Below are 112,161 nucleotides of genomic sequence, written 5' to 3' on the forward strand. Positions count from 1 at the left end.
CATTCAGCCGGCAAGGCGGCCCGCCTGGCCCCTTCGACACCAGCGCCTCGGCCCCTGCCGTGCGCCATGCCTTGTGCCAGACATAGGCCGACTTACGTGAGACCCGCAGCTTCCTGGCCACCGCAGGCGGCGACATGCCCGCGGCGAACAACCCGGCAGCCTCCAAGCGGACTTGTTCACGCTTGGCTCGCGCCGCCGGGGTCAGACCACCACCATCCGGGTAACGCATCCCACCGGCATACTCCCGAACCCCGCCGCGAGCAGGCAACCGCGCGGTGACACCTCAGTTTTTCAACCTCTGTACGCGTCGAGGACCGCCCCGACCCGCACATCGTCCGGCCGACCGACGCGATCATCCGCGTCACCGCCGCGTGCGTCTGCGGCTCCGACCTGTGGCCCTACCGGGGCGTGGACACCTCCGACGGGCCGGCGCCGATGGGCCACGAGTACGTCGGCGTGGTCGAGTAGATCGGCGACCAGGTCGAAACGATCAAAGTCGGGGACTTCGTCGTCGGATCGTTCTTCGCCTCCGACAACACCTGCGAGATCTGCCGGGCCGGATACCAGTCCCGGTGCGTGCACGCCGAACCGATCGGCGCGATCGGCACCCAGGCACAGTACGCCCGCATCCCGCTCGCCGACGGCACCCTGGTCGCCACCCCCGCCATGCCGGACGCCGACCTCGTCCCGAGCCTGCTGGCCGCCTCCGACGTGCTGGGCACCGGCTGGTTCGGCGCGGTCGCCGCCGAGGCCGGGCCCGGCAGGACGGTCGCCGTCGTGGGGGACGGCGCGGTCGGGCTGCTCGGCGTCCTGGCCGCCCGCCGGCTCGGCGCCGAACGGGTCGTCATCTTCAGCCGCCACGCCGACCGGCAGAAGCTCGCCACCGAGTTCGGCGCCACCGACATCCTCACCGAACGCGGCGACGACGGGGTCGAGGCGCTCAAGGAGTTGACCGGCGGGCTGGGCGCGCACTCGGTGATCGAGGCGGTCGGCACCCAGGAGTCGATGATGCAGGCCATCCGTTCCACCCGGCCCGGCGGGTACGTCGGCTACGTCGGCGTCGCCCACGGCGTCGAACTGCCCGGCGAGGAGCTGTTCTTCTCGGGCGTGCACCTGCACGGCGGCCCCGCCCCCGTCCGCCGCTTCCTGCCCGAGCTGATCAGCCTCATCTGGGACCGGGCCATCAACCCCGGCCGGGTCTTCGACCTGGACCTGCCGCTCGACGAGGCCGCCGAAGGCTACCGGGCCATGGACGAGCGCCGCGCCATCAAGACGCTCCTGCGGCCCTGACCCGCTTACCCCGCGGTGACGCCGCGAGGGTGGCGGCACGGGGCGGGCGCAGGCGGCCGGCCAGGCAGAGCACGACCCCGGTCGTGAGCCAGGCGACCAGGACGACGACCGAGTGGCTGGCACCGCGGCCGTCGAAGAACGCGGTGGAGCGCAGCAACTGGCCACCCGCCCCGGGCGGCAGCAACCGGCCGACGACGCCGGACCAGCCGGGCAGCATCTCGGGCGCGGTCGCGGCGCCCGACAGGGGATTGCCGATGAGCATCATGGCGACGGCGCCGAGACCGAAGCCCGCCGTCCCGAGCAGTGACTCCAGCCCGAGGATGCTCAGAGAGGTGGCCGCGACGGTCAGGGCGACCGCGCCGGCAGCAGTGCGGCGAGCAGGCCACCCATGACCAGGGGCAGGGCTCCGGCGGCCAGTCCGGCGCCGCGCGGGTGGTCGGCCGCCAAGGGAACGAGGTCGCGGACGGCGACCGCCGGGGCTCCCTCCGGTTCGCCTGACAGCTTCTCGCGATGGCCTACTCGGCGGAGCCTTCGGTGTTGCCGGGTGCGGCGGCGGTGATCTCGTGCAGGCGGTACAGCTCGACGGCTTTGCCGGGCGCGCAGGCGTCCAGCTCTCCACGATCGGCCAGCTGGGTGAGCACCCGCAGCACGATGGAGGGGCCGTCGATGTGGAAGTGGCGGCGCAGCGCCCCGCGGGTGTCGGAGTGTCCGAAGCCGTCGGTGCCCAGAGAAGACCAGGGAGCGGGGACGAACGGGGCGATCTGGTCAGGCACCGACCGCATCCAGTCGGACACGGCCGTGACCGGGCCCGGCTCGGTGGCCAGGCGGCGGGTGACGTACGGGATTTTGCGCGGCCGGCCGGGGTGGGTGAGGTTCCACGCGTCGGCGGCGAGGGCTTCGCGGCGCAGTTCGGTCCAGGAGGTCACCGACCAGACATCGGCGCCGACGCCCCAGTCGTCGCGCAGCAGGCGTTGGGCCTGCAACGCCTGCTGCACGGCGATGCCCGAGGCCAGGATCTGCGCGCGCGGCCCGTCGGTCTTCTCGGCCGGGCAGTAGCGGTGCATTCCGGCGAGGATGCCGTCGACGTCGACGTCGGCCGGCTGGGCCGGTTGCGCGATGGGTTCGTTGTAGAGGGTGAGGTAGTAGAAGACGTTCTGGTCCTCACCGTCGCGGGGCTGACCGTACATCCGGCGCAGGCCGTCGCGGACGATGTGGCCGAGTTCGAAGGCGAAGGCGGCATCGTAGGCGATGCATGCGGGGTTGGTGGAGGCCAGCAGCAGCGAGTGGCCGTCCTGGTGTTGCAGGCCCTCGCCGTTGAGGGTGGTCCGGCCGGCGGTGGCGCCGAGCAGGAAGCCGCGGCTCATCTGGTCGGCGGCCGCCCACAGGCCGTCGCCGGTGCGCTGGAAGCCGAACATCGAGTAGAAGATGTAGAGCGGGATCATCACTTCGCCGTGGGTGGCGTAGGAACTGCCGGCCGCGGTCCATGACGCCGTCGCGCCGGCTTCGGTGATGCCCTCGTGCAGCAGGACGCCTTCGGTGTCCTCCTGGTAGCTGAGCATCAGTTCCCGGTCCACGGCCAGGTAGGTGTGCCCGTGCGGGGAGTAGATCTTCGCGGTCGGGAAGAGCGCGTCCATGCCGAAGGTGCGGGCCTCGTCGGGGATGATCGGCACGAACCGGTGGCCGATGCCCGGGTCCTTCATCAGGTCCTTGAGCAACCGGACGAACGCCATCGTGGTGGCGACCTGCTGGCGGCCCGAGCCGCGGCCGGTGACCGCGTAGGCCGCGGCGTCCGGCAGGGTCAGCAGGGGCGGACGGGGCACGCTGCGGGCGGGCAGAGGGCCGCCGAGCGCGTGGCGCCGCTCTCGCAGGTACTCCAGTTCCGGTGAGTTCTCGCTCGGCCGGTGATAGGGCGGCAGCTTCTCGTCGAGGGCCGAGTCGGGGATGTCGAGGTAGAGCCGGTCGCGAAAGGACCTGAGGTCGTCCAGGGTGAGTTTCTTCATCTGGTGGGTGGCGTTGCGGCCCTCGAAGTGCGAGCCGAGGGTCCAGCCCTTGATGGTCTTGGCCAGGATCACGGTCGGCCGGCCGGTGTGCTCCACTGCGGCCCGGTAGGCCGCGTAGAGCTTGCGGTAGTCGTGTCCGCCGCGTTTGAGTCCCCAGATCTCCTCATCCGACAGGTGCGTGACCATGGCGGCCGTGCGCGGGTCGCGGCCGAAGAAGTGCTCGCGGACGAACGCCCCCGACTCGGCCTTGTAGGTCTGGTAGTCCCCGTCCGGTGTGGTGTTCATCAGGTTGACCAGTGCGCCGTCGGTGTCGGCGGCCAGCAGGGGGTCCCATTCGCGGCCCCAGATCACCTTGATGACGTTCCAGCCGGCGCCGCGGAAGAAGGCCTCCAGCTCCTGGATGATCTTCCCGTTGCCGCGGACCGGGCCGTCCAGGCGCTGCAGGTTGCAGTTGATGACGAAGGTGAGGTTGTCGAGTCCCTCGCGGGCGGCCACACCGATCGCGCCGAGTGCCTCGACCTCGTCCATCTCGCCGTCGCCGAGGAAGGCCCACACCCGCTGCCGGCTGGTGTCCTTGATCCCGCGGTGGTGCAGGTAGCGGTTGAACCTAGCCTGGTAGATCGCGTTGATGGCGCCCAGGCCCATCGAGACGGTGGGGAATTCCCAGAAGTCCGGCATCAGCCGCGGGTGGGGGTAGGACGGCAGGCCGCCGGGGTGGGACAGCTCCTGCCGGAATCCGTCGAGCTGGCCGGCCGACAGCCGGCCCTCCAGGAAAGCGCGCGCGTACATGCCCGGCGAGGCGTGTCCCTGGAAGTAGATCTGGTCGCCGCCGCCCTCGGCGCCGTGGCCGCGGAAGAAGTGGTTGAACCCGACCTCATACAGCGACGCGGCCGAGGCGTAGGTGGAGATGTGCCCGCCTACCCCGACGCCGGGCCGCTGCGCCCGGTGCACCATGATTGCGGCGTTCCACCGGATGTAGGCGCGGATGCGCCGTTCGATCTGCTCATCGCCAGGAAACGGCGGCTCCGACTGTGGCGCGATGGTGTTGATGTAGTCGGTGCTGTGCAGGCTGGGCACGCCGATCTGCCGTTGCCGGGCGCGCTGCAGCACGCTGAGCATCAGGTATCGGGCTCGATTCGATCCGGCGTGATCCACTACCGCGTCGAAGGACTCCAGCCACTCCTGCGTCTCGCCGGGGTCCAGGTCGAGAAGCTGACCGAGAAGCTGGCTGGGCAGCCCGTCGCTGTTCAGCGGTTGGCGCTGCGTTTCTGAGGTCATGTCGGCCTTTCTCTAACAAGCGTTGACCTTGCGTCGTTGGCCGGCCCGGAACGCCGGCATGATCCGGCCGGGTCGTCCGATCTGAGCGATGGTGGGGCGCACGGACGAGAGACCGGACCGGTGCGTTGCTCGCCGGCCGCCCGGCTGCGGGGAGGTGGATCGGTCCGGTCGGTCACTGGCGAGCGCCGCCTGGCCGGCGATCACGGGCTCTGCCCCTGGATGAGTTGCCGGGCACGACGATCCAGACGGGGCCGCAGTACCGCCACCTGGATGACCAGCAGGGTCCAGATGGCGATCAGCACCCACCCTCGCGCAAGCTCTGCGCAGCCTTGGCCCCCGCCAGGCTCGCTCCGGCGATCAGATACGTCGCATCATCGGCCATGTCCAGCACCTCTGTCGGTTGCTCGTAGGGTGGTCGCCAGTTGCTCGCGCAGCCGGTCCCAGCTCGCCTCGAACGCGGCCACGCCGTCGTCTTCGAGCCGTTGCACGACGTCGTCGTAGTCGATGCCCAGCCGTCGCAGCCGGTCGAACACCTGCTGAGCCTGCTCGTAATGGTCGGCTATCGAGTCAGGCGGCACCTGGCCGTGGCCGGCCACCGCGCGCAAGGTGGCCTCGGGCATCGTGTTGACCACACCGGGCGCGACCAGATCGACCACGTAGCGCGTGTCGGGGTAGGCCGGGTCCTTGGTCGAGGTCGAGGCCCACAGGGGTCGCTGCGGACGTGCGCCCGCCGCCTCCAGCGCCCGCCAGCGCGGCGAGGCGATCAGCTGCTCGTAGCGTTGATAGGCCAGCCGGGCGTTGGCCAGGGCGGCCTGCCCGCGTAGTTCGGTGGCCTCGTCGGTTCCGATCTTGTCCAATCGCGCGTCGACCTCGGTGTCGAGCCGGGAGACGAAGAACGAGGCTACCGAGGCGAGAGTGGACAGATCCCGTCCGGTCAGCCGGGCGCGTTCCATCCCGTCGAGGAAGGCGTTCATCACCGCGTCGTAGCGGGACAGAGAGAAGATCAGCGTGACGTTGACGCTGATCCCGTCGGCCAGGCACGCGGTGATCGCCGGCAGTCCCTGACGCGCGGCCGGGATTTTGATGAACAGGTTGGGGCGGTCCACCAGCCACCACAACGCCTGCGCCTCGGCGATCGTCGCGTCGGTGTCGTGGGCCAGGCGCGGGTCCACCTCGATCGAGACCCGGCCATCCACTCCGTCGGTGACGTCGTAGACCCGCCGCAGAACGTCGCAGGCCGCGCGGACGTCGAAGGTGGTCAGTGCCCGCAGCGCCTCCGCGGCTTCGACGCCGCGCGCCGCCAAGGCGCTCATCTGTGTGTGGTAGGCGTCGCCGCTGGTCATGGCCTTGGCGAAGATGGTGGGATTGGTGGTAACCCCCGTCACGTGGTACCGCGCGACCAGGTCGGCCAGGCTACCCGAGACCAGCCGTTCCCGGCTCAGGTCGTCCAGCCAGATCGACATCCCGCGGGTAGTGAGTTCGACAAGCGGATCGGCCATGGCATGACTCGCCTTCCTGTGGTGCGGTGATGTACGTCCGGCTGACGTACATCCACCGTCATTCAGGGCTCCACCAGGGCCGACATTCCTCTCATGACACCGACGCCACGCCGGTGGACGTCGAGGCGAGTCCAGCAGATTTCCAGGACGGTGGCGCCTTGGCCCACCTCCGTGGCCCTTGATGGGATTTCTCATCGCGTACCGGCCGGCCCTTGCCGCCGGGGTCGGCGAGGGCTACCGGCCGGCCAGCACGTCGCTGGAGGCGACATGGTCAAGGCGCTGGGTGTCCAGAAGTGGGCCGGCCGGCACCGATGGCTCCTGCGGCCGCGCGGCGATGGACGGCGGGGCGGGCGTGCCGGTGGCGGCTGCCGCGGGTGCGGCCTCGGGCGGTGTCGCACGTTCCAGGAAGCGGAGCAACTCGACCGGGAAGGGCAAGACGAGGGTGGAGTTCTTCTCCGCGGCGACCTCGACGACGGTCTGGAGCAGCCGCAGTTGCAGCGCCGCGGGGTGCTCGGTCATCGTCTCGGCTGCCAGGGCCAGCTTCTGCGAAGCCTGCAGTTCGCCTTCGGCGGTGATGACGCGTGAGCGCCGTTCCCGTTCGGCTTCGGCCTGTCGTGACATGGACCGCTTCATCGTCTCGGGAAGGGCCACGTCCTTGATCTCGACCCGGTCGATGTGCACGCCCCAGCCCACGGCCGGGCTATCGATCATCAGCTCGAGACCCTCATTGAGATGCTCCCGGTTGGACAACAGGTCATCCAGCTCGCTCTTTCCGATGATCGAACGCAGTGAGGCCAGCGCGACCTGCCGAATGGCCGATGTGTAGTCCTGAACGTCGACGACCACCCGCAGCGGATCGACGACCCGGAAGTAGACGACGGCGTCCACTCGAACGGTCACGTTGTCGCGGGTGATGCCGTCCTGTGCGGGTACCGGCATCGTGACGATCTGCATGTTGACCTTGTGCAGCCGGTCGGCGAACGGCGCGATCAGCGCCAGCCCTGGACCGCGGATCTCGGAGCGGACTTTCCCGAACCGTAAGACGACGCCTCGTTCGAACTGTTTGATGACCCGGACACTCGCGCCGAGCACGACCGCGCCCAGCGCAAGGAACGTGATCAGCGCAGCGCTGACGATGGTTCCGATCATTGCATCCTCCGATGCTCTGCCTCAACCGGCCTTCATGGGCGGCTGGAGGCCTTCGCTATCTCCCGCCGGCATCTGCCGACGCCGTCGGTGTCACGGCCGCTCTGCTGATCGATGCGAGCGTGCGTACCAGACCCATCCGGTCAACGCGGCTAACAGCACGGCGAGGACCGGCGATCCGGCCAGCAGCAAGATCACCGCGAACGCCGAGCTGAAGACGAGCATGACCGTGTAGGCCCGTCTGGACAGGTCCGGCGTTGCTGCTCGGTGCAGGCGTTGCGCATCGGTGCCGAACGATTTGGCGAAATCCGGATCTTCGACCAGCAACTGATGCTGGATCTCCCGCAGTGCTTCACGTTCGTAGTCGTCGAGCACGACACACCTCCAGGGCGTTGTCGCCAGGCGCGATCTCATCACCCATCCACCTGGACACATGTATCGTAGCACGATATAAAATGAAGTCCATGAACCCGTCCCGGCGGGCGGCCCGCGCATGGGGCAAGGTGTGCTCATATCGCATTGCGATACGGTTTGAGGGATTCGAGAGAGGGCGGCACGGTCATGGAGGACGAAGCAGCGCAACCCGAGCCCCTGACCAAGCAGGACTTCGAGGCGCTGGCCCGGTTCCGTTTCGGGATCCGCAGCTATCTGCGCTTCAGCGAGGAGGCGGTGCGCGCCGCCGGCCTCACCCCGCAGCAATACCAGCTGCTGCTGGCCCTGAAAGGGTTTCCCGGCCGCGACTGGGCGAGCGTACGGGAGCTCGCCGACCGGCTGCTGTTGCGCCACCACAGCGTGGTCGAACTCATCGGCCGAGCGCAGAAACAAGGCCTCGTGCACCGGAGCGCGCATCCCAGCGACGGCCGGGCAGTGCAGGTGATGCTGACCCCCGAAGGCGAGCGCGTCCTGGCGCGCCTGGGCGCGCTGCACCGCGACGAACTGCGGCACCTGGACACCGCGATCCTCCCCCCGGTATGGGACAGTGCCCCGCAGCCGGACGCGCCGTCCCCGCATGAGGCCGCCCCGAACGCAGGTCTCAGGGAAGACGAGCGGTAAGGGTCGCGATCGCCACGCCAGGAGTGGCGGACCAGGCACGCGTGGGGAAGGACCCGGTGGACTGGCTGCACCGGGGCGCAAAGAGCAGGTCATTCATCCAGACCAACGCATCTACGGCCGGCGCAGGCGAACTGGTCCAGGGAGTTACGGCATCGGCCTCGCCCAGACCCGGTCAAAGGAAAGGATCATGGATACTCAGATCACGTTGACCGAAGAACACGCTCACCTCCTGACCCAGATCACCGACCGAGCCCGTAGCGTTCTGCAGATCGCCTCGCAAGACCGATGGCCGAGCAGGGAGCTGACGGCGCTGGCCCGCTATCTGCGCGCCGAGCTCATCAGGCAGCTCACCGACGAAGAACGGCTGCTCTTCCCCGCCTATGAAGCCACCCCTGAACTGTCCCGGCTGGCCCGCGACCACGCACGGCTGCGCGCCTGCGTGGACACGATCGCCGCCGCGGCCCGTGGGCGCGGCACCCGCTCACCCGCCCAGATCGCCACCACCGTCCGCGACCTGCTCACTCAGCTCCACAACCACTTCGCCACCGAGCAGGCGACCCTGACCGCGCCTGGCAGGCCGATGATCTCCACCGCCGCCCTCGGAGCCTGCCCGCACCGCTGGTATCCGCTTACCGAAGGCCCCGTGATCGACCTGGACGCGCTTCCCGTCGAGCGGCTGCTGGAGGCCATCAGCGACCGGTTGTACAGACTGCCCAGCGGTGAATGCCTCGACCTGTGTTCCCGCACTGACCCGGGCAGATTTTGCGACGCCCTGGCGGCCGGCGAAGACGATTACGGCTTCGCCTATCTGGCCTGCGGGCCGGACCAGTGGCGGGTGAGGGTTACCCACCGGCTGGACAGGTGACCAGCATGGCCGTCACCGAGCACGTCACTCCGGTTGCCCCGCCCGCCACCGCCAAAGGACGGCTGCTGGTGTCGTGGCTGTCGTCGACGGACCACAAGGTCATCGGCTACCTGTACCTGATCACCTCGTTCGGATTCTTCCTGATCGGCGGGGTCATGGCCATGGTGATCCGGGCCGAGTTGATCCAGCCGGGGCTGCAGTTCGTCGGCGCCGGGCAGTACAACCAGCTCTTCACCATGCACGGCACCATCATGCTGCTGCTGTTCGCCACTCCGCTGTTCGCCGGGTTCACCAACGTCATCATGCCGCTGCAGATCGGCGCGCCCGATGTGGCCTTCCCCCGTCTCAACGCGGTCAGTTACTGGCTGTTCCTGTTCGGCGGACTGATCGCCCTCAGCGGCTTCGTCACCCCCGGCGGCGCGGCGGCCTTCGGCTGGTTCGCCTACACACCCCTGTCTGACGTGATCAGCTCCCCGGGTGTCGGCGGCGACCTGTGGATCATGGGCCTGACGCTGAGCGGCCTGGGCACGATCTTGGGCGCGGTCAACTTCGTCACCACGATCATCAGCATGCGCGCCCCGGGCATGACCATGTTCCGGATGCCGATCTTCACCTGGAACGTGCTGCTGACCAGCATGCTCGTGCTGATGGCCTTCCCCGTGCTGGCCGCCGCCCTGCTGGCGCTGGAGGCCGACCGCAAGCTCGGCACGCAGATCTTCAGCCCGGAAAACGGTGGGGCGATGCTGTGGCAGCACCTGTTCTGGTTCTTCGGTCACCCCGAGGTCTACATCATCGCGCTGCCGTTCTTCGGCATCATCACCGAGGTCATCCCGGTCTTCAGCAGAAAGCCCGTCTTCGGCTACATCGGCCTCGTCGGCGCGACCATCGCCATCGCCGGGCTGTCGATGACCGTCTGGGCACACCACATGTTCGGCACCGGACAGGTGCTGCTGCCGTTCTTCTCCTTCATGAGCTTCCTCATCGCGATCCCCACCGGGGTCAAGTTCTTCAACTGGATCGGCACCATGTGGCGCGGGCATCTCAGCTTCGAGACCCCGATGCTGTTCTCGATCGGCTTCCTCATCACCTTCCTGTTCGGCGGCCTGACCGGCGTCATCCTGGCCTCGCCGCCACTGGACTTCCACGTCACCGACAGCTACTTCGTCGTCGCGCACTTCCACTACGTCGTGTTCGGCACCGTGGTGTTCGCCATGTTCGCGGGCTTCTACTTCTGGTGGCCGAAGATGACCGGCAGGCTGCTCCACGAGACCTGGGGAAAGATCCACTTCTGGACGCTGTTCGTCGGCTTCCACACCACCTTCCTGGTCCAGCACTGGCTCGGTATGCTCGGCATGCCCCGGCGCTATGCCGACTACAGCAGCGCCGACGGCTTCACCACGCTCAACGCCATCTCATCGGCGGGCGCGTTTCTGCTCGGAGCCTCCACGCTGCCCTTCCTCTACAACATCTGGCGCACGACACTGGGCGCGCGGCCTACGCTGCCGGACGATCCCTGGGGATTCGGCAACTCGCTGGAGTGGGCCACCTCATGCCCGCCACCACGGCACAACTTCACCGCCGTCCCGCGCATCCGATCCGAACGCCCCGCTTTCGACCTCCACTACCCGCGCGAGCCCGAAAGCTGACGTCTACACGGCTCTTCCGTCGCAGTCGCGCAAGTCGTACCGCAGGCGCCAGATCGGCGATCTCGCTGCAGAACCGGGCAGCATCAGACCGCAGGAACGCAACGTGGGAGGCCCTTGCTGGAGCGCGGCGCGGATCTGCTCGACCGCGGCGGCCGGGCCGGCGACGGCGATCGACACATCGTGCACCGATGAACGTACCGACGGCCAGGCGAAGGCGGTGAGCAGCACGGCGATGGCCGCCGTGAGCAGGACGACTGCCCTGGCCACCGCCGGCCAGGATGATGGTGATGTGTCGGCTGTCGACGGGCCATGAACGGCCATGCCTACTCCTCGAAGACAACGGTTGGTGACAGGGCGGCCCGGCACTCACGTGCCGTGACCGAGGCGCGGTGGCTGATGGATCACTTCAGCGTGAGTGGGGTCTCGGACGCGATGCGGGTCAGCTTGCGTGGGTTGCGGACGTAGTAGATGCCGGCGATGCGGGCGTCCTCGACCTGGACCGCTATGACGCCGTCGATCTCGCCGTCCACGCGCAGGAGGAGCGCCGGGTTGCCGTTGACCACGGTGGGCTCGCTGGTGAGCGCGACCTGGGCCTTGCCGAGGCCGCCGACGATCATCCGGGCCACCTTGTCGGCGCCGATGACGGGCCGCGGCACGGCCTGCTTGACGCCGCCGCCGTCGCTCACCAGGACGACCTCAGGGGCGAGCACGTCGAGCAGGCCCTGCAGGTCCCTGGTCTCGAGCGCGCGCTGGAACGACGCCACAGCCGCCCGGGCCTGGCCAGGGGAGACCGCCTCGCGAGGGCGCCGGGCATCGACGTGCCGGCGGGCCCGGTGCGCGATCTGGCGTACGGTCGCCGGGGTCTTGCCGACGGCGGCGGCGATCTCGTCGTAGCCGACGGTGAAGACCTCGCGCAGCACGAACACGGCCCGCTCGGTCGGCGACAGCGTCTCCAGGACGAGCATCAGCGCCATCGACACGCTCTCGGCGAGCTCGACGTCCTCGGCCACGTCCGGCGTGGTGAGCAGCGGCTCGGGCAGCCACGAGCCGACGTACTCCTCCTTGCGGCGCTTCATGGTACGCAGCCGGTCCAGCGCGCGACGGGTGACGATCCGCACCAGGTAGGCGCGCTGGTCGGACACCTGCCCGAGGTCGACCTTCACCCACCGCAGCCAGGTCTCCTGCAGGGCGTCCTCGGCGTCGGCGGCCGAGCCGAGCATCTCGTAGGCGACGGTGAACAGCAGGTTGCGGTGGGCGACGAACGCCTCGGTCGCCGGGTCCGTCCGATGGCCGCCGGCCGTCGGCTCGGCTGTGCCCATCGTGGCGTCCTTGCGCTCGTTCATGCCCGCTCCTGCCTGTTCACCCGCAAATCCTGCTCCATGCACTAGGCGTCGGCGCGCGCCGCCGTGTGACATCCGGGCCCGGTGACACATGTCACATGGCCGGCGCTGTCACAAAGTCCGGGGCGCCGACGCCGCATGTTCGTCAGGACGCGTCGCATGGCGACCGCCACCCCAGGAGGAACGGAAAGACATGATGAGCAAGGTCTGGTTCGTCACCGGTTCGTCTCGCGGCCTGGGCCGCGCCTTCGTCGAGGCCGCCCTGTCGCGTGGCGACCAGGTGGCCGCGACCGCGCGGACCGCCGCGAGCCTCGACGACCTGGTAGCCGCCTACGGCGAGGCGGTGCTTCCGCTGGAGCTGGACGTGACCGACAAGGCCGCCGTCTCCGAGAGCGTGAAGCGGGCCAGGGAGCACTTCGGCCGGCTCGACGTCATCGTGAACAACGCCGGCTACGCCCAGGTCGGCGCGGTCGAGGAGACGACCGAGCAGCAGTTGCGCGACCAGCTGGAGACCAACGTGTTCGGCGCGGTACGGGTGATCCAGGCCGCCCTGCCCTACCTGCGCGAGCAGGGCTCAGGACACATCATCCAGCTGTCCTCGGCGGCCGGGCTCATGGCGTTCCCGCTCAGCGGCGCCTACAGCGCCTCCAAGTGGGCCCTGGAAGCCCTGAACGACTCCCTCGCCCAGGAGGTCGCCGACTTCGGGATCAAGGTGACCGTGATCGAGCCCGGCGGCTTCGCCACCCGTTCCGGCAAGAATCCCGATCCGCTCGACAACGGCCACATGGCCGAGCCCGACCCGGCCTACGACGGCCTTCGCCGGCGCATCGCCGCGTTCACGAGCAACCAGCCCGCCGGCGACCCGGCCGCCGCGGCCCAGGCGCTGCTCAAGCTCGTCGACTCCGACAACCCGCCCCTGCGGGTGCTCTTCGGCCAGGGCTTCTACCCCTTGCTCCAGCAGGTGTACGCCGACCGGCTCAAGACCTGGGCCGACTGGCAGGACCTCTCGGCGCAGGCCCACGGCGACCTCGACCAAGAAGATCGCTGACCCGGCGCCGGGCCGACTCACCAGAAGCAAGCGAACCGACAGGAGCAACCCCTTGAAGCACCGCATCGTCGTCCTCGGCGCCGGCTATGCCGGGGCGTACGTGGCCGGGAACCTGGCCCGCCGGCTGTCACCGAAGGACACCCAGATCACCGTGGTCAACGCCGTGCCGGACTTCGTCCAGCGCATGCGGCTGCACCAGCTCGCGGCCGGCCGGGACATCGAGGCCCCGAAGCTGGCCGACGTCTTCGCGGGCACGGCGATACGGCTGCGCCTGGCCCGCGTCACCGCCGTCGACCCCGAGCGCCAGGTCGTCGCCCTCACGAGCGGTGGCGGCGAGCTCGGCTACGACACGCTTGTCTACGCGCTCGGCAGCCACGGCGCCGACCACGGCGTCCCCGGCGCGGCCGAGCACGCCTTCGACATCGCCGCCAGGCCCTCGGCGCTGCGCCTGCGCGAGCGCCTGGACAGCTTGGACCGCCTGGGCGGGCGGGTGCTGGTCGTCGGCGACGGGTTGACCGGCATCGAGGCCGCCACCGAGATCGCCGAGTCCCGGCCCGGCCTGTCGGTGGCGCTCATCGCCCGCGGCGAGCTGGGCGCCCGGCTCTCCGACGGAGCTCGCCGCCACCTGCGCCGGGCCTGCGACCGGCTGGGCATCACCGTTCTGGAGCACACCAGCGTCGATGCCGTCGAGGCGACGCGGGTGCTGTGCTCCGACGGCACCGCCCTGGCGTCCGACGCGACCGTGTGGACGGCCGGGTTCGCGGTCAGCACCATTGCCGCCGCCGGCGGGCTGGAGGTCACCGAGAACGGCCGGATCATTGTCGATCGCACCATGCGGTCGGTCTCGCACCCGGACGTCTACGCCATCGGTGACAGCGCCCACGCCATCGGCGACAACGGCCGGCCGCTGCCGATGTCCTGCGCGTCGGCCGGCTACACCGGCCGGCAGGCCATCGAGGCGATCGTGGGACGCCTGACCGGGCGCACGATCCCCAGCACCAAGCTGGTCTACACCTACAACCACATCAGCCTGGGGCGGCGGGACGCGATCCTGCAGGGGGTCGACGATGAAGGGCGGGCGAAGCCGACGTACATGAGCGGCCGGAAAACGGCACGGATCAAGGCCGGCATTCTGTCGATGTCGCTGTGGGCGACGTCGCATCCCACGTACGGCATGCCCACGCGCAGGCACCGCCTGGCCGCCGCGCATGCTTCGTCACCAGTCGGTTCGAGGCCGGCGTAACCGTCGAATCTGGACGCTCTCGATCGCCGGCCTCGCCGGGGTGCCGCCGCTGCCCGGCACCGACCGGCCGCTCGTACAGGCCGCAGGAACGGTGCTGGCCCTGGCCGGGGTGGCGGCCACGCTGGCCGCGCAGACCTCGATGGGAGCCTCGTGGCGCATCGGGGTGGCGGAGAGCGAGACCACCGCGCTGGTCACCACCGGCGCCTTCGCCCTCGCGCGCAACCCCATCTTCACCGCCATGGTCGCCACCGCCGCCGGACTGACCGCGATGGTCCCCAACGCGATCTCCCTGGCCGCGCTGCTGCTGGCCGTGGTGTCGATCGAAGTGCAGGTCCGCGCCGTCGAGGAGCCGTACCTGCTGCGGGTGCACGGTCCCGCCTACCGGCGGTACGCCGCCCGCGTCGGACGCTTCCTGCCCGGCATCGGCCGCCTGCCGTACGACGCGCGTACCTGGTGAACCAGCGGATCAGACCGGCACGCCGAGCGCCATCCCCACGGCCGCCTCGACATGGATGCGGGTGGAGTCGAACACCGGGACGGGGCTGTCGGCGGGGCCGACCAGCAGGGTGATCTCGGTGCAGCCGAGGATCACCCCCTGCGCGCCCCGCCGGGCGAGGCCGGCGATGATCCGCCGGTACTCCTCACGGGAGCAGTCCTCGACCCGGCCCTGGGTCAGCTCCTGGTAGATGACGTCGTGGACGACGGTGCGGTCGGGCTCCTCCGGCACCACGACCTCCACGCCGTGGCGGCGCATGCGGTCGCGGTAGAAGTCCATCTCCATCGTGAAACGGGTGGCGAGCAGGCCCACCGTGGTGATCCCGGCCGCGGCGACGCTGCGCGCGGTGGCATCGACGAGGTGCACGAACGGCACCCCGACGGCCGCCTCGATCGCGTCGGCCACCCGGTGCATGGTGTTCGTGCACAGCAGCACCATGTCGGCGCCCGCCCGTTCCAGGGTGGTGGCCGCCTCGGCGAGAGCGTCGGCGGCCTCGTCCCACCGTCCTTCGCGCTGCATCGCCTCGATCTCGGCGAAGTCGACGGTCAGCAGGATGCTCTTGGCGCAATGGTGCCCGCCCAGGCGCTTGCGGGTCTCCTCGTTGAGCAGCCGGTAGTACTCGGCGGAGGATTCCCAGCTCATGCCGCCCAGCAGGCCGATCGTTCGCATCATGGTCACCAGCGTGCCGGACGGAGCCTGCCCATAGGTAGCCCTGCACTCTTTGGCCTACCCCCAAGCCATACTTATGGCATGGACGTGCAGCGGATGCTGATCTTCCGGGAGATCGCCCGCACCGGATCGATCGCGGGCGCCGCCCGCGGGCTCGGCTGGACGCAGCCGGCCGTCAGCCAGCACCTGCGCCACCTGGAGCGTCAGGCGGGCACGCCCCTGGTGCTGCGGCGGCCACGCGGCGTCCAGCTCACCGAGGCGGGACGGGCCCTGCTGCGGCACGCCGACGCCATCGCCACCCGCGTCCAGGCCGCGACCGCGGATCTGGAGGCGATGGTCCAGCTCCGGGCCGGCACCGTACGGCTGGCCGCCTTCCCCTCCGCGGGCGCCACCCTCATCCCCGCCGCGATGAGCCTGCTCGCCGAACGCCACCCCGGCCTCGACGTACGCCTGCGCGCGGCCGAGCCCCCGCAGGCCGTCGCCCAGCTCGACGCCGGCGAGGTGGACCTGGCCATCACCTTCACCCACGCCGGCCAGACGCCGCCCGGCACCGGCGAGCTGACCCGGATACCGGCCGGCCAGGACCCGCTCCGGCTGGTCCTGCCCCGCACCCACCCCAGCGCCGGCCCGCCGGACACGCCGCTGGACCTGCGCGCGCTGGCGGACGACACCTGGATCGGCGGCTGCGAACGATGCACCGCCCACCTGCTCCAGACCTGCGAGCTGGCCGGCTTCACCCCCGACATCCGGCACGGCACCGACGACTACGTCCTGACCCAGGCGCTCATCGCCCGCGGCCTGGCTGTCGGACTGCTTCCCCAACTGGCCCTGGACGCCGCCCGCGACCCGCGCGTCGCCGTACGCCCCGCACTGGACGTACGACCCAGAACCCTGTACGTCCTGCACCACCGCGAGGCCGAGCAGATCCCCGCCGTCCGCAGCGCCCTGCGAGCCATCCTCGACATCACCGCCACCCACACCCCGGCCCCCACCGGATGAGAGTCCTGGTCAGATCGCTCTTGGCGTTGCTTCCTGCAGACACAGTCGTCGGCCGCCGTGTCCGGCCTCTCGCGGCCAGAACTGCAGGGTGATCAACGTCCGCCGGACGACGTCCGGCGGGAACGCTCCGTGGCCGAGCCGGTCGCGGTGGACGCGTACGTTCCACCGCCGGTCGGGCCGGCCGAGGTCGAACCTGCTGCCGGTCAGATCGGTGCCGGCGTTGTCCTCGGGCTGGATGATGCCGGACTCCAGGTAGACGGCCCCCTGCCAGGTCGAGGCCACGGGCAGGGGCGCCGGCGGCTCGCCGTCCCACACCTCGTACCTGACGAGGCAGCCCTGCTCGATCGGCTCGTCGATGGCGATCCAGTTGTCCTGGGCCGCAGCCCATCCTCCTGGCTCGATGGCGTCGTTGTCGGGGGATTCCTCGGCCGCGGTGTCAACCACGCCGACGAAACCGTGGATCGGGTCGTCGTCCAGTAATTCACTGACCAATGCGGCCATGCTGCCGGCCTCCGCGGTGTTCCAGTGCCAGGCTTTCAGCACGTTGCCGTGCTGCTTGCTCGTGTCCGGTTGATCATGGTATTGCGCGACGCTGTCCTCCCGGAGCCGGGATCGAATGCTCGGGCTCCCGGTAGCGATGGAGCAGAATCCAACGAACCCGCCTATGGCCAGGGCGGCGGCCCTAATCCGAGCAGAGTTGAGCGTGCAGGGTCTGCAAGGTCCACCGTTCCCAGCGCTCACGGGGCCAGCCGCGCTCACGGACGAACAGCAGGTACAGCTCGGGGCTGAGCAGGCCGTAGAGCAGGTCGGCAGCCTCCTCCACCGGCGTCTCCGGCCGGGCGCCGGGCTTGCCGACCAGTGCCTTGGCCGCCCTCTGCTGGACGACATGCCGTGGGTTGACGCCGTGGGGCCACAGCGCGGCGACCTCGGGGTCGCTCGCGACCGCCCCGTCCAGCATCTTGCCGATCGGCGCGACCCGCTCCAGGACCGAGGTCGCGCCCGTGACGTAGGCGCGCAGCAGGTCCTGGGCGGTGCCGGCGGCCAGCGCTTCGACGTACCACGGCCGATCCATGGTGGCCACCGGCTCGTCATCGCCTGCGATCGTCACGTCGACCAGTTCCTTGAGCAGGGCGCGCTTGTTGCCGAAGACGAAGTAGATCGTCTGCACCGCGACTCCGGCTCTGGCGGCGACGTCCTGCAGATTCGTCGCGCCATAGCCGTCCTGCACGAACAGCTCCAGTGCCGCCGCGAGCATGCGACGGCGTGTCTCCCGCGCCTTCTGTGCCCGTTTGCTGGTCCGCTTGACATCGCTCATCGCTAGAGTCTATTTCTAGATTCAGTCACTAGAAGCCAACTCTAGAGAGCAGGTTCAGCCATGTCGGTCATCACCGTCACCCGTTTTCAAGCCGACCCCGCCGACGCCGAGGAGCTTCGGGCCCGACACGCCGCCCTGGTGTCGGCGACCAGGGCGGCCCTCCCCGGACTCACCGAGGCGCGCCTCGGCCGGATCGACGACTCCACGTGGGCCGGCGTCTGGCGCTGGGACTCGGCCGCAAGCTTGCAAGCGGCCCGCCAGGCCGTGCCCGGCGACGCCACCGCCGCCGCGGCCTTCGCGCTGACGCGCGAGGCCACCGTGGACGACATCGCCGTCCTGGACGAGCACTGATGGCCCCCCGGCCCCTCGCGGGGCCGGGACTTCCCCCGATCGAGGAGATCACGTGATCGAGATCGACGCGTTGACCAAGGTGTACGGCGCAGCGCAGGTCCGGGCGGTCGACGAGGTGTCCCTGCACGTCGGCACCGGCACGGTGTTCGGCTTCCTGGGCCCCAACGGCGCCGGCAAGACCACCACCATCAAGATGCTGGCCGGCCTGCTGACCCCCACCTCGGGCCAGGTCCGGCTGGGCGGCTTCGACGTGGCCCGGCAGCGCTCAGCCGCGATGGCGCAGTTCGGCGCCGTGCTGGAAGGCTCGCGCAACGTCTACTGGAGCCTGTCGGCCTGGCAGAACCTGATGTACTTCGGCCGGCTCAAGGGCCTGCGCAAGGCCCGGGTTGCCGAGCGCGCCCAGGATCTGCTCACTGATCTGGGCCTGTGGGAGCGCCGCCACGACAAGGTCGGCGGCTTCTCACGCGGCATGCAGCAGAAGGTCGCGATCGCCGCCGCCCTGATCGCCGACCCGCCGATCGTGCTGCTCGACGAGCCGACCCTCGGCCTGGACGTCGAGGCCACCCGCACCGTCAAGAACTGGATCGCCGAGCAGGCCCGCGAGCTCGGCACCACCATTCTGCTCACCACCCACCAACTGGATGTGGCTCAGGAGCTGTGCGACCGGGTGGCCGTCATGCGCCAGGGGCGGCTGGTGGCCGACCTGCCCACGCGTGAACTTCTGGCGCGCTTCCGAGAGCGCGATCGGTACGAGATCCGCCTCGAAGGAGCGGCACCGCCCGGCTTCGACGCCGTCACCCGGGAGGGCGTCACCACCATCAACGTGCGGGTGAGCGATCCGCGCGAGGTGTACGACGTGGTCGAGCGGCTGCGCGCGCAGGGAGCCGTCCTGGAGTCGCTGACTCAGGTGCAGCCCGATCTGGAGGACGTGTTCCTCGCTTTGGTGAGCGAGCCGTCCCATGCATGAGGTCCTGCGCGCGGAGATCGGCAAAGGGCTGCGGGTTCAGCTCGCTCACCCGGTCGGGCATGTGATCACGCTGCTGATCAGCACCATGATGTACCTCGGCCTGCAGTTCGTCCTGGGCCAGGGCGAGCTGCGTCAGGACCTGCTGCCGCAAACCCTGGTCGCGATCGGCGGCTACTGGTTCCTGCAGTACGCCGGCCTGGTGATGGTCGCCGACCTCATCGAGGAGAAACGGGCAGGGACTTTCGCCCAGTCCCAGATGAGCCCGGCGCCGCCGTGGCTGCCGATGCTCGGCCGGCTGCTCACCGCCTCGATCTTCGGGCTGGCCGTGGCCGCCGTCGCAGCCCTCGTCCCGATGCTGGTGGCCCAGATCGCGATTCCCCTGCGCTGGGCGGCGCTCCTGCCCGCGGTGCTCCTGGGGGTCAACGCGCTGGCCTTCACCTTCCTGCTGGCCTCCCTCGCTCTGGTCTCCCCGATGATCGGCGCCCTGCAGTCGCTGTTCACCTCGCTGGTGCTGCTGCTCAACGGCTCGTTCCTGCCGCTGGAGCTGTATCCGGACTGGCTGGCGACAGCGGCCAGGGTCCTGCCCACCACCCTGGGCATCGAGGCGCTCACCCAGACTCTGTTCGAGGGCCGGACCCTGACCCAGCTCTGGACCGGCGGCGTCCTGCCCTGGCTGCTCGCCCACACCCTCGCGCTCACCGCCGTCGCCGGCCTGCTGTTCGCCCGCAACCACCGCCGAGCCCTGGAGTCGTCATGACCTTCGCCCGCGGATTCGCCGCCGAAGTCCGCAAGGGCCTGCTCAACCTGCTCGCAGGATGGCGCGAAGCCCTGATGGAGATGATCACATTTCCACTGTTCTATCTGCTCATCGTGCTGTTCATGGGACGCGGACAGCTGCGTGCGGACCTGCTGCTGCCGGTGCTGCTCGGCATGGTGGCGCTGACCTTCATCCACGAACAGGTCAACCGGGTGTTCTGGAGCTATCTGGGCGACATCCAGTCCGGTGTTCTTGAACAGACGTACCTGACCCCGCTGCCCTCGGCCGCGAGCATCCTCGGCCGGCAGGTCGCCGCCGTGATCGCGGCCGTACCCACCGCGCTGGCCGTCCTGGCCACCGGCGCCACCGCCGCCGGCCTCCAGGGCGGGCGGCTGCCCTTCGACGCACAGGTGATCGTGCCGCTGGCCGCCATCGTGCTGGGCACCTGCGGACTGTCCCTGATCCTGTGCGGGCTGACCCTGGTGTTCAAGCGCATCGAGATCATCACCCAGCTGTCCGTGGCCGTCTACGCCATCGCGGGCGGCACCCTCGTCCCGCTGGCCGCCATGCCCGACCCGATCGCCTTCCTCAGCCGGCTGGTCGTTCCCATCGCGCCCGGCATCGAGGCGATGCGCGACATCCTGCTCGGCGGGCATTCCCTCGTCGCCCTGCCCACCGGCTGGGGACTCGGCTGGCTGCTGGCCCAGCCGCTGCTCATCACGGCCGCCGGGGTGATCGTGTTCAACCGGCTCGAACACCTCGCCCGGCACCGTGGCACCCTCGGCCGCTACTAGACCAAGAACCCTAAGGAAAGACATGAACGTGTTCCTGTGGGTGGCCCAAGCCGTCCTGGCCGCCGTCTTCGGCCTGACCGGGGCCATGCATGCCACCCAGCCGAAGGAGAAACTGCGCCCCATGGCGCCCTGGGTGGAGGACTTCACCCTCCCCCAGGTCCGCCTGATCGGCGCGGTCGAACTTCTCGGCGCCCTCGGTCTGATCCTGCCCGCCGTCACCGGCATCGCCTCGATCCTCACCCCACTGGCCGCCACCGGCCTGGCCGTCACCATGCTCGGCGCCGCCGCCACCCACGCCCGCCGCAAAGAGCCGACGGCCGTCGTCGTCAACATGGTGCTGCTGGCGCCGGCCGCGCTCATCGCCTGGGGCCGCTTCGGCCCCTACGCCTTCTGAGGACAACACTCCAGAACCAGGAGATCACCATGGCAACGGAGAGTGTGACCCTGCGCCCCGTCGGCCACGTCGTGGGCGGCCGCAGAGAGATGTACGAAGACAACTGGCGCGACGTGCGAGCCGTGATCCAGCTCGACGGCGAGTCGTTCACCGCCTCGGCAGTGCTCGGTCTGGAACACTTCTCCCATCTGGAGGTGGTATTCCTCTTCGACCGGATCGACCCGGCCAAGGTGAACAGCCGGCCCCGCCCCCCGAGAGGAAACCCGAGTGCGGCGCCCGTCGGCGTTTTCGCCCACCGTGGACCATACCGCCCCAACCGCCTGGGCATCTCCCGCTGCAGACTACTCACCGTGGACGGCCTGACCTTGCATGTCGCCGACCTGGACGCGCTTTCGGGCTCACCGGTCTTGGATGTCAAGCCGTACCTGGCTGAGTTCGCCCCCCGGCAACCGGTCGTTCAACCGCCCTGGGCGACCGAACTCATGTCTCACTATTACTGAAGATCCATGCGCGAAGGGGCATCGCGCGCGTCATCCCCACCGGCTCCGATCCGGGTGTGCGCATTCACCCGAAAGTCCGATAGGTGTCCTCCTGTCGCCCTGTTCTCAGATCAGGCGAGCGCAGAGCATGAAGCTCAAAGCCAAACCAATGGGGCTTAAGGAGACGCAATGGGCAACCTCGTACGGGCCCTGACTGCGGGGGCGGTTGGTGCCGTCGTCCTCGCCGGAATCGCCACGCCGGCGCGAGCTGAGGTATGGGACTGCGTTGCAGGCCTGAGCACTGAGGGCAACGTTGCCTACACACAATGCTGGGGCGGATTCGGCTCCTACCGTGTGATCGCGAAATGCAACTCAGGCCACTGGCCCTACACGAGAGACGTCGTTGGCCCATGGGTGACCAAAGTGTCTGGTACGGCAGGCCCGGTATCAAGGGTGAGCGGCGATCCTCAAGGCTGCCACGTCGTCGATTCCCGGACGGATGTCCCGTAAGCCTAGAGCCTTCCGGATCGGCCGGACGGACGTGGTCGTGCTGCTAGCGCAGCATCGGTCGTACAGGCGCCAAGAACTGTCGCAGGGGATCCCTGCACGCAACACTCCGCCGTACCGAAAACCCCAACAGGATCGAGACGCAAGCCATGACCCGCAAAGCGCTCATCACGACGTTCCTGACGTTGTTGGCCTTCTTCGCCACCACGCTCCCCGCCAGAGCAGGCGTCAGCGAGCAGTCCTCCACCAACTCTTACGCGATGGCGACGAACGCTTCCCAGGCAGCGCTACTCGCCACTTGTTCCTCGTCGCCGCCGCCCTGGTGGTTCAACTTCAGCACAACGTTCACCGACACCAATAGATGCAACAAGTGCCTCGAGATGGGAAGGGTGTGGAACGCCCGGGGCTACCAGTCATATTGCTGGACGGTCGCCGATTGGCGGGTTGAACTCTGGCTCTACCACCCCTAGGAACTCACCTGACCCGGATGACGTGGGTCAGTTCCTGGAGAGCCGACACCACTGACTCCGCGTTACTGACGTCAAGCACGGGCTGCGAGTGCGGCAACGGCTGCCTGTCGTGGAACTCCAGCAACCGGTGCGCCGCGGCCGCCCCGGAGACAACGCCGATGCTGTCGGGCTCGCCCTTCTGGGATTCGCCCACGGTGACGGCATAGTAGACGCCGGCAATGTACCCCTCGGCGATGCGGTCCACGGTCTAGGCCTCTTCCTGGCCGCTGGCGGCCGTGTCGTCGGGGAGTGCGTCGGCGTACGTGGCCGCCCACGCGGTGGCCAGCGGCCGCTGGTCGGGGTCGCGCGGGTCGTGCGGGCAGGCGCCGGGCGTCGCGCCGGCGGTCGCGCTCCTCCAGCTCGGCGCTGATCTGGTCGAGCAGCGCCGGCACCGCCGGGTCCATGCCGTACCGGCCCAGGTTCCGCCCGTACGGGGCGGCCAGGTTGTCAGTGTCCACGCTGAGGAGGTCCGACGCGGCCATGTCGCCGAGGGCACACAGCATGTGTACGTTGGTACACATGACTCCTGACCTGGACGGTCGCTCCATGCGCGAGCGGATGCTCGCCGGTGACCTCTACCTCGCCGACGATCCTGAGCTCGCCGAGCACAACCTGCGGGCCATGGACCTGATGGAGGCGTTCAACACGACGCCGGCCCGCGAACCGCAGAAGCGGCGCCGGCTGCTCACCGAGCTGCTCGGCGCGGTCGGCGAGGGCTCGGAGATCCGGCCGCCGCTGCGGGTCGACTACGGCAGCAACATCCGCATCGGCGCCCGGTCGTTCGCCAACTTCGGCCTCGTCGCCCTGGACGTCGCGCCGATCATCATCGGCGACGACGTGCAGATCGGTACGAACGTCCAGCTGCTCACCCCGACGCACCCGGTCGATCCGGAGCCGCGCCGGGCCAAGTGGGAGGCCGCCCGTCCGATCACCGTCGGCGACAACGTCTGGCTGGGCAGCGGCTCGATCATCCTGGCCGGGGTCACGATCGGGGAGAACACCGTCGTCGGCGCCGGCGCGGTGGTCACCCGCGATCTGCCGGCGAACGTCGTGGCGGTGGGCAATCCCGCTCGCGTGGTCCGTACGATCGAACCCGGTACAGCATGAGCGGCCTCACCGCCACCCCCCAGCCCTCCGCGGCACGGGGGCCACGGCGGCCACGGCGGCACGATCCCGGACGGCGGGACCGGCTGATCGACGCCGCACTCACCGTCATCGCCGAACGCGGCGCCGCCGCGACGACGCACCGGGAGATCGCCCGCGTCGCCGACGTGCCGCTGGGGTCGATGACCTACCACTTCGCCTCCCTGGAGGAGGTCCTCATCGAGGCGTTCACCCGGCACGCCGACTCGGTGGCCCGCCTCTTCGACGAGCGGCTGAGCGCGCCCCGGGACCGTGAGGCGGCCGTCGAGGCCGTGATCGCGCTGGTCTCGGACGACCTGCTCGGCTCGCAGCACGACCTCGTCCTGGCCGTGGAGCTGTACGTGGCCGCGGCACGCAACCCCGCCCTGAGAGCCGTCGTCCAGGCATGGATGGCACGCAGCCGCCAGGCGCTGGAACGCCACTTCGACGCCACCACCGCCCGGGAGCTCGACGCGCTCATCGAAGGGCTCGTGCTGCACAGCGCCCTGTCGACCGACCCGATGACGCCCGAGCAGATCCGCCACGCCATCGAGCGCTACCTGCGCTGACCTCCCGCTCGGCTTCTCTGGCCGTCACCATCCCTGGAGGGTCTCGGTCACGGGCCGGCGGGCGCCGAGGCGGGCGGGAACGGCGGTCAGCGCCGCGACCACGAGCACGGTGGCGAGCACCAGGGTGAGCAGTTGCCAGGGCGCGGGGAGCGTGGCCCTGCCGCTGTCCCCGCCGGTGATCGTGTTGATGGCGGCGAACAGCGCGAATCCTCCCGGGAAGACGCCCAGGACGGCGCCGGCGAGCGCGGGCAGCACCTGCGCGGCGGCCATGGCCGTACTCACCTGACGGGGGCTCGCGCCGAGGGCGCGGGTCAGGGCCGACGCGTGCCGGTTGTCGAGCACCGTCGTCCAGGTGATGACGACGGCGTTGATCGCCGCCAGGGAGAGCAGGAGGACCGTCCAGGCGAGGAGCACGCGGCGCAGCACCTCCACCTGGGCATCGCCGTAGCCGCCGGCGAGTGGCTGGGAGGTGAGGAAGGCGTTGAGCACCAGCAGGACGTAGATCCCGCTGACGGTGATCGCGATGCTGAGGACGCCCAGCGCGACCCGGCGCGGGCGGCGGGCGGCGACCCGGACGGCGAGGAGCAGCGGGACGGGCAGCCGAGCCGAGAGCGCGATCAGCGAGCCGACGCGGCGGGGCGGGCGTGGCGAGTCCGCGAGCGCGGCGACCGTGCTGACGCGGGCAGCCCGTACGGCCGGGACGATCGTCGCGGCCACCGCGACTCCCAGCGCCACGGCGGTCACCAGAACGATCGTGGACAGGGTCATCGGCGGCGGGCTCGCGGCGCCGAGCAGACCGGCGCTCGACTCGGTGAGCAACGGCGCGGCCAGCGTTCCGGCCGTCAATCCGGCGGCGGTGGCGAGGACGGCCACGAGAACGTACTCCGCGAGCAGGACGGCGGCGACGAGGCCCGGAGTCCCACCGACGGCCTTGAGCAGCCCGACGCGTCTGTGCTGGTCGGCCATCCGGCCGCCGACCAGCACGGAGAGGCCGGCCACGGCGAGCAGCCCGAGCAGCCAGGCGCCGATCATCAGCAGGATCTGGGAGTCCTTGGCCAGTTCGGTGGCGTCTTCGAGGACGCTCTGCCAGGACTGCAGTCGTGTGCCGCCGCTGCGATGGGCGTCGACGAAGGTCTGGGCGTCGTCCGGGTCAGCCAGCTTGAGGTTCGTCACGTAGGTCAGGTGGTCCGGATCGAGGCTGCGTACATCTTTCTGGGTGAGCCAGACCAGTCCAGGGTTCTGCAGGAGCCCTTCAGGCGTGTCGGCCGACATGGGCCCGTTGATGCATCCCTGGGCGACAAGGCAGGATCCACTGGGATAGGGCGCCATGGCGGCGGAGACCGCCACGCCGACGACCTCGAACGACCGGCCGTCCAGGGTCACCGGATCGCCGACGCGCACCCCGAACGCGCCGGCGAAGGCGGCCTCGACCACCACACCGTCGTCGCTCACCCAGCTTCCCTCTGTCAGCGCGGGCTGGTCGACCGACGCCGCCGCGCTGTCGCGCCCGACGGCCTGTACGTCCGAGGTTCGGCCCGATGCCTGGAACTTCGCCGCGGCAACCGGGTAGGGGCCGCTGTGGTCGGTGACGCCGGCCAGTTTCTGCAGGTCTGACAGGGGCGCGGGCCGGCCCGCGCCGGCGATCACATCGGGTCCGTGGGTCGCCTCCCGGGTGCTCCGGTAGGGGTCGCCGGCCGCGTCGCGCAGGACGAGCCCGAGCGTCAACGTCGTGGTGGCGGCCATGACGGCGAGCAGCAGGAGCGCGGTCTCCGTACGGCGTCGCCGCAGGTCACGTACGGCGAGCCGGCACACGAGCAGGAGGCGGCCGATCATCCTCAGTCCTCCAGCCCGATCAGGGCGCCGAGGCCGCCGGTGGTGCCGCCCGTCAACCTGGTCTCGTCCACCAGGGCGCCGTCGCGCATCGAGAACATCCGGTCCGCGGTCGCCGCGATCCGCGGGTCGTGCGTGACGATGACCAGCGTCTGCCCCGACTCGTGCAGGTCCTCGAAGAGCTGAAGGACGTCCAGGGTGGCGGCGCTGTCGAGATTTCCGGTCGGTTCGTCGGCCAGGACGACCTTCGGTTCGTTGCTCAGCGCCCGGGCGACCGCGACGCGCTGCCGCTGCCCGCCGGAGAGCGCGGAGGGCAGGAACCGCGTCCGGCCGGCCAGCCCGACCCGCTCCAGCAGCTCCTCGGCGCGCCGTCTGGCGGCACGTGGCGAGCGCCCGGCCAGCAGCGCCGACAGCTCGACGTTCTCCACGGCGGTGAGCTCCTCCATCAGGTGGAACGACTGGAAGACGAAGCCGACGTCGGTCCGCCGCATCCGGGCCAGATCCTTCTCGCTGACGTCGTCGATGCGGCGGCCGTTCAGCGACACCTCTCCGGCCGAGGGCCGGTCCAGGCCCCCGAGCAGGTGTAACAGGGTGGACTTCCCGCAGCCGCTGGGGCCCATGATCGCCACCGTCTCTCCCTCGCCTATCTCGAGATCGACGCCGTCGACGGCCCGCACCAGCCCGTCACCCTTGCCGTACTCCTTGCGTAATCCGTGAGCTCGAAGCACGGGCGTGTACGCAGAGCCGCTCATGTTCCACTCCTCCGGCGGGTCCAGTTCTTCTCACATGCCTCAAGCCAGCGCAGGTCCGCCTGCAGCCGGAGCACGATTCCCTCCAGCAGCAGCGCCGCGTCCGAGCGGTCCGGCTCGGCCATGGCGGCGCGCTGGGCGTCACGCAGCCGGCGCAGCAGCTCGCGGCGCTGCGCGTCGACGATGGTGAGCGGGTCGGCGAGCCCGGCCGACGCCGCCGCGACCAGTTTGAGATGGAACTCGGCGAGGCCGGGTTTCGGCCAGCTCACCTCGGCGATCCACTCGGCGACTCGCTGGTGGCCGCTGGGGGTGAGCGTGTACACCTTGCGATCCGACCGGTCGGCGTCGTCGGCGGACCTCTCGGCCGCCAGCAGCCCGGCCTTCTCCAGCCTGGTCAGCGTGACGTAGACCTGGCCGGCGTTCATCGCGTCACCGAGCGGACCGAGCGCGTCACGCAGCCTCGCGCGCAGCTGGTAGCCGTGCGAGGGCTCCTTCGCCAGCATCGCCAGCAACACTTCCTGCTGCATGGGTCACCTCCCTCTAACCGTTAGCCACTATAGCTAACGGTTAGCCTGGTGGGCGGCCCGCCGTCACAGGTGACTTTCGGCGGTGAATGGCGCGCCCTTTTCGCTGCTGGGTGGCGCCGATGGCTTCACGGGATTCCGGGTGATCGGCACCGGGAGCGGATCGGCCGTTGGTGTTCTCGCTCGGCCTGGAGTCCAGACATCCCGGTGAAGCGTTCGTGGATACCACGCTGGGGCGGCAAGATGGGCCCATGGTCGAGGCTGGCGGGGTGTCGGAAGAGCGATTACTGGCTGATGCGCAGAGGGGCGACCAGGCGGCGTTCGAACTGCTGGTGGAGCGGCATCGCCGGGACCTGTACGCCCACTGCTACCGAATGCTCGGCTCAGTCCAGGACGCCGAGGACGCCGTCCAGGAGTCGCTGCTCGGCGCATGGCGAGGCCTGGCCGGCTTCGAAGGCCGCAGCTCGCTGCGCACCTGGCTCTACCGCGTGGCGACCAACGTCTGCCTGCGGCTGTCCTCGCGGCGACCCCGGCGGATGCTGTCGTCCGAGCATGGCCCGGCCCGCTCCGACGTCCACGACCTCGGCGATCCGGTGACCGGTCCGATCTGGCTGGAGCCGTGGCCCGACGATCTGCCCGCTGAAGAGGAGCCCGACCCGGCGGCGGCCTACCTGCGCAGGGAGAGCGTCGAGCTGGCCTTCGTCGCCGCGCTGCAGCACCTGCCGGGCACCCAGCGCGCGGTGCTGATCCTGCGCGAGGTGCTGGGGTTCACCGCCGCGGAGGTCGCCGGGATCCTCGACACCACGCCCGCGTCGGTGAACAGCGCGATGCAGCGAGCCCGGGCGACACTGGGGCAGCGGGTGCCGCGACGCACCCAGCAGGCCGAACTGACCGCGCTGGGTCCGGGCGGACGCCGCGCGTTGGTGGACGCGTTCGTGACGGCGTGGGAACGGGCCGACGTCCCGGCGCTGATCGACCTGCTGACCGAGGACGCCCGGTTCACCATGCCACCTCTGCCCGCGTGGTTCGACGGTCGGGAGGATGTCGGCCGGTTCATGGCCGAGCGGGTGTTCGCCACGCCGTGGCGGCTGGTGCCGATCGCGGCGAACGGGCAGCCCGCGTTCGCGTGCTACCAGGACGACGGGGAGCGGTTCCGGCTGGGCGCGGTCAATGTGCTGAGCCTGCGGGACAGCCGGATCTCGTGGATTGCCGGCTTCGTCGACCCCCAGATGCTTCGCCGTTTCCCCGTTCCCGCGGAATTTTCTTGGCCGGACCGATGAATCCGGCATCGACGGTGTCTCTGATCGGGTGACAGCTCGAACACCAACCTGAGGGGCACAGCCATGCGCAAACTGATCGTCTCCACCATCATGTCGCTCGACGGGTACGTCGAGGGGCCGGGCCGCAACGTGATGGCTCTGCCGATGGACGGGTTCTTCGACGAGCACAACCTTGAGCGGCAGCGGGCCGCTGACACGCTGCTGCTCGGCGCGACGACGTACATGGGGCTCAAGGGGTACTGGCCGGCGGTGGCCGAGAACCCCGCGGTGTCCCCGGCGGTGGCCAACACCCCCGACGTGGCCGACCTGCACCGTGAGACCGGTCAGCGCAACAACGAGATGCGGAAGTTCGTCGTGTCCGACTCCCTGACCGAAGACGACACCGCGCCGTGGACCGACACCACGACCATCGTGCGACGAGCGGACGCGCACGAGGTCGTCGCGGAACTCAAGGACCAGCCGGGCAAGGACATCCTGATGTTCGGAAGCCGGACGCTCTGGAACGACCTGCTGGTCGCCGGGCTTATCGACGAGCTGTACCTCATGGTCGGCCACGCCGTTCTCGGCGAGGGTACCCCGGCCTTCAGCACCGGCCCGGTCCCGCCGCTGCAGCTCGTGGACACCCGGCGCCGGGACGGCTCGGACAACGTGCTGCTGCATTACAAGGTGGTCAACCGCGACGCATGACGTCGACGAAGTGCGCATGAATGAGATTTCGGCAGGCGCAGTGTTCGTCCCTGGTCGTCCCGGAGAGCTGTTCCGGTGGTTGCCGTTCGAACTGGCAGATGCACTGCGGTGGTCTGTTCGACGGTTATATCTCGATCAAGGCACCGGACACGGTCCACAGCTTCGGCCTGGCGGGGGCAAGGCCAGGGCATTGACGGGTACGACCGGCGCCGGCCATCGTGCCAGCTCGGAAGACATCTCGCTCTATTCAGGGTTCTGTCGGTTTTCCAGCTATCGATCCAGATCGAACCATTGTCGAGTGGATGGCATCACCAACAGCATCAGAACGACGATCGGAATGGATATCCCTCCTACGACACTCCGATCACTCTCCAGGAATGCGACCACGGCAGGTGGTGCCAGACTGACAGATTCGAAGGCGACAGTAGAGCGCCACACCCATTTTCTTCTCGTCTGCCATTTGACCGCAAGAGCGATGGCGATCACACCCACAACAAACCCCACAATAGGGATGATAATTAAAAGCCAGGAAGTCCCAGCAGCTGTTCCGGGCCCCAATGTCGCAATCATGCCGATGAGCGCGAGAAAGAGGCCGCCGAGAATGGCCAGGGCTCCCTGTGCAATCAGTAGCGTTCGCGCAATTCGCGCAGGCATTTGCATGAATAGACTTCCGAATCTGTGTCTGGTTGAGCCTGCCGGTCAACATTATTGCTGCGAGGCCATGCCGGGCGGACTGCCAACTTGGGATTAGGCTGTGCCGGCGTCACCGCTAGACACAGCCACATCTCAAGTTGTCATGGTTCGACCCTAGTAGGGGGGCGACCGGAATACGGCAGAAAGACACCGCAGAGTCTGACAGTCGTGTTGATGGCGGTCTTGAGGGTTGTTGGTGACCTCGGTCGATCGAACTGCGTACCCAAGGTCCGCCAGGGTGGTGTCAGCGCGGGAGCCGGCGGAGGCGTTCACGCCGACCGAGGCCGAGATCGAGTGGGCGCGCGGCTGTACCCAGGATGAGCATCATCTGCTGGAGCTGGTCGTGTGGCTGAAGTCCTACTAGCGACTCGGCTGCTTTCCGCAGGTCGAGGCTGTCCCCGGCGGTGGTGGTCGGTCATGTTCGCAGCGCGGGCGGGCGCCCAGGGCGCGGGGCGCGAGCTTGGGGGCGTCGTCGCGGCGGACGACGGCCCGCTCCGACGCCGCAACGTCGGCGGCGTGGATCGTGGTGAACGCCTCGGGTGCCGCTCGGTGCTGCCGCCCCCCATCGCCCTCGCGATATCAGAAGCCCTGATGGGAGGGCGGCGTCGGCGCGTTGATCGGGCCCGAAGTCCCGTGGCCACGCTCAGGCCAAGTCCGTTCGGGGGTCGGCCAGGATACGGCGGAAACCGGCAACCAGTGATCTTGAGTCGAACTTGCCGCAGGTGGGGTGCTGGGGCGGATCGGCCCCGGCTGCCCGACCAGGGACAGCGATGCGCGAACGCAGCCGGAGGCCCGATCTACGTTCGCACTGGTCGGTCAACGTCTCACCTGATAGCGCAGGTGAAGCACCCGGTTGCCCTGGATCACCACGTCAGGGTCCTCCAGCAGGTGCTGCGCGTGGACCGAACCGAAGTAGCGCTTGCCGGAGCCGAACACGACGGGTACGACGTCCATGCGCACCTCGTCGATCAGGCCCGCGGCAAGCATCTGGCCGCCCACGTCGCCGGCGGCGACCTCGATCATGCGGTCACCCGCGAGCTCCTGCGCCTTGGCCATGGCCGCCTCGACGCCGTCGACGAAGTGAAACGGCGCCTCGGAGTCCCAGCCCTCGGGCTGCGGCCGGTGCGTCACGACGACCACGTGGTCGATGCCGCTCGGAGGCTTTCCGTCCCAGCCGTCCGTCAGGTCGAAGACGTGGCGGCCGACGATCGTGACTCCGATCTGGTCCCAGTACGGCCGGGTGTAGTCGTAGGAGGTCTGCGACACCTTCAGCTCGCCGCTCTCGTCCAAGGGGACGTCACCGCTGGACAGCCAGTCGAACAGCGGTCCGGGCTGGTCATTGTCGTCCGCGACGAAGCCGTCCACGGACACCGAGCTGTACATGACCACCTTGCCCACGGGGCTCTCCTCTGCTTAGGGGTGCCCCAAATTAGCGTGTCGTGAGCTGTCGCTCTTGTAAGAAATCAATCGGCCGGCAGCGGCCAGCCGTCCAGCACGTGGCCGGGATGTTCGCGCAGGAACCGCCGCCGGACTTCGACGTACCGGGTCGGCGTGAGCCCGGTGAACGCCCGGAACTCGTGGCCGAAGTGGGCCTGGTCGAAGTAGCCCGCGCCACCGGCGAGGTCGCCCCAGTCGATCGGTCCGGCGGGGTTGATCGCGAACACGGTGGCGGCGAAGCGGTAGGTGCGGGCCAGCCGCTTCGGCGTGACGCCGATGAGCTCCTTGAACCGCTGCGCCAGATGAGTGCTGCTGACACCGGCTGCCACGCTCAGGTCGCCGATCGCCACCGCCCCGCTGGTCGCCGCGATGACGCTGCTCGTATGGCGGACCAGCCCCAGGCCGGCGGTCTCGCACAGCCGTCGCATGAGCTCCTCCTCGAGCAGCGTCAGCATCTCGTGCGGTCCGTCCGCCGTGGCCAGCCGGTCTCGCAGCTCAGCGACGGCGGGCCGGCCCCAAACCTGCTCTATCGTCACCGGCCGGTCACACAGCTCGGCCGCGGGCATCGGCAGGAACGGCGCCAGCCCCCACGGCTTGACGTGCGCTCCGACGGACCGGGTCCCCGGCGGATAGCCGAATTCGAAGGCGCGGGTGGGCATGGTGACCACGCAGCCGTCGGCGTACTCGGCCGTCTCGATGTCGGTGCCGGCGCGGATGCGGAACGGCGCCCCGAGGTTGACGATGAGCAACGCCGACGGCCCCGGCGGCAGTGTCAGCCGGGCGTACGGCGGCGTACCCTCCAGGTAGTAAAGGTCGTCGATCAGCCCGTCCAGCGGCGGTCGCGGCACTCTGGACACGTACTCCACGCGGACAGTATCGCCGACGCCCCGACGGGATGGTCCAGCCGCGCTGCCGCCGGAAAAGCGGCCGACCGCACCTGGACGCACATCTGCGACTCGGCGCGCCACCCTCCTACCAGGCGGGGTCGCATCGACCGCATCTTCGGTCACCTCGACCGCCTGAGGATGGAGAGCGGCGCCAGCGCCGAGCGCAGCACCTTCGGCTACGGAATGGGTGGGGCTTGGGTTCATACGTCCGCTGGGAGATGGATCCAAGTCCCCGACGTGAAGCGCTGGACGACGTCGAACCAGGTCAGGAAACGTGAACATCCTTATCTGCAACGCTGGGCCTCGCGGCCTTGCGGCGAAAAGGCGAAGATCAAGACTTATTCCAGGTGCCTACCGCTATCGACGAGAACGGTAGAATCGGGCAGTTTCACCTCGATCGGGATGGCAGGAATATGGCGGTCAGCGTTAAAAGCTATCTGCGACAGCGGGACGGTAACTTCATCAGGGTGGAAGATTGCGTGGTTCCCTATGGAGACTCCCGCTACATAGAAGGGGCCATCGAGCTGGTTGTCGATGAAGTTCTGATCATCGGGCTGGAGGAGTGGGACCTTGTCGATCAGCTCTGGGCCTACATCGCAACTATGGTCAAGACACTCTCGGAGTCCGACAGATGCTCTACTTCTTTCCCTGATCAGTCGATCCAGCTCACTTTTCAACGTCAGGGGGCAAGAATTCTTGTATCATGCGAGGTCGGGGAAGTCACGCGAAGTGCCAGTGCGCGATCCCCCGAATTCATCGCTGCACTGAGAGGCGCAGGTCAGCTCTTCTTCAGAAAGATGGCAGAGCTCTACCCTGCTCACGCCGACGCGTATCGGCAAATGATGAAAGATTTGGGCTCTTGAGTTGGAGAGGATTGAAGCCGGGGGTTACGGCAGCTTGAGGCCGAGGCCGGCCTTTGGAGTGCTCCCGGACCGGCGCAATCGGGGCCGGCTCCCGGCACGATGCGCGCTGCGGGCGCGGACACCGCGCCATCCACCTCTGACGATTCCCCGCCGCTCATCAGCGGAAGTCACGTCCTTGCAGGAAGGGCAGTACGGCGCCGCCGGCGACGCCCAGGGCGAGCGAGAGGGTGCCGGCGACGTACGCCACCCCGGCGGGCCAGGAACGCCACCCGATGCGAGGGGACAGGGGTGCGGGCCGGAAGAGCGGGGTGAGCCAGCGCAGGTAGTAGAAGAGGGAGGCGACCGTGTTGACGACGGCGAGCACGGCGAGCCAGGCGTAGCCGCCGTCCATCGCGGCGCTGAAGACCCCCAGTTTGCCGAGGAAGACGCCGGTGGGCGGGGTGCCGACCAGGCCGAGCAGGCAGACGACCAGGACGGCGGCCAGGCCGGGACGGTGGCGGGCGAGCCCGCGGTAGTCGGCGATGGCGCGGGCGCGGGGGAGTGCGGCCACCACGGCGAACGCGCCCAGGTTGGTCAGGGCGTACGCGGCCAGATAGAACAGCAGGGCCGGCCGGGCCAGGTCGCTGCGGGTGGCGACGGCGACGGCCATGAGCAGGTAGCCGACCTGGCTGATGGCGGAGTAGGCGAGCAGGCGCTTGACGGAGGTCTGGAAGAACGCCGCCAGGTTGCCCAGCGTCATGGAGGCGGCGGCGAGTACGGCGACCAGCAGCGGCCAGTCGACGCCGGACGGCAGGGCCTGGTGCAGGAACCGGTGGGCGGCGATCAGCGCGCCGATCTTGGGCAGGGTGGTGACGTAGGCGGCGATCGGCGCCGTGGCACCGTCGGCGACGTCGGGCACCCAGAAGTGCGCCGGCACGCCGCCGGCCTTGAACAGCAGCCCGGCCAGCACCGCGACGAGCCCGGCGGCGACCAGGGCGTGCGGGGCGGCGGGCAGACCCGTGCGCAGGACGGCGTACAGGGTGGCGTGCCCCGCACCGTAGAGCGCGGCCACCCCGGCCAGCATGACGGTGCCCAGCAGCGCCCCCATCAGGTAGTACTTCAGGGCGGCCTCGGTGCCGGCGTCGTCCTTGGCGAAGCCGGCGAGGGCGTAGGCGGGGACGCTGGCCAGCAGGTAGCCGGCGAAGAGCATCAGCAGGTCGGCGGCGCCGATCATGGCGAGGGCGCCGGCGCCGGTCAGGAGCAGCAGCACGTAGTACTCGGCCTCGCGCCTGTCCCGGCGCATCCTGGCCGCGGACATGCCGCAGACCAGCAGCAAGGAGAGGAGGACGATCAACCGCCCCGCATGGGTGGCCGTGTCGACGGCGAACGTGCCCGAGAACACGGTCCGCGCCCGCCCGGAAGCGCCGGCGGTCGCGCCGACGCCGGTCACGCAGGCCGCGGCGGCCAGGGCCGCGACGATCCACTGGCGGCGGCGGGGCAGCCAGGAGCCGGTGAGCAGCCCGGCGACGGCCGCGGCGAGGAGCGCGAGTTCGGGGACGAGGGCGAGCAGGTCCTCCTTCACCGGGAGACCAGCCCCACCAGGACCCGGCTGGCGGGCTCGACCACGTCCAGCAACAGGCGCGGCGCGACGCCGATGACCAGGGCGAGCGCCAGCAGCGGCACGATGGACAGCGTCTCGGCGGTGGCGAGGTCGCGGAAGCCGTTCGCGCCGACGGAGGACGGCAGGCGTACGGGCCCCAGGAACATCCCCCGCAGGGCGCGCAGGAACAGCGCGGCGGTGATGACGATGCCGGTCACGGCCACGGCGGTGGCGACCGCTTGGGAGGCCAGGCTTCCGGTGAAGATCTGGAATTCGGCGATGAAGCCGGAGAAGCCGGGAATGCCGAGGCTCGCGAACGCCGCGACGCCCGTGGCGGCGGCCAGCCTCGGCGACGGCCCGGCCAGACCGGAGTAGGCGTCCATCTCGTAGGTGGCGCCCCGGTCGTGGAGGACGCCGGCGATCAGGAAGAGAGCGCCGGTGATCAGGCCGTGGCTGACCATCTGGGTGACCGCTCCGGTGACGGCGAGGGCACGGGCGCCGGCGTCGGTGCCGGCCAGGACGCCCGCCGCGCCGGCCGCGAGGACGACGTACCCCATGTGGTTGACGGAGGTGTAGGCGATCATCCGTTTGAAGTCGGTCTGGGCCAGGGCCACCAGGGCTCCGTAGACGGCGGACACGGCGCCGACGACGATGAAGACCAGGGCGTAGTCGCGCCAGCTTGCCGGCAGCAGCGGCATCGCGATGCGCACCAGGCCGTAGGTGCCCATCTTCAGCAGGATCCCGGCGAGGATGGCGGACCCGGCGGCCGGGGCCTCGGTGTGCGCGGGCGGCAGCCAGGTGTGGAAGGGCACCGTGGGCGTCTTGACGGCCAGGCCGACGCCGACCGCGAGCAGCACCAGCGCCCCGTACGCGCCCCGCCCGGCCAGCGGGTCGGCCCGCGTCAGCTCGACCAGGTCGAAGGTGTGCGGCGTGGCCGCCAGGTACAGGCCGATGAAGCCCAGCAGCAGGGCGAGCGAGCCGACGAACGTGTAGAGGAAGAACTTCAGCGCCGCCGCCCGTCCCCGCTCGCCGTGGCCCCAGCCCGCGATGACGAAGAACATGCCGACGATGGACAGGTCGAAGAAGACGAAGAACAGGATGAGGTCCTGCGCGGCGAACAGCCCCAGGCAGACCGTCTGCAGGAACAGGAACAGGCACACGTACGAGCGGACCCGGCGCTCCTCGCCCAGCGAGTGGACGGCCACGGCGAGGAAGAGCAGGCACGTCAGCGCCACCAGCGGCAGCGACAGGCCGTCCACGCCGACGTGGTAGCTCACCCCGGCGCCGGGGATCCAGCGCAGCCGCTGCTCGTACTGCAGGCCGCCGCCGGTCCTGAACCCGAGCCACGCGACGAGGACGAGCAGCAGGTCGGCCGCCGCGACGGCGATCCACACCTGGATGTACGTACGGTCGCGCAGCCGTACGAGCAGCAGCGCGGCACACGCCACCAGCGGCAGGAAGACGATGACGCTCAGCACCCTGTCACCCCATCAGCAGCACGAGAAGGAGCAGCGCCGCGAGGCCGATCACGGCCTGGGCGTAGTACTGGTGCAGCAGCCCGGTCTGCGGGCGGCGGGCCCACCGGCCGAGCCGGCGCGCCCCGGCGGCGACCGCGCCGACCAGGGCGTCGATCCCGCCGGCGTCGAACCGGGCCGTCAGGCGGGCGGCGGACAGGCCGCCGAGGGCCAGCCGCCGCACCGCCGCGTCGATGACGCGGTCGTCGAGGTCCGCCAGGAGCTGGGCCAGCGCCGTCACGGGCCGGACGACCAGCGTCCGGGCGGCCCGCTCCAGCCCCAGCCAGTCGGCCGCCCACCCGGCCGCCCTGCCGCTCGCGGGCAGCGGACGCGGCCCCCGCCACCAGGCGAACGCCGCGGCGGCCAGGGCGGCGCCCGCCGACAGCGCGGCCTCCCACGGCTGCGGGGAGGGCCCGCCGGTGTCGCCCACCAGCGTGCGGAGCCGGTCGGCCGGCCCGGGAAGCGCGAGCACCCCCAGCGTGGCGGCGGCGAACGCCAGCACCAGCAGCGGCGCCCGCATGAGCCGGGTGACGCGGCGGGTGCCCGGCCCTTCGGTGTCGTAGCCGTCGGCGGCGTTGCGCGGCAGCGGGCGCCACACGTACCAGAGGGCTTTGACGCTGTAGAGGGCCGAGACGACGGCCGCCGCCAGGCCGACCGCGTACAGGGCCCAGCCGTGTACGCGGGCGGCGGCCAGCACCTCGTCCTTGGCGGCCCACAGCGACAGCGGCGGCAGCCCCGCCAGCGCGAGCGCCCCCACCGTGAAGGCGCCGCCGACCACCGGATGCGTACGGGCGGCGCCCCGCAGCGCGGGCAGCCGCTTGGTGCCCAGCGCGGACAGCCAGGCCCCGGCGGCCAGGAACAGCCCGGCCTTGGTCGCGGCGTGCGCGACGAACTGCGTCGTCCCGGCGGCGACGGCGGCGCAGCCCGCGCCGAGCACCATGAAGCCGACCTGCGCCGCGGTGGACGCCGCCAGGAGCTGCTTCAGGTCCGTTTGGGCGACGGCGACGAGCCCCAGGAGCAGCGCGGTGCCCGCGCCGGCCCACGCCACCAGCGGCCCGGCCCAGCCGGCGGCGGCCTGCAGCGGCACGAGCCGCAGCAGCAGGTATGCGCCGGCCGCGACCATGGCGGCCGAGTGCAGCAGCGCGGAGACCGGGCTCGGGCCCTCCATCGCCCGCGACAGCCAGAAGGAGAACGGCAGTTGCGCGGACTTGCCCAGCGCCGCGACCACCACCCCGGCGGCGGCCACGTGCAGCCACGGTGACGCGGCCGTGGGCAGCTCGTCCAGGCGCAGGGAGCCGACGCCGCCGGCCAGGGCGGCGCCGGCCGCGAGGTACAGGCCGAGGTCGGCGGTCCGCGTGGTGAGGAAGGCGACGTCCGCGGCCCGTACCCGCTGCGGCTCCTGCCACCGGTAGCCGATCAGCGCCCAGCTCGTCGCCCCCATGGCCTCCCACGCCATGAGCAGCGGCGGCAGCGTGGTCGCCGTGACGGTGACCAGCATGGACCCGGCGAACAGCAGCATGAGCCCGAAGAAGCGCCCCCGGTTCGCCTCCCGCCCGAGCTCGCCGGCGGCGAACACCAGGACGGCGACGGTGACGGCGGCGACGGTGAGCGCCGTCACGGCGGACAGGCCGTCCACCCGCAGCCCGGCCTCGATCCCCGCCAGCAGCGGCGTGCTCGCCGCCGGCCGCAGCAGCGCCGCGGCCACGGCCAGGACGAGCGTCACCGCGGCGGCGGCGACGCCCAGGGCCGGCGCCTGCCGGTTCCAGCGGCGGCCGGTGAGGCCGAGCAGCGCTCCGGCGGCCAGCGGTACGGCGACCAGCGCCCAGGCGAGGGCGCTCAATCCTTGAGGTCCTTGGCCAGGTCGGTCATGTCCACCTGCCGGGCGCGGTAGATGGCGGTGGTGACGGCGAAGCCCATCGCCATCTCGACGGCCATCGCCACGACCGCCGACACCACGATCACCTGCCCGCTCGCCGCCGGCGCCAGGAACCGCCAGAACGCGGCGGCGCCGACGACGACTCCGCCGATCATCAGCTCGACACCCATCATGATCATGACGATGGACTGCTGGGACAGCGCCCCGAACAGCCCGATCGCGAACAACCCCGCCGCCAGCAGCAGGAACAGCTGCAGGTTCACCGGCCCACCCCTCCGCCCGCCGGATCGTCGGCCGGCCGCCGGTCGAGGTCGTCGCCGTACCGGTCGTAGCGGCCCCGCCGGGACACCAGAGCCGTGGCGCCCACCATCGTGGACAGCAGTACGAACCCCAGCGTCATCATCGTCAGCATCTGCCCGCCCATCAGCGACTCGCCGAGCTGGAACGTCGTGTCCGCGGGCAGGACGACGGCCGGGGCCGGCCACGGCACGAGCAGGATCCCGGCCGCCAGGGCGAGGAAGACGCCCGCGCTGATGACCAGCGCGCCGCGCTTGTTGTGCAGCATCGACATCGGCATGAGGCCGCCGGGGTTCATCATGTACGCGACCATGAACACGACCATGATCACCATCTCCATGACCATCATCAGCACGACCACGACCCCCAGGTACGGCAGCCCCAGCAGCACCAGCTCGCCGCCGACGCAGATCAGCGCCGCCAGCAGCGCGAACGTCGCCCGCGCCATCGACGCGACGCGGAACACCAGCGCGCCCCCGGCCAGCGCCGCCACGGCCAGCACCCAGAACAGCGCCACCTCCATCGGCGACCCCCCTCTCACAGCACGACCAGCGCCGGGACCAGCGCTTGAAGGACGCTCAGGGGCAGCAGTACGACCCAGGCCACCTCCATGTACCGGTCGGCGCGGATCATCGGCAGCCGCCCGCGCGCCCACACCAGCAGCGCGAGCACGGCCACGGTCTTGACCAGCGACCACGCCCATCCGGGCAGCCAGGGCCCGGCGCCGCCCCCGAGGAACAGCGGCACCGCCATGGCCGACCCCGCGGCCAGCCACAGCCACCGGCCCGCCGACAGCAGCAGCCGCTCCGGCCCCGACGTCTCACCGAACACGCCCCCGGCGATGTCGCCGCCCGCCGGATAGGCGAACGGGCCGGTGAAGCCGAACGCCAGCACGCTCCAGAGATGGACGGCGAACGCCACCGGCATCCACACCGCGAACCACAGCCCGCCCTGCGCGGCGGCGATGTCCCCGACCCGCAACGACTGCGCCCCGATGCCCGGCGTCATCAGCGCGAACATCAGCGGCAGCTCGTACGCCAGCCCCTGGGCGAGATAGCGGTAGCCGCCGACCAGGCTGAACGCGGCGTTCGGCCCCCACCCGGCCAGCCACAGCCCGGCCCAGGTCAGCACCTCCATCGCGTTGAACCACACCAGCCCCACGGACAGGCCGGAGACCGCGAACGGCCCGAAGGGCACGACCATGACCGACAGCACGGCCGCGACCGGCACCGTCACCACGCCGATCCGCCACAGCGGCATGTCGGGCGCGGGCAGCCGGCGCGGCTGCGCCACCAGCAGGCGTGGCACCTCCAGCAGCGGACGCGCCACCGCGGACAGGGCGAAGGGCCGCCCTGCCGCCCGCGCGGACAGCACGCCGTCAGCGGCGACCGCGAGCAGCGCGAGGGCCACCAGGAGGGCCGGGGCGGCGAGCACGCTCCACCACGGTGCGGCATCACTCATGGGCCGTCCCCACCGTGAGGGCCGCCGTCTCGTCCGGGTCCGGATCGAGGCTGGCGACGATCAGCCGGGCCGCGGCCAGCTCGGCGCCCTCAAGGAGGCGCGGCAGCACCGCGGCCAGCGCCACCGACGGCGCCGCCGGCGCAGGCAGGGCCGCCGACGGCGTTCGTGGCGCGGGCAGCTCCGCCGGCGGCGTTCGTGGCGGGGAGAGTGCCTCCGATGGCGTCCGTGGCGTGGGCAGCGGGCCGCGCGGAGGCTCGTGGCGGGCCGGATCGAGCGGGTCGCGCTCCTCCAGCCGGTCCACGTCCTCCCGGACCGTCGTCAGCCAGAGCCGGTAGCGGGCCGGGACGTCGCCGTCCGCCCGCGCCGCCGGCCCGGCGACGCCCGCCGCCGCGGCTTCGCGCGCGGACAGCGGCCCCAGGCCGCGGGTCAGCCAGTACAGGGTGCGCGACCCGCCGACCCGGCGGGCGAGGCGAGCCGCGCGTGGCGAGACGCTCTCGCGGCTCGCTCCGCCCAGCAGGTCGTCACGCAACCGCCGGGCGCTCGTGGCCGCCGCCGGCCATCCCGCGACGGCGAGGAACCGTCCAAGGCTGTCGAGATGCGCGGCCGCCCGGCGGCGGGCCGCCTCCCCGGCCTGGACCCGCTCGCCCGCGGTGGCCCGCGCCCAGGGCTGCGTCCAGAAGGAGGCCGCGGCCGGCCCGCCACCCGCCGGCGGGGCGGCGACCTCGGCCCGCTGGACGACGTCGCCCTGCAGGGTCAGGCGCACCGTCAGCCCGTGCGGCCAGTCGGGCAGGAACGGCCCGAGCGACACGTGCAGCCGGTCCAACGTGAGCCCGTCACGATCCGGCCCTTGCCCGGCCATCGGCAGGCCCGCCGGCGAGTCCATGTCATCACCGCCCCCGCCATGCCCGCCGCCTCCGCTATGCCGGCCGCGCGGGGCTTCTCCGCCCGCGCGCTCGTGCGCTCCGGCGCTCTCCGCGCTCTCCCGGCGAGCGAGGCCGGCACGGGCGTTCGCGACGGCCCTGCCGACCTCCCGCGGATCCTCGGCGTGTGCCCGCCGGCGCGGAGCGGGCATGTCCTGCCACAACCGCTCCACCGCCGCCTCCAGCTCGGGGCAGGCGGGCCCGGCGACGAGCAGGATGTCGGCGTCCGCGGGCGTGAGCGCGACCGGCAGGTCACGCAGGCGGAGCTCCCGTTCCAGGGCCAGCCGTACCGGCGTCCCGCCGGGCATGCTCGCCACGAGCACGTGCGGGCGGGCCGCCGCCGCCCGCAGGAGCGCGGCGGTCAGGTCCATCGCAGGGCCCCTTCACGCCACGCGTACACGACACCGGCCAGCAGGATAGCCAGGAAGGCGAACATCTCGATCACCGCGCTCGCCCCCACGGCGGAGATGACCCTGATCCACGGGTACATGAACACCATCTCCATGTCGAAGGCGAGGAACAGCATCGTCACCGGGTACCAGCGGACGTGGTAGCGGCTCATCGCGTGCTCCGCCGGCTCCCGTCCCGAGTTGAAGGGCGGGGCGGACAGGGGCGCGGCGCTGACGCGCGACCACCACGACACGGCGTACAGCACTCCCACCGCCGCCAGGGCGACGACGAGCAGGGACACGGCGGCGGACAATTCGTTCATCGGGCCGGTGCGGTTCAGGTGACGGAGGCCGCTGTTCCGGCGGGGAAGGCGATGGTCGACAGCAGCGCGAGGGCGGGCTGGCGGGAGTCGAGCCGGGTGTGCTGCACCACGATGGGCACGTCGCTCACGATCACGCTCGCGTAGTCGCTGCCCTTCGGGACGGGCTCGGGCTCGTGCAGGTCGTTGAAGCGCTGGTGCAGCGTCCGCCGGGGCGGCACGACCACCCGGTAGGGTCCCACGGGTTCCCGGTCGGGGAAGAACAGCGTGATCTCGACGTTGGCCGGCGCCGGCCCGGTGTTGAGCATGCACGCGGTCTCGTGGCTGACGAAGGCCCTGCCCTCACCGGTGCTCTCCGGCGGTATGTAGCCCTCGGCGATGATCCAGGTCGTCCGGCCCAGGTGGTCCACGTCTCGTGTCCCTTCGTCGGCTGCGGCGGAGAGCACGATGCCGTCCCCCTTACGACGCGGTCCGGCCCGGCACCCGGGACCGAACGTCGTCACCGTGTGCTTGCCCCGCTGAGCAGGGACGGAATCCGGTTATCCGCCCGGCGTCACCGTCGCGCCGGGAAGCGACTCCCGCTGAGCCTGCGGCGAGCCGACGACGGCGTTGAGCCCGCCTCGGAAGAGCTGCGCCACCGCCTCACCGGAGACGAAGGGCTTCGACGTCTCCCCGGTGACCCTGATCAGCATCCTGGTGGGGGTGCAGAACAGGCTGACCTTGCTCTCGCTAGACACCCCGGCCGCCGGCTCCATCGGCCCGGAGAACCCGTCCTCCCGGCTCGGCTGCCCGGCGGACTCGGTCAGGTCGACGTACATGCTCCAGTCGGAGCCGGACAGGCCGCACCGGCCCGCGGAGTTGATCCAGGCGATCAGGTCGACGGAGCCGACCTTGATCTGCGCGAGCGCCCGCTCCCCGCCGTCGGGCAGCTCGTGGTGATCGACGAGCCCTTTCAGCCCGGTCAGCGGCCACCGCGCCGGATCCTTGAGCAGTGGGTCGTCTACCGGCGCCGAACACGCGCCCAAGACCGGTGCCAGCAATAACGCGGCCACGGCCGCCACCACACGCCTGATCATCATGGCCCCCGGTCGACGTAGCTGCTGCCCGTCCACCGCGTGCTCACGGGACGACCTGGGACAGGAAGCGGTTGACGAGCCGATCTTAGTGCGCGCGGTCCACGTAACTCACCACCCCGACGATGACTGGTCCCTGGTCGACGGTGGCGCCTGTAACGCCAGCATGCATGCCAGCACCTATGGCGGGACGTTCGATCGGCCGTCGGTCGCGGCGTACAGGTCGGCGAACATCTCCTCGTGAAACGGCTCATCGCGGTGCTGAGCCAGGAACGCGTACACGCTGCCTGCCGGGGGATCAATCCCGGCAGGTGCTCCACACATCCGGCCCGACCGGAGCCTAGGCGGCCAGGCGACGGCGTTCCAGGATCGCGGCCACGACGTAGCCAGCGCCGCCCGCGATGGCCAGCACCGAGTAGACGCCCGGGGTGTCGAGGAAGAGGGAGGCGGAGGCGATCAGGGCGAGCCAGGTGCCCAGGCCGTAGTGGAGGGTGTTGCGGCGGACGGCGCCTTCGGCGAGGTTGATCAGGCCGACCACGAGAGCGGAGCCGGCGGGCCAGAGCACGTCCTGCAGTTCGGGCAGGTCGAAGGCGGTGGACACGCCGGTGATGGCCAGTGCCAGGGCGATGAAGCCGGTGGCCCAGGAGGTCCCGACCAGCTTCTCGGCGAGCAGTTCGGACTGGTCGGCGCCACGCTTGGCGCGGGCGCCCGCCCTCATGGTCAGGACCAGGCCGGTCACGATGCCGGCGCCGAGCAGGGTGAGGGGCGCCCAGGCCGGCAGGGAGAGCACAGGGTCGGCGCCCTTGGAGAGCGCGGCCGAGCCGTGCCCGAGGATGAAGGCCGCGGCGAAGCTGATGTAGGCGGAGCGGTTGTCGGCCTTGTTCGCGGCCGGAACCGCGGTGGCGGGGACCGGCGCGGTGAGGGCGGTGGCGTTCATGGTGTGGACCTCCGAGGGGTCTGGTCGGGTGTGTGGTTCGGGGTGAGGTGCGCCAGCGAGGCCACGAGGTGTGGTATGAGCCCGGCCGGCCAGGGGAGGGCGCGGATCACGGTCTGCTGGTGGGCCAGGCCGTGCAGGCCCAGCCACAGCGCGATCGTGTCGGCGCGGGGATTGGTGCTGGTCGAGTGCCCGGCGGCGTACAGGCGTTGCCGGGCGTCCGCACCCGTGACGGCCGCCTCGATCCGGCGGGCCGGCTGCGACGCGGCTGCGACGCGGCGGCGCGGAGCACGACCTCACGTCTCGGGGACGATGACGACCTTGCCGAGGACGGTCCTGGACTCGGCGAGCGTCAGCGCGGCGGACGCGTCGGTGAGCGGGATCCGCGCGGCGATCTGCGGCATCACGGCGCCGTCGGCCACCAGTCGCAGCACCTGGGTGAGGTCCGTGCCGAGCCGGTCGCGGAAGGAGGCCAGGCGGCGCCGGCCCGCCCAGAAGTTGTAGAAGTGCGCGTTCTTGCCGTTGGGCAGGTGGTTCCAGGCCAGCAACCGGGTGAACAGCTTGAGCATCGGCAGGAGGGCGTTGCCCTTGTCGTTCTTGCCCGATGCCGCCCCATAGTTGACCAGCGTGCCGCCCCGCCGAAGCAACCGCCACGACTGGACCAGTCCGGGCCCTCCGACGTGGTCGAAGACGGCGTCGACGCCTTCGGGCGCGAGCTTGCGGATCTGCTGGTACATGTCCGGATCGCGGTAGTCGACGGGGGTCGCGCCCAGCGTGCGCACGGTCTCGTGGTGGCGCGCCGAGGCCGTGCCGATCACCGCCATCCCGGCGTGCCGGGCCAGTTGTACGAGGATGGAGCCGACACCGCCGTTGGCCCCCAGCACCACCACGGTTGCGCCGGCGCGGACCTTGGCCGTGCGGTGCAGCATCTGCCAGGCGGTGACGCCGTTGACGGCCACGGTCTCCGCGGCTGCCGCGTCCACCTCGTCCGGCACCGGTACAAGGTCTCCGGCCTCGACGAGCAGGTGGCTGGCCCACCCGCCGACCTTGATGACCGCGGCGAAGCGGCGGCCCGCCAGCACGGGGTCCACGCCGGGTCCGGTGGCGGTGACCGTGCCCACCACGTCGTAGCCGGGCACGAACGGGAACGGCGGCTGGTCGTAGTACTTGCCCAGGCGCATCTGCTGCTCGGCGAAGGACACGCCGGTGGCGTCCATGCGCAGGAGGACCTGCCCCTCGGCCGGGGGCGGGAGATCGCGGACCTGTACGAGCAGGCCGTCCGGCTCGACTGGGCCAGGTAGGACGATCTCCGTGGCGCGGGTGGCGACAGTGCTGTTCATGACGGATCCCTTGAGGCTTCGCCCGTTTGCTTACGGCTGTAACGTAACGGACGTAAGTCTACGTAGGCAAGGCGAGGCGCCCATAAACTTCGCGGTGTATGGTTACGGGGTGAAGCACAACGAACCGGCGGAGCCGGCCGCACCGGGACCCACCCGGAGGCGCAATCGCCGTGGCGAGGGACGCAAACTGCGCGACGAGATCATCACCGCCGCGGTGGAACTGCTCGACGAACACGGCGACGAACGCGCCATCACCCTGCGCTCAATCGCTCGCCGGATCGGGATCGCCGCGCCCTCGATCTACCCGCACTTCCCGGATCCGCAGGCCATCATGCTGGCCGTCGTACGCCAGGAGTTCGGCCGGCTCGCCACAACCATGCGCACGGCCGCGGCGGGTGGCGGCCAGGATCCCCGGCAACGGCTGCTCGCCGCCTGCCACGCCTACCTCGACCTGGCCCAGATCCACCCCGGGCGCTACCGCATCATGTTCGGCGGCCTGTGGACGCCGGACATGAGCGAAGGTTCGATCACCGAAGACGACATGGACGGGCTGGGCATGGATGCCCTGCAGGTCTTCGTCGACGCCCTCGGCGACTGCGTCGCTGCGGGCCAAGCCACCAGCACCGACCTCTTCAGTGACGCGGTCGCGCTGTGGCTGGGCCTGCACGGCCTGGCCCACCAACGCGCCGTGATCCGCAAATTTCCCTGGCCGCAGGACCTCGCCGAACGCATCATCAGTGCCCTGGCGCACCTCAAGGACACCTGAACGGCCTTCCGCTCCCGAACGTGTCCGCTGGAGGACACCGCGCCGTGGCTGAGCCGTACCTGCTCGGCCTGGTGGGTCTCGGCCTGCGGCACACGGCCGACGCGACGCGCGCCAAGCAGGCCGAGGTCGTGCTCGCGCGGCTGCGGGAGATCAAACGGGCCCGCGACCCGCACAACGTGTTCCGCGCGAACTATCCGGTGCTCGGGGACAGGGCCGTCACCGGTGCGGGCGGCCGCCGTGCCGGCGGATGAGCTCCTCCAGTGCGGTGAGCTCGGCCGACAACGCGGCCCGGCCTTCGTCGGTGATGACGATCCAGGTCTTGGGGCGCCGCCCGTCGTACCCCTTCTCCAGCACGATCAGGCCGGCCTCTTCCAGGACGGCGAGGTGCCGGTTGAGGTTTCCCCTGGTCAGTTCGAGCACTTCGTGGAGGTAGGTGAACTCCACCCTGGCCGCCTCGTCGGCGATGGCGAGGATGCCGAGCCGGTGGCGCTGGTGGACGACGTCGCTCAGGCGTCCGGTCGGGTGGGTCACGGCCGGGTCTTCCGCAGGGCGAGCAGGCCGGCGACGAGGAGGACGGCGGCCGGGAACAGCAGGGCGGTCTCACGCGGGCCGAGGAGGCCGTCGAGGCCGGACCGTTCGAGCAGCCGCTCGTAGAGGTGGATGCCGCTGCTCGCGACGGCCGGGACGACCGCCGCGGCGTAGAGCCCGACGGCGATCCACAGGTGGCGGCTGTGCTCGACGCAGGCCAGGGCGACCAGGCCGAGGCCGATGGTCAGCAGGTGGAAGGGGGCGCCGTCGAAGGGAAGCAGGAGCGACAGCAGGGGGACGGCCACGGCCAGGCCGCCCAGCACCCCCGGCCGGCGCACCGCCGTCTGGATGCCCGTCCGGTAGCCGTGGCGGTGGTAGTGCCACACGGTCAGACCCGTTCCGGCGATCAGCCCGGACACCCACACCATGTCCACGAACTCCTTCGGGAGGAGGTGGGCGAGGGCTCCGCCCGGCGGAAAACGGAGTGCGTCGGCGATCGTCTGGAGAATCGCCGAGAACACGGTGAGGGTGCCGAAGAAGACCAGGGGGTAGCCGAAGGCGTGCCGGTCCGCGCGGGCGCGGCCACGCAGGGCTCTGACCTCGTCGAGCAGGTGATCGGCCGCATCGTACGAGTGCTCCTTCATGATCAGGCCACCCTCTGTCTGTGTCGAAGACTTGTCTGTGTCGCAGACACTACTCGAACGCGAGCCCCCTGGAAAGGGTCATCTCTGGCCGGGGCCGTCCACCACCTTGGCGTCCAGCCGGGCTGTCAGCGTGAGGGGCGTGCCCGCCTCGATGACGAACGACGAGGAGTCGTCGTAGTCCGCGGTCTGGACGCCGTACGTGCCGAGGAAACGGAAGTCGACGGGATCGAGGATGAGGTCGTAGCGGGCCCGCTCACCCGTATAGCTGAACGCGACCCCGTGCCTGCCGTCGGCGTCCACGACGTCCTCGGTGAAGCTCACGCCGGGGATCGTGGCGAGGCCACGGAACAGCGCCGCCCGCACCTCCGGTGGCAACGACTGGGTTCCCATGAGCTGGTACACGGCCTGGAAGAGCTGCTCGTCGATGCTGGGAGGCTGCTGCGATTCGCCCCAGACCATGTGCATGTCCTCCAGCTTCCGGCGGATCGTCGTGAGCACGCCTTCGGGGGTGATCGGCTGCCGGGCCAGATCGGCGGCGCCGAGCCCCGGATGGTTGCCCTGCACGAGCAGCTTTCCGTTGATCAGGGCGGCCACCTGCTTGCCGTCCATGCTGGTCCACTGCTCCCAGACGACGCGCCGGGAGAGGTCCACGCCGTAGCCGCCGTCCTTGGACTGCGGCGCCTGGCGCTCCCTGATGTACAGCCACTGGCCGGGGTTCGGCGCCTGCCCGCGGTCGTCGTAGGCGGCCTGCGCGGCCCGCTCGCCCAGCTCCCGCACGTTCGCCACGGGGACGACGCGCGGCTGATCGCGGGCCACCACCACGCCGGTGCCGACCGCCACGGCCAACGCGCCCGCCAGCGCGGCCCGCCAGCCGAGCCGCCCGGCAAGTCGCCCGGCAAGTCGCGGCGCGCGGCGGGGCTCGGAACCGCGGGCCGCGGCCAGCAGTCGCGCCCGGGCGGCGTTCTCCACCTGGGCCGTCATCGGCGGGGTGTCACGCCTGAATTCCTTGAGCGTGCTCATCACAGCTCTTCCTCTCCTAGTGCGGCCCGTGTCTTCTTCTTGGCCCGGTGCAGCCTCGACCGCACGGTGCCCAGCGGGATGCCGAGCGACTGGGCGACCTCTTCGTAGCTGAGGCCCTCCCACGCGATCAGCAGCAGCACGTCGCGGTCGCCGCGCGACAGTGACGCCAGCGCCCCCGCCAGCTCGCGTTCCTTGTCCCGCGCGGCGACCCTGCTGACCACGACGTCGGCCATCGGCTCCGGCAGCGGGTCCACGCCGGTACGGCTCAGCGCCCGCAGCATCCGCTCCTCCTGACGCCGGTGCCGGGCGATGAGGGTGGTGGCGATGCCGTACAGCCAGGGACGCGCCAGCGGGAACGACAGGTCGTACGATCCACGCCGCCGGAACGCGGCCAGGAACGTCTCGGCCACGATGTCGTCGGCGGCCTGCGTGCCGATCCGCCGCGCGGCGTAGAGGTGGATCTGCCGCGCGTACCGGTCGAACAGTGCGGCGAACTGCTCCGGATCGCTCGCGGAGCGCCTGATCAGCTCGGCGTCGTCGATCTCGGCCGTCTCAACGGTCAACGGCCCTCCTTAAGGTCGGTCGGTCACCCTGCTGTCTCCCGCACGCCCCCGCAAGGTTCTCGCTCCGGCGGAGAAGCGCCGATTTTTGCGCGACTCGCATCTTTGCTTGGCGCGCAAATTTGTGTAGTGTGCTCGCGTGGGGCTGAGAGAGCGCAAGAAGGAAGAAACCCGGCTCGCGCTGAGCTGGGCGGCGATCAAGCTGACCGTCGAGCGTGGCTTCGACAACGTCAAGGTGGAGGACATCGCCGCCGAGGCGGGCGTCTCGCCCCGCACGTTCAACAACTACTTCTCCAGCAAAGGCGAGGCGATCGCGGCCAGGCACTTCGACCGGGCGGTGCGGATCGCCGAGGAGCTGAGGTCCAGGCCGGACGGCGAACCCCTGTGGCAGGCCATCACCAACGCCGTCTTCGCCCGGTTCGCGCTCGGCATGGAGACCGAGCGTCCGGCCGACGAGCGCTGGATCGCCGGCGTCAAGCTGATGAGCCGGCACCCGGAGCACCGGGGCGAGTTCCTCAAGGCCCACGCGGCCGCGCAGGATGCGCTGGCCGCGGCCATCGCCGAACGCACCGGCACCGATGCCGAGCGCGACCTCTATCCGCACCTGGTCGCCGGAGCGGTGGGCGCCGCCGTGCTCGCGGCCATCCACCTGTGGCTCAACGGCGAGGCGCCGGCGCCGTTCCCGGAGCTGCTGCGCGACGCCCTCGAACAGGTCGCCGCCGGACTGCCCACGCCCTGACCGTCCAGACCTCTGCGCCGGCCCGCCGCCGGCCGACCTGTCATGCCCGGAAGGACCACCATGATCGCCGATATCGTCATAGCCGGAGCCGGGCCCAACGGCCTGATGCTGGCCTGCGAGCTCAGCCTCGCCGGAATCCGCCCCCTGGTCCTGGAGCGCCTGCCCGAGCGCACCCAGGAGAACCGCGCCAACGGCCTGGTCGGCCAGGTGGTACGGATGCTGGACCGGCGCGGCCTCTACGAGCGGCTGACGGGTCACGAGGACCCGCCGCGGCCCGCACCCGGATTCGTCTTCGGCGCGCTGCCCATCGACCTGAGCGTGCTGGACGACAACCCCCTCTACCTGCTCCAGGTCCCGCAGCGCAGGATCGAGCAGATGCTGGAGGAACGGGCCGTCGAACTCGCCGTCGAGATCCGGCGCGGCCACGAGCTCACCGGGCTCACCCAGAGCGCCGACGGCGTGACCCTCCAGGCCAGCGGGCCGGCCGGACCGTACTCGATCGAAACGCGCTATCTGATCGGCGCCGACGGCGGGCACAGCATCGTACGCAAGCTGGCCGGCATCGCCTTCCCCGGCGTGACGACCGACGCCATGATCGCGCGCACCGCGCACGCCGTCGTCCCGGCCGAGCTCGTCGATCCGGCCACCGGCGGCCTCGACATTCCCGGGTACGGACCCGTCCCGCCGTTCCTGCACCACCGGACCGAGCGCGGTCTGTTCGTGTACGCGCCCCTGCCGGGCGCCCCCGCACCGTTGATCTCCACCATGGAGTGGAACGGACACGACGCCGAGGGCCCGCTCACGCTCGCGGAGCTGCAGGCCAGCGCCCGCCGCGTGCTCGGCGTGACCATCGCCTTCGGCCCGCCCGCAGGCCCGGGGCCGCACATGTCACGCAAGCTCAACGGCGGCAACACCCGCCTGGCCGAGCGTTTCCGGGACGGCCGGGTGCTGCTGGTCGGCGACGCCGCCCACGTGCACTCGGCGATCGGCGGGCCCGGGCTCAACCTCGGCCTCCAGGACGCGGTCAACCTCGGCTGGAAACTCGCGGCCGAAGTGCGCGGCACGGCCCCCGCCGGCCTCCTCGACACCTACGAGTCCGAACGGCGCCCGGTCGCCGAGCGGGTGGTGATGTCCTCGCGCGCCCAGTCCGCGCTGATCGCCCCTGGCAGCGAGGTCACCGGCCTGCGGGCGCTGTTCGCCGAACTGCTCGGCGACCCGCGCAACGTCGGCCGGATCGCCGACCTGATGTCGGGCGCCGACGTCCGCTACGAGATGGGCTGTGACCATCCGCTGGCCGGTCGATGGGCTCCCGACCTGGATCTCGAAGGCGGGGTCCGGCTCGCCGAGCTGACCCGGGACGGCCGCTCCCACCTGATCGACTTCACCGGCGGCGACTGGGGGCATCCCGCGACAGCGGGGCTGTCCGGTTCCGACGTGCCGTGCACGGCGCTGCTGCTGCGGCCCGACGGGTACGTGGCATGGGCCACCGACGCCCCGCAGCCGGACGCGGAGTCCCGCGCGTCGCTCAAGGCCGCGATGCAGCGTTGGCCGGCCTGACACGCCTGACACGCGGGCCGCCAAGCCGTCGGAGTTTCTCGGCCTGCCGGGCACCGTCGTGGACAGGGGCGCTCCTGCGCTGGGCCAACGAGAACCCCGGTCCGGACGCCGACGCGGCCCGCGCGGCCGCGCCTGCTGCTCCAGCGAACAGGCTGACTTTCCCGGGCCGCGCCGCCCGCTGGAGCCGCGCGGTGAACACTAGGCCAGGCGCGCGCCCGCAGGGCTGAGGATCGACGAGGCGACGCTCTGCACGAGGCGCATGATCAGGGCTTCGAGGAGCATGAAGGCGGCCTTGGCCAGCAGGGAGGCGAAGAACTCGGACACGTCTCTACCTAACGCTCATAAGGGCAGTTACAAGCATATTTCGCGACAAAGGTGACGAACGGGTAGCGGAAGAGTTAACAAATCGATGAACTGTCGGTGACCAGTTCACTCTCTCGCTGTTCGCCGCCTCGCTGTTCGCTCGGCTCCCTGTTCACCCGCCGTTCGGCCAGCACGGCCACCACGGTCGCGGCCGCGGCGCAACCCAGGCCGATGCTCCAGCCGACAGGGCCGGTAGGGCGGGAGCCGAAGAGCCGACTGAGCCCCGGCACCGAAATGATCACGGCCAGCGCGGCCAGCGACGACACCGCGGCGAGCACCACCATCCGGTCACGCCTGCCCAGCGCCAACGTCTGCAGCAACTGCGCCGCCACCAGGCCGATGAGGCCCACCGTATCCGCCCGCCCCCGGGTGCCACTCACCCGGGCCAGCAGCCATGCCATGGTGGCGGCGGCCGCCGTGACGACGGCGCGCAGGTAGATGTCCCGCGTCAGGGCGGCGCCCAGCGAGGCCTCCGGCCCCTCGGACAGCAGGCGCTCGGGACTGGCCGCGCTCGGCGGCCGGACGGCCACCGCCATGGCGGGCAGCATGTCGGTGAGCAGGTTGACCAGCAGGAGCTGGCGGGTGTTCAAGGCGCTCCGGCCGGTCAGGAGGCTGGATCCGAGCGTGAAGGCGATCTCCCCGATGTTGCCGCCGAGCAGGATGCCCAGCGCGTCACGCACGGACGCCCACATGCCCCGGCCCTCGACGATCGCGTCGATGATCGTCTCGATCCGGTCGTCCGCCATGACGATGTCGGCGGCGGCCCTGGCGGCCGGGGCGGCGTTCGTCCCGAGGGCGATGCCCACGTCGGCGAGCCGGATCGCGGGCACGTCATTGGCGCCGTCACCGGTGACGGCCACGACCTTGTCCGCCTTGCGAAAGCTGGTGACGATCCGCGCCTTGTGCTCGGGCGTGACCCGGGCGAACACCGCCACCTCTGCCAGCGCCTCCGTCAGGGCGTCGTCGTCGAGCGACTCAAGTTCGGGGCCGGTCATCACGCGCTGGCCGTTCAGGGCGCCGATCTCCGCCGCGATGGCCTCCGCCGTGCTGGGATGGTCGCCGGTGAGCATGACGACGCGTACGCCCGCCCGCATGAGCTGCTCCACGCTGCGCTTGGCCGTCGGGCGCACCGGGTCGGCCAGGCCGATGAACCCGAGAAAGCTCAGGTTCTCGATGCGCGACTCGTCCAGGTCCGCGCGACTGGAGGCGGGCCGCTCGGCGACGGCGAGCACGCGGAAGCCCTGCAAGGCCAGCCGTTCCATCCCCTGCCCCAGCTCCCGCCTGACGCTCTCGTCCAGCGCGACGCGTCGCCCGTTCACGAGCATGGTGGTGGACCTGGCGATCACGATCTCGGGAGCGCCCTTCACGCTCAGCACCTGTCCCGACTCCGACCGGCCGAGAACGGCGTGATAGCCGCGAGCCGGTTCGAAGGGGAGCTCGTCCACGCGCTGCCACGTACGCAGCCCGTCCTCCGGGGTGACGCCGAGCCGCTCGGCGCCTTCCACGACCGCGCGGTCCGTGGGATGCGGAATGGCGCGCCCGCCCTCGAACCTGGGGCCGGCGCGCAGCGCCGCGCCCACGATCGCCCTCAGCTCCGGCGTGGCCTCCTCGACCACCTGCTCGATCCGCCCGTCCGAGACCATGCGCAGGCTGATGTGGCCTTGGGTGAGGGTTCCCGTCTTGTCGAAGCAGAGCACGTCCACCCGGCCCAGCGCCTCGATCGTGGACGGATTCCGGACCAGCGTGTTGCGGGCGGACAGGCGTTTGGCCGAAGCGAGCTCGGCCACGGTGGCGACGAACGGCAGGCCTTCCGGCACCGCCGCCACCATCAGGCTCACCGCCGGGGCGAGCGCCTGGGCGAACGGCGAGCCGCGGAGCAACTCGACCAGCAGCAGCACCGCGCCGGAGCCCAGCGCGGTCGGCAGGATCTTGCGGCCCAGGGCGCGCAGCCGCAGCTCCACCCCGCTCGGCGGCGGCTGTTCCTGGCTCAGTCTGGCGGTCCTGCCCGCCACGGTCGCCTCACCCGTGGCCACGACCACGGCCAGCCCGTGCCCCGCCGCGACGGTCGTCCCCTCGTAGACCATCGACACGCGATCCGCGACGGCGGGCGCCGCGCTCGGCGCGGCTGTCTTGGTGACGAGCTGGGACTCGCCGGTGAGGGAGGCCTCGTCCATCTCCAGCCCGGCCGCCTTGATCAGCCTCCCGTCGGCCGGTACGGCGTCGCCGGCCCCGAGCTCGATCACGTCACCGGGCACCAGGGCGTCGGCGTCGCCCGGCACGAGACCCGTGGGGCGACGCAGCCGTACCCGGACGGCGGTGCGCTCGGTGAGGCGGTGCAGCGCGCGGTCGGCGCCTCGCCGCTGGGCGCCTCCGAGCAGGGCACCCGTGGCCATCACCGCGCCGATCAGCACCGCGTCGAGCACCGAGCCGAACGCGGCCGACAGTCCCGCACCCACGGCCAGGAGCGGGGTCATCGGGTTGGCGAGCTCCTCCACCGACGCGCCGACCAGGGACTGCGGCCCCTTGGCCGCCGCCGGCCGGGCGGTTCTGCGGCGGTCGGCCTCCGCCTCGGTCAGCCCTTTGGGCGATGTGCGGAGCCGGTCCACGACGTCGCGGGCCGCCATGGCGTGCCAGGGCGTGTGGTCGGCGCGGATCGGCGGGGCCTCCCGCCCGATGCTCCTGGCCGTCCACTGCCCGGCCACGAGGGCGGCCAGTGAGGTGCAGTCGCGCACCAGGTACGCGCGCCCGACCACGGTCGACGCCGGGCCGAGGAGCGCCAGCCCGACGCCGGCGACCGAGCCGGCGGCGGACACGGACACGGCTCGCACGCTCGCCTTCCTGGCCGCGGTCAGGAAGCGGAGGAGCAGGTGCACGCCGTCGAGCTCGGCGATCACATCGGCGTCCCACGGGACCCGCCGTACGCCTTCGAGCAGGCCGATCCCCAGGTCGGCCTGGCGCAGCCCGCGCCGGCCGCGCTGCGACACCACGGCCACGCCGCGCCCCTCGGACTGCAGAGCTCGCACCGATGCGGCGAACCCGGCGCCGCCGCTGATGGACCGTTCCAGGCCCAGGCGCCGGACGAGGCCGGGCTCCCCGTCGGCCAGGACCACCTCGCACCTGCCCTTCGCGGCCGCGACCAGGGCATCGGCGGCGGGATGCAGCTCGCGGGCCAGCCCGACCAGCGCGATCGGCGTGCCGTCCCGCGAGACCTCGACCGGGCGTACGCCGTGCTCACGCCACTGCTCCGGCCACTGATCCGGCGCGCCCGCGTACGGTCGCGCGCTCCACCCGTCGCGGTCGCGCTCGGCGCCGGGGTCGGTGAGGTCGAGCAGTGCGTACAGCCGGGCGTGCAGTTCGTCCAGATCCACGTCGGGAGAGCGCGGCAGCACACCGTCGATCGCCCACCCGCCCGTGGTGAGCACGGCGGCGTCAAGGACCACGGTGTCGATACGGTCCATGCGGCTCAGCGCGTCACGGTTGAGCACCATTGCGGCGCGTCCGGCCAGAGCACGCACGACGGCGCTGGTGAAGGCGTCCCGGCCCAGGCTCGCCGCCTTGGGGATGCCGCTGACCAGCACGGCCAGCCCGCGATGGTGGCTCTGGCTGATGATCCAGGTCGCCCCATGCCCGGCCAGCGACGCGGCGCTGGCCGCGTCGGCGTAGCGCTCCACTGGCCCGAGCCGCAGCGGGACCGGCCGCGCCCCCGCGGGTGCGCTGATGTGCCGGTACGCCCCCGGCGCCGCCGCGAACTCCTCCTCGCGCCGCTCCCACGCCCGCCGCCCGGCACGAGCCTCGACATAGCGTACGGTCGCGGCGACGGAGTCGATCAGCAGCGAGGCGGGGCGCATGCTCAGCGTCTGGGTGACGACCCTGGACGTCACCAGCATCACGTCCACGGCGCGTTTGCCGATGCGCCGCTCCAGCTCCGTACGCACGCGCGGGGTGTTCTCGACCAGCGTGAAGAGATTGGGCACCACGGCGGGCAGCGCGGGCAGGCGGGCCAGCCGGCCGGTCACCGCCAGCCCGGTGCCGGCGAGGTGCATGCCGAGGCGCATCCCGGCCAGGGCCTGCTGCTCCACCCCGTCGAGAACGCGAGCCGGGCCAGGCGGCTGGTCACCGGCGTCGAACTCCGCCACGATGGCCACCAGGTCGGCGACGTCCACCGTCTCATCGCAGCTCACGAAGACGCTGCCGAGCGCCCCGTTCACCTCCGCGCGCGGCATCCCGGCCGCGCGCAGCCGCTGTTCGAGAACGCGGGCGAGCCCCTCCGTCCGGGGCCCGCCGATGCTCCTCAGCTCGATCCGCACTCCCCCGGGGCAGCGCCGCACCCGGCGCGGGCGCGGGAGGACGCTTCGCACCGGTTGCGGGAGCATGTCAAGCAGCGTGTCAAGGGAGAGCATGCCGAACAACGCCATAGATCCTCATGTCCTCCCGTCTATGGCGATGTCGCTGCTCACTTGCTCTTGCGCTTGCTCGCGGCCTCGGCCGCCGCCCGCTGTGCGGCGGCCGCGCCGCGCGTCTTCGGCTCCGGCCGCTCCGGCGGCTCCTGCGGCTGGGCCCGCGCGGTCGTCTCGCTCTTCCTCTCGGTCTTGGACGCCCCCTGCCGCCGTCGCTGCATGACGGCCATGCCCACGCCGATGGCGGCGGCGACCGGCCATTCGATGACCCCGAAGACCGCCATCGCGCCGAGCGCTCCGTAGTAGGCGACGCGCTCGGGCGGCGGAAGGACCGTCCTGGCGACGTCGACGTAGTGTCCGAATTCCTGTTTGCTGATGTGCGGCATCGGGACAGACGGCATCGACACGTGAGGCATCTCGACCTGCCGCCGGCGGACCTCGATACCGAGCATCGGCATGTCGATCCGCCTGGGCTCTCCTCCGTTCGACGTGACCTCGTCACGCCCCTGTTGCTGGGTAGCGGTCATGACCCCTCCTCTGAATCAGACCTTCTTGACCTCCTATCCACAGATCCAGCACCTTATTCCAGATCACCCATATTCAATGATTTTGCCCAATCCTTAATGAATTCTGCTTTTCACCTGGTGACGGGTGCCGTCTCGGTCCGCTCCGCAACCTCCTGGGTCTCATATTCGAACAATTCGCACAGACTTGTGGAAGAGTGAGCTGGACCTGATCGGGATCCGGGCTCATTGTCGGGTCGTCGGCGCGTCCTCGATGATCCAGTGGATCCCATGTGGGATGAGGAAGTCGAGGAAGGCGGTCGGGTGGTAGGCCTGGGCGGGTGCGAGTACTCCCGGCTTGGCGGGGTCGGCGATGAGACGACGGGCGCTTTCGACGGCGATCACCGCGGTCGTGCCGTAGGTGTCGGGGCCCTGGACGATGCCGCGGGCGCGGCGGCCGTCGGCACTGGTGGCGTCGAGCACGTAGGTGAAGCGCTGGGTGCGGCGGCTGTCCTCATCGGGTCCTTCCGGCAGGCTCTCGATGATCTCCGGTGTGAGCGGGATGTTCAGCCGGTCGCCCAACGCCGCCTCGGTCAGGCCCTCGACATGCCGGACGGGGATGTGACGGGGAATGGTCACCACCTCCGGCACCGGAAAGGCCATCACCGGGGTTGCCTCCGACTGTCCTGGCAGCCTGATCGCGGTGTGGCGGGCGGGCACGCCGGGGCGCCAGTCGCCGTCGTCGTAGGTCAGACCTCCCGCCTTGATGGCGTCGATCGTTTCGACCAGCGAGCGCAGCGAACCGCGCGACATGCCGCCGCCCCCGACGATCACGTGGGTAGTGATGATCTCTTCGACCGATTCAAGGTGGTCGGCCAGGATATGGGCCATGAGGTCTACCGGGACGCAGCCGTCGTTGGCGGCGGGTACGACGGTGACCCCGGCGTTCTCCGCCTCCGTGGTGAAGGTGTCGAAGATCTTCTTGATGTAGAGCTGCTCGCCCGAGGTGTCGACGTAGTGACAGCCGGCGGCGATCGCGGCGCGGACCACGGCCTCACCTGAGGAGGTGAAGGGCCCGGCGCAGTTGATGACGCCGTCGCAGCCGCGGAACGCGCGCACCAGCGCCTCATGGTCGCTGGTGTCGGCCACGCGTCGTTCCGCGTGGAGGAGGCCGACCGCCGAGGCCGCCTCCTCCAGGCGCGCGAGATCACGTCCGGCCAGGACCGTCTCGATGTCACGTCGTGCCAGTTCGGTGAGCACGAGCTTTCCCTGGTATCCACTCGCGCCATAAACGGCGATCTTCATGTCGTCTCCTCATGATGGAGCTGCACGGTTGCTCAGCCACCAGCACAGTAAGGTGCCAACACAAGACGATTGAATGCATGATCCGCTCCAGTATTTGCGTCATCGTCTTCGCCGAGGTTGTCGTTGGTTACATTGGCTGCGTGGATGTTCTGTCTGATGTGGTGAGCGCGGCGCGTACCGGTCGACCCCACTCGGGCCGGGTGACCAAGTCCGCCCCCTTCGCCGAGCGGTTTGCGCCGGTGCCGTCCGCCGGGTTCCACATCGTTCTCCAGGGAGCCTGCTGGCTTCTCCCCTCACAGGGTGAGCCGATCGCGCTCGGGCCGGGCGACGTGGTGTTCCTGCCGCGCGGATCCGCACACGGTCTGGCCGACGAACCGTCCACCCCCATGAGCGAGCCGCCCACAACGCTCACCGGAGTCCATGACGACCGCGACGACCGGCCGCCGACGGTGGTCATGCTCTGCGGCGCCTACCTCCTAGACGAATCCGCGCCGCATCCGCTCCTGAACGACCTGCCCGAAGTCATCCACCTACCGACGCGGGTAGGGCGCCACAGGGAACTCCACGCCGCGGTCGAACTCCTCGGCGTGGAACTGGACAACGACGCCCGCCCAGGCTCCGACACCATCCTGCTCACCCTGCTGGATCTTCTCCTGCTCTACATCCTGCGCGCGTGGTTCGAACAACAGCGCGTCTCCGGCCACTCCGCCACCGGCTGGGCCGCGGCCCTGCACGACCCCGCCGTCGCCGCCGCCCTCCGCGCCATCCATGAAGACCCCAGCCGGCCATGGACCGTCGAGGAGTTGGGCGCGCGGGCACGCCTGTCCCGCGCCGCCTTCGCCCGGCGGTTCACCCACCTGGTTGGCCGGCCACCGCTCACCTACCTGACATGGTGGCGGATGACCATCGCCGCTCGACTCCTGCGCACCTCCGACGCCCCCGTCAACACGATTGCCCAACAGGTCGGCTACAGCTCGCAGTACACCTTCACCCATGCCTTCAAACGCCAGTACGGGTCACCGCCCGGCAGCTACCGACACCAGCGCCCCACCTCGCCTCCGCACGGCCAGACAACCCGCGCAAGGCAGCCTGTCGGGAAGTGACGTCGGATGGCCGGGTCCGCACACGAATTGACGACAGGATTTCCGACAGGAAGATCGGGCTCCAACCCTTCCCAGGGAGAGCCCGGTGCAGATCGTCTCCTCCCGCGTCTCCATCGCGACCCGGTCCCTGCTGCGGCAGCGCCACATCCTCACCGAGGCCGGCCTGCTCGTGCGCGCCGAAGGCGTGGCCGAGGGATTCCGGCCGGCCGACGGCGTCCTCCTCTTCGAGGACCCTGCCACCACCTCCAAGATCCCCGCCCTCGACCGGCCCGCGTTCGGCAAGATCGCCGCCAAGGCGCACCCCGGCGACACCCTGTGGGCAGGCGCTCGACCAGGCTGGCCGGAGCCCCGGCCACGACGTCGCCCCGTTCGCGCAGCCTCGCGGCCACGTAGGACTCCAAGAGGTCCAGGTGCCGGACGTTGTAAGCCCACAGCACATGTCCGCAGCAGCCGGCCTGCAACCAGAGCGGTCGCCGGAAGAAGGGATCGACAGGGCCGCCGACGACGGCGGAGCCGACCGTCTCGTCCTTGACGTAGCCACATGCCGCGCAGCGCAGACGCCGACAAAGATTCAAGACCCCGGCGTCCTCAAGGGTCCCCGGCTGCGCCAGCACGACCGCGCACCCGTCGCATCGCGGACAGCGCACCAGCACCTCGTCGACGAAGTCGTACCCGTACTTCCGTTCGCGCCGATCCCGGAACCGTCCGCCGGGATCCGATGCACTCCCTGTCACCTGATCAGTCTGCCTGGACCTGAAGGGATCGAAGGGCCATAAATGGCTCTTCTTACTACGATGTCCGGATGAATTCCGCCCCGCCGCACACCCGCCGCCGTCTGGCCTGGTTGGACGCGCTGCGCGGACTGGCCTCGATGGTGGTGGTGTTCGAGCACGCGCTCCAGCCGCTCTGGCCGGAGGCGCGGGCGCCGATCAAGGCTGTCTTCGACCCCGGCTGGTACGGCGTACTGGTGTTCTTCCTGGTCAGCGGCTACATCGTGCCCGCGTCGCTGGAGCGCAGGGGAAGCGTGCGGGCCTTCTGGATCTCGCGCTTCTTCCGGTTATGGCCGCTGTTCACCGTGTGCGTCGCCGGTATGGCGCTGCTGGCAGCGGTCGGCTGGGACAGCCTCCACACATGGTGGGACAGCCGGCCAGTGGCGCTCGCCCTGGCACACGCCGGCATGCTGCAGAACCTGCTGTACGTGCCGAACCTGGCCAACGTGCTCTGGACTCTGTCCTACGAGATGGCCTTCTACCTTCTGCTGACGGCGATGTTCACCTTGGGTGTGCACCGGCGCAGCACCGCGACCGCGCTGGCGTTCGCGGCGTCCGCTGTGCTGGGCGCCGGGCTGCTGCCGGTGACCCTCCTGTCGGCCGGCGGGGCGGGCCGCATGCTGACGGTCGTGGTCGTGGTGACCGCCGTACTGGCCGCTGGGCTGGCCGCGGTGCTGCGCGGCGGCAGGCGGGTACGGCAGGTCGGCGCCGTGGTCATCGCGGGCACGATCCTGCTGCTGCTGGCGGTCAACCAGAGTTATCCCGGCCCGTGGCAGGGGTTGTTCATCCTGGCGACCATGTTCGCCGGCACCGCGCTGTATCGCGTCGAGACAGGCCAGATCGGCCACGGGCACATCGCCTGGGTGGCGCTGATACCGGTGGCGGGGTTGTGGCTCGCGCGCGCCGAGTCGGGAGTGCAGGTGGCGATCGCGGCGGCCTGGCTGACGTTCGCCGCCGGGGTCGCGCTGCGTCACCGTACGATGCCGTCGTGGCTGACCTGGCTGGGCCTGGTGTCGTACTCGATCTACCTGTTGCACCCGCTGCTGCTGGAGAGCGTGGAGTTCTTCCTGCCGGACGCGACGGCCGTGCCGTTGGCAGTGCGCCTGACGCTGCTGGCGGCCGTGTACGCCGCGCTGCTCGGCCTGTGCGCGCTGACCTGGCGATGGGTGGAGATGCCGGCGCAGCGGCTGGGCAGGCGGCTGATCAGCCGGGCCGAATCCCGGGCAGAGCCCGGCTTGGAGAGGGCGGCCAGCGCGTGAGGCCGCGCTGGGACGAACCACGCGAGTGATGGCCGGCGGGCCGGTATCCCAGGGACGTTGACAGGGTAACCAACCAAGCGCATGCTCGTTTTCGGCGGGTGGGCCGAATCGGCTCGCCCCTGTCGGAAGGGATCACCGATGCGACCTGCCTCACCGGCCTCCGACGACCTCACCCCCCGCGGGCGCAGCCGCCGTTCCCTGCTCATCGCGGGCGGGATCGTGGTCACCGGCGCGGCCCTCGGCCAGAACCCGGCCTACGCCGACGCCGACTACGACGTGGTGGTGGTCGGCTCGGGAGCCGCCGGGATGACCGCGGCCCTGACCGCCGCCAAGCGCGGGCTGAGCACGGTCGTGCTGGAGAAGGCGCCGACGTTCGGCGGGTCGGCGGCCCGGTCGGGGGCGGGCATCTGGATCCCGTGCAACGAGGTGATCCTCGCCGCCGGCGTGCCGGACACCCCGGCCAAGGCCGCCGCCTACCTCGCCCGCGTGGTGGGCGACACCGTCCCGGCGGCGCGGCAGCAGGCGTTCCTCGCCGCGGGACCGGAGATGATCTCCTTCGTGATGCGCAACAGCCCGCTGCGCTTCCGATTCATGGACGGCTACTCCGACTACTATCCGGAGTTCCCCGGCGGCATGCCGGGCGGGCGTTCCATCGAGCCCGACCAGTTCGACGGCAACCTCCTCGGGCCGGAGCTGGCCCGGCTCAACCCGCCGTACATCCCGACCCCGGCGGGCATGGTCGTCTTCAGCGCCGACTACAAGTGGCTGACGCTCGCCCTGGTCAACCCGCAAGGAGCGGCGGTGTCGGCCGCGTGCCTGCTGCGCGGCACCCAGGCCGCGCTGCGCGGCGAGAAGCCGCTCACCATGGGCCAGGCGCTGGCCGGGGGACTGCGGGCCGGGCTGCTGGCGGCCGGCGTCCCCGTGTGGCTCAACACCCCGCTGCTCGACCTGCACGTCGAGAACGGCCGCGTCGCGGGCGTGGTCACCTCGGCCGGGCTGGTCAGGGCCAGGCGCGGGGTGATCGTCGGTTCGGGCGGGTTCGAGCACAGCGCCGCCATGCGCGCCGAGTTCCAGCGCCAGCCCATCGGGACGAGCTGGACCGTCGGCGCCAAGGAGAACACCGGCGACGGCATCGAGGCCGGTGAACGGGCCGGGGCCGCCCTGGACCTGATGGACGACGCCTGGTGGGGGCCGGTCATCCCGCTGCCCGACGAGCCGTACTTCTGCCTGGCCGAACGTACGCTGCCGGGCTGCGTCATCGTCAACGGCAGCGGCCGCCGCTTCGTCAACGAGGCCGCCCCCTACAGCGACGTCGTGCACGTCATGTACGACCGCAACACCGCGTCCGACCCGCACATCCCCGCCTGGCTGATCATCGACCAGCAGTACCGCAACAAGTACCTGTTCAAGGACCTCGCCCCGCTGCTGCCCTTCCCCGACTCCTGGTACGACAGCGGCGCCCTGTTCAGAGCCCCGACGATCGAGCAGCTCGCCCGGAAGATCGGCGTGCCCGAGGCGGCCCTGCGCGCCACGGTCACCCGCTTCAACGGGTTCGCCCTGACCGGACGCGACCCCGACTTCCACCGCGGCGACAGCGCCTACGACCACTACTACGCCGACCCGTACGTGCGGCCCAACCCGTGCCTGGCGCCGCTCTGGCTGCCGCCCTTCTACGCCTTCAAGATCGTCCCCGGTGACCTGGGCACGAAGGGCGGCCTGCGCACCGACGCCCGCGCCCGCGCCCTGCGGGCGGACGGCTCGGTGATCCCCGGCCTGTACGCGGCCGGCAACGCCAGCGGCGCGGTCATGGGCCACAGCTACGCCGGCTCCGGCTCGACGATCGGCCCGGCCATGACGTTCGGCTACATCGCCGCCAACGACCTCGCCGCGACGCGACCGTAAGATCCCCGCTGTGACGGCCCATCGCCTGTCCGCCACCGAGGTTCCCGAGACCCGCAGCCCCTTCTTCAGACCGCTACCGGGACGGGATCCTCCTTCAGCGTGCGCAGCGGAGAAAGCCAGAGCGTCAGTGGAGCCGCCGCGACCAGGATCGCGGCGACCAGCAGAGTGGGCTGCATGCCGATCAGCTCGGCCAGCGCCCCGGCTGCCAGCGCGCCCAGCGGCGCGGCTCCCCACGACAACCATCGACTCGTCGCGGCCAGCCGTCCCTGCATCTCCCTGGGGGTGAGGAGCTGCCGTAGGGTGCGCTGACTGATCTGCAGCACCAGCGCGCCCACCAGAAGCAGAGTCCAGCCGACGCAGACGATCACCGCGCCCGCCGGCCCTGGCGCGACGAGCGCCAGTGGCAGGTCGCCTACGACATAAACCAGCGAACTCCAGAGCACGATGCGCGTGATCCGGCACGCCGCGATCAGCTTCTGAGCCAGCACACCGCCCAGCAGCCCGCCCAGACCGCTGATCCCCAGCACCAGGCCGGACACAGATCGCCACGGCTGCTACGAAGAACGAGATCGCGTCGGCCAGCATCGCCTTGACCGCGCCGAACAGATCCACCAGAAATCCGCCGAACGGCGCCCCCACCGTGGCCGCGCCCATCATCGCGGTGCTGAGCTTCGCGTTGCCCTCGGCGAGGTTCTCCGGACCGAGCAGCGTCAACGGGTAGCTCTGGTAGACCGGGTTGAAGAAGGTCTCGCAGACGCCTGCGATCGCGGCGACCGCGTACAGCTGCCACAGCGTCAGCCCTCCGAAGATCCCCGCGACGGGTATCGACGCCATCGCCGTCCCGGCGATCAGATGCGTCGAGATCATCACCGGCCGCTTGCGCCACTGGTCCGCCAGCGCCCCGGCCGGCAGCGAAGCGAACAGCACCGGCAGCTTCCGGGCGGCGGCGACCACCCCCCATCTCGAACGGTGAAGCCCCTAGCACCACCCCAGCCACCAGCGGCAACGCCAGCATGGTGACCTCTGCGCCCAGCAGGCTGGAACTCTGGCCACTCCACAACAGGACGAAGTCCCGGTTACCCCATAACGATCTTTTCCCCGGCATCCGAGGCACTGTAGTGACTCCCACCCGGTCTCGCAGGCGGCCTGCTCATCTCCCCGAGGCGCGTGGTCGGCATGTGGTGGGTGGCGCGTCCGACGTGAGCAAGCCCATCAAGCGTGAGCCCACCCGCATCAGCTCTCCTTCCCTTGGCGATGATCACGGCGAGGAGACGGCGAGCAGTCCGGCGCTCAGGACGCGGCGTGAGCGGGGGCGTGCTGGGCGTCGCCCAGCCGGAACTGCCGGCCCTGGTAGCGCACACCACGGCGCCGTCCGGACGCCGGGTGACCGACTCGATGCCGGCCCCGGGCAGCGTCACGCCCCACACCCCCTCGCCGAGGTCGCCGCTGAGGTCGACCAGCTTGGGCAGCACCAGCAGGGCAGCGACCCGGGCGACCTCCAGGCAGGCGGCGGCCCGGCCGGCTTCTTCGCGGAGCTGCTCCCGTAGCCGGTCGGCCTCCACGCACCGCTGGTCGGCTCGATCGGCGGCGGTGTCCGGTACGGCATGCTCAACGAGATCGTGCCGCCGAATGGGTACGTGCTCGGCCGCTCGGTGCTCAACATCTCGGTCGGCGGCGACGTGGGTGCCCAACGGCCTGGTGGCGGGCTGCGAGGCGCTGTTCGTGTCCTACGCGCAGCGGTCCGCCGCCGCGGAAGGCGATGCAGGCGGCCGGCGCCACGCCGGCCGGGCTGCTCGCGCGATGCCTGCCGCGGATGCGGCGATGGCCGGGATCGCGGAGCCTCGCTCGCTGTCGATGCGCTGCTTAGCGCCGCCCTGCGCCTATCGTCGAACGGACCCCGCCGCCCGGACCACAACCGGCGCCTGAACCACCTTGAGAAACAGCAATAAGAGGAATAACTGTGGAATCATACGAGTCACCGAGGTTCTGAACCGGCCGCTCAGTCGCGGACTGCTGGCCCGCGACGTGGCTCGCCTGGCCAATGTCGCCAAGGACGGCACACCCGCAACATCCCGATCATCCTCGCCTGGAACGGCACGACGCCCGCCGCCGCGCCCGCGCACCGCCTGCTCCTCCACGTACGTGCGCCAAGGCTGATCGACTTCGAGACCACCCTGCCGAGCGCGGTCGAGGAACTCATCCGCCGGCGAGCCGAGCGTCAGTCCGCCTGAGCGCCCGCACGAGAATCCACGCGCGGCTCCCTACGCGCAATGAAGAGCCGACAGATACACGAAAGGCATAGTCAGTCATGAGAAAGCTCATAGTTCAGCAGTGGACCACCGTCGACAACATCGCCGCTGAGGAGGACGGCGGGCTCAGCTTCGTCTCCGCCGGGCCCTTCTCCACAACCAACGACATGGCGTTCAAGGAACGCGTGATGGGGTTCGTCGACGCGGTCGACACGTTGGTTCTCGGCGCGAACACCTACGCCCAGTCCACGGGCTGGGCAACCGCCGAGGACCAGGGCGAATACGGCGAGAAGCTCAACAACCTCACCAAGTTCGTCGCCTCCTCCAAACTGGAAAAGGCGCCCTGGGGAGACTTTCCCGCCGCGACCGTGACGCGCGACCCGGCCGCCACCGTCCGCGAGCTCAAGCAGCAGGGCGGCAAGGACATTTGGCTGTGGGGCAGCTTGACGCTGATGAACTCCCTGCTGGAGGCCGGACTCGTCGACGAGGTCACCCTGCTGGTCTGCCCGGTCTCACGCGGCAAGGGAAGGCGCGTTTTCGAGGATCGGCAGGACCTGAAGCTGATCGAGGCCACCTCGTTCGACAACGGCGTGGCAGTTCTGCGCTACGAGATCACCAGATAGCCGGAAGGTTCTACAGCTATCTGGTGATCTACTCGGGCCTGCTCTGTCGAAGGGGACGCCGCCGCCCAAGCCACAACCGACCGCTGCGCCGGCAGTGACCGAACTCTCCTGAACCGACGCTGAGAAACAACAATGAGAGGAATCGGCGCTGGGGTGACGGCAGGGCGACCGATGCCCACGCAGGACGACGTGCTCCGGGTACTTCAACACCCTGTCGAACGGGGGACGGTGGGGCGACGATGACGAGCTCGGCACTCTGCACCACATCACCGACGACGTCCGACCGACGGCGGCGCGGGCCCGGCGCCACGGCAGGAGCGTGTCGTGCGCGAGGGAGGACGCCGTACCGCGTCGGCGGCGAACTCGGGGGCGGCGCGGCCGTAGACCTTGCCCATCTCCATGATGCCGTGACCGGCGATCACGGTTGCCCGATACGTAGGTAGACGCCCCGGGGTGCGTCCCATTCGCCGCTGTTGCCATGCGGGATGAACGAGCCGGGCCCCAGCGACTCGCGCAGAAAGCTCGTGGACAGCTGGGTGAGGATCGTCCCCGCCTGTGCCACGCTGACCAGGCCGCCCCTGCCCATGCAGTCTTGGGAGCTTGAAGTACGCCGCCGGTGTCCTTACCGGCAAGGGCGAGGCATCTGGGCTGCCGCCAACGCCTGTGGCGCCTGCCTGACGAACCGCAGGCGATGGGACATCAGGTCAGCGAATGTTGGTGGTCACGGTGGAGGGCGCCGGCGCTTTGATCGACACCTTGCCGCCCCATCCCGTATAGCGGCTGTCCACGGTGGTGGTGTAGGGGGTGCCGTCCTCTGTGATCGTGTAGCTGGATGTCACTCGGCTGACCAGGCCCGCTGAGGACAGGGTGAGCTTGTAGGAGATCTTCACACCGTCGTGCTCGTTGCCGAGCCTGGCGGCCGACACCCAGGTCGAGACCGCCTTGAGCTCCTTGACCGTGATCGAGCCGGAGACGGTGCCGCCCTTGGTCGTGCCGTTCTTGAGCAGCCGGGCCAAGGTCTTCGCCTCGGCCGGGTTGATGAACTGCGACCACGAGTCGGGCATGCCGCGGTTCTTTTCCTTGAACCAGGTCTTGCCCTCGGGCAGCAGGCCGCCGATCAGGCCGCCGGAATAGTAACCGGTCTTGCCGATGCCGAGGACGCGTTGCTGTTCGTCGCCGTCCTTCAAGGTGATGTCGAAGGCGGCGATGCCCTTCTTACCGAACTGGAAGGCGCCTTTGAGGTCGCGGGCGCCCCGCTCGTCGGTGCCGTCCATCCACGTGACGCTGCCGGTGAACCGCACGCCGTGCCCGGGCACGGTCGTCGCGTTCAGTGCTTTGACCGGGTCCTTGGGTGCCGCGTGTGCGGGCAGCGCGGGCACGGTCAGCGCGGCGAGGGCCGCGATGGCGAGGAGTGCTTGCTTCATGGCAGGTGATCATGCCCGACAGCGGCGACAACCTGGAGCCCTGGATCATCCGCGACCGCGCATCGTTATCCCGATGATGCGGGGGAGTGCACGAGGGCCTGCTGCCCGGCGATGGCTGGCGGCACACAGCCACAGGAGCTCCGCACCGTGACGCGCCCCGGCTCATGCGGTCGCTCTGCATGCCTTACGTGCTGACAACATCATCGCGCTCTTACGCCGTGCCGGGAGTGCAGATGCACGCCACGCTCGCCATCAACGACATAAAGCATCGAAAGTCCACCAACAGGCCGACGCGGTCTGGATGCGCCGAGGCGAACGCGGCCAGTTCCGCATTCACCGACACCCGAACCTCCTGCACGGCGGCATAGGGCGTTGTCCGGCACAGACGCGCGCGGCCTTCCGCTCGGGCGCGCTGTTCGGCGACCGGTAAGCCGAGCTACCGGATGCCATGACAGCTCGCTCTCAAGAACGATGCCGGCTTCAGTTGCGCTGTTGCGGGGCCGTTTGCCATGGCAGGCGATTCTCAAGCTCCACCTCCAAGGAGAAGCTGAGAAAGGTCCGGACTATCACGATGAGCGCGAGGACGCCGACACTGGCAAAGGTAGGAGCCACGGCCACCGTCCGGATGATGTCACCGGCCACGAGGAACTCCAATCCGAGCAGGATGGCTCGGCCCAATCCCTGCCGATATCCCCGGTAGGCTTCGTAGAAGGGCCCTTGCCGGCTGATGGTCCTGAAAGCGAAGCCTACGGTGGCCACCAAGGCGCCCAGCACGATGAGGGCGACACCGGCCACGTCAACCGCCTGGCCGACCAGTTCCACGACATTCGCAAAACTCGTGTCCATGTCATGCCTCCCGGCCGGGACCCATAGAAACTGGCTTTCGTGCGATTCCCCGCCACGGGCACGACAAGAGGACCATAGACGTCAGCATGTACGCCTTGAACCAGCGATGACCCAGCCTTTCACTTGTCTTATCTATAACAGTGAGCCTTTTTTTATCCTGGGCTCGCTCTCACCCCCCCCGCCCAGATCGCCTCACCACTCGCCCGGCGGCCGTACGACCTCCGGCACGCAGCCGTCTCGCTCTGGCTCAACGGCGCCGTCTCGGCTCCGGAAGTGGCCGCCCGTGCCGGCCGCCACGGGGTGAACGTCCTGCTCAGGGTCTATGCCAAGTGCATCGACGGCCAGGAGGAGATCGTCAACCAGCGGATAGCGGATGTGCTCACCGCATGAGATCGCGATCGGCGCCACTCGAAGAGCTCCGGTTTCCCGGGGGCCTTTCGGCGTTGCAGGGGCCACGTCATCCCGCGCATACTCCGGATCATGGGCCTCGACCTGGGGAAACGTCCCCAGATCCATCCCGCGTATTCCCGCGACCACCTACGAACGGCCGCTCAGGGCTGCATCTGGCAGCACACCCCTGAAACGCAGAAGAGGCCCCGAAGGGCCTCTGAGCTGCTGTTCCTGCTGGTGGCAGGTGCAAGCTTCGAGCTTACGTAGGCTGATTCGACGGTTCTACAGGCCGACGTGCGACCGCACTGCCCGGTCAATCAATCGGACTTGCGGATTTGCAGCATTCTCGTCGAGTTCGATCTCGAACGGATCGCCGTCGTACCCGATCAGTTGGGCCAGAGCTCCGCTGTCCCGCTCAACCAAACCACGTTCGCGGACATGCTTGCGCTACTGATCAGCGCTCGCCTTGGCCATGTCCATCCTGTCACCGTAAACCGCCCAAGCCGCTCGGGTGGAACCACAACAGCAGCTCGACAGGCATCGTGTGAGCTCGCGCCACGGCGCGCATCCCCCTGTTGACCCTGTAGCGCCCGCCGGTGTGACATGTGGTCATTTCGTGATCGAATTACTCTGCGTCGATCTTGACGTAAGGGGGGCCAACACGGGTATATCTTGTCGCTTCTCGTACTGGTGAGCGATACAGGAGAGCTATGTTGTCACTCCGGCGATCCGGCAGCGATACGTTGCAGACCCGTCCCCCATACTTCCGATTAGCCCGTCGCCTGTTGACTTGTGCCGCCGCCGTGGTCACGGTGGCGGGTTTGCTCGTCGCGCCCGCCACCGCCGCCGACTCCTTCACCGCCCTCGGGGTCTACCCCCAGAGCATCACCCCTGACGTGACCACCGGGGCCGGCAAGGTGTTCGTCTCGGTCGGCGATCAGATCACCGTCTCGGACACCCAGGGCTCGCTCACCGGCGCCATCACCGGCCTATCGGGAGTCAAGGGCCTCGTCACGACACCCGACGGCACTCGTCTGTACGCGGCGCTGAGCGGCTCCAACCAGGTCGCCGAGATCGACACCGGCTCCCTCGCCGAAATCCGGCGGATCGACCTGGCGGCGTACCTGTGCCCCTCGACTCTCTCCATGGCCGGCGGCCGGCTCTATGTCGGGTACGGCTGCAGCTACGAGAGCAACGGCGGTGTCCTCAGTCTTGACGTGGCTGCGGCCTCGCCCGAGCCCATCCCAATCGAGGCGCGGCTGTTCAACACCCCACTGGTGGCTGCGGCAGGGCAGACGCTGGTGGTCGGCATCACCGGGCTCTCTCCCGGCGCCCTCCGCATCTGTGACATATCCGGTGCCGATGCCACCTTCCGCGGAGTCGTCAGCGGCCACACGTACAGCCTGAGCAATCTGCAGGACATCTCCATCTCCACAGACGGCTCGACGGTGTACTCCGCCTTCGGCGCTCCAGCGAGGTACGACGCTTGGAACACCGCTGACATGACCCTGATCCGGAGCTACCAACTGGATGTCGGAAGCCGCGGCGGCGCCAAAGCGGTCGCGGTCAGCCCGGACGGCGCTCGCCTCCTGGGCGTGACATCGTCCGAACTGGGCGTAGCCGTGTACGACACGACCACGGCCGAGAAGACGTTCACGTACAAGGACCGTCTCTTCGAGATATTCGCGGGGAGCCTCGTCTTCACCGGCAGGGACGTCTTCGGCGTCGTGCGTGAATCTGGCAACGCCTCCGGCAGGATTCACCTGCTGCGATTGCCCGACGTGACTCTCGCGGCCTCGACCCTGACCCTGACGGCCCCGGCCGCTGGAACCATACTGCAGCCGCTCACCCTGGTGGGCCGGCTCTCCTTCGCCGGAGGCGCAACCCCGGGCGAGCGATCCGTAGTGGTGACGCGCCGTCTGCCAGACGGCACCCGCCAGCCACTCCCCGAGATCACGACCGCCACGGACGGCACCTTCAGCATCACTGACACCCCGCAGGTCAGCGGCACCATCACGTACGACGCGCTCTGGGACGGCAGCCCGGATTTCCGGTGGAGCAGGGCGTCGGCCGCCGTCACCATCGCCAAGGTCAGGTCCTCCGTCAGCTGGGCTCCCGCTCCCGCGACGACCCTCTTCGAACCGTTCACCTGGGACCTCCGCCTGTCCCTGGCAGACGGCTCGGCTCCCGGCGCGCAACGCGTGGTGGTGACCCGTCAACTCCCGGACGGCACCATCGAGCCCCTCCCCGAGATCACGACCGCCGCGGACGGCACCTTCAGCATCACTGACACCCCGCAGGTCTCCGAGATGATCTGGTACGAGGTGAGATGGGCCGGTGACTCGGTGTACGACGCAGCGAGGAGCTCACACGGCTTGATGGTGGCCAAACTTCCGGCCACTCTCCAGCTCACGGGGCCGGAGACGACAGTCGTCGGCAGGCGCATCGAACTGAGCGGCAGGCTGGACACCGGCGACAGGCTTCCATCGTCGGGAACCAGCATCACGGTGCACCGCACCGTTACGAATCGCAACGGCACCGTCACGACCACGCTGCCATCACCGCCGCTCGCGGGCGACGGGTCGTTCAGCTTCACCGACACACCGCAAACCAGCGGCGAATACACCTACACCGTCAAGTGGGCCGGAGACGCCATCTTCCTGCCCGCAGAGCACAGCCACGTGGTCGTGGTCCGAGGTCCGCTGAGCTAGGTGTACTGGCCACGGACGTTGGTGACAGCGACACGGCCAGATGAGCTTGAAATGGGTGAGGGCCTCGTGGCGTGGTGTGAGTCGACCAAGATTCACATCCGCCGGAGGCCCTCATGCCCCACCGTAATCCGGATGACGTGCCGGAATCGCGCATCGCGTGGCGCGATGGATCCCCTGCTCGACCGTGATCGCCTGACAGAGACCGATGAAGGGTCAGCGGGCAAACGTGACACCCGCATCCCATCCACAGCTCGAAGCCGGCAACCCAGTGGGCGGTATTCCGCCTTGTGCGGGAAGCGCGGCATGCCGAAAACCTCGTCACCAGGCCGAAGCGGTGACCTCGAGGCCCACGGCCTCGACCACCCCGGACACGTCCCAGCCGAGGATGGCGGGCGGGTCGCCCAGCAGCCTGTCGACCGTCCGTGACTTCCAGCCCGTGGGGTGGACGCCGACGGCGTGCACCCGTACCAGGACCTCCGTCGGCATCGGCTCAGGACGCTCCACCTCGGCCAGCGTCAGCACCTCGGGCCGCCCACGGGCTCTTGAATGATCGCGCGCACCCGCGCCGTCGTGTCTTCGCTCATGGGGGAACCCTTCGTGAAAGAGGGAATGAGCGCGCAGCCCGTCGTTGTGTGGGTTCTTGGACTCTTCTCGCAGGTCAGAGTGAGATGATCTTTCAGGCATGGAAGGCATGTTGACTGGCTCCTCACACCTTGGTGCGAGGAGCCAGCCGCTCCCGTGGGCATTTGGCGATCTCGGACGCCTTGACCCCTTCGGAAGGGGCCGGCTGAGTCGCGTCAGCAGTTCGACGGCGCGCTCTTCAGCCAGCAACGCTGCGTCGTGGTCATCCCTGGCTCCTTCACCGCAGCAGCCCGGTCATGCCGCCGACCAGGGCGCGCAGGAGCGGATCGCGGCCCGCATCCCGCCCGAGGTGACGGGCCGGTCAGCCGGTGAAGGGTTCCAGTGCGAAGCGGCCGATCGCCACGAAGGCGGCCAGGGCAAGGTAGCTCCCGTCCACCAGCGCGGCTATGGTCTCGCCACGGCGGATCCGCATGATCACGGCGCCGGTCATGAGCAGCGTCAGGCTGCTGGCCGCCAGCGGTACCAGAATCGGCGCGATGCCGAGCAAGGCGGGCAGGATCAGGCCCACGGCACCGAGGATCTCGAGTGCTCCGATGGCCTTGAGGGTGCCGGGCTTGAAGTCGAGGACCCAGCGCGCGGCGTTGCCCATCTGGGCCATCTTCTCCCGTGGGACGAACAGCTTCCCGAAGCCGGAGAACAGGTAGATGGCGGTCAGCAGGCCGGTGATGATCCATAGTGCGATGTTCATGAGTCTTCTCTTCGGCAGAGTGTCTGGGGGTGGCGGCCGCGGGGCGGACCCGAGGTCCCGGGTCCGCCTGAGAGCCTGAGGGGGAATGTCCGCGTCAGCCGAACTGGCCGGGCTGGTACTCGCCGCCGGGCGTCCGGGTGATCACGTTCAGCCGGTTGAAGGCGTTGATCGTGCAGATCAGCGCTACCAGAGCCATCAGCTGATCCTCGTCGAAGTGCTTGGCCGCGTTCGCCCACGCCTCATCGGTGACGCCGCTGGAGTCGGCGAGGCGGGTGCCCTGATCGGTGAGTTCCAGCGCCGCCCGCTCCGCCTCGGTGTAGACGGTCGTCTCCCGCCATGCCCCGACCAGGTTGATCCGCACCGCGCTCTCGCCGGCGGCCGCGGCGTCCTTGGTGTGCATGTCGAGGCAGCCGCCGCAGCCGTTGATCTGGCTGGCGCGGATCTTCACCAGCTCCTGCACCGCCTTCGGCAGCGCCGAGTCGGTGATGACCTTGTTCGACGAGATGATGTGCTTGGCCCACTTCGATCCGACCTCGTTGGCCATGGGGTTGATCCGGGTTTCCATCTCAATCTCCTTCGTCTTCGGATACTTGCACCACTACGACGAAGCACCCCGCCGAGACGTAACAACCCCATGCGGCGGACGTGCGCTACTCGGGTCGCGCGGGCAGATTCATGGCGTCGAGGAGCTTGCGGTCGCTCACAGTCAGGAGCTCGACGATCAGGCCGTCGACCACGGTGCACCCCACCACGCCGAGCACCTTGCCTTTCGCACCCCAGGCCACGAACCCGGGCTCGCCGTTGACCAGGACCGCCAGCGCCGAGGTCATCGACCGGATGCCGCGCAGGATCGGACGGGCCACCTCGGCCGCCCCGACCGTGGTCAGTACGCCCTGCGGGTGGTACGTGCGCCAGGTCACCTTCGGATCGAGCAGCCGTACGAGCCCTTCGAAGTCCCCGTTCCGCGCCGCGGCAAGAAATGCGTCGACCACGGCGCGCTGCCGCCGCGGCTCCTCCTCTGGCAGCGAGGTGCCCTGCACCTTCCGGCGGGCCCGGCTGGTGAGCATCTTGGTCGCGTCGGTGGACCGGCCGATGATCTCGCCGATCTCGGCGAAGGGCACCGCGAACATGTCATGCAGGACGAACGCCAGCCGTTCGGTGGGCGTGAGGGTGTCGATCACCACCAGCAGTGCCAGCCCGACCGATTCGGCGAGCATCGCGTCTTCCTCGGGCGCCGCCCCGCCGTCCACGGTCACCACCAGCTCGGGCAGCCGGTCGTCGTACGGCAGCTCGGCCCGGGTTGTGCGCGAGCGCAGCACGTCGAGGCAGACCCGGCCGACCACGGTGGTCAGCCAGCCGGCCAGGTTGTCGATCGCGGCCGCGTCCTGTCGCGCCAGCCGGATCCACGCCTCCTGCACCGCGTCCTCGGCGTCCACCCGCGACCCGAGCATCCGGTAGGCGACCGCCACCAGGCGCTCGCGCTGCTGTTCGAAGGCTTCCGCCAGTGCTTCGTGCGGACCTGATCCGGTCATGTCGTTACCTCCCTTGCGCGAATTCCGTCATGGTCATGACGAGCCCGAAGGTGCCGAGGTAACCGTTCGGCGTGCGTCCTGATGGGAGACCGCAATGTCACAGGGATCGGGTCGCCGGCGCCTCACGGTCGTCAGGACGCTGCGCAAACGATCCACGCGCCTTGTGGAACTTACCGCTGACCTCGAATCGCCCGGACGACTGGTCGAGTGACGCGATCGTCACCGACCGGCCCCCGACTCAAAGAAACCCAAGGAGATCCCAACCATGATCCTGGTAACCGGTGCCACCGGAAACGTCGGTTCCCACGTCGTCCGCCAACTCCTGGAGGAGGGTGAGAAGGTCCGCGTCATGACCCGTAACCCCAGTGGCCATGCGTTCCCGGACGCGGTCGAAGTCGTGACCGGCGACCTGACCCAGCCGGAAACCCTGTCCGAGGCACTGTCCGGCATCGAGCGGACCTTCCTGTTCCCCGTTTTCCATGGGGTCGACGGATTCCTCGATGTGGCCGAGCGAGCCGGCCTGCGGCATGTCGTGATGCTGTCCTCGGTGTCCGTCACGTGGCCAGAGCCCGGCTGGGTCGGCGAGGTGCACCTGCGGCTCGAACGATCCGTCGAAGCGTCCGGGTTGGCGTGGACCTTCGTGCGGCCCGACGGGCTCACGACCAACGACCTGGTCTGGGCACCCCAGATCATCGACGGCGATGTCGTACGCGGACGCTACGGCGAGGCCGCGACGGCCCCGATCGACCCGCGTGACATCGCCGCGGTCGCCGTCCGCAGCATCCTCGACGGCCGTATCGGCGAGGGGTACTCGGTGACCGGGCCGCAGTCGCTGACCCAGATCGACCGCGTGCGCGTCATCGCGGAGACCATCGGGCGGCCGTTGCGGTGGGAAGAGCAGTCCGAGGACTGGTTCCGGGACGAGATGGCCCGCGCCGGCATGCCCGCACCGGGGATCAACGATTACATCGACGCGCTCACCGCGAGAGTCGGCAGGCCCACGGAGGTCCTGCCGACGGTCGAACAGGTCACCGGGCGACCGCCCTTCCCCTACGCACAGTGGGTCGCCGACCACGCCGCCGCCTTCGGCTCGGCGTCGGCCTGACCGGCGGGCGGCACCCTGCGGCCTCCGCGCACGTCCCGGGCAGAACCATCCGGGGCGGGCCGTCCTTCGTCTTCGTGCTCATGATGTCGCCGGGCATGAACGGCGACGATTGACTCGACCACACTCAAGATCATGGACAACGGCGATGTCGCCGTACGTCATCTACGTGCTCAAACGGACTGTCGTTCTACATCGGTTGGCGGGCGGGCTTCCCGGCGATAGCGCGGACGGGCGTTGTGGTGAGTTGACGGACGGTGACGAAGGCCGCGGCGAGGTCGAGGTAGAAGTCCACGACGCGGCCGTTCTTCTCGGTGCTTCGGCAAAGCTTGCCGAAGCCGTTCATCCAGGAGGGTGGGTCGGCCGCGCAGCGAAGTGTCAGCGTTGAGCTGGTCCTTTTCCGCGCGGCCTCCCGCCGAACCGGACAGATCATCACCTCCGCGACGTCGTCATCGGCCTGCGTCCAACCCATGACGTCGCGCCGTGATGCCTGCCGACGGCAGTGATGGCCGCCTCGGCGCCGTCGCAGAGCTCGGCGATGGCCTGGGCGCGATCGGCGGTGAAGCGGATCTGCTGCTTATGCAGCAGCGACAGCTCCCGCGAGGCGGCCATGCGGATCTCGGCCATGGCGTTGAAGACGTTCATGGACGCCTTCGCCTCGGTCCCGTCACTGGCTACGCGGGACTGGGCTGCCAGCGTATCCCGCTCGCGGCGCAGAGCCTCGTCGTGTTCGCGCTGCCGCCGGGCTGCGGTCACCGCGGCGGCCGCAGCCCGGTCGGCCGCATCGGCGGCGGCCTGGCGGGTCGACCGTCGTGGACCTCCCTGACCATGACCGCGGCCATCATCGCCATACGGCTGCTGATAACACCGGCCTGTGGGCACGGCCCGAGCAGCGGCCGGTGCACCAGCACGCGGCCTGACATCGCCCGGGACACGAGCCGAGGGCTACGCCGCCTCCGCCAGGGAGTCGAAGTCGATCTCGGGCAGGTCGGGATCGAAGTCCTCGGGTCTCAGCCACAGCACATCGGTCGCGTACATGCCCAACCGGCTGATGTGCGCGGTCAGGTAGGGGGAGAGCGATGTCTTCGGCGGTGATGTCCTTGCACGGCTGGCGAATGGCGTGAGGCCGTCCGCGCGCAGCGCCTTTGATATTGATGTGGCGGGTCATCACCGCGGTGAGGCGAAGGTGGGCGCGGATGACGGTAAAGCTGTTGTCGCGGCTGTGGCACGCACGTTTGAATCAGCAGGCGACCATGGCCAACTGCGGATTAGTCGGAAAGGAGGAGGCGCTTCATGAGTGAAGCGTTCTACTCGCACCCGAGGCTGTACGACCTGATGTTCCCGGGCGGCGGGCCCGCAGTCGACTTCTACCGGGCCGAGGCCGATCGGCAAGGCGGGCGTGTGTTGGAACTCGGGTGCGGCACCGGGCACAAGCTGATCCCCATCGCTTCCGACGGGCATCCGTGCGTCGGCCTGGACTTCTCGTCAGAGATGCTGGCTGAGGCTCAGCGTAAGGCGAACGAGCGTGGCGTAGCTGTGGAATGGACGCAGGGCGACATGCGGGCCTTCGATCTGGGCCGCACATTCGACTTCGTGTTCATCACAGCCAATTCCCTGCTGCATCTGCATGAGGCTGAGGATCTGGTGAGCTGCTTTCAGTCGGTCCGAAGGCACCTGGCACCTGGAGCACGGTTCGTGTTCGATGTGTTCAACCCGAGCGTGCACATGCTTGCCGAAGCCGATGGCGTGCGGCGCACCCGGGAGTCGTTGTCGTTCATGGATCCTGCCCGTGGCAATGTCAGCGTCGACGTCGCCGAGATCTATGATGCGGCCGCGCAAGTCACACGCGGGACGTGGCACCTGTCGACTGACTCCGAGCCCGACTTCGTCGTCGCACCGCTCGAAATCAGGAGCATCTTCCCGCAGGAACTGCCGCTGCTCGTCTCGCTCGGCGGCCTTCGGCTCGTCGAGCGCTTCGGCGGCTGGTCCGGTCAGCCGTTTGCCATGGACGCGCCACTTCAACTCTGCATCTGCGAGCCCGCGTGATCGAAGGCGGGAGCACAGTCTCGGCCGAGCAGAACTCTCCCTGGCGAACGACACGCGTCCCGCACGGTTGCGTCCACGGAAGTGGTGTACGAGTTTGGCCTGGTCACAGGCGTGGCGTCGTGAAATGAAGACGGCCATCGAGTGATCCTTCGAGTAGCTAGATCAAGATCGAAGGAGAACCAGTCGATGGCCGCAGACAACAGTGTGACGCCTGCTCAATGGCTCGCGAGGCAGATCGAGACCGACGACCCTGACATGTTGCGATCCATGGTGAAGACCATGGCCGAAGCGTTGATGTCGGCCGAGGCCGACAGCCTGTGCGGGGCCGCCTACGGCCAACGCAGCGAGGAGCGGACCAACTCCCGCAACGGCTACCGGGCGCGTGAGTGGGACACCCGCGCAGGAACGATCGAGCTGGCGATCCCGAAGCTGCGTTCCGGCTCCTACTACCCGGACTGGCTGCTGGAGCGACGCCGACGGGCCGAACAGGCGCTGATCAGCGTGGTCGCGACGTCCTATCTGCTCGGCGTCTCCACCCGGCGGGTGGACAAGCTGGTCGAGCAGCTGGGCATCAAGCACATCTCCAAGAGTCAGGTCTCGCAGATGGCCAAGGTGCTGGATGAGCAGGTCGAGGCGTTCCGGACGCGGGCACTGGACGCCGGCCCGTACACCTTCGTCTGGCTGGACGCGCTGACCCAGAAGGTGCGCGAGGGCGGCCGCACGATCAACGTGCACGCGCTGGTCGCCACCGGCGTCAACGCCAACGGCCAGCGCGAGGTCCTCGGCCTGGACGTCACTTCGGCCGAAGACGGCGCCGGCTGGCTGGCGTTCCTGCGCGGCCTGGTCGCGCGCGGCCTGTCCGGCGTCCAGCTGGTCGTCTCCGACGCCCACCGCGGCCTGGTCGAGGCCATCGGCGCCGCCCTGCCGGGCGCGTGCTGGCAGCGCTGCCGCACCCACTACCTGCGCAACCTGCTGACCTGCGTGCCCAAGTCGGCGCAGCCGTGGGTGGCCACGCTGGTGCGCACCATCTTCGACCAGCCCACCTCCGAGCAGGTGCGCACCCAGCATGCCTGGGTCATCGACGCCCTGGAGGCCAAGTACCCGGCCGCGTGTGAGCATCTGGACGCCGCCCGGGAGGACCTGCTGGCCTTCGCCGCCTTCCCGCGCGAGACCTGGCGGCAGATTTGGTCCAACAATCTCCACGTCCGTGGACGTGACCGTCCCGCACCGTCGACAGGCACTTCCACAGCCCGCGTCGTACCGGGGGTGCCGGTAACGAAGCGCCGGCCAGCCAGTTCACCAAGAACATCAGCGAGTAAGCGCGGTCGAGCCGGCTGCTGCTGGTGGATCCGGTCAGTCGGCGCAGCGAGTTCGACAAGCTGGTTCCGGACCGCCCCCATCCAGCTCACCGGCCTGGCTCTCATTCTGCGCGAATGGAGGAGGCGGACGTGCCCGCGATGGTCGAGCTGTTCGACGACCCCGCCGTCGACCGGTGGACGCCGCTGCGCGCCCCCTTCGACGAGACGGCCGCCCGCGCCTACCTGGACCGGGCCCGCGTGCATCGGGCCCAAGGCCGCGGGCTCCAGCTCGCCATCACCACCGACGGCCGCCGGCCTCTCGGCGAGATCCTGCTGTTCCCTACCGGCGCTCCTGGCGAGGTGGAGCTGGCCTACGCCGTCGGCGCCGCGCACCGCGGCCAGGGGCTGGCCGGCCGCGCCGTGCGGCTGATCACGGACTACGCGTACGACAGCCTGGCCGCCACCCGCGTGATCCTGTGCATCTCCGCCGGCAACCTCGCCAGCGCCGGGGTCGCCCGCGCCACCAGCTTCCAGCTCACCCCGGCGCCGCCGATCAGCCGCGCGGGCGCCCGCGACCCTCTGCACACCTGGCTGCACCATCGCGGCCGGCCCGTTGCCGGGCCCGCCGCGACGCGAGAGTCTGGGGTCGCGTCCGAGCCCGTACCGAGGACGACGTGACACGGTCGTGGTGCGTACGCACGGCGGCCCCGACGACTGCGGAGATGACGTGAACCTCGATCCCATTCCCCAGGACCAGCTGACGTTCCGCCTGCCGCCCACGTTCGACGACGTCGAGGCCGAGCGGCGGCACCGCCAGGAGCGGCTGGTCGCCGCGCTGCGGCTGTTCGGCAGGTTCGGCTTCGAGGAGGGCGTGGCGGGGCACATCACCGCCCGCGACCCCGAGCACCCCGACCACTTCTGGGTGAACCCGTTCGGCATGAGCTTCAAGCACATCAAGGTCAGCGACCTGATCCTGGTCAACCACGAGGGCCAGGTCGTCCACGGCAGATACCACGTCAACCAGGCGGCCTTCGCCATCCACTCGATGATCCACCAGGCGCGCCCCGACGCGGTCGCCGCCGCCCACTCCCACTCCGTGTACGGCAAGGCGCTGTCCTCCCTCGGCACCCCGCTGGAGCCGCTGACCCAGGACGCCTGCGCCTTCTACGAGGATCACGGCCTGTTCGACGACTACACGGGTGTGGTGCTGGAGACCGAGGAGGGGCGCCGTATCGCCGCCGCGCTGGGCTCGCACAAGGCCGTCATCCTGCGCAACCACGGCCTGCTCACCGTGGGTGACTCCGTCGACGCCGCCGCCTGGTGGTTCATCACGATGGAGCGCTCCTGCCAGGCCCAGCTGCTGGCCAAGGCGGCGGGCCCGACCGTGTCCATCGATCACGACCAGGCCAAGCTCACCCACGGCCAGATCGGCAACGACCTGGTCGGCTGGATCAACTTCCAGCCGCTGTACGACCAGATCGTCCGCTCCGACACCGACATGTTCGACTGACCGCGGGAGCCGCTTCCTCCGCCGAGGTCTGCGGGCTGGGCAGATATACGATGTCCAGCCCGCAGAATCGCCATGAGGAGAGACGTGAACCTGGCTGATCAGGGCGACGCATTCGCCGCCTTCTGGCGGGAGCGGCATCTGTGCACGCTCGCCACCGCCCGCCCCGACGGCCGTCCGCCGCACGTCGTGCCCGTGGGCGCGACGCTGGACCTGGCCGCCGGCATCGCCAGGGTGATCACCTCGGGCACCTCGCACAAGGCGAGGCTCATCGGCCCGGAGGGGGCGCCGGTCGCGCTCTGTCAGGTGGACGGCCGCCGCTGGTCGACGTTGGAGGGCCGGGCGGTGCTGCGGACCGAGCCGGAGGAGGTGGCCGAGGCGGAGCGGCGCTACGCCGCCCGTTACAGGCCGCCCCGGGTCAACCCGTCGCGGGTGGTCGTGGAGATCCAGGTGACGCGCGTGCTGGGCAACGTGTGATCACCGTCGTGCCGGCGGAGGCGGCCTGATCCCCCTCGGAACACGAGATGTTGGGTGTGACTTTTCGATCGCCCCTATATATGGTGTCCCCTGCAGCCGGTTCGATCACCCAGCCAGGGTGGCCGAGGCAAGAGGGAACCCGGTGGAAATCCGGGACTGCCCCGCAGCGGTGAGTGGGAACGACCGCCGTCAGACGCACTGGGCCAAGGGCCCGGGAAGCGACGGCCAGTAGGCGACGAGCACCATGCCCACGAGTCCGAAGACCTGCCGGCCGCGGCCGTACACGATCACGCGTGTGCGGCGGCTCCGAGGCCGCGCGGGACGGTCGAAGGCACTGGGCGCGAGGGCTGTGCGGTCCCGTGCCGGAGCCTCCTGCGCGTGTTCTCGGCACATGAGCGAGTTCACGAGGGGAGAGCGCAGTGACGGTCACCGGGGACACGACCACCGAGCTGAGCGGTGAGGTGCCCGCGCCGAGGCGGGTCCAGATGCAGGTGCGCAAGCGCAACGGCACGACCGAGCCGGTCGACGTCAACAAGATCGTCCGGGCGGTGGGCCGCTGGGCGGACGATCTGACCGACATCGACCCGATGCGGGTGGCCACCAAGACGATCAGCGGCCTGTACGACGGCGCCACCACCGCCGAGCTGGACCGGCTGTCGATCCAGACCGCCGCCGAGATGATCGGTGAGGAGCCGCAGTACTCCCGCCTGGCCGCGCGGCTGCTGTCCGGCTACATCGACAAGGAGGTACGCGGCCAGGGCGTGGCCTCCTTCAGCCAGTCCATCCGGCTCGGGCACGCGGAAGGGCTCATCGGCGACGAGACCGCCGAGTTCGTCGCCACCAACGCCCGCAAACTCGACGACGCCGTCGACCTCGCCGGTGACCTGCGGTTCGAGTACTTCGGGCTGCGTACGGTCTACGACCGCTACCTGCTGCGGCACCCGTCCACCCGGCTGGTGGTGGAGACGCCGCAGTACTGGCTGCTGCGCGTGGCGTGCGGGCTGGCCGAGACGCCGGCCGAGGCGATCGGGTTCTACCGGCTGATGTCGTCGCTGGCCTACCTGCCGAGCTCGCCGACGCTGTTCAACTCCGGCACGCGGCACACGCAGATGTCGTCGTGCTACCTCGTCGACTCGCCCCGTGACGAGATCGGCTCCATCTACGAGCGCTACGCGCAGGTGGCGCAGCTGTCGAAGTTCGCGGGCGGGATCGGCATCGCCTGGTCGCGGATCCGCTCCAGGGGCGCGCTGATCCGCGGCACCAACGGGCACTCCAACGGCATCGTGCCTTGGCTGCGCACCCTCGACGCGTCCGTGGCCGCCGTCAACCAGGGTGGCCGGCGCAAGGGCGCCGCCTGCGTCTATCTGGAGCCGTGGCACCCGGACGTCGAGGAGTTCCTGGAGCTGCGCGACAACACCGGCGAGGACGCCCGCCGCACCCACAACCTCAACCTGGCCAACTGGATCCCCGACGAGTTCATGCGGCGGGTCGAGGCCGACGGCGTGTGGTCGTTGTTCGACCCCGACGAGCTCCCGGAGCTGCCCGACCTGTGGGGCGAGGCGTTCGACGAGGCGTACCGCGCGGCCGAGCAGGCCGGGCGCTACACCCGCCAGGTCAAGGCCCGTGACCTCTACGCCAAGATGATGCGCACCCTCGCGCAGACCGGCAACGGCTGGATGACCTTCAAGGACGCCGCCAACCGGCTGTGCAACCAGGCGGCCGAGCCCGGCAACGTGGTGCACCTGTCCAACCTGTGCACCGAGATCATCGAGGTGTCCAGCGACGCCGAGACCGCGGTCTGCAACCTCGGCTCCGTCAACCTCGCCGCCCACGTCACGGAGGACGGCGTCGACTGGGAGCGGCTGCGCGCCACCGTACGCACCGCGGTCACGTTCCTGGACCGGGTGATCGACATCAACTACTACCCGAGCGAGCAGGCGGCGGCCAGCAACCCGCGCTGGCGGCCGGTCGGGCTGGGCGTGATGGGGCTGCAGGACGTGTTCTTCGCGCTGCGGCTGCCGTTCGACTCGCCCGAGGCCAAGGAGCTGTCCACCCGCCTGGCCGAGGAGATCTACCTGTCGGCGCTGGAGACCTCCGCCGGCCTGGCCGAGCGGTTCGGCGCCCACCCCGCCTACGACCAGACGTGGGCGGCGCGCGGCAGGCTGCAGCACGACCTGTGGGGCGTCACCGGCACCCAGGCCGAGCGCTGGGACGCCGTACGCGAACGCATCGCCGCCTCCGGCCTGCGCAACTCGTTGCTGATCGCCATCGCGCCCACCGCCACCATCGCCTCGATCGTCGGCGCGTACGAGTGCATCGAGCCGCAGGTGTCCAACCTCTTCAAGCGCGAGACGCTCAGCGGCGAGTTCCTGCAGATCAACAACGCGCTGGTGGCCGAGCTCAAGTCGCGCGGCCTGTGGACCGAGCGCGTCAGGACGGCCATCAGGCAGGCGGAGGGCTCGGTGCAGGGCATCGCCGAGCTCCCGGAGGACGTGCGCCGGTTGTTCCGCACCGCGTGGGAGCTGCCGCAGCGCGCGCTGATCGACCTGGCCGCGGCGCGCTCGCCGTACGTCGACCAGAGCCAGTCGCTCAACCTGTTCATGAGCGCCCCGACGATCGACAAGCTCTCCTCGATGTACCTGTACGCCTGGAAGTCCGGCCTGAAGACCACCTACTACCTGCGCTCGCGACCGGCCACCCGCATCCAGCAGGCCACCGTCCCCGTCGCCGCGAACCAAGCGAACAACGCGAACAAGTCCGACGAGGCACTCGCCTGCTCGCTGGAGAACCCCGAGTCCTGCGAAGCCTGCCAGTGACCTCTCGTGAGGAGAAACCCCCGATGCTGCTCGACCCCGGCATGAGCCTGACCCTGCGCCCCATGCGCTACCCGCTGTTCTTCGACCGCTACCGCGACGCGATCAAGAACACGTGGACCGTGGAGGAGGTGGACCTGCACTCCGACCTGAAGGACCTGAGCAAGCTGTCGCCGGCCGAACGCCACCTCGTCAGCCGCCTGGTCGCCTTCTTCGCCACCGGCGACACGATCGTCGCCAACAACCTGGTGCTCAACCTCTACCAGCACATCAACGCCCCCGAGGCGCGGCTCTACCTGAGCAGGCAGCTGTTCGAGGAGGCCGTGCACGTCCAGTTCTACCTGAACCTGCTCGACACGTACGTGCCCGACGAGCAGGAGCGTTTCGAGGCGTTCGCCGCCGTGGAGAACATCCCCTCCATCCGGCGCAAGGCCGAGTTCTGCTTCCGCTGGATCGACTCCATCGACAACCTCCAGCGGCTGGAGACCCGCGACGACCGGCGCGCCTTCCTGCTCAACCTGATCTGCTTCGCCGCCTGCATCGAGGGGCTGTTCTTCTACGGCGCCTTCGCCTACGTCTACTTCCTGCGCTCGCGCGGCCTGCTGAACGGGCTGGCGTCGGGCACCAACTGGGTCTTCCGCGACGAGTCCATGCACATGGCCTTCGCCTTCGACGTGGTCGGTGTCGTACGCGAGGAGGAGCCGGACCTCTTCGACGAGGACATGGCCACCCAGGTCAGGGAGATGCTGGCCGAGGCGGTGGAGTGCGAGGCCCAGTTCGCCGAGGACCTGCTCGGACAGGGCGTGCCGGGCATGTCGATCGCGGACATGCGCTCCTACCTGGAGCACGTGGCCGACCGGCGGCTGGCCCAGCTCGGCATCGAGCCGCTGTACGGGTCGAAGAACCCGTTCGCGTTCATGGAGCTGCAGGACGTGCAGGAGTTGTCGAACTTCTTCGAGCGGCGCGTCTCGGCGTACCAGGTGGGCGTGACCGGCTCGGTCAGCTTCGACGCCGACTTCTGACGGCCCGAGGGGAGCCCCGGGCCTCTCGGGCCCGGGGTCATGCCGCGCTGAGGGGGGCACCGGAACACCAGCCCCCTCGCCGGGCGCCTGCCAAAGGGCGCGGAGGCCACCCGCGGGTCAGCCGGGCTCGGAGGGCACGACCTCGTAGGGGATGCCCTGGTCGCGCAGTTCCTGGAGCGTCCGCTCGGGCGCGGCGTCGTCGGTGAGCACGAGATCCCAGGCCGGCAGGGGTGCGACCCGGTGCAGGGCGACGCGGTCGAGCTTGGTGTGGTCGACCATGAGGACGCTGCGCCGGGCGGCGCGCATCATGGCCTGTTTGACCAGGACGACCTCCTGCTCCTGGTGGTAGGTGAAGCCGCCGGACACGGCGGAGATCGAGGCGAAGAGCAGATCGACGCGCAGGGCGTCGATCGCCTCAAGGCACGGTACGCCGAGGAACGACTCGTGGGGCCGGTACCACTCGCCGCCCAGCGCGATGAGGCGGATGTTGGGCAGGTCGCGCAGCACGTTGATGGCGCCCATGAAGTTCGTGACGACCGTGAGCGGGATGTCGTCGTCGAGCAGCCGGGCGAGTTCCAGGGTGGTGGTCGAGCCGTCGATCATGATGGCCATGCCGGGCTCGACCAGCTCGCGGGCCCGCCGCGCGAGTGCGCGTTTCTCGCGCACGGCGCTGCGCATCCGGTAGGCGACGTTGGACTCGAAGATGCTCGACGGCTGGACGCTGACTCCGCCGCGATGTTTGCGCACGATGCGCTGGCGTTCCAGTTCGTCCAGGTCGCGGTGGATGGTCATGGTGCTGACGGCGAAGCGCTCAGCGAGGTCCACGGCCGTGGCCGAGCCCTGCTGCAGCACGTATTCAGCGATGTCGGCCTGGCGCTGAGCACGCTTGCTCCCCGGCCCGTGCTTGGTTTCGGACATCGCTCTCCTGCGATCAGCTACTGACGGAACGAGCATAGGCACACCTCTGGCGCCGGAGGTCATCACAGAACGAATGTGTTTATAACACGTTCATCTCAGCGTAGTCGAGGGTGCCCAAGGTCAGGACCTGGCACGTTGAGGATTCCCTATGAGGAAGGCTGTGACAAACCAGCCTTGATCGCCACAGAACCATTGCGAAGTTCACAACCAGATTGTTAGATGTAGCACGAACGCAACATCTCTGCGGGCGGCCCGGAGCGGTCGCTCGCCACCCTCTCAGGAGGACACCATGCCCCCCGGCAGAATCCTGCGTGGCATCTCCGTAGCCGTCTCCGCCGTCATGGTCACCTCGGTGACCGCCTGCGGCGGAGAGGGCGACGGGTTCAGCGGCCAGACCGTCACGTTCTGGCACTCGATGGCCGGCAAGAACGGCGAGGCGGTCGCCAAACTGGTGGCCGACTACAACGGCAGGAACACCGGCAAGATCCGGGTCCAGGCCATCTACCAGGGAAAGTACAACGACGCGCTGACCAAGCTGCGTGCCTCCATCCAGTCCAGGCAGACCCCGAACCTGGTCCAGGTCTTCGAGATCGGCACCAAGCTGATGGTCGACACCAAAGCCGTCGTGCCGTTCGCCGACCTCGCGCAGGCCGGCGGCTTCTCCCTCGACGACCTGGAGCCGGGCATCGCCCGCTACTACACGGTGGGCGGGAAGCTGCAGTCGCTGCCCTTCAACGCCTCCGCCCCGCTGCTGTTCTACAACAAGGACGCCTTCAAGGAGGCCGGGCTCGACCCGGACAAGCCTCCCACCACGCTCGCCGAGATGGCCAAGGCCGCCAAGAAGCTCACGGTCAAGTCGGGCGACTCCGTCAGCCGGTACGGCTTCGTCGCCTCCATCGACGGCTGGCTCGTCGAGCAGCTCCTGGCCAACGCCGGGGTGGAGTACTGCGACGCGGGCAACGGACGGGCGGGCGCGGCCACCGCCGTCAACTGGAACACCCCGACCCTCAAGGGCATCGTCGACTTCTGGTCCACCTCCGTGAAGGACGGCGTGGCGCTCAACGTCGGCCGCAACAACACCGACGCCTCCGCCGCGTTCCAGGCGGGGCGGGCCGCGATGCTCCCGTTCACCTCCGCGAACCTGCGCGACATCATCGGCGGCGCCAAGTTCGAGGTCGGGGTGGCGAACTACGTACGGCCCGACGACGCCGAGCAGGGCAAGGGCGGCGTCTTCAACGGCGGCGGCTCGATCTGGACCCTCGCCGGCCATCCCAAGGAGCAGCAGGACGCCGCCTTCGACTTCCTGAAGTACCTCGCCTCCCCTGAGGCCCAGGCCACCTGGTCCACCAGCACCGGCTACATCGCGGTCAACGCCAAGGCTCAGGACACCGCCACCTACCAGGAGGTGCTGAAGACCTACCCCGACTTCGCCAAGCCCGCCGAGGAACTGCGCGCCGCCGCCGACGTCCCCGCGGCCCAGGGCTGCCTCATGGGCGCGATGCCGCAGGCCAGGGACAAGATGAACGACATCGTGGAGAGCGTCATCCTCGGCCGCGCCACGCCGGAGACCGCCATCGCCGACGCCGAGACGGCGATGACGCCGGCGATCCAGTCCTACAACAAGTCCGTCGGACAGTGACGAGGAGCTCCCTTGCCGATCCTGATTGGCCACCGCGGCGCGCCCCTGCGGCTGCTGGAGAACACCGTCGACTCCCTGAGGCTGGCGCGCGAGCTGGGCGCCGACGCGGTGGAGTTCGACGTGCGCGCCAGCCGCGACGGGCACCCGGTGCTGCTGCACGACCGTACGCTCGAACGCTTCTGGGGACACCCGTCGCCCGTGGGTGAGCTGACCGTGGCGGAGCTGCGCGAGCTGCGCTGCGCCGAGCACCCCACCGCCCGGATCGCCACGCTGGAGGAGGTCGCCGAGAAGGTGGACCTGCGCCTGGTCGTCGACGGCAAGGACCCCGCCCTGGTCCCCGCCATCGTGGAGATCCTGCGCCGCCACGGCGCGCTCGGTCGTTCCTGCTTCATCGGCGCCCCCGACGTGCTCGGCGTCGTCAGGGACGCGCTGCCCGACGCGGAGATCATCCTGTCCTGGTCGGGTACGGAGCCGCCCGGCCGCGACCTGCTCGACCGGCTGCGCCCCAGCACGATCAACCTGCCGTGGAAGGGCTTTCCCGAATCCGTGTGCCAGGCCGCGCTGGAGGGCGGCTACCGGGTGTGGACGTACTCGGTCGACACCCGCGCGGACGCCGAGCGGGCGAGGTCGCTCGGCGTCGAGGGCCTCATCAGCAACGACCTGCCGGGCATCGCATGACCGCCCCGCTGGAGGAGTGGCACGACCTGGCCGTCGGGCTCGCCGCCTGGGCCACCGAGGTGATCGCGAACGGGCGTCCCGATCCCGCCACCTCCGAGACGAAGGTCAACGCCGGTGACTGGGTGACCTCGTTCGACCGGGAGGTCGAACAGCACGTCCGCGCCGAGCTCCGGCGTCTGCTGCCCGGCCATCGCGTGGTCGGCGAGGAGTACGGCGCCGACGCCGACGCCGGGGACGCCGCGGTGACCTGGTACCTCGACCCGATCGACGGCACCACGAACTTCGTGCACGGCGTCCCCTGGGTGGCCTTCAGCCTGGCCGCCTGCGACGAGCGGGGCGCGGCGGTGGGCGTGGTCGCCGACGTGTACCGCGGCGAGATCTTCAGCGCCGTGCGCGGCGGCGGCGCCCGGCTGGACGGCCGGCCGGTGCGCTGCGCCCAGGACGCGGCCGTCACCGGAGGCGTGCTGCTCACCGAGTGGTCCCGGCAGGACGCCTGGCCCGGCATGTACGACTACCTCTCGCGCATCTCCGCGACCTGCGGATCCACCCGGATCATGGGGTCGTGCGCGCTCGCTCTGGCCACCGTCGGCGGCGGCCGGGCGGCGGGCGTGGTGCTGCCCGGCCACTACAACGCGTGGGACGTGGCGGCCGGGGTGCTGATCGCCAGGGAGTCCGGCGCGCTGATCTACGACCGCGAGGGCCCGCACGACGGCGTGCCGCTGCACGGCGTGCTGGCCGCCCCGCCCGGCTCGGCCGAGGAGCTGTGGCGGACGTGGGTGGGAGAGCCATGAGCACGGCCTCCCTGCCCCGCGGGCGGTACCGGCGCAAGGACGTCGTCGTGGCGGTGTGCTTCCTGGCGCCCGCCACCGCGGTGTTCGTGATGTTCGGCTTCTACCCGCTGGTCAGGACCGTCTGGCTGAGCGTGGCCGCGAGCGACATCTTCGGCAACGTCACCGGATTCGTCGGCCTGGACAGGTATGCGGACTTCTTCGCCGACCCGGCGCTGCGGCGGGTGCTGCTCGTCACGCTCGCCTTCGTCCTCGCGACCGTCCTGCCCACGCTGCTGATCGGGCTGTTCCTGGCGCTCGTGCTGCAGGCCAGGGTGCCGGGCATCGGCTTCTTCCGCACCCTGATGGCCACCCCGTTCGCCTTCTCCGCCGCCGCGGCGGCGGTGGTCTTCGACATCTTCTACAGCCCCAGCGTCGGACTGTTCAACGGCCTGCTCGACCTGGCCGGCCTGCCGGTGGCCCAGTGGCTGACCGATCCGGCGACGGCGCTGCCGAGCCTGGCCCTGGTGTCGGTCTGGCGCGACCTCGGGTACGCCATGCTCGTCTTCTCCGCCGGGCTGCAGGCCATCCCCGAGTCGCTGTTCGAGGCGGCGCGCACCGACGGGGCGGGACGCTGGACCCTGCTGCGGCGCATCGTGCTGCCGCTGCTCAGCCCGACGATGTTCTTCCTGCTGGTGGTCTCCACGATCAGCTCGCTGCAGACGTTCGGTGAGATCAACATCCTCACCGGCGGCGGCCCCGACGGCGCGACCACGACCCTGGTCTACGGGCTCTACCAGTCGGCGTTCGCCTTCGGCGCCAGCGACTACGGCCTCGCGTCCGTCCAGGCCGTGGTGCTGCTCGTCCTCGTCATGGTGATCACGATCATCCAGTTCCGGTTTCTGCAACGGAAGGTGTTCTACGGATGAGGAAGGCAGCCACCCTCGCCGGGCTGACCGCGCTGCTCGCGGTCGTCATCTTCCCGCTCTACTACACGGTCGCGGGCTCGCTGATGACACAGGAGGACCTCACCAGGTTCCCGCCCGCGCTGTTCCCGAGCGGGCTGAACTGGGACAACTTCGCCGGCGTGCTGCGGGCGGTGCCGCTGGCCAGGCAGTACCTGAACAGCATCGTCGTCTCGCTCTGCGTGGTGGCGGGCATCCTCGTGACGTCCGTGCTGGCAGGGTACGCGTTCACGTTCCTGGAGTTCCCGTTCCGGCGGTTCGCGTTCGGGTTGTTCCTGTCCACCATGATGATCCCCGCCGAGGCGTCGATCATCCCGAACTACCTGACGATGGCCGACTGGGGGCTGGTCAACACCTTCCCCGCGCTCATCCTGCCGTTCCTGGCCAGCGGATTCGGCACGTTCATGATGCGGCAGTTCTTCATGACCTTCCCCCGCGAGGTGTACGAGGCGGCCAAGGTCGAGGGCTGCGGGCACCTGCGTTTCCTGTGGTCCATCCTGGTGCCGCTGTCCCGGCCGGCGCTCGGCACGCTGGCGGTCTACTCCTTCATCGGCACCTACAACCACTACTTCTGGCCGCTGCTGGTCACCAACACTCCGTCCATGCAGACCCTGCAGATCGGGCTGGCCCAGCTCAACTCGGTCGAGGAACGGGCGCCGAACCTCATCCTGGCCGGGGTGGTCATGGCCATCATCCCGATGCTGGTCATGATCTACGCCTTCCAGCGGCACATCGTCCGCGGACTGACCACAGGAGCGGTGAAATGAGCACGCTGCTGCCGGGCGAGCCGCTCGGCGCGGGAACCGACGGGACGTACCGGCGCCTGACGGCCGGGCCCGGCGAGGCGCACGGGCGCCGCTCGGACTTCACACCGCCGCTCGCCCCCGGCCGGGGCGGCGGCCGGGTCGTGGCCACGCTCGCCCATCTGACCGACCTGCACGTGGTCGATCCCGGATCGCCGGCCCGCCTCGACTTCGCGATGCGCTCAGGAGCCGACCGGCCGGAATGGGGCGGCGCGGTCGACTGGGTGTTCCGCCCGCAGGAACTGCTCACCCCGTACGCGGTCAGATCCATGGTCGCGACCCTGGCCGGGCTGCCGATCGACGTCTGCGTGGTGACCGGCGACAACATCGACAACGCCCAGACGAACGAGCTGGACGCCTACCTGGCGCTGCTCGACGGCGGCGAGGTACGGCTGGCGCCCGCCTACCACGGCCCGCAGCGCCAGGACTGGGACGACGACTGGTACTGGCGGCCCGACCCGGGCGACGACCGTTACAAGCGGAGATGGGGTTTCCCCACCCATCCGGGACTGCTCGACCTGGCCGCCGCCCCGTTCGCCGCCGCCCCGCTCGGCCACCCGTGGCTCGGCTGCCTGGGCAACCACGACCTCCTCGTCGGTGGCTCCAGCCCGGGTCAGGCGTCCCTGGGCGGCCTGGTGACGGGTGACCGCAAACCCGTCGGGCTGCCCGATGACGTCCCGGCCGGTCTCGACACGCTGCTGTCCGGCCCGGCCGCGCTGTTCTCCGGGCGTTCGCGTCCCGTCCCGGCCGTGCCGGAGCGCGCCTTCGCGAGCCGTACGGAACTGATCAGGCGGCATCTCGGCCACGGGTTCACCGAGGAGAACCTGCGCGAGGGCACCGGCTACCACGTCCACGACCCCGTGCCGGGGCTGCGGGTGATCACGCTGGACACCAACCACGCGCTCGGCCACTGGGACGGCAGCATGGACCAGCGGCAGCTCGCCTGGCTGGAGGACCGGCTCACCGAGGCGACGGGGCCGGACGGCCCGCTGGTGGTGCTGGCCTCGCACCACGCGACCGCCTCGCTGAACAACCGCTACGGCGTCTGCGCCGACCGGGAGGCCGACCGCGCGTACGCGGCCGAGGTGCTGAGCACGGCCCTGCGCTGCCCGAACGTCGTGCTCTGGCTCAACGGGCACCACCACGCCAACCGGATCACCGCCCACTTCAGGGCCGGCGGCGGCGGGCTGTACGAGGTGACCACGGCCTCCATCACGGACTGGCCCAGCCAGGCCCGCCTCATCGAGATCGCGATCGAGGCGACCGGCGAGATCCGGCTGACCAGCACCATGATCGACCATGCGGCCCCGGCCGGCGTCTCCGGCGACCTGGCCGACCCCGCCCAGCTCGCCGCCCTGCACCGGGAACTGGCGTACAACGACGGCGTACGCGCCGGGCGGCGCGGCGCCGAAGGCTCCCTGGCGGACCGCAACGTCCACATGTATCTCCCCTGGCTCTGACCCGCTCTGGCACCCTCTCGTCTGGAGAACGACATGCAGCCCTTAGACCGTCGCCACCTGCTTCGCGCCGCCATCGTCGGCGGCACCGCCTCCGCCGCCGCGATGGCGACCGCGGCCACCGCGGCGGCGTCCCCCACGCCGAGCGAGACCCCCTCCCAGGAGTCCCCATCGCCGACCCTCACGGTCGCCGCCGACCCCCTGGTGGTGAACGTCCGCGACCACGGCGCCACGGGTGACGGCGCGACCGACGACACCGCCGCCATCCAGGCCGCGCTCAACGCCGGCAAGGGCAGGACCGTCTATCTGCCGCCCGGCACGTACCTGGTCTCGAACATGCTCAGCGTCTTCTCCAGGACGACCGTCCTCGCGACCCCGGCCACGGTCGTCAAGCGCACAGCGGGACCGGCCCTGCTCGGCAACGGCGTCCTGGGCGATTTCACCGCCACCAAATGGGACGGCGAGTCCGACATCGTCATCCAGGGCGGCGTGTGGGACGTCAACGCGGGCGCCGTGAGCGCCAGCGCCGTCGGCTTCGGGCTCAGCCACGGCACCAACATCCGCGTCCACGACCTGACCATCCGGGACGTGCAGCGCCACCACGCGATCGAGTTGTGCGGCGTCAAGTCGGTGCGGATCTCCAACTGCCGTTTCCTGGGCTTCTCCGACCCGGACGGCAACCGCGGCTACTCCGAGGCCATCCAGATGGACTACGCCGGAGGCCCCAGCCACTTCGGCCTGTTCGGCGCACCCGACTTCTACGGCTGCCAGGACATCGAGGTCAGCGGGTGCTACTGCGGCCCGTCGCAGACCCTCCCGTCCTTCCCCCGGCTGGCCGGCTCGCACGGAGGCCCGAACGGGCACCAGCACACCGGGCTGCGCGTGGTCGGCAACTACGCCGAGGGCTGCACCGAGTGGGCCATCCGCGTCTACGACTGGCTGGACGCGCTGATCGAGGGCAACCAGATCGTCAACGGCGGCGGCGGCATCCAGATCGGCCCCGCCGGAGTGCAGCCCAGCGCCAACATCATCGTCCGCGGCAACAGCCTGCGCGGGCTGAAGGGGGTCCAGGAGGCCGCCGGCCGCCCGGCGGACGCCGCGATCTGCGTCGGCAGGCTCAACGAGGCGCGTACCAGCCGGCTGATCATCGAGGGCAACATCGTGCAGGACGTCAAGATGGAGGGCATCGCGGTCTTCCGCACCGACCACGCCGTCGTGTCCGGCAACCACACCGCCCGCACCAGCGGTGTCGGCATCCGGATCAACAACTCGCCGCGCACGGTCGTCTCCGGCAACACCATCGAGCAGCCCGGGAAGGAAGGCATCGTCGCCCACCTGGGCAGCAACGGCAGCGTGATCACCGGCAACATCGTCAAGGACTCCGGCGCGTACGGCATCGGGATCACCGACCAGATCTCCGACGTGGCGGTGCGGGACAACACCGTGCTCGGCGCGGGCACCACGGCGGGCACCGTCGCGGGCCTGCGGGTCAGCAACAACGCCAACCGTACGAGCCTGGTCGGCAACACCGTACGGCGGCGGGGCAGCGGGAACGAGGCCGCCTACGGCCTGTCCATCACCGCCGCCTGCACCGGCACCTGGTACACCGGCAACGACCTGCGCGACTCCGGGGCGACCGGCCCGGTCAGCGACAGCGGCGCCGGCTCCCAGACCAGCCCGGGAGGGCCCTCCTGACGGCGCTGATCGCGACGGCGTTGTTCGCCCTGTTCACCGGCTACAACGACGCGGGAGCGGTGATCGGCCTCGGGGTGCGGGTACGCGGCCTGCGGCCGATCACCGCCCTGCTCCTGCTGGTGCTGGCGGTGCTGGCGGCGCCGCTGGTCGTGGGCACGGCGGTGGCCGCCACGCTCAGCACGCGACTGGTGTCGTTCGAGGGCGACCAGGCGCCGCTGCTGGCCGGGATCGCGGCGGCCGTCCTGGTCACCGTGGTCCTGGCCACCTGCCGCCTGCCCACGAGCCTGACGCTCGCGCTCATCGGCGGCGTCTCGGGGGCTGGCCTGGGGGCGGGGGCCTCGGTCGACTGGTCCCTGGTGGCGGCGGTGCTGGCAGCCGCCGCGGTCGCGCCGTTCGCGGGGGCGCTCACCGCCCGCGCGGTCATGTGGCTGCTCGGGGTGCTGCCGGCGCGGAAGGGGGCGGGGGAGCGGCTGCGCCGCATGCATCTGGCGGCCTTCGTGGCGACCTGCGTGGCGTACGGCGCGAACGACGGCCAGAAGCTCCTGGCCGTGTACGCCGCCGTCCAGGCGGTGTCCCCGGCCCGGGCCGCCACGTCCGTCCCGGCGCTGGCCCTGCTGGCGGGCTGCTTCCTGGCCGGGGCGGTGCTGGGCCTGCGCAGGCTCGCGGCCAGCATCGGCGGCGGGCTCGCCGCGGCCGACACCCGCGCGATCGTCGTCACCGAGACGTCCGGCGCGGCCGTGGTGCTCGGCACGGCCCTGCTCGGCGCCCCCGTCAGCATGACCCAGTCCCTGTCCGGCGCCATGATCGGCACCGGCCTGGCCCGTGGAACGAGGAGAGTGAGATGGCGAGCGGTACTTCACCTGGGAGCGGCCTGGTTGCTCACACTGCCCCTGGCTCTGGCCTGCGGCGCGGCAGCCGGGGCGGTGGCAGGCGCGGTGGCGCCGTGAGGTCCCTGCTCCGCGACCTGACCGGGCGGACCGACCGGGTCCTCACCGGGCAGATCATCACGCAGCTCGGCGCGGCCGCGACCGGCGTCTGGCTGGCCACGGCCTCGGCCGCGGGCGAGCTCGACCCGGCCACCGCCCGCGCGCGGATGGCCGAGGTGGAACACGAGGGGGACGAGGCCCGCGCGGCGCTGGTCGGCCAGATGCGCCGCAGCCTCACCTCGCCCATCGACCGCGAGGACCTCTTCCGCTTCTCCCGCGCCATCGACGACGTCCTCGACGCGGTACGGGACTTCGTCAGGGAGCTGCACCTGTTCGCCGCGCCGCCCGACCCGTCGTACGCGGGCCCGCTCCGGGCCCTGGCTGCCGGCATCGAGCAGCTCACCGAGGCGGCCCGGCTGCTGCCCGGCCGCCCACGCGCCGCCGCCGAGGCCGCGAGAGGCGCCAAGAAGCCCGGGGTGCGGGTCGCCTACCAGCTCGCGCTGGCCGAGGTCCTGGCCGCCCCGCTCACCCCGGACACCATCAAGGTCACGCTGCTGCTGACCCGCCTGGACGCGGCGGGAACCAGCCTCGCCGCGGCCGTGGACACCCTCGCCGACGGCGTGATCAAGCGCTACCAGTGAGGACCGCGCAGCGTCCTCCCAGGAGCGTCGTGGGCTGGACAGCGTCACCTCCGCCGAGTATCTTCTCCGGGTCCCGCCCGACCTGCCCGAGACCGGGACCGCACCCGTATCCGCATCCGAGGAAGCCGCTTCGTGACCGACGTCGTCCCGCTGCGCAGGAACGCGCGCTTCCAGCTGCTGTGGATCGGCAGCGCGGTCTCCGAGCTGGGGTCGGAGCTCACCAGGCTCGCCATGCCGCTGCTGGTGCTGGCGCTCACCGGTTCGCCCGGCCTGGCGGGCGTCGTCGCCGGAGCCCGCACCGTCGCTTCGCTCGTCGTCCAGATGCCGGCCGGCGTCTGGGTCGACCGGTGGGACCGCCGCCGCACGCTCGTCACCGCTCAGGGCCTTCAGGCGGTCGTCTCCGCGCTGCTGACGGCGCTCGTCGTCTCCGGTGACGTACAGGTCTGGCAGTTCGTCGCGCTGGCGGTGCTGGACGGGCTGTGCGCCGCGTTCATCGTTCCCGTCCAGGACACGGCGATCCGCGGCGTCGTACCCCCGAGCCAGCTGCACAGCGCCTACGCGCAGGAGGAGGCCCGCACCCACGCGGCCGGGCTGATCGGCCCTCCGCTCGGTGGCCTGCTGTACGGCCTGGGGCGGGCGGTGCCCTTCGTCGTCGACACCGTCACGTTCCTCGCCGCGACGCTCTTCTACGCCCTCGCGAAGGTGCCGCGCCGCCCGGCGGACGAGCAACGGGACGTCGGCGAGGAGCGGCGGCCGATCCGGCGTGGCATGCGCAGGGAGGTGGCCGAGGCCGTCGCGTGGCTGTTGCGCCGGCCTGGCCTGCGGGAGGTGACCGCGGCGGTGATGGTGCTCAACCTGCTGGGCGGAGCGTTCCTGATCCCGCTGATCGTGCTCGTCGGCGAACGCGGCGGTGACGCGCGCGTCACCGGCACGGTCCTGGCCGGTCTGGGTGTCGGCGGACTGGCCGGCGCGCTGCTGTCGGGCCGCGTCAGCAGGCTCCTGCCTCCCGGCAAGCTGCTGGTCGCCGTCGTGGCGGTCTTCGGCGCCGCGCTGGCGGCCACGGCGCTGCCCTGGGGGGCGTGGTGGCCGATGATCCCGCTGGTGTTCATCACGTTGTCGACGCCCGCGCTGAACGTGGTGCTGAACGTGGTGATCGCGCGCATGGTGCCGGAGGCGATGCTCGGCCGGATGGGTGCGGTGCTGAACATGGGCGGGACGGCGCTCAAGCCCCTCGGGCCGGTGCTCGGCGGGGCGATGGCCGCGGCGCTGGGCGGCGCGGCGGCGCTCGTCGTGCTGGGCGGGCTGCTCGGCCTGACCGCCGCCGTGGCCGCGCTCAGCCCGCACTTGCGCCGTTTCACCGGAGAACCCGCCGCGGCATCGCCGGCGTGACGGCGGGGCTCACCCGCCTGCGGCGGGACCGTGGACGATCTGTTCCAGACAGTCGCGGGCCGCGGCGTACGCGGCCAGGTCGAAGCCGTCGAGGGCGTCGGCGTCGGGAGGGCCGTTCTGTTCCTCCAGGACGTAGCCGACGGTGAAGCGCAGCACCGTCAGCACGACCAGGCGCGCCTGCCGCAGAGGGATGCCCCGCCCGACGACTGTGGCCATCGCCAGTTCGGAGAAGGCGGCCATCTTGAGTGACAGCTGGGAGGCCGAGATGATCCGGGCTCCGTCGGGGTGGGCCAGCAACGCGCGCCGCAGCCGCCCGGCCAGGCCGATCAGCCACTCCTGCCAGCGCTCCTCCGGCGCGGGCGCGGTCAGCTCGGGGAACTGCTGCTCAAGGATCGCCTCGGCGATGGCGGTGACCAGCGCCGCCTTGTTCGGGATGTGCCAGTAGAGGGTCGGCGACTGGACGCCGAGCCGGGCGGCCAGTTTGCGCGTGGTCACGCCGTCGAGGCCCTCGGCGGCGCCGGGCCGCGTACGCTGCTGCGTGAACGCGGCCCGGCCGGCCGGTCGCCGTCAGCGCGCGGCGGGCTCCGGGACCCGTGCCGGCGGAGCCTGGTGGTGGCGTTCCAGCTTGGCGCCCTCGACGTCCACGTCGGGCAGGATCCGGTCGAGCCGGCGCGGCAGCCACCACGCCTTGTCGCCCGCCAGATGCATGACCGCCGGGATGATCAGCATGCGTACGACGAACGCGTCGACGAGCACGCCGAAGGCCAGGGCGAAGCCGACCGGCCGGATCATCGTCATGTGGGAGAACATGAACCCGCCGAAGACCGAGATCATGATGACCGCGGCGGCGGTGACGACGGCCCTGCCCGCCCGTACGCCCTCGGTGACCGCCTGCCGGGCGGGAGCGCCGTGCGCGTACGCCTCGCGCATCCCCGAGGTGAGGAAGAGCTGGTAGTCCATGGCGAGCCCGAACAGGATGCCCACCAGCAGGGTCGGCAGGAAGTTGAGGATCGGCGCGGGGTCGGTGACGCCGAAGAGGCCGCCGAGCCAGCCCCACTGGTAGACGGCCGTGACGCCGCCGAGCGCCGCGAACAGCGACAGGACGAAGCCGCCGGTGGCGATGAGGGGCACCAGGATCGAGCGGAACACGACGATCAGGATCAGCAGCGACAGGCCGACGACGAGGGCGAGGTAGGCCGGCAGGGCGTCGGCGAGCTTCTCGGAGATGTCGAGGTTGGCGCTGGCGCTGCCCGCGACGGACAGGGACACCTCGCCTGAGCCGAGCTCAAGGCTGCGGCCACGCAGGTAGTGGACGAGGTCCTCGGTGGACTCCGACGTCGGCCCGCCCGCCGGGACGACCTGGAAGACCAGGACGGTGCCCTGGTCGTTGGCGCCGATGGGGGCGACCGCGGTCACGCCGTCGACGTCCATGAGCTGCTTGCCGAGGCCGGCCTGGGCCGCCGTGAGCTCGTCGCCGGTCACCCCGTGGCCGAGGTCGGCGACGACGACCAGGGGCCCGTTGGAGCCGGCACCGAACTTCTCGGTGATGGCGGTGTAGGCGCGGTACTGCGTAGAGTCGGCGGCCTCGGACGCGCCCGTGGGCAGGCCGAGCCGCATCGAGGCGGCGGGCAGCGCGAGGAGGGCCAGTGCGCCCACGCCGACCACGATCCGCAGGACGGCGCCGCCGATGGTCATCGGCCGCACGCCCCCGGATGTTGCCTGGGGTGTGGCCCGCGCGGCGGCCTTCCTGTCGCGCCGGGGGAGCAGCCGGTGCCCGAGCAGGCCGAGCAGTGCCGGGGTCATGGTCACGGTGAGGAGCACCGCGACGGCGATGGCGACGGCGCCGACGGTCCCCATCAGCGCGAGGAACGGGATGCCCGTGACGTTGAGCGCCAGCAGCGCGATGAGCACGGTGCTGCCCGCGAAGATCACGGCGTTGCCGCTGGTGCCGTTGGCCAGCCCGATGGACTCCGCCACGGCCATGCCCGCCTTCAGCTGGCGGCGGTGGCGGTGCAGGATGAACAGCGCGTAGTCGATGCCGACGGCCAGGCCGAGCATGGCGCCCAGGATGGGCGTCACCGACGTCATCTCGATGCTGCCCGACAGGGCCATGGCGCCCGCGACGGCCACGCCCACGCCGAGGAGCGCGTTGAGGATCGGCAGCCCGGCGGCCACGAGGGTGCCCGTCATGATGACGAGCACGATGGCCGCGACGACGAGGCCGACCGCCTCGCCGACGCCGCCGAGCTGGATCTCGCCCTGCGCGATCTCGGCGGAGTAGTCGGCGGTGACGCCGCGGGGGAGCGCGGCGTCGAAGGTCGCGGTGACGGCTTCCTTGGTCTCCGGGGTGATCTCCTGCTGCGGCAGGTCGAAGACGACGGTGGCGGTCGCGGTCGAGCCGTCGGAGGAGACCGTACGGATGCCCTGCGCGATGGTCAGCAGGTCGCGTCCGGTGAGCAGCTGCCGCTCGGACGTCTCCAGGGTCGCGCGCTGCTTGTCGAGCTGGGCCTGCTGCTTGTCGAGCTGGGCGAGGGTCGCCTTGAGCCGGGTGAGTGTGGCCTTGAGCCGCGGGTTCGAGCCGGCCTGCCGGAGGGCCGTCTCGGCTTGCTCGATGCCCGCTTCGGTCTGTGAGCGGGCCTGGTCGAGCTGCTTCTGGCCCTGGCCGAGCCGGTCGCGGCCGTCTTCGACCTGCGCCAGGCCATCGGTGATCTTCTTCGCCTGCTCCGCGCGTGTCGCGGTGGAGACGAACGGGTCGGCCACCTGGTCCACGCCGTCGAGGTCGGCGACCTTGCGCAGCGCGGCGCTGACGCCCTCGCGCTGGGCGGTCGTGAGCTCCTCACCGTTGCCCGAACGGATGACGACCTGCCCGGTGCCGCCGCTGGCCACGGGCAGCTCGGTCTTGAGCCGGTCGGTCACCTGGGCCGTCGGCGTGCCGGGGATGGTCATCGTCGAGCTCATGGTCCCGCCGAAGGCCAGGAAGGCTCCGACGGCCAGGGCGAGCACGACGACCCAGGCGGTGATCACCCACCAGGCCCGCCGGGCGGTGAACCGGCCCAGCCGGTAGAGCAGTTCGGCCATCGAGCACTCACTTTCCGCTTCTCACGTGGGGTTCGAGCAACCGGATAAGGGCTATCCGATTCCGCAAGTCTAGTGAGAAGCGGATAGCCCTCATCCGCTTCATCGGAGGTGCGTGCTGTGACGTTGATCCCATGAGGCCGGCCGGGTGCTGGAGCGCGCTGTGGCGGAGCTGGTGCAGGATCCAGCCTTGCCGGTGTGGGTCGCCGCGCGGCGGGTGGGTTTGCGGCGCTCCAGTCGCCGGGCCGGGGGTCAGGGTCGCGATGGGATATGCCGGGCCGGTCACAGCGGTCAGCCGGGCGAGGGTTTCGGCGTAACCGGCTCTGGCGGCGCGCTCCCGCCTTCCGAGTGTCAGGCCACAGCTCGCTCCGATCGGTTCAGTCGTTCCTGCCTGGCCTGAAATTCTGCCGTCGCCCGCGGACACGTAGGAAGTGAAAGCCCGCAGCGTTCGGAAGGTCTGACGAGGATGACGCGTGAGTGAACAAGACGACCGGTCCCGGTTCGAGGCGGTGTACCGGAGAACCTATGAGCAAATCCTCGGATACGCCGTGCGGCGGTGTTCCTCTCCCGAGGACGCCGCCGACGTTGTGGCCGAGACCTATGTGATCGCCTGGAAGCGAATAGCCGAGCTCCCCGGCGGCGAGGCCGGCAGGCTCTGGCTGTACGGCGTCGCCCGCCGGGTCCTGGCCAACCACCGCCGAAGCGAGCGGCGCAGGCTCACCCGGCACACCGAACTCACCGACGAGATCGAACACCTCTACGCCGCCCGCTCCCACCACAGTGAGCAGCACGGCGTGGACGAGGCCATGGACGTGCTCGCCGACAGCGATCGTGAACTGCTGGCCCTGAACCTCTGGGAGGGGCTCGACCCCGGCGAGATCGCCACAGTGCTGGACTGCTCCCGTAACGCCGCCAGTATCCGCCTGCACCGGGCCCGCAAACGCTTCGCCAAGGCCCTGGAGAAGACCCGCCCATCGGCCGCTGGTTTCGCATCACGGCCGCTCATCGAGAAGGAGTCAGGGTGAACAACGACCAGATCTTCAAGGACCGGGCGCGAGTGCTGGATGAGGACCTGGCCGGCCGGGCGTCCACCGCGGGGGCGGACGCGCTGCTGGCGGAGATCGTCTCGCTGGAACGCGCTCCCGCCCGGCGACGGCTCTTGCCGTCGCCTCGTCGCGCCCTGCTGGGCATGGCTGCGGTCGCCGTTCTGGCGGGAGCCATTGTCGTCGGCCCGTCCCTGTTCGGGGCCTCCGAGCAGGTGTACGCCAGCCAGGCGGTGACGATCGACCGCGTCGGCGACGAGTACGCCTTCTACTTCACCGAAGGCAATCCTGATCCCGCCGAATTGAAGAAGGCCTTCCACCAGGTCGGCCTGGACAACCTCACGGTGTCGCTGGTCCCCGTTCCGCCGCGAATGCCGGCAGGCTCCGTCTTCGGATTCGAGAAGTCCGACCCCGACGCAAGAGCAACGTTCGCCGGGGACAGCTGCCCTGAGCGGGTCGAAGACTGCATCACGGCCTTCCGTGTCACCGCGGACATCAAGGGGCCCGCGAAGGTCAGCCTGGGCCGCCCGGCGAAGCCCGGGGAGAAGTACGCCTTCCCCGCCGACGCCAGTTGGCCGGGCGAGGCGCTGGCCGGGGTGAACCTACAGGGACGCTCGGCGGCCCAGGCGGCAGACGTCGTGCGCGAGCACCATCTGAAGGTGGCCTACGTGCTCGACTGGCGGCTGCCGAACGACGAAAAGGACACGCGTTTCGAGAAGGATGTGCCCGCTTCCCGTATCGATCCCGACTGGCAGGTGGCGAGGGCGGAATCGTACAACGACGGCGTCATCGTCCTGCACGTGGTGCCGGGCCCGGCTGCGACCCCGCCGCCCGGATTCTGACTGACCCTGTGTGATCGATACGCACGCGCGGACATGACGTCCTCCCGGAGTGGAGGCTGAGCCAGAGCAGGTGGGTAGTCGTTCGCGCGAACGACTACCCACCTCGGCACGCTGATGGCGCGGCCACTCTGCGTGCCCGCAGCGCTGTGCGACCCTCAAGGGGCGCCATACTGTGGTGTCGAGTTCGGCCAGTTCCGCTTTCCCCATCCACGCTGACGACGCCGAAGAAGTTGGATCACCTTCGCCGCCAACAGATACTCGCGCGCCATCGCCTGGCTGCCCGCCGGGGCGGTCTGCCACTCCAGATACTTGGCGATCAGGCCCAGATGGTCCGAGCGGGTCTGATCGCGCCCGCCGTAAAGCCGCAGCACCGCCGGCGCCATGCCAGACGAACGCCATATCAGCCGACGTCGGCGTGAAATACCGTCAGTGCTACCGGGACCCCATCGATCCACACAGGAGTACTCTTCGAGACGTGAAACCGCGACCCGCCGCCGACCAGGCCGCGCGGCGTGGCGGCCTGCGCCGGGACGCGGAACGCAACCGGGACCGCATCGTGCGCGCCGCCCGGGAACTCTTCGCCGAGCGCGGCCTCGCCGTCGGCTTCAACGAGGTCGCCCACCACGCCGGCGTCGGCGTCGGCACCGTCTACCGGCGCTTCGCCGACAAGGAGGAGCTCATCCACGCGGCGCTGCGGGAGCCGCTGGGCGAGCTGGCGGAGGTCGCGCAGCGCGCGGGTGAGGCCGAGCGCGCCTGGGACGGCCTCGAACTCCTCCTCGGCAGCATCACCGAGCTCCTGGTGGACAACCTCGGACTGCGGGACGTCGCGCTCGGCGGCGGCGGATGGCGGCTCGGCAGGACCACCGTCGAACGCGTCGCGGAGGTGCTGCAGCACCTGCTCGACCGGGCGCGGGCCGAGGGCGATCTGCGTGACGGCGTCGCCGGCGACGACGTGGTGATGATCCTGTGGCTGGTGACCGACCTGGCGCAGCACTCCGTCCAGGTCCGCCCGGGGCTGTACCGCCGCTATCTGCAGGTCATGCTCGACGGGCTGCGAGCCGCGCCAGGCAGGTCGCCGCTGGTGGAGAAGCCCACCGAGCAGCAGATGTTGACGATCTGCCGGCGCTGGGCGGGCGCGCCCCTCTGAGGACCGTCCCGATGCCTCAGGCCGGTCCGAGCACGTCCGGGGTGATCAGGGCGCGGGCGGTGGCCGCGAAATAGTCCCCGGTGGCGGCCTCGGCGAGGCCGAACGTGACGCCCTGGCTGAGGCCGACCATGAGCGCGCGCAGCGCCGTGGCCAGGCGCCGGGCCTGCCGCGAGGTGACGGCGCTGCCGTCGTGAACCCTGCCGGACAGCAGCGCGGTCAGGCGTTCCTCGTGCGCCCGGACGGAGGCGGCGAGCCTGGGCGCCAGCTCGGGATCGCGCAGGGCCAGGTCCTGGAGGCTGATCTCGAACGACAGGTGGCGCAGCGCGTCGGGGTCGTCGCACAGGCGGCGGTAGTGGCGGGCGAAGACCTCCACCGCCTCCACGAGGCCCATCCCGTCGGGGACGGTCTGCTCGATGCCGCCGTAGTGCGGGGTGAGGTAGTCGGTGACCAGGGCGATCAGCAGTCCGTTCTTGCTGCCGAACAGCGAGTAGACCGCGCCCGTGGTCAGCCCGGCCTGCTCGGCGATCTCCTCCAGCTTCCGCGATCGCGAGCGAACGCCGGGAGCTGGCGGCGATGCTGGAGAGCCTGACGCCCGCCCAGTGGGACGCGCCGACCTTGTGCGCCGGATGGCGGGTACGAGAGGTCGCGGCTCACATGTCGTTCAGGCGCGCGGCGACATCAACCGGATGGCGGATCGGCGGGCCCGCCAGGACGCGGCCGCACTGTCCACGGCCGAGCCGGTCAGCGCCATCCGCGACAACGCCGACCATCCCTGGAGACCTCCGGTCGGTGGCATCACGGCCGCGCGCTCCGGTCAGCACAGGACCGTCAGGCCCGGGCCAGTAGGTCGTCCAGCGGCTCCTCACGGTGCAGGCGCCCGATGGCATCGGCCAGCAGTGGAGCCACCGAGCACACGCTGAGCGGCATCGCCGGCGCGACCGGCTGTGCGAGGGTGTCGGTGACCAGAACCTGCCGGATCGTGGCGCGGCCGAGGCGTTCGGCCGCCGGTTCCACGAACAGTCCATGGGTCGCGACCACGATGATCTCCGGCGCTGCGCCGTGGCCGGCCACGACCTCCACCGCGGCCTCGATCGTGCCGCCGGTACTGATCATGTCGTCGACGATGACCACCGGGCGATCACGGACGTCTCCCACCAGCTCCTCGGCGACCACCCTCGTCCCGCTCAGCCGGGTCTTGCGCACCACCGCCACAGGCCGTGACAGCAAAGCACCGTAATGCTCGGCCAGCTTGACCGCGCCGAGATCAGGCGCGACCACCACGGCCCCGTCCGGCACCTGCTCCCCGAGTGCCTGGGCGAGGGAAGGCACGGCCGTGAGCATCTCCACCGCAACAGCGCAGATGGCCTCCAACGCGGCCGTGTGCGGATCCACGACGATCAGGCGCTGTGTCCCGGCCGAAGCGAGTACGCCGGCGACGACGTGGACCCCGATCGCCTGCCCGGCCCGGCCACGACGGTCCTGACGGGCATACCCGAAATACGGCACGACCGCGGTGACCCGCGCCGCACCCGCCCGCCGGCACGCATCGACCAGCAACAGCAACTCCATCACATGGTCATTGACCGGCGGACCCGTGGCCTGGACCAGGTAGACATCCGCGCCCCCCAGACCATCCACGACGGGCCGGAGTTCCCCGTCCGGAAACCGCTCCACCACCACCGAGGCCGGCTCGATGCCCAGCACCCGGGCGATGGAACCGGCGAGCGCACGATCGGCCGTCCCCGCCACGATCTGTAGAGTCATCGGTGTTCCGCCTCCGCTCGTGACGAGGCATCGGGGCGGCTGCGCCGCCATCCCCACCGGCTTCCTGGCTGATCAGGTCACGGGCTTGCGCAGATCACCTCCACGAAGTGGCCGACCGTCTCCTCGGGCAGGTGCCGAGCCAGGTCGGCCTCGCTGATCAGTCCGACGAGCCGGTGCTCGTCGATCACCGGCAGGCGACGGATCCGGTGCTGCTCCATGGTCTGCAGTACTTGCTGGACGTCCGCGCCGGCCTCGACGGTGACCGGCTTGCCCTGAGCCAGCTCGCCCGCAGTGATCGTGTTCGGGTCGCCTCCAGTGGCGACGCACTTGAGCACGATGTCCCGGTCGGTGATGATGCCATGGAGCCGGTCGTCCTCGCCGCAGATCGGCAACGCCCCGACGTCGAGTTCGCGCATGCGCTGCGCGGCGAAGGCGAGATTCTGGTGCTCGCCGATGCACTCGACGCCTGGATGCATGATGTCCCGTGCCGTGGTCACGATTACCCCCTTCTGGGCAGTCCACCTCTGTCCGGACCACCCGTCCCTCTCTCGGCACTTACCCCTCGGTTCTGCCTCCTACCAGCCATGACGCGATGGGCCGAAGGGTCTTCAGTGGGGAGCCGAGTGACAGCGTCGGCTCAAGGCTCCCCGAGAATCCAAGAATCACCCTGGTGGGCCTTCTCACACTGCTCGATCCTCACCTTCAATACTGCGTTCGAGGGCGAGGCTCACATTCCGCGGCACGCGCTTCCGCATCGATCGCGCCTGGTGGCGTCACACGTCCAGGGTCACCGTGCAGGTCCACTGACCGGCGCGGTGTTCGAAGGTCAGCTGGTGCAGGGCGACGGCCTTGGGCACCGCTCCGGTCTGGGGTATCGCCGTCAGGTCGGCCATGGTCAGGTGGAGGCGGAGACGGTCCTGATCGTGGACGGCCGTCGCTTTGATCGGGATCTGTCCGGTGGTGTCCATCAGGTAGATGACCTCGTCCAAGACGGCTACCAACCGATCCTGAGGTTCGCCGGGTTCGACGTGAAGGTCGCGCTCACTGGTGGCGGCGGCGCCGTCCAGATCGAGGAAGCTGCCCGCCGTGCCGAGCACTGCCTGCGCGATGCATTCCCCGATCGTCGGCGCCCAGGCCTGGATACGGGTGTCGGCGGTATGGGGGAGGGTGCGGTGTCCGGCGTCGGCGCTCATCGGCGTTTCCTTCTGCTCGTTCAGCCTTTGACGACGCCGAGCGGCACCAGGCGGGCGACCTTGCGGCACAGTCCTGCTCCTTCGCTGGCTGTGACCACGGTGTCGACGTCCTTATAGGCCGTGGGCGTCTCCTCGGCCAGCCCTCGCCAGGTCGCGCCGCGTACGACGATGCCCTGTGCCTCCAGCCGGTCGCGTAGTTGCTCGCCGGTGATGGAACGCGCCGCCTGGTGGCGGCTTTGGGTACGGCCCGCGCCGTGGCAGGTGGAGTGGAACGCCTCACCGCCGGGAACTCCGGTGAGCACGTAGGAGGCGGTGCCCATGGTGCCCGGGATCAGCACGGGCTGGCCCGCCGGGGCCAGATCGGCCGGTAGATCGGGATGATACGGCGGCAGCGCCCGGGTGGCACCTTTGCGGTGGACGCACAGTCGCGCGCCGTCGTGTGTTTCGATCTTGGCCAGGTTGTGCGAGACGTCGTACACCAGATCCAGGCCGCAGTCGGCGAGGTCCGCGAAGGCACGCCGTGTGGCCTCGCCGAGCAGTTGCCGGTTGGCGCGCCCGTAGTTGGCCGCGGCGGCCATCGCGCCGAGATACGCGCGGCCTTCGGAAGAATCGACCGGGGCACAGGCGAGTTGCCGGTCGGGCACCGTGATGCCGTAATGCGGCATGACCTTTTCCATCGCACGTACGTGGTCGGTGCAGATCTGGTGGCCGAGCCCACGCGAGCCACAGTGGATCATCACGCACACCTGGCCACGGCGCAGGCCGAACGCGGCCGCCACCGCCTCGTCGTACACCTCCTCCACCGCCTGGATCTCCAGGAAGTGATTTCCGGAGCCGAGGCTGCCCACCTGGTTCAGCCCTCGCTCCATGGCGCGGGAACCGACCTGGGAGACATCGGCGTCGGCGACGGCGCCGAAGTCCTCGCAGCGCTCCAGGTCCCGCGCCACGCCGTGGCCCTGCTCGACCGCGTACCGGGCACCGTCGGACAGGACTCCTTCCAGCTGTGTCCGCCCGGTCAGGTGCCAGACGGCACCACGCGCGGCACCTCGGGGGATGACATGGTCGAGGCGATCCAGGAGCCGGGTCATCCGAGGCGCCAGCAGGTCGCGATCCATGTCGGCGACGAGCAGCCGTACTCCACAGGAAATGTCGAAACCGACCCCGCCCGGGGAGACCACCCCTCCGGCCGTGATGTCGGTGGCGGCCACGCCGCCGATCGGGAATCCGTACCCCCAGTGCAGGTCAGGCATGGCGTAGGAGGCACGGACAATGCCCGGCAGGGTGGCCACGTTGACGACCTGCTGCAACGCCTGATCCTCCGGGAGCAGCTCTCGGGAGGCCAGGATGACGCCGGGCACCCGCATCGGTCCGTGCCGCTCGATGCGGAAGCGATAGGGCGTCTCCTGGACGAGTTGGATCGCGTATCCCATTTTCGCCCCCAATGGCGCAGGTGACGCGTTGGTGTGAGGCATCTGCTGGGAATTTCCCCGTCCCCGGACCGGTGCCAGCGACAGCCTGAGAACTCTCAGCTCACGCGTGTTCCGAGATGGTCGGTGAACCAGTCGCGTGCCAGGTCGGCGACGGTCTCGAGCGCCCCGGGCTCTCCGAACAGGTGGGTGGCATCAGGGATGATCTCCAGGTGGTTCTCGCAGCGCAACTGCTGTTGTGCCGTCTGGTTGAGGCCGAACACCAGTTCGTCCCGGCTGCCCACGATCAGCAGTGTCGCCGCTCGTACCGCGGACAGACGCGGCCCGGCCAGATCTGGGCGTCCGCCTCGGGAGACGACGGCGGCCACCTGGCTGCCCGGTTCCGCCGCCGCCCACAGCGCGGCCGCCGCTCCGGTGCTGGCTCCGAAGTAGCCGACCGGCAGTCCCGCGGCCTGAGGCTGATCGCTCAGCCAGTTGGTCACCTGCGCGAGCCGTCCGGCCAGCAACTCGATGTCGAACACGTTGCCGCGGTCGTACTCTTCTTCTACCGTGAGCAGGTCGAACAGCAAGGTGGCCAAGCCTGCCTGGTTGAGAATCGAGGCCACGTAGTGGTTGCGTGGGCTGTGCCGGCTGCTGCCGCTGCCGTGCACGAAGACCACCACCCCCGCGGTCTCCTCGGGGACGACGAGCCGGCCCGGCAGGCGGACCAGACCGACATTCACCATCACCTCGTCGATCCGCTCCAGTTGATCGGACGTCACCACGCCGGCCTTCCCGCTCACCGCGCCTTCGGCGGCGGGTGCGGCGGCCTGTCGCAGGAGTTTGACCACCTGCTCGTCGGTGGTCTGGGTGAAATCGGCGTACCAGACGCCGATGGCCCATAGAGCGTCAGGTGTCTCCAGGCAGATGACCTCGTCGGCGTCCTGGCGCAGGCTCGCGACAGTGTCGGGCGCGCCGACCGGGACCGCCAAGATCACTCGTGCGGCGCCGCGCGCTCGCGCCACCTGGCAGGCGGCGCGAGCCGTGCCACCGGTCGCGATCCCGTCGTCCACGACGATGACCGTGCGGCCGGCGAGGTCGACCGGTGCGCGGTCACCGCGGAAGCGGCTCGCCCGGCGCAGCACCTCGGCCCGCTCACCCTTCTCTACTGCGGCCATCTCCGCCGGGGTCACGTCCGCCATCCGGACGACCTCGGGATTGATCACGCGTACGCCGCCCTCTCCGACGGCACCGAACCCGAGCTCGGGCTGGAACGGCACGCCCAGCTTGCGGACCACGATCACATCCAGCGGCGCGCCCAAGGCCTGGGCCACTTCGAAGGCCACAGGCACGCCGCCTCTGGGTAGCCCGAGGACGACCACATTCTCCTCGGTGACGATCCCGGTCAAACGCTCGGCCAGACGCACGCCCGCATCATGACGATCAGCGAACATCGGCGTACCTGCCTCCCCCTGGCACTTCGCCGTACCTCACACGAATCCCCACGCCGATGGCGAAGAAACCAAGAGTCATCACCTCGCTGCCTGCGGTGTCACCTCCCACCCCCTGTGCGAGAGCTGCGAAGAGCGAGATCGCGATCGGTCACGTTGCTGCTGGCTTCTCATACTTGCCTGGTGGGCGGAGTCAAGGCGACCAGGCACCGGGCTTCGGCCAGAGCCGCCCGGGCGGCCGGTCCAAGCAGCAGGCAGGTGGGCGAGTCGGTACCGCGGTTGCCGAGTACCAGGAGCGTCGTCTCCTTGATGCCGATTACCCCAAGGGCAAGGACTTGGCCGGCAAGTCGGTGGCCGAGATCGCCGACCGCGTGCTGCCGGCCCTGACCGCGGCCATGAACCTGCTGAAGCAGCAGGATCCGGGCCGAGGCCGGCAACTTCCGCCGCACCGTCCTCGTCGCTGTCGAAACCGCCCAGATGCACCAGGGCCGGCCGAGCCCCGCCACGGCCGAGATGGCCCGCAAGATCACCGGAGCCCTCGACGCCGCCAGGGTGGCCGCCGCGGACGGCGGGGCCGTGCCGGAGACCGCGGCTGGGCAGGATCGCCTGGAGCTGCAGAAGGCGATCGAGGAGATGGTCGAGTCCGGTTTCGTCGGGGTGGGGGTTTCGGTAGCAATCGGCGCGGGTGGAGAGTCCGGCGGCGGCCAGATGCTCGCAGCGCTCCGGCACCGATTTCAGGCGCGGGCGATCGTCCTCGGGGAGGGCGTGGCCGACAGTGCAGGACGTGACGCAAGACGCGCCCCGCGCTCGTCATCTCGCACTTCCAGGAGCGGCAGGCCCGCCGCGTACCGCCGGAAGAAACCGGCGGTCGGGGTGTTCGCGGTCGCGACGGCGTCCGGGGTGCCCTCCGCGATCACCGCGCCCCCGTCCGGACCGGCTCCCGGCCCCAGGTCGATCACCCAGTCCGCGGACGCGGCGACGGGGATGTCATGTTCGGCCACGACGACGGTGTTGCCCGAGTCGAGCAACACGTCGAGCGCATCCACCACACGCTGGATGTCAGACGGGTGCAGGCCCGAGACGGGTTCGTCGAGAACGACAAGACCGGCCTTGCGGCCCGCGGCGGCACCGCGCTGGATCGCGGACGCTAGCTTCAGCCGCTGCGCCTCGCCACCGGACAACTCTGTGGCGCTCTGGCCGAGCTGAAGATAGCCGAGCCCAACCTGGTTCAAGGCTCCCAGGATTTCCGCGAGCTGCCGGGGCTCGGAGAACCGCTCCACCGCCTCGGCGACGGTCAGCTCCAGAACCTGATCGATGGCCAATCCCTGGTACCTGATCTCCAAGGCCTCCGGCTGGTAGCGCCGGCCCTCGCACGCGTCGCAGACCACCCACACATCCGGCAGGAAGTGCATGTCGACCAGCTTGCGGCCATAACCGGTGCAGGTTTCGCAGCGACCACCACCCGCGGTGTTGAAGCTGAACCAGGAGGCATTGACCCCGCGTCCGCGTGCCACGTCGGTTTCGGCGAACAACTTGCGGACGATGTCGAACGCCTTGCTGTAGGTGGCCGGGTTGGACCGCGGCGTGCGCCCGAGCGGTTCCTGATCGACGACGGCGACCCAGTCGAACCCCTTCAGGCCAGTCACCTGTCGCACCGTGTCGATCGTCGTCGCGTTCAGGGTGGCCTCCACGCTCGCCGCGAGCGCGCCGAGCAGGCTGCTCTTGCCGCTGCCGCTCACCCCGGTCAGGCAGGTGAGCCGACCGGCGGGGAAACGCACCAGGTCTGCGGTCACATTGTGCGCACGCAGGCCGTGCAGTTCCACCCAGCAGGTGTCACCCCCGATCGGACGGCGGGTTCGGCGCAGCCGCGGCCCCTCACCGGCCAGATAGCGTCCGGTCAGCGACGTCGGGTGCGCGGCCGCGTCGGCGGGAAGCCCCGACACCAGGACCTCCCCGCCGCGACGGCCCGCGCCTGGGCCCATGTCGATCACCCAGTCGGCCCGGGCGATCAGTTCAGGGTCGTGCTCGACCAGGAGCACCGTGTTGCCGGCCCCGCGTAGCTCCAGGGCGATGTCGAGCAGGTGCGCCTTGTCCGCCGGATGCAGCCCGGTCCCGGGCTCGTCCAGGACGAAGACGATGCCGCTCAGCTCGGTGCTGAGCTGAGCGGCGAGCCGGGTCCGCTGCAACTCACCCCCGGACAGCGTCGCCGCGCTCCGGGACAGCTGGAGATGGGCCAGGCCGAGCCGGTCGAGGATCCCGAGTCTGCGGCCCAGATCCTGCAGCAGCGGCTCGCCCACCTCGCGCTGGCGGGCGCCCAGGTCGCCGACCACACGCTCCGCCCAGCTACGCACCTCCCGTACGTCCACCTCGAGCAGGTCGGGGTAGGTCAGCCCGCTGAGCCGCACGGACCGGGCCACCTGGTCATATCCGCTGCCGCCGCAGGTGCCGCACGGCTGCTTACGCATGTACGGCAGGTAGCGCTGCTTGGCGCTGGAGGTCTGGGCGTTCACGAACACCCGCTCCACCTCGGCCAGCGCGCCCCGCAGCGGCTGGCTCGAGGTGTAGGTCACCGAGACCGTCTCCTTTTTGCTGGTCATGTCGACGGTCGCCTCGACCTTCTCCTCACCCGTGCCGTACAGCACGCAGTGGCGGAACTCCTCCGGCAGCGACCGCCACGGCCGGCTGAGGTCCACGCCGCGCTTGTCGGCGAGCGCCGGCACGAACGCGTGCTCCCCCGACCGCCACTTGGCGTACCAGGGCGAGGCACCCTCGAAGAGCGGAAGCTCCGGATGGGTGATGACCAGGTCCTCCTGCGCCTGCCAGCGCCCGCCCACCCCGTGACAGTCCGCGCAGCTCCCTTCCGGCGTATTGCGGTCGAAATGAGCGGTCGTCAGATGCCCGTTGACGCTCTCCGCCGCCGGGTCCGCGCCGATCCCCGGAAGGCGCGAATACAGCAGTCCCAGATGCCCGTCGATGCCGGTGATCGTCGCGACCGTGGACCGGGGGTTGCGGTTCAGGCGGCGCTGATCGACCGCGAGCGTCGCGCCGAGTCCCCGGATGCGGTCGACCTTCGGCCGATTGCGCTGGGTGATGTACTGCCGCACGAACGGCGAAAGCCCCTCCAGATACCGGAGCTGGGCCTCGTTGTGCACGGTGTCGATGGCCAGCGAGGTCTTGCCGCTGCCACTCACCCCGGTGAAGGCGGTGAGCCATCCCTTGGGGATGCTCACCGACACGTCCCGCAGATTGTTGGTACGAGCTCCCACCACCTCGATGACCTCGCGCCCCATACTCGCGACATCCCGTACGAACGCAGTCAACCTTGATCCACCCTCTCGCAGCAGAACACAGGCGGACGGACCCCCACCCATGTCAAACAAAGTGATTACGCCACAGCGCAGCGGCCGCTCAGCGCGGCGGCGCCGAGCGGCCGCTTGATCAGATCCGCCAGCACCTGGCCGGTCTCGACGCGGCCCGTGCCGCAGATCAAGACCGGGACACCCTGGTGAGCTTGTCGATGCCGGGGGCGTAGGCGGTCATCCAGTGCGGATGCAGCCGGTGGTAGACCACGTCGTTGTCCCAGTCGAAGTAGTCGTCGCCGTAGAAGTCCTTGAAGTAGGCGAGCAGGTCCGGCCAGTCAGCGGCTGGCTCGCCGTTGTCAGGATTGAGGATTTCCACCGTGCCGTGCGTGAACACGCCCAGGTCCTCACCGCGCATGTGCGCGATGCTGATGGCGGGGCGGGCGGCGAGGTGGCGGGCCTTGGCGGCGCTTCGCGCCGTGCCGAAGTGCCACTTGCCGTGCAGGAAGTGCCCGTCCACGCCGCTGATCCGCGGCTCGCCCTTTGCCGTCACGGTGGACAGGGCGAGGGTGCACATGCCGATCAGAATTCGGGTGACCTGCTCTGCGGTCATGGTGTTCGCGGTGACGATCGAGCGGAGGTGTGAGGTGGAGCGGGAAAGGGAGGCTTCGAGGAGAGCCTGAAGTTCCGTGAGCTCCTCGGGCGTTTCGCGCATTGAGGTCCTTGTCCATCCGTGAGGTCCCCGGTCCACACCCACATCGGCGCTGACGGGTGATTTCATGATTGCTCCAAAACCCGACGCCTTGTGTCATGTTTTCATCCGTTCTGCGGACACCGTCGGGCCGCCTGCCCAGCGTCCGTCCTTCGGACGTGGCATAGCGCGCCGGTCAGCGAGCGGCACAGCGGACGAGGCGTCTGCCGCGGCGGCCGGCACGCCGCCCAGCGCATGTTCCACCACATCCATTGGGGCTTCATCCGCGACGCCCTCCGCTACCGGCACGGGACGAGGCCCGAAGTCCGCGCCCTCATCGTCGAGCTCGCCGCTCACGCGCGCGTCCTCGCCTTGACCGGCCGCCGAGCCGCGGAAAGATCAACCCGTCAGGCGAGAAAGAACGCAGCCAGCGTGCGGGCGACCAGCGCCGGGTCGTTCTCCATGGGGATGTGACCGGCCTTTGGCACCCTCACCAGCGCGGTGTTCGGGACCTCACCGGCGAACCGCTCCGCGTAGCCGACCTTCTGGAACGTGTCGTCCTCACCCCACACCAGCAGCTTCGGCGCACCGAGGCGG

At 70.1% G+C, this 112,161-nt stretch carries 112 protein-coding genes, 6 pseudogenes and 1 riboswitch (1 of these 119 only partly in view); of the genes and pseudogenes, 52 read left to right on the plus strand and 66 right to left on the minus strand.

Going from position 1 to position 112,161, the window contains the following annotated elements:
• The coding region (locus BMW85_RS41870; protein ID WP_143082571.1) for a helix-turn-helix domain-containing protein at positions 1 to 229 on the minus strand (229 nt) is incomplete at its 3' end.
• A 101-nt stretch (positions 230 to 330) separates the two neighbouring features.
• On the opposite strand from BMW85_RS41870, the pseudogene BMW85_RS41875 reads away from it, so the two are divergent.
• Positions 331 to 1,290 (plus strand): annotated as a pseudogene (locus BMW85_RS41875) (zinc-dependent alcohol dehydrogenase family protein).
• On the opposite strand, the gene BMW85_RS50640 reads toward BMW85_RS41875, so the two are convergent.
• The 5 genes from BMW85_RS50640 to BMW85_RS41900 form a co-directional block, all read right to left on the minus strand.
• Positions 1,268 to 1,555: a hypothetical protein gene (locus BMW85_RS50640; protein ID WP_218156173.1), complete on the minus strand. Its 288-nt coding sequence runs from the start codon at positions 1,553 to 1,555 to the stop codon at positions 1,268 to 1,270. The pseudogene BMW85_RS41875 and the gene BMW85_RS50640 sit on opposite strands and share 23 nt — an antisense overlap.
• Before the next feature lie 250 nt (positions 1,556 to 1,805).
• The gene (gene aceE / locus BMW85_RS41885) at positions 1,806 to 4,568 is read right to left on the minus strand and encodes a pyruvate dehydrogenase (acetyl-transferring), homodimeric type (RefSeq protein ID WP_091092873.1); all 2,763 of its coding nucleotides are present in this window, start codon (positions 4,566 to 4,568) and stop codon (positions 1,806 to 1,808) included.
• 371 nt (positions 4,569 to 4,939) lie between these two features.
• Positions 4,940 to 6,067: a transaldolase gene (gene tal, locus BMW85_RS41890; protein ID WP_091092874.1), complete on the minus strand. Its 1,128-nt coding sequence runs from the start codon at positions 6,065 to 6,067 to the stop codon at positions 4,940 to 4,942.
• A 234-nt stretch (positions 6,068 to 6,301) separates the two neighbouring features.
• The gene (locus BMW85_RS41895; RefSeq protein ID WP_091092876.1) at positions 6,302 to 7,216 is read right to left on the minus strand and encodes a slipin family protein; all 915 of its coding nucleotides are present in this window, start codon (positions 7,214 to 7,216) and stop codon (positions 6,302 to 6,304) included.
• 90 nt (positions 7,217 to 7,306) lie between these two features.
• Positions 7,307 to 7,588, minus strand: a complete 282-nt coding sequence (locus tag BMW85_RS41900) for a DUF3040 domain-containing protein (RefSeq protein WP_177241152.1) — start codon at positions 7,586 to 7,588, stop codon at positions 7,307 to 7,309.
• 186 nt (positions 7,589 to 7,774) lie between these two features.
• Here BMW85_RS41900 and BMW85_RS41905 point away from each other — a divergent pair, with 186 nt between their 5' ends.
• The 3 genes from BMW85_RS41905 (at position 7,775) to ctaD (ending at position 10,777) form a co-directional block, all read left to right on the plus strand.
• Positions 7,775 to 8,266, plus strand: a complete 492-nt coding sequence (locus BMW85_RS41905) for a MarR family winged helix-turn-helix transcriptional regulator (RefSeq protein ID WP_091092879.1) — start codon at positions 7,775 to 7,777, stop codon at positions 8,264 to 8,266.
• A 187-nt stretch (positions 8,267 to 8,453) separates the two neighbouring features.
• The gene (locus tag BMW85_RS41910) at positions 8,454 to 9,131 is read left to right on the plus strand and encodes a hemerythrin domain-containing protein (protein WP_177241153.1); all 678 of its coding nucleotides are present in this window, start codon (positions 8,454 to 8,456) and stop codon (positions 9,129 to 9,131) included.
• Between the two features lie 5 nt (positions 9,132 to 9,136).
• Positions 9,137 to 10,777, plus strand: a complete 1,641-nt coding sequence (ctaD, locus tag BMW85_RS41915; protein ID WP_091093122.1) for an aa3-type cytochrome oxidase subunit I — start codon at positions 9,137 to 9,139, stop codon at positions 10,775 to 10,777.
• Positions 10,778 to 10,780: 3 nt separating this feature from the next.
• Here ctaD and BMW85_RS41920 read toward each other — a convergent pair whose 3' ends face one another.
• Together BMW85_RS41920 and BMW85_RS41925 are read right to left on the minus strand one after the other, a co-directional pair.
• Entirely contained in the window at positions 10,781 to 11,044 is a 264-nt protein-coding gene (locus BMW85_RS41920) for a hypothetical protein (protein WP_091092882.1), read from the minus strand.
• A gap of 134 nt (positions 11,045 to 11,178) precedes the next feature.
• The gene (locus BMW85_RS41925) at positions 11,179 to 12,120 is read right to left on the minus strand and encodes an RNA polymerase sigma-70 factor (RefSeq protein ID WP_091092883.1); all 942 of its coding nucleotides are present in this window, start codon (positions 12,118 to 12,120) and stop codon (positions 11,179 to 11,181) included.
• Positions 12,121 to 12,310: 190 nt separating this feature from the next.
• On the opposite strand from BMW85_RS41925, the gene BMW85_RS41930 reads away from it, so the two are divergent.
• The 3 genes from BMW85_RS41930 to BMW85_RS41940 are packed head-to-tail and all read left to right on the plus strand — an operon-like array spanning position 12,311 to position 14,865.
• Positions 12,311 to 13,165, plus strand: a complete 855-nt coding sequence (locus BMW85_RS41930) for an SDR family NAD(P)-dependent oxidoreductase (RefSeq protein WP_245775378.1) — start codon at positions 12,311 to 12,313, stop codon at positions 13,163 to 13,165.
• Between the two features lie 52 nt (positions 13,166 to 13,217).
• Positions 13,218 to 14,408, plus strand: coding sequence for an NAD(P)/FAD-dependent oxidoreductase (locus tag BMW85_RS41935; RefSeq protein WP_091092885.1), 1,191 nt, complete (start codon positions 13,218 to 13,220; stop codon positions 14,406 to 14,408).
• Positions 14,409 to 14,448: 40 nt separating this feature from the next.
• Positions 14,449 to 14,865: a methyltransferase family protein gene (locus BMW85_RS41940; protein WP_245775379.1), complete on the plus strand. Its 417-nt coding sequence runs from the start codon at positions 14,449 to 14,451 to the stop codon at positions 14,863 to 14,865.
• A gap of 9 nt (positions 14,866 to 14,874) precedes the next feature.
• Here BMW85_RS41940 and BMW85_RS41945 read toward each other — a convergent pair whose 3' ends face one another.
• Positions 14,875 to 15,576 carry an aspartate/glutamate racemase family protein gene (locus BMW85_RS41945; RefSeq protein ID WP_245775380.1) on the minus strand — a complete coding sequence of 234 codons (702 nt, stop codon included), beginning with the start codon at positions 15,574 to 15,576 and terminating at the stop codon, positions 14,875 to 14,877.
• A gap of 78 nt (positions 15,577 to 15,654) precedes the next feature.
• Here BMW85_RS41945 and BMW85_RS48950 point away from each other — a divergent pair, with 78 nt between their 5' ends.
• Positions 15,655 to 16,572, plus strand: coding sequence for a LysR substrate-binding domain-containing protein (locus BMW85_RS48950; RefSeq protein WP_177241154.1), 918 nt, complete (start codon positions 15,655 to 15,657; stop codon positions 16,570 to 16,572).
• A 9-nt stretch (positions 16,573 to 16,581) separates the two neighbouring features.
• Here BMW85_RS48950 and BMW85_RS41960 read toward each other — a convergent pair whose 3' ends face one another.
• Together BMW85_RS41960 and BMW85_RS41965 are read right to left on the minus strand one after the other, a co-directional pair.
• The gene (locus BMW85_RS41960) at positions 16,582 to 17,115 is read right to left on the minus strand and encodes a hypothetical protein (RefSeq protein ID WP_091092891.1); all 534 of its coding nucleotides are present in this window, start codon (positions 17,113 to 17,115) and stop codon (positions 16,582 to 16,584) included.
• A 139-nt stretch (positions 17,116 to 17,254) separates the two neighbouring features.
• On the minus strand, positions 17,255 to 17,887 hold the full coding sequence (locus BMW85_RS41965) for a TetR/AcrR family transcriptional regulator (RefSeq protein ID WP_091092893.1): 633 nt from the start codon (positions 17,885 to 17,887) through the stop codon (positions 17,255 to 17,257).
• A 60-nt stretch (positions 17,888 to 17,947) separates the two neighbouring features.
• Here BMW85_RS41965 and BMW85_RS41970 point away from each other — a divergent pair, with 60 nt between their 5' ends.
• The 7 genes from BMW85_RS41970 (at position 17,948) to BMW85_RS42000 (ending at position 22,606) form a co-directional block, all read left to right on the plus strand.
• Positions 17,948 to 18,238: an antibiotic biosynthesis monooxygenase gene (locus tag BMW85_RS41970; protein WP_091092894.1), complete on the plus strand. Its 291-nt coding sequence runs from the start codon at positions 17,948 to 17,950 to the stop codon at positions 18,236 to 18,238.
• Positions 18,239 to 18,290: 52 nt separating this feature from the next.
• On the plus strand, positions 18,291 to 19,205 hold the full coding sequence (locus BMW85_RS41975; protein ID WP_091092896.1) for an ABC transporter ATP-binding protein: 915 nt from the start codon (positions 18,291 to 18,293) through the stop codon (positions 19,203 to 19,205).
• The gene (locus BMW85_RS41980; protein WP_091092898.1) at positions 19,198 to 19,962 is read left to right on the plus strand and encodes an ABC transporter permease; all 765 of its coding nucleotides are present in this window, start codon (positions 19,198 to 19,200) and stop codon (positions 19,960 to 19,962) included. Before BMW85_RS41975 ends, BMW85_RS41980 begins: the two co-directional genes overlap by 8 nt.
• Positions 19,959 to 20,756, plus strand: a complete 798-nt coding sequence (locus BMW85_RS41985; protein WP_091092899.1) for an ABC transporter permease — start codon at positions 19,959 to 19,961, stop codon at positions 20,754 to 20,756. Before BMW85_RS41980 ends, BMW85_RS41985 begins: the two co-directional genes overlap by 4 nt.
• A 22-nt stretch (positions 20,757 to 20,778) precedes the next feature.
• Entirely contained in the window at positions 20,779 to 21,150 is a 372-nt protein-coding gene (locus BMW85_RS41990) for a DoxX family protein (protein WP_091092900.1), read from the plus strand.
• 29 nt (positions 21,151 to 21,179) lie between these two features.
• On the plus strand, positions 21,180 to 21,650 hold the full coding sequence (locus tag BMW85_RS41995; protein WP_091092902.1) for an SAM-dependent methyltransferase: 471 nt from the start codon (positions 21,180 to 21,182) through the stop codon (positions 21,648 to 21,650).
• Positions 21,651 to 22,285: 635 nt separating this feature from the next.
• Complete coding sequence (locus BMW85_RS42000; protein ID WP_091092903.1) at positions 22,286 to 22,606, plus strand: hypothetical protein; 321 nt, start codon at positions 22,286 to 22,288, stop codon at positions 22,604 to 22,606.
• A gap of 4 nt (positions 22,607 to 22,610) precedes the next feature.
• Here BMW85_RS42000 and BMW85_RS42005 read toward each other — a convergent pair whose 3' ends face one another.
• Positions 22,611 to 22,850, minus strand: a complete 240-nt coding sequence (locus BMW85_RS42005; RefSeq protein ID WP_091092905.1) for a hypothetical protein — start codon at positions 22,848 to 22,850, stop codon at positions 22,611 to 22,613.
• A 314-nt stretch (positions 22,851 to 23,164) separates the two neighbouring features.
• On the opposite strand from BMW85_RS42005, the gene BMW85_RS42010 reads away from it, so the two are divergent.
• A complete protein-coding gene (locus tag BMW85_RS42010; RefSeq protein ID WP_091092907.1) occupies positions 23,165 to 23,752 on the plus strand; it encodes a sugar O-acetyltransferase in 588 nt (195 codons plus the stop codon).
• Positions 23,749 to 24,336, plus strand: a complete 588-nt coding sequence (locus BMW85_RS42015) for a TetR/AcrR family transcriptional regulator (protein ID WP_091092908.1) — start codon at positions 23,749 to 23,751, stop codon at positions 24,334 to 24,336. Before BMW85_RS42010 ends, BMW85_RS42015 begins: the two co-directional genes overlap by 4 nt.
• 24 nt (positions 24,337 to 24,360) lie before the next feature.
• Here the strand turns inward: BMW85_RS42015 and BMW85_RS42020 are convergent, their stop codons facing one another.
• The 3 genes from BMW85_RS42020 to BMW85_RS42030 are packed head-to-tail and all read right to left on the minus strand — an operon-like array spanning position 24,361 to position 27,442.
• On the minus strand, positions 24,361 to 26,169 hold the full coding sequence (locus BMW85_RS42020) for an ABC transporter permease (protein ID WP_091092910.1): 1,809 nt from the start codon (positions 26,167 to 26,169) through the stop codon (positions 24,361 to 24,363).
• 2 nt (positions 26,170 to 26,171) lie between these two features.
• Positions 26,172 to 26,918 carry an ABC transporter ATP-binding protein gene (locus tag BMW85_RS42025; RefSeq protein ID WP_091092911.1) on the minus strand — a complete coding sequence of 249 codons (747 nt, stop codon included), beginning with the start codon at positions 26,916 to 26,918 and terminating at the stop codon, positions 26,172 to 26,174.
• Positions 26,915 to 27,442 (minus strand): PadR family transcriptional regulator, encoded by a 528-nt coding sequence (locus BMW85_RS42030; protein ID WP_091092913.1) that lies wholly within the window; start codon positions 27,440 to 27,442, stop codon positions 26,915 to 26,917. The genes BMW85_RS42025 and BMW85_RS42030 overlap by 4 nt, the downstream gene beginning before the upstream one ends.
• Before the next feature lie 248 nt (positions 27,443 to 27,690).
• On the opposite strand from BMW85_RS42030, the gene BMW85_RS42035 reads away from it, so the two are divergent.
• Both BMW85_RS42035 and BMW85_RS42040 read left to right on the plus strand, forming a co-directional pair.
• Complete coding sequence (locus BMW85_RS42035) at positions 27,691 to 28,719, plus strand: sigma-70 family RNA polymerase sigma factor (RefSeq protein ID WP_091092915.1); 1,029 nt, start codon at positions 27,691 to 27,693, stop codon at positions 28,717 to 28,719.
• Between the two features lie 63 nt (positions 28,720 to 28,782).
• The gene (locus BMW85_RS42040; RefSeq protein ID WP_091092917.1) at positions 28,783 to 29,406 is read left to right on the plus strand and encodes a dihydrofolate reductase family protein; all 624 of its coding nucleotides are present in this window, start codon (positions 28,783 to 28,785) and stop codon (positions 29,404 to 29,406) included.
• A 270-nt stretch (positions 29,407 to 29,676) separates the two neighbouring features.
• On the opposite strand, the gene BMW85_RS48955 is transcribed toward BMW85_RS42040, so the two are convergent.
• Positions 29,677 to 30,060, minus strand: a complete 384-nt coding sequence (locus tag BMW85_RS48955; RefSeq protein WP_143082591.1) for a hypothetical protein — start codon at positions 30,058 to 30,060, stop codon at positions 29,677 to 29,679.
• A gap of 277 nt (positions 30,061 to 30,337) precedes the next feature.
• Between BMW85_RS48955 and BMW85_RS52180 the strand changes: the two genes are divergently transcribed.
• A complete protein-coding gene (locus tag BMW85_RS52180) occupies positions 30,338 to 30,463 on the plus strand; it encodes a hypothetical protein (RefSeq protein WP_281249684.1) in 126 nt (41 codons plus the stop codon).
• Between the two features lie 452 nt (positions 30,464 to 30,915).
• On the opposite strand, the gene BMW85_RS42045 is transcribed toward BMW85_RS52180, so the two are convergent.
• A complete protein-coding gene (locus BMW85_RS42045) occupies positions 30,916 to 31,497 on the minus strand; it encodes a dihydrofolate reductase family protein (RefSeq protein ID WP_091092918.1) in 582 nt (193 codons plus the stop codon).
• Between the two features lie 65 nt (positions 31,498 to 31,562).
• Positions 31,563 to 32,402, minus strand: coding sequence for a helix-turn-helix domain-containing protein (locus tag BMW85_RS42050; RefSeq protein WP_218156174.1), 840 nt, complete (start codon positions 32,400 to 32,402; stop codon positions 31,563 to 31,565).
• Between the two features lie 368 nt (positions 32,403 to 32,770).
• Between BMW85_RS42050 and BMW85_RS42055 the strand changes: the two genes are divergently transcribed.
• The gene (locus BMW85_RS42055) at positions 32,771 to 33,286 is read left to right on the plus strand and encodes a hypothetical protein (RefSeq protein ID WP_143082592.1); all 516 of its coding nucleotides are present in this window, start codon (positions 32,771 to 32,773) and stop codon (positions 33,284 to 33,286) included.
• Positions 33,287 to 33,443: 157 nt separating this feature from the next.
• Here BMW85_RS42055 and BMW85_RS42060 read toward each other — a convergent pair whose 3' ends face one another.
• From BMW85_RS42060 to BMW85_RS42115, 12 genes are all read right to left on the minus strand, one after another.
• A complete protein-coding gene (locus BMW85_RS42060; protein ID WP_091092923.1) occupies positions 33,444 to 34,847 on the minus strand; it encodes an NADH-quinone oxidoreductase subunit N in 1,404 nt (467 codons plus the stop codon).
• Complete coding sequence (locus BMW85_RS42065; RefSeq protein WP_091092925.1) at positions 34,844 to 36,343, minus strand: complex I subunit 4 family protein; 1,500 nt, start codon at positions 36,341 to 36,343, stop codon at positions 34,844 to 34,846. Before BMW85_RS42065 ends, BMW85_RS42060 begins: the two co-directional genes overlap by 4 nt.
• Before the next feature lie 4 nt (positions 36,344 to 36,347).
• The gene (locus tag BMW85_RS42070) at positions 36,348 to 38,219 is read right to left on the minus strand and encodes an NADH-quinone oxidoreductase subunit 5 family protein (protein WP_091092927.1); all 1,872 of its coding nucleotides are present in this window, start codon (positions 38,217 to 38,219) and stop codon (positions 36,348 to 36,350) included.
• On the minus strand, positions 38,216 to 38,518 hold the full coding sequence (locus BMW85_RS42075) for an NADH-quinone oxidoreductase subunit NuoK (RefSeq protein ID WP_091092928.1): 303 nt from the start codon (positions 38,516 to 38,518) through the stop codon (positions 38,216 to 38,218). Before BMW85_RS42075 ends, BMW85_RS42070 begins: the two co-directional genes overlap by 4 nt.
• Positions 38,515 to 39,075 (minus strand): NADH-quinone oxidoreductase subunit J, encoded by a 561-nt coding sequence (locus BMW85_RS42080; RefSeq protein WP_091092930.1) that lies wholly within the window; start codon positions 39,073 to 39,075, stop codon positions 38,515 to 38,517. Before BMW85_RS42080 ends, BMW85_RS42075 begins: the two co-directional genes overlap by 4 nt.
• A 14-nt stretch (positions 39,076 to 39,089) precedes the next feature.
• Positions 39,090 to 40,013 carry a complex I subunit 1 family protein gene (locus BMW85_RS42085; protein WP_091092932.1) on the minus strand — a complete coding sequence of 308 codons (924 nt, stop codon included), beginning with the start codon at positions 40,011 to 40,013 and terminating at the stop codon, positions 39,090 to 39,092.
• Complete coding sequence (locus BMW85_RS42090) at positions 40,006 to 41,304, minus strand: hypothetical protein (RefSeq protein ID WP_091092933.1); 1,299 nt, start codon at positions 41,302 to 41,304, stop codon at positions 40,006 to 40,008. The genes BMW85_RS42085 and BMW85_RS42090 overlap by 8 nt, the downstream gene beginning before the upstream one ends.
• Positions 41,295 to 41,645 carry an NADH-quinone oxidoreductase subunit A gene (locus BMW85_RS42095; protein ID WP_091092935.1) on the minus strand — a complete coding sequence of 117 codons (351 nt, stop codon included), beginning with the start codon at positions 41,643 to 41,645 and terminating at the stop codon, positions 41,295 to 41,297. The genes BMW85_RS42090 and BMW85_RS42095 overlap by 10 nt, the downstream gene beginning before the upstream one ends.
• A 14-nt stretch (positions 41,646 to 41,659) precedes the next feature.
• Positions 41,660 to 42,088: a sensory rhodopsin transducer gene (locus tag BMW85_RS42100; protein ID WP_218156175.1), complete on the minus strand. Its 429-nt coding sequence runs from the start codon at positions 42,086 to 42,088 to the stop codon at positions 41,660 to 41,662.
• A gap of 93 nt (positions 42,089 to 42,181) precedes the next feature.
• On the minus strand, positions 42,182 to 42,721 hold the full coding sequence (locus BMW85_RS42105; RefSeq protein WP_091092938.1) for a hypothetical protein: 540 nt from the start codon (positions 42,719 to 42,721) through the stop codon (positions 42,182 to 42,184).
• Positions 42,722 to 43,055: 334 nt separating this feature from the next.
• Positions 43,056 to 43,652: an ABC transporter permease gene (locus BMW85_RS42110; protein WP_091092939.1), complete on the minus strand. Its 597-nt coding sequence runs from the start codon at positions 43,650 to 43,652 to the stop codon at positions 43,056 to 43,058.
• Between the two features lie 293 nt (positions 43,653 to 43,945).
• A complete protein-coding gene (locus tag BMW85_RS42115) occupies positions 43,946 to 44,989 on the minus strand; it encodes a medium chain dehydrogenase/reductase family protein (protein ID WP_091092941.1) in 1,044 nt (347 codons plus the stop codon).
• Positions 44,990 to 45,098: 109 nt separating this feature from the next.
• Here BMW85_RS42115 and BMW85_RS42120 point away from each other — a divergent pair, with 109 nt between their 5' ends.
• Positions 45,099 to 45,755: a TetR/AcrR family transcriptional regulator gene (locus BMW85_RS42120; RefSeq protein ID WP_245775381.1), complete on the plus strand. Its 657-nt coding sequence runs from the start codon at positions 45,099 to 45,101 to the stop codon at positions 45,753 to 45,755.
• Positions 45,756 to 45,799: 44 nt separating this feature from the next.
• Positions 45,800 to 46,006, plus strand: a complete 207-nt coding sequence (locus BMW85_RS42125; RefSeq protein WP_245775382.1) for a BBE domain-containing protein — start codon at positions 45,800 to 45,802, stop codon at positions 46,004 to 46,006.
• On the opposite strand, the gene BMW85_RS42130 is transcribed toward BMW85_RS42125, so the two are convergent.
• From BMW85_RS42130 to BMW85_RS42145, 4 genes are all read right to left on the minus strand, one after another.
• Positions 45,972 to 46,286 (minus strand): transcriptional regulator, encoded by a 315-nt coding sequence (locus tag BMW85_RS42130; RefSeq protein WP_091092942.1) that lies wholly within the window; start codon positions 46,284 to 46,286, stop codon positions 45,972 to 45,974. The two genes, BMW85_RS42125 and BMW85_RS42130, sit on opposite strands and share 35 nt — an antisense overlap.
• The gene (locus BMW85_RS42135) at positions 46,283 to 46,927 is read right to left on the minus strand and encodes a hypothetical protein (RefSeq protein WP_091092944.1); all 645 of its coding nucleotides are present in this window, start codon (positions 46,925 to 46,927) and stop codon (positions 46,283 to 46,285) included. The genes BMW85_RS42130 and BMW85_RS42135 overlap by 4 nt, the downstream gene beginning before the upstream one ends.
• Positions 46,928 to 47,005: 78 nt before the next feature.
• Positions 47,006 to 47,947 (minus strand): CU044_5270 family protein, encoded by a 942-nt coding sequence (locus BMW85_RS42140; protein ID WP_091092945.1) that lies wholly within the window; start codon positions 47,945 to 47,947, stop codon positions 47,006 to 47,008.
• Positions 47,947 to 48,510, minus strand: coding sequence for an RNA polymerase sigma factor (locus BMW85_RS42145; protein WP_091092946.1), 564 nt, complete (start codon positions 48,508 to 48,510; stop codon positions 47,947 to 47,949). Before BMW85_RS42145 ends, BMW85_RS42140 begins: the two co-directional genes overlap by 1 nt.
• A gap of 136 nt (positions 48,511 to 48,646) precedes the next feature.
• On the opposite strand from BMW85_RS42145, the gene BMW85_RS42150 reads away from it, so the two are divergent.
• Positions 48,647 to 49,246, plus strand: a complete 600-nt coding sequence (locus tag BMW85_RS42150) for a TetR/AcrR family transcriptional regulator (protein WP_177241155.1) — start codon at positions 48,647 to 48,649, stop codon at positions 49,244 to 49,246.
• A 60-nt stretch (positions 49,247 to 49,306) separates the two neighbouring features.
• Positions 49,307 to 50,803, plus strand: a complete 1,497-nt coding sequence (locus tag BMW85_RS42155) for an FAD-dependent monooxygenase (protein WP_091092948.1) — start codon at positions 49,307 to 49,309, stop codon at positions 50,801 to 50,803.
• A gap of 198 nt (positions 50,804 to 51,001) precedes the next feature.
• Here the strand turns inward: BMW85_RS42155 and BMW85_RS52185 are convergent, their stop codons facing one another.
• From BMW85_RS52185 to BMW85_RS42170, 4 genes are all read right to left on the minus strand, one after another.
• Positions 51,002 to 51,127, minus strand: coding sequence for a hypothetical protein (locus tag BMW85_RS52185; protein ID WP_281249685.1), 126 nt, complete (start codon positions 51,125 to 51,127; stop codon positions 51,002 to 51,004).
• Between the two features lie 74 nt (positions 51,128 to 51,201).
• Entirely contained in the window at positions 51,202 to 55,524 is a 4,323-nt protein-coding gene (locus BMW85_RS42160) for an HAD-IC family P-type ATPase (RefSeq protein ID WP_245775383.1), read from the minus strand.
• A 95-nt stretch (positions 55,525 to 55,619) separates the two neighbouring features.
• On the minus strand, positions 55,620 to 56,090 hold the full coding sequence (locus BMW85_RS50050) for a hypothetical protein (RefSeq protein ID WP_177241156.1): 471 nt from the start codon (positions 56,088 to 56,090) through the stop codon (positions 55,620 to 55,622).
• Positions 56,091 to 56,312: 222 nt separating this feature from the next.
• Positions 56,313 to 57,371: a saccharopine dehydrogenase family protein gene (locus tag BMW85_RS42170; protein ID WP_091092952.1), complete on the minus strand. Its 1,059-nt coding sequence runs from the start codon at positions 57,369 to 57,371 to the stop codon at positions 56,313 to 56,315.
• 140 nt (positions 57,372 to 57,511) lie between these two features.
• Between BMW85_RS42170 and BMW85_RS42175 the strand changes: the two genes are divergently transcribed.
• The 3 genes from BMW85_RS42175 to kstD all read left to right on the plus strand — a co-directional run bounded on the left by BMW85_RS42175 (position 57,512) and on the right by kstD (position 62,405).
• Positions 57,512 to 58,474, plus strand: coding sequence for an AraC family transcriptional regulator (locus BMW85_RS42175; RefSeq protein WP_091093131.1), 963 nt, complete (start codon positions 57,512 to 57,514; stop codon positions 58,472 to 58,474).
• A gap of 802 nt (positions 58,475 to 59,276) precedes the next feature.
• Positions 59,277 to 60,503: an acyltransferase family protein gene (locus tag BMW85_RS42185; RefSeq protein WP_091092954.1), complete on the plus strand. Its 1,227-nt coding sequence runs from the start codon at positions 59,277 to 59,279 to the stop codon at positions 60,501 to 60,503.
• Between the two features lie 138 nt (positions 60,504 to 60,641).
• Complete coding sequence (gene kstD, locus BMW85_RS42190) at positions 60,642 to 62,405, plus strand: 3-oxosteroid 1-dehydrogenase (RefSeq protein ID WP_091092955.1); 1,764 nt, start codon at positions 60,642 to 60,644, stop codon at positions 62,403 to 62,405.
• Between the two features lie 65 nt (positions 62,406 to 62,470).
• Here kstD and BMW85_RS42195 read toward each other — a convergent pair whose 3' ends face one another.
• From BMW85_RS42195 to BMW85_RS42205, 3 genes and pseudogenes are all read right to left on the minus strand, one after another.
• Complete coding sequence (locus tag BMW85_RS42195) at positions 62,471 to 62,944, minus strand: MFS transporter (RefSeq protein ID WP_091092956.1); 474 nt, start codon at positions 62,942 to 62,944, stop codon at positions 62,471 to 62,473.
• Between the two features lie 52 nt (positions 62,945 to 62,996).
• A pseudogene (locus tag BMW85_RS52685) lies at positions 62,997 to 63,359 on the minus strand (MFS transporter); the annotation flags it as partial.
• Between the two features lie 122 nt (positions 63,360 to 63,481).
• On the minus strand, positions 63,482 to 63,967 hold the full coding sequence (locus tag BMW85_RS42205; protein WP_091092958.1) for a hypothetical protein: 486 nt from the start codon (positions 63,965 to 63,967) through the stop codon (positions 63,482 to 63,484).
• A gap of 746 nt (positions 63,968 to 64,713) precedes the next feature.
• Here BMW85_RS42205 and BMW85_RS42220 point away from each other — a divergent pair.
• A complete protein-coding gene (locus BMW85_RS42220) occupies positions 64,714 to 65,277 on the plus strand; it encodes a dihydrofolate reductase family protein (protein ID WP_091092961.1) in 564 nt (187 codons plus the stop codon).
• 266 nt (positions 65,278 to 65,543) lie between these two features.
• On the opposite strand, the gene BMW85_RS48975 is transcribed toward BMW85_RS42220, so the two are convergent.
• The 3 genes from BMW85_RS48975 to BMW85_RS42230 form a co-directional block, all read right to left on the minus strand.
• Complete coding sequence (locus tag BMW85_RS48975; protein ID WP_177241151.1) at positions 65,544 to 65,699, minus strand: hypothetical protein; 156 nt, start codon at positions 65,697 to 65,699, stop codon at positions 65,544 to 65,546.
• Between the two features lie 282 nt (positions 65,700 to 65,981).
• Positions 65,982 to 66,701, minus strand: a complete 720-nt coding sequence (locus BMW85_RS42225; protein WP_091092963.1) for a hypothetical protein — start codon at positions 66,699 to 66,701, stop codon at positions 65,982 to 65,984.
• Between the two features lie 480 nt (positions 66,702 to 67,181).
• Positions 67,182 to 67,547 (minus strand): DUF1622 domain-containing protein, encoded by a 366-nt coding sequence (locus BMW85_RS42230; RefSeq protein ID WP_091092965.1) that lies wholly within the window; start codon positions 67,545 to 67,547, stop codon positions 67,182 to 67,184.
• A 1,211-nt stretch (positions 67,548 to 68,758) separates the two neighbouring features.
• Between BMW85_RS42230 and BMW85_RS42240 the strand changes: the two genes are divergently transcribed.
• Positions 68,759 to 70,648, plus strand: a complete 1,890-nt coding sequence (locus BMW85_RS42240; protein ID WP_143082596.1) for a hypothetical protein — start codon at positions 68,759 to 68,761, stop codon at positions 70,646 to 70,648.
• Positions 70,649 to 70,966: 318 nt separating this feature from the next.
• On the opposite strand, the gene BMW85_RS42245 is transcribed toward BMW85_RS42240, so the two are convergent.
• The 4 genes from BMW85_RS42245 to BMW85_RS42260 all read right to left on the minus strand — a co-directional run bounded on the left by BMW85_RS42245 (position 70,967) and on the right by BMW85_RS42260 (position 73,510).
• Complete coding sequence (locus tag BMW85_RS42245; RefSeq protein WP_091092968.1) at positions 70,967 to 71,170, minus strand: alcohol dehydrogenase catalytic domain-containing protein; 204 nt, start codon at positions 71,168 to 71,170, stop codon at positions 70,967 to 70,969.
• Between the two features lie 421 nt (positions 71,171 to 71,591).
• Positions 71,592 to 71,978 carry a DoxX family protein gene (locus tag BMW85_RS42250; protein WP_091092970.1) on the minus strand — a complete coding sequence of 129 codons (387 nt, stop codon included), beginning with the start codon at positions 71,976 to 71,978 and terminating at the stop codon, positions 71,592 to 71,594.
• A 94-nt stretch (positions 71,979 to 72,072) separates the two neighbouring features.
• Positions 72,073 to 72,543, minus strand: a complete 471-nt coding sequence (locus BMW85_RS42255; RefSeq protein ID WP_091092971.1) for a carboxymuconolactone decarboxylase family protein — start codon at positions 72,541 to 72,543, stop codon at positions 72,073 to 72,075.
• A gap of 85 nt (positions 72,544 to 72,628) precedes the next feature.
• Positions 72,629 to 73,510, minus strand: a complete 882-nt coding sequence (locus BMW85_RS42260) for a sigma-70 family RNA polymerase sigma factor (RefSeq protein ID WP_091092973.1) — start codon at positions 73,508 to 73,510, stop codon at positions 72,629 to 72,631.
• A 265-nt stretch (positions 73,511 to 73,775) separates the two neighbouring features.
• Between BMW85_RS42260 and BMW85_RS42265 the strand changes: the two genes are divergently transcribed.
• Positions 73,776 to 74,615, plus strand: a complete 840-nt coding sequence (locus tag BMW85_RS42265) for an NAD(P)H-binding protein (RefSeq protein WP_091092975.1) — start codon at positions 73,776 to 73,778, stop codon at positions 74,613 to 74,615.
• Positions 74,616 to 74,802: 187 nt separating this feature from the next.
• On the opposite strand, the gene BMW85_RS48980 is transcribed toward BMW85_RS42265, so the two are convergent.
• Both BMW85_RS48980 and BMW85_RS42270 read right to left on the minus strand, forming a co-directional pair.
• Entirely contained in the window at positions 74,803 to 75,084 is a 282-nt protein-coding gene (locus BMW85_RS48980; RefSeq protein ID WP_143082598.1) for a hypothetical protein, read from the minus strand.
• Positions 75,045 to 75,368 (minus strand): hypothetical protein, encoded by a 324-nt coding sequence (locus BMW85_RS42270; RefSeq protein ID WP_091092977.1) that lies wholly within the window; start codon positions 75,366 to 75,368, stop codon positions 75,045 to 75,047. The genes BMW85_RS48980 and BMW85_RS42270 overlap by 40 nt, the downstream gene beginning before the upstream one ends.
• A 537-nt stretch (positions 75,369 to 75,905) precedes the next feature.
• Here BMW85_RS42270 and BMW85_RS42275 point away from each other — a divergent pair.
• The 7 genes and pseudogenes from BMW85_RS42275 (at position 75,906) to BMW85_RS42305 (ending at position 83,775) form a co-directional block, all read left to right on the plus strand.
• The gene (locus tag BMW85_RS42275; protein ID WP_091092979.1) at positions 75,906 to 76,658 is read left to right on the plus strand and encodes a class I SAM-dependent methyltransferase; all 753 of its coding nucleotides are present in this window, start codon (positions 75,906 to 75,908) and stop codon (positions 76,656 to 76,658) included.
• A gap of 186 nt (positions 76,659 to 76,844) precedes the next feature.
• Positions 76,845 to 77,855 (plus strand): annotated as a pseudogene (locus tag BMW85_RS42280) (IS256 family transposase); the annotation flags it as partial.
• A gap of 260 nt (positions 77,856 to 78,115) precedes the next feature.
• Entirely contained in the window at positions 78,116 to 78,634 is a 519-nt protein-coding gene (locus BMW85_RS42285) for a GNAT family N-acetyltransferase (RefSeq protein WP_245775401.1), read from the plus strand.
• 49 nt (positions 78,635 to 78,683) lie between these two features.
• On the plus strand, positions 78,684 to 79,466 hold the full coding sequence (locus tag BMW85_RS42290; RefSeq protein WP_091093133.1) for a class II aldolase/adducin family protein: 783 nt from the start codon (positions 78,684 to 78,686) through the stop codon (positions 79,464 to 79,466).
• Positions 79,467 to 79,550: 84 nt separating this feature from the next.
• Positions 79,551 to 79,940: a pyridoxamine 5'-phosphate oxidase family protein gene (locus tag BMW85_RS42295; RefSeq protein ID WP_393186187.1), complete on the plus strand. Its 390-nt coding sequence runs from the start codon at positions 79,551 to 79,553 to the stop codon at positions 79,938 to 79,940.
• A gap of 80 nt (positions 79,941 to 80,020) precedes the next feature.
• A riboswitch (cobalamin riboswitch) is annotated at positions 80,021 to 80,226 on the plus strand.
• Between the two features lie 133 nt (positions 80,227 to 80,359).
• Positions 80,360 to 82,756: a ribonucleoside-diphosphate reductase subunit alpha gene (locus BMW85_RS42300; RefSeq protein ID WP_245775386.1), complete on the plus strand. Its 2,397-nt coding sequence runs from the start codon at positions 80,360 to 80,362 to the stop codon at positions 82,754 to 82,756.
• Positions 82,757 to 82,779: 23 nt separating this feature from the next.
• Positions 82,780 to 83,775 (plus strand): ribonucleotide-diphosphate reductase subunit beta, encoded by a 996-nt coding sequence (locus BMW85_RS42305; protein WP_091092982.1) that lies wholly within the window; start codon positions 82,780 to 82,782, stop codon positions 83,773 to 83,775.
• A 117-nt stretch (positions 83,776 to 83,892) separates the two neighbouring features.
• On the opposite strand, the gene BMW85_RS42310 is transcribed toward BMW85_RS42305, so the two are convergent.
• Positions 83,893 to 84,693, minus strand: coding sequence for a DeoR/GlpR family DNA-binding transcription regulator (locus BMW85_RS42310; RefSeq protein WP_091092984.1), 801 nt, complete (start codon positions 84,691 to 84,693; stop codon positions 83,893 to 83,895).
• A 289-nt stretch (positions 84,694 to 84,982) separates the two neighbouring features.
• On the opposite strand from BMW85_RS42310, the gene BMW85_RS42315 reads away from it, so the two are divergent.
• The 10 genes from BMW85_RS42315 (at position 84,983) to BMW85_RS42360 (ending at position 95,653) form a co-directional block, all read left to right on the plus strand.
• Positions 84,983 to 86,332 carry an ABC transporter substrate-binding protein gene (locus tag BMW85_RS42315; RefSeq protein ID WP_091092986.1) on the plus strand — a complete coding sequence of 450 codons (1,350 nt, stop codon included), beginning with the start codon at positions 84,983 to 84,985 and terminating at the stop codon, positions 86,330 to 86,332.
• 12 nt (positions 86,333 to 86,344) lie between these two features.
• Entirely contained in the window at positions 86,345 to 87,010 is a 666-nt protein-coding gene (locus tag BMW85_RS42320) for a glycerophosphodiester phosphodiesterase (RefSeq protein ID WP_091092988.1), read from the plus strand.
• The gene (locus BMW85_RS42325; protein ID WP_091092990.1) at positions 87,007 to 87,801 is read left to right on the plus strand and encodes an inositol monophosphatase family protein; all 795 of its coding nucleotides are present in this window, start codon (positions 87,007 to 87,009) and stop codon (positions 87,799 to 87,801) included. Before BMW85_RS42320 ends, BMW85_RS42325 begins: the two co-directional genes overlap by 4 nt.
• Positions 87,798 to 88,706, plus strand: a complete 909-nt coding sequence (locus tag BMW85_RS42330) for a carbohydrate ABC transporter permease (protein ID WP_091092992.1) — start codon at positions 87,798 to 87,800, stop codon at positions 88,704 to 88,706. Before BMW85_RS42325 ends, BMW85_RS42330 begins: the two co-directional genes overlap by 4 nt.
• The gene (locus tag BMW85_RS42335) at positions 88,703 to 89,509 is read left to right on the plus strand and encodes a carbohydrate ABC transporter permease (protein WP_091092993.1); all 807 of its coding nucleotides are present in this window, start codon (positions 88,703 to 88,705) and stop codon (positions 89,507 to 89,509) included. Before BMW85_RS42330 ends, BMW85_RS42335 begins: the two co-directional genes overlap by 4 nt.
• The gene (locus tag BMW85_RS42340) at positions 89,506 to 91,005 is read left to right on the plus strand and encodes a metallophosphoesterase family protein (protein ID WP_091092995.1); all 1,500 of its coding nucleotides are present in this window, start codon (positions 89,506 to 89,508) and stop codon (positions 91,003 to 91,005) included. The genes BMW85_RS42335 and BMW85_RS42340 overlap by 4 nt, the downstream gene beginning before the upstream one ends.
• Positions 91,006 to 91,038: 33 nt before the next feature.
• On the plus strand, positions 91,039 to 92,697 hold the full coding sequence (locus tag BMW85_RS42345) for a right-handed parallel beta-helix repeat-containing protein (protein WP_091092996.1): 1,659 nt from the start codon (positions 91,039 to 91,041) through the stop codon (positions 92,695 to 92,697).
• Positions 92,698 to 92,717: 20 nt separating this feature from the next.
• Complete coding sequence (locus tag BMW85_RS42350) at positions 92,718 to 93,644, plus strand: inorganic phosphate transporter (RefSeq protein WP_177241157.1); 927 nt, start codon at positions 92,718 to 92,720, stop codon at positions 93,642 to 93,644.
• Entirely contained in the window at positions 93,641 to 94,264 is a 624-nt protein-coding gene (locus BMW85_RS42355) for a DUF47 domain-containing protein (RefSeq protein ID WP_177241158.1), read from the plus strand. Before BMW85_RS42350 ends, BMW85_RS42355 begins: the two co-directional genes overlap by 4 nt.
• 132 nt (positions 94,265 to 94,396) lie before the next feature.
• Complete coding sequence (locus BMW85_RS42360; RefSeq protein ID WP_245775387.1) at positions 94,397 to 95,653, plus strand: MFS transporter; 1,257 nt, start codon at positions 94,397 to 94,399, stop codon at positions 95,651 to 95,653.
• A gap of 9 nt (positions 95,654 to 95,662) precedes the next feature.
• On the opposite strand, the gene BMW85_RS42365 is transcribed toward BMW85_RS42360, so the two are convergent.
• From BMW85_RS42365 to BMW85_RS42370, 3 genes and pseudogenes are all read right to left on the minus strand, one after another.
• The gene (locus tag BMW85_RS42365; protein ID WP_281249688.1) at positions 95,663 to 96,088 is read right to left on the minus strand and encodes a TetR/AcrR family transcriptional regulator C-terminal domain-containing protein; all 426 of its coding nucleotides are present in this window, start codon (positions 96,086 to 96,088) and stop codon (positions 95,663 to 95,665) included.
• Positions 96,068 to 96,154, minus strand: a pseudogene (locus BMW85_RS52190) (TetR family transcriptional regulator); the annotation flags it as partial. The gene BMW85_RS42365 and the pseudogene BMW85_RS52190, both read right to left, overlap by 21 nt.
• 66 nt (positions 96,155 to 96,220) lie before the next feature.
• Positions 96,221 to 98,731 carry an MMPL family transporter gene (locus BMW85_RS42370; protein WP_091093003.1) on the minus strand — a complete coding sequence of 837 codons (2,511 nt, stop codon included), beginning with the start codon at positions 98,729 to 98,731 and terminating at the stop codon, positions 96,221 to 96,223.
• Between the two features lie 470 nt (positions 98,732 to 99,201).
• Between BMW85_RS42370 and BMW85_RS42375 the strand changes: the two genes are divergently transcribed.
• The gene (locus BMW85_RS42375) at positions 99,202 to 99,753 is read left to right on the plus strand and encodes an RNA polymerase sigma factor (protein ID WP_091093004.1); all 552 of its coding nucleotides are present in this window, start codon (positions 99,202 to 99,204) and stop codon (positions 99,751 to 99,753) included.
• On the plus strand, positions 99,750 to 100,613 hold the full coding sequence (locus BMW85_RS42380; protein ID WP_091093006.1) for a hypothetical protein: 864 nt from the start codon (positions 99,750 to 99,752) through the stop codon (positions 100,611 to 100,613). The genes BMW85_RS42375 and BMW85_RS42380 overlap by 4 nt, the downstream gene beginning before the upstream one ends.
• A gap of 155 nt (positions 100,614 to 100,768) precedes the next feature.
• Here BMW85_RS42380 and BMW85_RS50055 read toward each other — a convergent pair whose 3' ends face one another.
• A complete protein-coding gene (locus tag BMW85_RS50055; RefSeq protein ID WP_177241159.1) occupies positions 100,769 to 100,996 on the minus strand; it encodes a DUF4158 domain-containing protein in 228 nt (75 codons plus the stop codon).
• A 92-nt stretch (positions 100,997 to 101,088) separates the two neighbouring features.
• Here BMW85_RS50055 and BMW85_RS42385 point away from each other — a divergent pair, with 92 nt between their 5' ends.
• On the plus strand, positions 101,089 to 101,760 hold the full coding sequence (locus tag BMW85_RS42385) for a TetR/AcrR family transcriptional regulator (protein WP_177241160.1): 672 nt from the start codon (positions 101,089 to 101,091) through the stop codon (positions 101,758 to 101,760).
• 16 nt (positions 101,761 to 101,776) lie between these two features.
• Here BMW85_RS42385 and BMW85_RS51650 read toward each other — a convergent pair whose 3' ends face one another.
• Together BMW85_RS51650 and BMW85_RS52690 are read right to left on the minus strand one after the other, a co-directional pair.
• Positions 101,777 to 102,151 carry a hypothetical protein gene (locus BMW85_RS51650; protein ID WP_245775388.1) on the minus strand — a complete coding sequence of 125 codons (375 nt, stop codon included), beginning with the start codon at positions 102,149 to 102,151 and terminating at the stop codon, positions 101,777 to 101,779.
• Positions 102,152 to 102,220: 69 nt separating this feature from the next.
• A pseudogene (locus BMW85_RS52690) lies at positions 102,221 to 102,295 on the minus strand (TetR family transcriptional regulator); the annotation flags it as partial.
• 8 nt (positions 102,296 to 102,303) lie between these two features.
• Between BMW85_RS52690 and BMW85_RS42395 the strand changes: the two are divergent.
• Complete coding sequence (locus BMW85_RS42395) at positions 102,304 to 102,606, plus strand: maleylpyruvate isomerase N-terminal domain-containing protein (protein ID WP_425434417.1); 303 nt, start codon at positions 102,304 to 102,306, stop codon at positions 102,604 to 102,606.
• Here the strand turns inward: BMW85_RS42395 and BMW85_RS42400 are convergent.
• The 9 genes and pseudogenes from BMW85_RS42400 to BMW85_RS52410 all read right to left on the minus strand — a co-directional run.
• Entirely contained in the window at positions 102,589 to 103,524 is a 936-nt protein-coding gene (locus BMW85_RS42400) for a ribose-phosphate diphosphokinase (RefSeq protein ID WP_091093012.1), read from the minus strand. The two genes, BMW85_RS42395 and BMW85_RS42400, sit on opposite strands and share 18 nt — an antisense overlap.
• Before the next feature lie 77 nt (positions 103,525 to 103,601).
• Positions 103,602 to 104,021: a CBS domain-containing protein gene (locus BMW85_RS42405; protein WP_091093013.1), complete on the minus strand. Its 420-nt coding sequence runs from the start codon at positions 104,019 to 104,021 to the stop codon at positions 103,602 to 103,604.
• A 276-nt stretch (positions 104,022 to 104,297) separates the two neighbouring features.
• On the minus strand, positions 104,298 to 104,717 hold the full coding sequence (locus BMW85_RS42410; RefSeq protein WP_091093015.1) for an archease: 420 nt from the start codon (positions 104,715 to 104,717) through the stop codon (positions 104,298 to 104,300).
• Between the two features lie 20 nt (positions 104,718 to 104,737).
• Positions 104,738 to 106,024 carry an RtcB family protein gene (locus BMW85_RS42415; RefSeq protein WP_281249686.1) on the minus strand — a complete coding sequence of 429 codons (1,287 nt, stop codon included), beginning with the start codon at positions 106,022 to 106,024 and terminating at the stop codon, positions 104,738 to 104,740.
• A 218-nt stretch (positions 106,025 to 106,242) separates the two neighbouring features.
• Complete coding sequence (locus tag BMW85_RS42420) at positions 106,243 to 107,550, minus strand: phosphoribosyltransferase (RefSeq protein ID WP_245775389.1); 1,308 nt, start codon at positions 107,548 to 107,550, stop codon at positions 106,243 to 106,245.
• A 758-nt stretch (positions 107,551 to 108,308) separates the two neighbouring features.
• Positions 108,309 to 110,864, minus strand: coding sequence for an excinuclease ABC subunit UvrA (locus tag BMW85_RS42430; protein ID WP_091093019.1), 2,556 nt, complete (start codon positions 110,862 to 110,864; stop codon positions 108,309 to 108,311).
• A gap of 196 nt (positions 110,865 to 111,060) precedes the next feature.
• A complete protein-coding gene (locus BMW85_RS42435) occupies positions 111,061 to 111,588 on the minus strand; it encodes a pyridoxamine 5'-phosphate oxidase family protein (protein WP_091093021.1) in 528 nt (175 codons plus the stop codon).
• 93 nt (positions 111,589 to 111,681) lie between these two features.
• Entirely contained in the window at positions 111,682 to 111,921 is a 240-nt protein-coding gene (locus BMW85_RS48985; protein ID WP_143082599.1) for a hypothetical protein, read from the minus strand.
• Between the two features lie 50 nt (positions 111,922 to 111,971).
• A pseudogene (locus tag BMW85_RS52410) lies at positions 111,972 to 112,161 on the minus strand (alpha/beta fold hydrolase); its annotated part runs 65 nt beyond the window's last position; the annotation flags it as partial.

It is taken from the genome of Nonomuraea wenchangensis, from assembly GCF_900111685.1.
Classification (GTDB): Bacteria; Actinomycetota; Actinomycetes; order Streptosporangiales; family Streptosporangiaceae; genus Nonomuraea; species Nonomuraea wenchangensis.

Excerpts from the sequence above, each read along its gene's own strand:
- BMW85_RS51650 (WP_245775388.1), bottom strand. The coding sequence starts at position 102,151 with ATGGGCCTCGTGGAGGCGGTGGAGGTCTTCGCCCGCCACTACCGCCGC.
- BMW85_RS41995 (WP_091092902.1), top strand. The coding sequence starts at position 21,180 with ATGGCAACGGAGAGTGTGACCCTGCGCCCCGTCGGCCACGTCGTGGGC.
- BMW85_RS42285 (WP_245775401.1), top strand. The coding sequence starts at position 78,116 with ATGGTCGAGCTGTTCGACGACCCCGCCGTCGACCGGTGGACGCCGCTG.
- BMW85_RS41910 (WP_177241153.1), top strand. The coding sequence starts at position 8,454 with ATGGATACTCAGATCACGTTGACCGAAGAACACGCTCACCTCCTGACC.
- BMW85_RS42370 (WP_091093003.1), bottom strand. The coding sequence starts at position 98,731 with ATGGCCGAACTGCTCTACCGGCTGGGCCGGTTCACCGCCCGGCGGGCC.
- BMW85_RS42090 (WP_091092933.1), bottom strand. The coding sequence starts at position 41,304 with ATGGACCTGACCGCCGCGCTCCTGCGGGCGGCGGCGGCCCGCCCGCAC.
- BMW85_RS42155 (WP_091092948.1), top strand. The coding sequence starts at position 49,307 with ATGATCGCCGATATCGTCATAGCCGGAGCCGGGCCCAACGGCCTGATG.
- BMW85_RS42030 (WP_091092913.1), bottom strand. The coding sequence starts at position 27,442 with ATGCAGCAGGAAGTGTTGCTGGCGATGCTGGCGAAGGAGCCCTCGCAC.
- BMW85_RS42230 (WP_091092965.1), bottom strand. The coding sequence starts at position 67,547 with ATGGACACGAGTTTTGCGAATGTCGTGGAACTGGTCGGCCAGGCGGTT.
- BMW85_RS42020 (WP_091092910.1), bottom strand. The coding sequence starts at position 26,169 with ATGATCGGCCGCCTCCTGCTCGTGTGCCGGCTCGCCGTACGTGACCTG.
- BMW85_RS50050 (WP_177241156.1), bottom strand. The coding sequence starts at position 56,090 with ATGACCGCTACCCAGCAACAGGGGCGTGACGAGGTCACGTCGAACGGA.
- BMW85_RS48980 (WP_143082598.1), bottom strand. The coding sequence starts at position 75,084 with ATGGGTTGGACGCAGGCCGATGACGACGTCGCGGAGGTGATGATCTGT.
- BMW85_RS42015 (WP_091092908.1), top strand. The coding sequence starts at position 23,749 with ATGAGCGGCCTCACCGCCACCCCCCAGCCCTCCGCGGCACGGGGGCCA.
- BMW85_RS42025 (WP_091092911.1), bottom strand. The coding sequence starts at position 26,918 with ATGAGCGGCTCTGCGTACACGCCCGTGCTTCGAGCTCACGGATTACGC.
- BMW85_RS42340 (WP_091092995.1), top strand. The coding sequence starts at position 89,506 with ATGAGCACGCTGCTGCCGGGCGAGCCGCTCGGCGCGGGAACCGACGGG.
- BMW85_RS42335 (WP_091092993.1), top strand. The coding sequence starts at position 88,703 with ATGAGGAAGGCAGCCACCCTCGCCGGGCTGACCGCGCTGCTCGCGGTC.
- tal (WP_091092874.1), bottom strand. The coding sequence starts at position 6,067 with ATGGCCGATCCGCTTGTCGAACTCACTACCCGCGGGATGTCGATCTGG.
- BMW85_RS42140 (WP_091092945.1), bottom strand. The coding sequence starts at position 47,947 with ATGAGCACGCTCAAGGAATTCAGGCGTGACACCCCGCCGATGACGGCC.
- BMW85_RS42010 (WP_091092907.1), top strand. The coding sequence starts at position 23,165 with ATGACTCCTGACCTGGACGGTCGCTCCATGCGCGAGCGGATGCTCGCC.
- BMW85_RS42435 (WP_091093021.1), bottom strand. The coding sequence starts at position 111,588 with ATGCGCGAAACGCCCGAGGAGCTCACGGAACTTCAGGCTCTCCTCGAA.
- BMW85_RS42110 (WP_091092939.1), bottom strand. The coding sequence starts at position 43,652 with ATGAACGCCACCGCCCTCACCGCGCCGGTCCCCGCCACCGCGGTTCCG.
- BMW85_RS42330 (WP_091092992.1), top strand. The coding sequence starts at position 87,798 with ATGAGCACGGCCTCCCTGCCCCGCGGGCGGTACCGGCGCAAGGACGTC.
- BMW85_RS42040 (WP_091092917.1), top strand. The coding sequence starts at position 28,783 with ATGCGCAAACTGATCGTCTCCACCATCATGTCGCTCGACGGGTACGTC.
- BMW85_RS42255 (WP_091092971.1), bottom strand. The coding sequence starts at position 72,543 with ATGGAAACCCGGATCAACCCCATGGCCAACGAGGTCGGATCGAAGTGG.
- BMW85_RS41925 (WP_091092883.1), bottom strand. The coding sequence starts at position 12,120 with ATGAACGAGCGCAAGGACGCCACGATGGGCACAGCCGAGCCGACGGCC.
- BMW85_RS41905 (WP_091092879.1), top strand. The coding sequence starts at position 7,775 with ATGGAGGACGAAGCAGCGCAACCCGAGCCCCTGACCAAGCAGGACTTC.
- BMW85_RS50055 (WP_177241159.1), bottom strand. The coding sequence starts at position 100,996 with ATGGCGCCGGCGGTGCTGCGGCTTTACGGCGGGCGCGATCAGACCCGC.
- aceE (WP_091092873.1), bottom strand. The coding sequence starts at position 4,568 with ATGACCTCAGAAACGCAGCGCCAACCGCTGAACAGCGACGGGCTGCCC.
- BMW85_RS41965 (WP_091092893.1), bottom strand. The coding sequence starts at position 17,887 with ATGAGCGATGTCAAGCGGACCAGCAAACGGGCACAGAAGGCGCGGGAG.
- BMW85_RS42095 (WP_091092935.1), bottom strand. The coding sequence starts at position 41,645 with ATGAACGAATTGTCCGCCGCCGTGTCCCTGCTCGTCGTCGCCCTGGCG.
- BMW85_RS41990 (WP_091092900.1), top strand. The coding sequence starts at position 20,779 with ATGAACGTGTTCCTGTGGGTGGCCCAAGCCGTCCTGGCCGCCGTCTTC.
- BMW85_RS50640 (WP_218156173.1), bottom strand. The coding sequence starts at position 1,555 with ATGATGCTCATCGGCAATCCCCTGTCGGGCGCCGCGACCGCGCCCGAG.
- BMW85_RS41980 (WP_091092898.1), top strand. The coding sequence starts at position 19,198 with ATGCATGAGGTCCTGCGCGCGGAGATCGGCAAAGGGCTGCGGGTTCAG.
- BMW85_RS41930 (WP_245775378.1), top strand. The coding sequence starts at position 12,311 with ATGATGAGCAAGGTCTGGTTCGTCACCGGTTCGTCTCGCGGCCTGGGC.
- BMW85_RS42135 (WP_091092944.1), bottom strand. The coding sequence starts at position 46,927 with ATGAAGGAGCACTCGTACGATGCGGCCGATCACCTGCTCGACGAGGTC.
- BMW85_RS41945 (WP_245775380.1), bottom strand. The coding sequence starts at position 15,576 with ATGATGCGAACGATCGGCCTGCTGGGCGGCATGAGCTGGGAATCCTCC.
- BMW85_RS42105 (WP_091092938.1), bottom strand. The coding sequence starts at position 42,721 with ATGATGATCAGGCGTGTGGTGGCGGCCGTGGCCGCGTTATTGCTGGCA.
- BMW85_RS42310 (WP_091092984.1), bottom strand. The coding sequence starts at position 84,693 with ATGTCCGAAACCAAGCACGGGCCGGGGAGCAAGCGTGCTCAGCGCCAG.
- BMW85_RS42265 (WP_091092975.1), top strand. The coding sequence starts at position 73,776 with ATGATCCTGGTAACCGGTGCCACCGGAAACGTCGGTTCCCACGTCGTC.
- BMW85_RS42315 (WP_091092986.1), top strand. The coding sequence starts at position 84,983 with ATGCCCCCCGGCAGAATCCTGCGTGGCATCTCCGTAGCCGTCTCCGCC.
- BMW85_RS42325 (WP_091092990.1), top strand. The coding sequence starts at position 87,007 with ATGACCGCCCCGCTGGAGGAGTGGCACGACCTGGCCGTCGGGCTCGCC.
- BMW85_RS42305 (WP_091092982.1), top strand. The coding sequence starts at position 82,780 with ATGCTGCTCGACCCCGGCATGAGCCTGACCCTGCGCCCCATGCGCTAC.
- kstD (WP_091092955.1), top strand. The coding sequence starts at position 60,642 with ATGCGACCTGCCTCACCGGCCTCCGACGACCTCACCCCCCGCGGGCGC.
- BMW85_RS42220 (WP_091092961.1), top strand. The coding sequence starts at position 64,714 with ATGAGAAAGCTCATAGTTCAGCAGTGGACCACCGTCGACAACATCGCC.
- BMW85_RS42000 (WP_091092903.1), top strand. The coding sequence starts at position 22,286 with ATGACCCGCAAAGCGCTCATCACGACGTTCCTGACGTTGTTGGCCTTC.
- BMW85_RS42080 (WP_091092930.1), bottom strand. The coding sequence starts at position 39,075 with ATGGAGGTGGCGCTGTTCTGGGTGCTGGCCGTGGCGGCGCTGGCCGGG.
- BMW85_RS41985 (WP_091092899.1), top strand. The coding sequence starts at position 19,959 with ATGACCTTCGCCCGCGGATTCGCCGCCGAAGTCCGCAAGGGCCTGCTC.
- BMW85_RS42085 (WP_091092932.1), bottom strand. The coding sequence starts at position 40,013 with ATGAGTGATGCCGCACCGTGGTGGAGCGTGCTCGCCGCCCCGGCCCTC.
- BMW85_RS42345 (WP_091092996.1), top strand. The coding sequence starts at position 91,039 with ATGCAGCCCTTAGACCGTCGCCACCTGCTTCGCGCCGCCATCGTCGGC.
- BMW85_RS42225 (WP_091092963.1), bottom strand. The coding sequence starts at position 66,701 with ATGAAGCAAGCACTCCTCGCCATCGCGGCCCTCGCCGCGCTGACCGTG.
- BMW85_RS42250 (WP_091092970.1), bottom strand. The coding sequence starts at position 71,978 with ATGAACATCGCACTATGGATCATCACCGGCCTGCTGACCGCCATCTAC.
- ctaD (WP_091093122.1), top strand. The coding sequence starts at position 9,137 with ATGGCCGTCACCGAGCACGTCACTCCGGTTGCCCCGCCCGCCACCGCC.
- BMW85_RS41970 (WP_091092894.1), top strand. The coding sequence starts at position 17,948 with ATGTCGGTCATCACCGTCACCCGTTTTCAAGCCGACCCCGCCGACGCC.
- BMW85_RS42170 (WP_091092952.1), bottom strand. The coding sequence starts at position 57,371 with ATGAAGATCGCCGTTTATGGCGCGAGTGGATACCAGGGAAAGCTCGTG.
- BMW85_RS42275 (WP_091092979.1), top strand. The coding sequence starts at position 75,906 with ATGAGTGAAGCGTTCTACTCGCACCCGAGGCTGTACGACCTGATGTTC.
- BMW85_RS42115 (WP_091092941.1), bottom strand. The coding sequence starts at position 44,989 with ATGAACAGCACTGTCGCCACCCGCGCCACGGAGATCGTCCTACCTGGC.
- BMW85_RS42400 (WP_091093012.1), bottom strand. The coding sequence starts at position 103,524 with ATGACTCTACAGATCGTGGCGGGGACGGCCGATCGTGCGCTCGCCGGT.
- BMW85_RS42410 (WP_091093015.1), bottom strand. The coding sequence starts at position 104,717 with ATGAGCGCCGACGCCGGACACCGCACCCTCCCCCATACCGCCGACACC.
- BMW85_RS48950 (WP_177241154.1), top strand. The coding sequence starts at position 15,655 with ATGGACGTGCAGCGGATGCTGATCTTCCGGGAGATCGCCCGCACCGGA.
- BMW85_RS41895 (WP_091092876.1), bottom strand. The coding sequence starts at position 7,216 with ATGATCGGAACCATCGTCAGCGCTGCGCTGATCACGTTCCTTGCGCTG.
- BMW85_RS42430 (WP_091093019.1), bottom strand. The coding sequence starts at position 110,864 with ATGGGGCGCGAGGTCATCGAGGTGGTGGGAGCTCGTACCAACAATCTG.
- BMW85_RS48955 (WP_143082591.1), bottom strand. The coding sequence starts at position 30,060 with ATGCCTGCGCGAATTGCGCGAACGCTACTGATTGCACAGGGAGCCCTG.
- BMW85_RS42185 (WP_091092954.1), top strand. The coding sequence starts at position 59,277 with ATGAATTCCGCCCCGCCGCACACCCGCCGCCGTCTGGCCTGGTTGGAC.
- BMW85_RS42035 (WP_091092915.1), top strand. The coding sequence starts at position 27,691 with ATGGTCGAGGCTGGCGGGGTGTCGGAAGAGCGATTACTGGCTGATGCG.
- BMW85_RS42260 (WP_091092973.1), bottom strand. The coding sequence starts at position 73,510 with ATGACCGGATCAGGTCCGCACGAAGCACTGGCGGAAGCCTTCGAACAG.